Origin of the sequence: Bacillus sp. HMA207 (genome assembly GCF_003402455.1) — a bacterium.
GTDB lineage: Bacteria > Bacillota > Bacilli > Bacillales > Bacillaceae_G > Bacillus_A > Bacillus_A cereus.
Window position 1 is genome coordinate 564,441 of the sequence record NZ_BEZT01000001.1, and the last position, 112,992, is coordinate 677,432.

Consider the following 112,992-nt stretch of genomic DNA (forward strand, 5'->3'; position numbering starts at 1 on the left):
ATATCGAGTTTAAACATGTAGATTTACGTGGAGATGAGTGGGCAGATTTAGGTGAGCGTCGTCGTCGTAAGAGCCGTAAAAAACCAAATGACGAACTTGATGTTATGGCAACGAAAGTTATTAAAAAACCGAAAAAAGTAAAACCAAACTATAAACGTAAACTTGCAACAGAACGTGACAAAGTGAAGAGAAAATATAGCAATAAAAAAAGATAAGGGGTTTCCCTTATCTTTTTTTTAATCCCGGTAATTTAAATGAAGAGTATAGTCTGTCTAAATAGTCATATGAATTTGTGTAGTGCGTCTTTTGTGAACAAACAATTCACTACATATTTCTACAAATTATGCTATCATTATATCTATTGTATATTGAAGAGGTGATTGTATGTTAAAGATTGGATCTCATGTTTCTATGAGTGGTAAGAAAATGTTATTAGCAGCAAGTGAAGAGGCTGTTTCATACGGTGCAACAACGTTTATGATTTATACAGGTGCACCGCAAAATACACGAAGAAAACCAATTGAAGAATTGAACATAGAAGCAGGAAGAAAACATATGGAGCTGAACGGAATTGAGGAAATTATCGTCCATGCGCCGTATATTATTAATGTTGGGAATACGACGAAGCCAGAAACATTCCAATTAGGCGTAGACTTTCTTCGCATGGAAATTGAAAGAACATCGGCATTAGGTGTAGCGAAACAAATTGTTCTTCACCCAGGAGCGCACGTTGGTGCTGGAGCAGATGCTGGTATTCAACAAATTATTAAAGGGCTTAATGAAGTATTAACGCCAGAACAGACGGTTAACATTGCGTTAGAGACGATGGCAGGAAAAGGAACAGAATGCGGTCGTAGCTTTGAAGAAATTGCAAAAATTATTGATGGTGTAAAATATAATGAAAAGCTATCTGTATGCTTTGATACGTGTCATACGCACGATGCAGGATATGATATTGTAAATGACTTTGACGGCGTATTAAACGAATTTGATAAGATCGTTGGTATAGATCGTTTACAAGTACTTCATATTAATGATAGTAAAAATGTACGCGGAGCAGGAAAAGACCGTCATGAAAACATTGGATTTGGTCACATTGGGTATAAAGCATTGCATCACATTGTACATCATCCACAGTTAATGCATGTACCAAAAATTCTTGAAACACCGTATGTAGGGGAAGATAAAAAAGATAAGAAGCCACCATATAAATTGGAAATCGAAATGCTGAAAAACGGCACTTTTGATGAAGGGCTTCTTGAAAAAATTAAAGCGCAATAAGGAGGGGAAATCCCCTCCTTATTTTAGTAGTTGCTGAAATAATGTATTTACTTGTTGGGCAGTGGCAGGGGAAGTTACTTTTGCGATCTGTTTTAAGAGCTCTAGTCGCTCGTTGTTATCGTAAATATTAATATTTTTACCCTTCATAAGTAAAACGATTTGGTCAGCTTGTGCGGCTGTAATAGGAACTTCGTATTCTTTGCTATATTTTAATAACTCTTTTGTAGAAATATGATTTAATTTTTTATTAACAATTTGTTTAATGAGGTTCATCTTATTATCCTCCTTCACGCGTTCTTCTATCGAAATATATGAGCATGTAGCTTGTACATATTCGTATGGAGTTTCTTTTTTCATGAGGAAAAGAAGCGTATGTTATAATATAAGGACGAAACTACAGAAAAAGAGTACAGGGAGGGCTTATGGAGCAAAAGCAACATCGAAAAGAAAGTGTTATTCATCTTATTTATCGTTTAGTTATGATTATTTTTGGAGCAGCATGCGCGGCGGTGGCGATTGAACTATTTTTAATGCCAAATAAAATTATTGATGGTGGAATTATTGGTATTTCTCTTATATTAGATTATCTTACTCCTAACATTTGGTGGTTAAGTTTTTCTACTTTAGTCGTTGTTCTCAATATCCCATTTATGTATTCCGGTTATAAGCAAATTGGAAAAACATTTATGTTATCTTCGACATTTGGTATTGTAGCGTTAGCTTTCATTGAGTCAACGTTACATGCGGTGCCACCATTTACAACAGAACCTATTTTAGCGACAGTGTTTGGTGGGCTTATTTTAGGTCTTGGTGTAGGACTTGTAATTCGTCATGGTGGGTCGTTAGATGGAACTGAAATTATGGGGATTTTATTAACGAAGAAACTACCGTTCTCTGTTGGTGAATTCGTAATGTTTGTGAACTTATTTATTTTTGCATGGGCAGCATTTGTGTTTGGTGTGGAACAAGCGATGTATTCTGTTATGACGTACTATATCGCATTTAAAACAATCGATACAGTAATTCAAGGGCTAGATGAAACGAAGGCGGTTTTAATTGTATCTGATCAATATGAGGAAGTATCAAACGCGATTTTGCATCGTCTTGGCCGTGGAACGACAAAGCTTGTAGCAAAAGGTGGTTACACGGATAAAGAAAAAGAAGTTATTTATGCAGTTGTAACGCGTCTAGAAGTGACGAAGTTAAAATCAATTGTGCATGAAATTGATGAAAATGCGTTTGTTACGATTATGAGCACGCAAGAGACAAATGGTGGTAAGTTTAAATCGGCTATTCACTAAAAGTTTATAGGAATATTTTTTGAAAGCAGAGAATTTTTCTCTGCTTTTTGTTATAATAGTAAGGTTTCTTGAAAAAATAGATATATTTTAGGCAGATTGGTTTACAACTATAATAAGCTGTACTATAATTCAAATAGATATAAATCGGAATCATTCTGAATTAAAATAGGTGAGATGCTATGAATAATATATTAGAAATTGAAGGTTTAACATTCCGATATGAAGATCGGAATGTGTTAGAAAATATTAATTTGCAAGTTCCGAAGGGAGCTTTTTTAGGTTTAGTGGGACCGAATGGTTCAGGTAAATCAACTTTACTTAAGTGTTTATTAGGCGTTTTAAAGCCAAAAGAAGGAAGCATACGCGTGTTTGGCGTTGATAGTAAGAAGTTTAAGGAATGGAACAAAGTTGGTTATGTATCCCAAAAGGCAAATAGTTTCAATTCTGGTTTTCCAGCAACTGTTTCTGAAGTTGTCTCAATGGGACTTGTTTCGAAAAAAGGGCTTTTTCGCTTTTTTACAAAAGAGGATAAAAAAAAGGTAGAAAAAGCAATTGCTGATGTAGGGATGAGTGAGTTTCAAGGTCGTAACATTGGAGAGCTTTCTGGTGGACAGCAACAGCGTGTATTTATTGCTCGTGCGCTCGTTAGTGATCCTGAATTGCTTATTTTGGACGAGCCTACTGTTGGAATCGATGTGAAAAATGTGGAAAGTTTTTACGAAATATTAGAGGATTTAAACAAAAGGCTCGGGATTACATTAATTCTTGTTACTCATGATATGGGAGCTGTTACTGAAAAAGTAACACATGTTGCATGCCTAAACCAACATCTACATTTCCATGGAAATGTAGAGAAGTTCCGAGAGTTAGAAGATGCAGAAATGTCCGTCTTATATGGACATCATGTTCATCGTTTAGAACACGAACATGAGCATCACGGGAGGATATAATGATACAAGATTTTTTACAATATGACTTTTTACGTAATTCTTTATACGCAGGTATTTTAATTGGACTTGTTGCACCGCTAATTGGTGTGTTTGTTGTTATTCGTCGTTTATCTCTGATTGCGGATGCATTAAGTCACGTGACGTTATCGGGTATTGCAGCAAGTTTATTACTTGAAAAAACCATTTTTACAGGTGGATTTTTAAACCCCTTATATATGGGGATGATTTTCTCGATTGGTGGAGCGCTACTAATCGAAAAGTTACGAACTGTATATAAGCACTATCAAGAATTAGCAATTCCAATTATCCTTTCGGCAGGGATGGGGGTTGGAGTTATTTTCATTTCACTTGCAAATGGATTTAACACAGACTTATTTAGTTATTTATTTGGTAGTGTCAGTGCTGTAACAAGTACAGATTTAATTATTATTGGGATTGTAGCAATTGTTGTTGTTGCGACAATTATTTTATTATATAAAGAGCTGTTTCTATTATCATTTGATGAGGAATACGCAGTATCAACTGGTTTAAGAGCGAAATGGATTCACTTTATTTTCATTATATTAGTTGCTCTTGTCATTGCAGTATCAATGCGTGTAGTGGGGGTTCTTCTCGTATCATCATTAATGACATTACCAGTTGCAGCAAGTATTCGTATTGCTAAAGGATTTAAACAAACAATTTTCTTTTCCATTTTATTTGGTGAAATTGCAGTAATTGGTGGAATGTTTGCTTCGTATCAACTTGATCTAGCGCCAGGTGGTACAATTGTTATGATAGCAGTTCTTATTTTAATCGGTGCGATTTTATGGAAGAAGAAAAAAACTGCATAAAGTAGGGATAGGTATGAATCTAACAGAAGCTTTACGCCTAATGAAAGAAAAAGGATATAAACATACTGGAAAAAGAGAAGAGATGCTCAGATTATTTGCAGCACATAATCGTTATTTAACTGCGAAAGACGTTTTAGAACATATGAAAGACGATTATCCAGGGCTTAGTTTTGATACGATTTATCGTAACTTAACAGTTTTTGCTGAGATTGGTGTTTTAGAACAAACGGAATTAAATGGCGAAAAACATTTTCGTTTTACTTGTTCTATTATGGAACATCATCATCATTTTATTTGTTTGGATTGTGGGGGGACGAAAGAGATTACTTCCTGCCCAATGGATTTTATGAATAAAGATTTTACTGGTTATGAAGTAACGGGTCATAAGTTTGAAATATATGGTCGTTGTCCAAAATGTGCAAAGTAAAAGCTCGTCGGTTATGTAACTGACGAGCTTTTTTACGTAGAAAAGAAGGTTGCTCACAAATATTGTGGCAACCTTCTTTTTATTGTTCTTGTGTCTCTTTTTCTTTTTCTCGTTCAGCAGCCATTTCAGCAGCAATTACGTCGATTTCTTTTTTCAGTTCTTCTACCATTGTTTCTTCTGGTACTTTACGAACGACTTGCCCTTTACGGAATAATAATCCCTCTCCACGTGCACCGGCAATACCGATATCAGCTTCACGAGCTTCACCAGGGCCATTTACAGCGCAACCAAGTACTGCAACTTTAATTGGTACTTGAAGTGTAGAGATGTATTCTTCCACTTCGTTAGCAATGCTAATTAAATCGATTTCAATACGACCACAAGTTGGACAAGAGATAAGTGTTGCTGCATTAGACGCAAGACCGAATGATTTTAATAATTCGCGAGCAACTTTTACTTCTTCAACTGGATCAGCACTTAATGAAATACGTAGTGTATTTCCGATGCCTTTATTTAAGATTGCTCCAAGACCAGCAGCACTTTTTACAGTTCCGGCAAACAATGTTCCAGATTCTGTAATACCTAAATGTAATGGATAATCAAAAGCACGAGCAGCTTTCTCGTATGCTTCGATTGCTAAGTTAACATCAGAGGCTTTCATAGATACGATAATATCGTGGAAATCTAAGTCCTCTAAAATTTTAATATGATGTAGCGCGCTCTCAACCATACCATCTGCAGTTGGGTACCCGTACTTTTCTAAAATGTGTCGCTCTAATGAACCAGCGTTTACACCGATACGGATTGGAATACCGCGCTCTTTTGCTGCATTTACAACAGCTTCTACTTTATGGCGACGACCAATATTACCTGGATTGATACGTACTTTATCGATGCCACCTTCAATTGCTTTTAAAGCAAGGCGATAATCAAAATGAATATCAGCAACAAGTGGAATGTTGATTTGTTTTTTTATATCAGCAATAGCATCTGCTGCGCGTTCATCTGGAACGGCAACGCGGACGACTTGACAGCCGGCTTCTTCTAAACGCTTGATTTCAGCAACTGTTGCTTCAACATCATGTGTTTTTGTTGTTGTCATACTTTGTATAATTAATTCATTATTACCGCCGATTGTTAAATTACCGACTTTAACTGGACGTGTTTTTGTACGATGAGTCATTTCATTCACGAATAGATCGCTCTCCTTATAAAAGAAGTTTCTTATTTAGTCCCTCATATCAATGATAGTATACGTGATATAGGGCTATAGAAACCGAAGTACTCGGTTTCACTTTTACTATTGTATCAGCGCCTTTATGTAATTGACAAGGATTAAGTGATAGCTTATTGATATAACGGGAATTTATAAGACTTTCCAATTTGTATTTTTGTAGCAGATGTACTTTTGTTTAATTGTTTAAAGTCGTCAATGACTTTTTCTATGGAAGGAATTTTTTTCTTGTTAATTTGTTCTGTAATAGAAAGAACTGTCTCACCAGTTTTTACTTCAATTGTTTTATAAGATACATCCGTTTCTTTTTCTGTTTTGTTCGCTTTATTTTGTTGACTGTCTGTGTTTTCTTTTTTAATTGTTTGAGCAGCAGTTGTTTTTTTATATGAACTTAACATCGGTAAAGTACCGATTTTTATATCGTAATAAAATATATAACCGAGAACAAGCACGAATAGGAATATACCTAATCTCTTCATATTCTTCACTCCTTTGCTAGGAATATATGCTTGTCCAAAAAAAAAATGCCTATTTAGGCATTTTTTATTTTTCTTTCGGTTTGGGTACCTCTTTAATCGTTAAGTATAGAACGATTAAAACAACAGCGATATAAATGAACGTTGCTCCAGGTACGACGATTTTGAATAAATCCATAATCATGAAGAAAATGGTTGGGATCGTGTAGCTGTATGCAGTTAGTGTCCAAACTTGTTTATAGGATAGTTTACGTTGACCGCTCATAGCAGAACCGATGAACGCAAGTAAAGTCACGCCTACAAAAGTGATGAATAATTGGAATAGGTACACTAAGAATCCAATAACAAATAATAAAATTGGATAAATATTATCGAATAAAGAAATAAATTCTTGTAGATCTTTTTTCTCAAGAGATGCACCTAACAAATCGTTATAAGAATACGTTTGTGTTTGACCATTTCCCATAGAGACTACTTTATCTTTTAAAACAAATAAACCTGTTTTATTTTGATATTTTTCTAGGTCTGTTGAATTTGGATCAAATACGAAAAGTGTATTTCCTTCTTCTTTTTCAATAGGTTGATCAATATCGGCTTTTAGTTCGCCATTTTCGATTTTAAAATCAGGTAAATCTTTATCGATGACTTGATTTACCATGCCTACACCATCTTGGATAAAACTACCGTACAAAAAAGTTCTTGGAATAGTAGTAATTAAGCAAAGTAGCATAATATACAAAATGGTTTTACCGATTTTTTGAAAACGGAATAGCGCCATATCTTTAGGCGAGTATATGCTTTTTACGAATTGGGTAAATATGGACATAGATTCACTTCCTTTATGTATGTATAAAATCATTGTAACGTAGGAATCTAGAGAATCTCAAGATATATTATATTTACATATAGTGGAGATAACTAAATTTCTTTTATTAACTTTCTTCTTTTAAATAAGAAAAATACAATTGACACTTTTCTTTTCTATATGGTAAATTTATCTTACATTTCTTAAAGAGCATATCCGATAGGAATTCCTCTATTTGATATGTTGTTACATACATAATTGTGGACCCTTAGCTCAGCTGGTTAGAGCAGACGGCTCATAACCGTCCGGTCGTAGGTTCGAGTCCTACAGGGTCCATATCCATTTCGCATGTTTATTATGTTAGCAGGAAGCTTCCTTGTAGAAGGAAGCTTTTTTTACGGAATATATGAGCATTTTAATTGAAAAGAAGTGGGAATTTTGCTACTTTAATGATAGCAAGACAATGTGATTTATTTGTTTGCACCCTATGGCAATTAGGGTAGAATGAAGTTGTATGTCACTTAAGTGGCAATACATAAACTGGGAGGAATATAACAATGGCAAAACACGAATTACCAAATTTACCTTACGCGTATGATGCTTTAGAGCCTCACTTTGACAAAGAAACAATGAACATCCATCATACAAAACATCACAACACGTACATTACAAACTTAAACGCTGCTTTAGAAGGTCATGCAGAATTAGCTGACAAAAGCGTAGAAGAATTAGTTGCAAACTTAAACGAAGTACCAGAAGCAATCCGTACAGCAGTACGTAACAATGGTGGCGGACATGCTAACCATACATTCTTCTGGACAATCCTATCTCCAAACGGCGGAGGACAACCTGTAGGTGAACTTGCAACTGCAATTGAAGCAAAATTCGGTAGCTTCGATGCATTCAAAGAAGAATTCGCAAAAGCTGGCGCAACTCGCTTCGGTTCTGGTTGGGCTTGGTTAGTAGTAAACAATGGTGAGTTAGAAGTAACAAGCACTCCAAACCAAGATTCTCCTTTAACTGAAGGTAAAACTCCAGTTATCGGTTTAGATGTTTGGGAGCATGCTTACTACTTAAACTACCAAAACCGTCGTCCAGACTACATCGGCGCATTCTGGAACGTTGTAGATTGGAACGCTGCTGAAAAACGTTACCAAGAAGCAAAATAATCGTAATAAATATAGAAAAAGCTAGGGGAGAGCTCCTAGCTTTTTTCTATGCTTTCCTTTTACATAATTGGGCTTGTCTTTGGAAGACTAGAACATGAAGTAAAGGAGAGTTGTGTATGAAATGGAAACATATAATTGGTGACGTTGAAGTGAATCGGGATTTAGTGTTATTGCTCCTTATAGGAGGTTTATACACGCTCGCAATTTCTTTATCGAATACGTTTGTAAATATTTATTTATGGAAACAAACACAAAATTATGTGAATCTTGGCTTGTATAATTTAGCCAGCGTGGTATTACAGCCTCTCACATTTCTTGTAGGGGGAAAATTAGCGAAACGTATCGATCGCTCGATTTTATTACGAATAGGAGTAGGGACGCTCGCAATTTTTTTTATTGTTGTCTTAGTAGCAGGGAAAAGTGCTTCTCAGTATATTTTATTAATGGGTGCTCTTTTAGGAGTAGGATACGGTTTTTACTGGTTGGCTTTTAACTTATTGACATTTGAAATTACAGAACCAGAAACAAGAGATTTCTTTAATGGGTTTCTTGGACTTCTTACATCCTTCTCTGGAATGATTGGACCAATAGCAGCAGGATACACAATTTCACGTATGGAGAAATGGAGTGGCTATACTGTTATATTCTTTCTTTCATTAGTTCTATTTGCAATTGCTGTCGTCTTAAGCTTCTTTTTATCTAAAAGAGAATGTGAAGGGCGTTATGAAATCGTGCAAGTATTGAAAGAACGACGGATTGATAAAAATTGGGGAAAGATTACACGAGCTCATTTTTTCCAAGGATTGAGAGAAGGAACGTTTATTTTTGTCATTTCAGTATATGTTTATTTAGCAACTAATAGTGAGTTTGCATTAGGGAAATACAGTTTAGTGAACTCTGCTGTATCCTTTGTATGTTATTACTTAGTTGCTCGTATGTTAAAGAAGGAGTGGCGAAAAAAAGCAATTTTACTTGGAGGCATTATTTTATATGCTGTCGTCTTTTTAGTTATTTTCAATGTTACATACACGAAATTACTTATTTATGCGGCATGTATTGCAATTGCATATCCTATTTTACTTGTTCCGTACGGATCAATGACATATGACGTAATTGGTAGAGCGAAAAATGCGAGAGAATGGCGTGTGGAATATGTCGTTGTTCGGGAGCTGTGGTTAAACGCCGGAAGAATCTGTTCCATTTTAAGTTTTTTATGTGCTGTACTATTCTTTCCACCTGAAAAAAGTTTACCTTACTTATTATGTATTTTAGGTGCTGGACATTTTCTTATTTATTTTGCAGTTAAAAATGTCAAATATGATGAGAGAAATGCGAGTAAAGCAAGTGTTGTAACGCAAGGGAACGCGCAAAACCAAACTGAACCAGAAGGTTAACTTCTCGTTTGTTTTATGCTAGAATAGAAAAAGATGTAAGACAGCAGTGAGGACACCTGTATGAAGGTGTCCCTTTCACATTACATAGCTGTTGGTAGAGGGGGTTTGTATGAGCAAGAAACAGAAGCAAAATAAGAAAAAGACCCACGTTCCTTTTCGGTTAAACGTGCTGTTTTTCTGCGTGTTTTTAATGTTCTCCGCGGTTATTGTAAGGCTCGGATATGTACAAATTGTTCGCGGTGAAGAATATAAGAATGAAGTGGAGAAGAAAGAAAACTCAACGATAAGTAATCCTGTACCGCGTGGGAAAATATTTGACCGTTATGGGCGAGCTGTAGTAGATAATGTAGCCATTCGTACTATTACATTTACAAAAATGAAAGGATCAACTGCAGAAGATCGCTTAGAAACAGCGAAAAAGCTAGCAGATTTGATTGAAGTACCGACAGATAAATTAACGGATCGCGATAAAAAGGATTATTGGCTTGCTATGCATAAAGAGGAAGCTAAAGAAAAAATTACGAATAAAGATCGTCAAGAGTTTAAAGATAAAAAAATTGATGATAAAGAATTAGACGAGCGCCAGCGAAGTCGTGTAACAGAAGAAGAGGTTAATCAATTATCCGCAAAAGATTTAGAAATACTCGCGATTAAGAGTAAGATGGATGGCGGATATGCAATGACACCTCAAGTTATTAAAAAGGATGCTACAGAAAAGGAATATTCGATTATTAGTGAAAACTTAGCAGCATTACCAGGTGTAGATACGAATGTTGATTGGGATCGAAAATATACGTACGATGATTTATTCCGAAGTGTACTTGGTGGGGTGTCGACATCTGATGAAGGTTTACCGAGAGAAAGACTAGATTACTATCTTGTTCGTGATTATAATCGAAATGACCGAGTAGGAAAAAGTTATCTTGAGCAACAGTATGAAGATAGCCTACACGGTACGAAAGCAGAAGTTAGAAATGTTACAGATAAAAACGGTAATATTTTAGAAACGATTAATGTATCAAAAGGACAAAGTGGTAATGACCTGAACTTAACAATTGATATGGAATTACAAAAGCGCGTGGAAGATATTCTTGCGAAGAATTTAATGAGGTTTAAAGGAAGCGAACCTCTTTTAGATCGCGCATTCGTTGTAATGATGAACCCAAAAAATGGCGAAGTTTTATCTATGGCGGGGAAACAATTAGTTAACGAAGATGGTCAAACGAAAGTAAATGATTTTGCATTAGGTACCATGACAAGTTCTTATCCGATGGGATCAACTGTAAAAGGTGCAACAGTACTTACTGGATATCAAACTGGTGCGATTCAACCAGGATCGGTGCAATTGGATGAACCAATTAAATTAAAAGGTACACCTACGAAGTCGTCTTGGAAAACGATGGGATACATTAATGACCTTACAGCTTTAAAAATGTCTTCTAACGTTTATATGTTTAAAACAGCGATGAATATCGCCGGTGTTCAGTATGTGAGAGGTGGTACGTTAGATATACCTCAAAAAGCATTTGATACGATGCGTTATTATTTCGGACAGTTTGGACTTGGTGTAAAAACAGGAATTGATTTACCGAATGAATCTGCTGGTCAGATGGGTAGAAGTAGTCAACCAGGTTTCTTACTAGATTTATCAATTGGACAGTATGATACGTATACACCGCTTCAATTAGCGCAATATATTTCGACGATTGCCAATGGCGGATATCGTATGCAACCACAAGTTGTAAAAGAAATTCGTCAACCGGCAGTGAAACCGGATGAAGTTGGGAAAGTTGTTCAATCTATGGAACCGAAAGTATTAAATCGTGTTGATATGCCAGAATCGCAAATTAAACGTGTTCAAGAAGGATTTAGACAAGTTTATAATGATTCAGGTGGTACAGCTACAAAATACTTTACAGGTGCAAAATATAAAGCAGCAGGGAAGACAGGTACCGCGCAAACTGTGTATGGCGGAGATAAAGAGATTGGTAGAAAGGCAAACGGTGAACGTGTGGAAACATATAACTTAACATTAGTAGGTTATGCGCCACTTGAAGATCCAGAAGTAGCATTCTCTGTTGTCGTTCCGTGGGTACATGATGATAAGACTGGTATTAATGGATATATTGGTCGTGAAATTATGGACGCTTACTTTGATTTGAAAAACAAAGAAGTAAATGGTGAAGCTCCAAAAGATGATAAAGACAATAAAAATAAAGAGCAAGATGATGAATAAAAAAGTTGTAAAAAAGCACACTATCTGAAAAGATAGTGTGCTTTTTTTTATGGTTTATGCATATCGTGTAATAAATGTGGACAAGTATACAACATTGAAAAAAACGCGGCCGTATAAATGATACTTGTATATGGTGGGATAGGGGATAAATATTTTATAGGGAAATCATCAGAGGAAATGAATAGCTACTACTGAATTAAAATTGTACCGTATGTTGATTTATGTGGAACTTTACAAAACTTTTACAAACAATTAAAACCGAATTAATAGTTTAGCAGTATTCTTATATCTGTAATCCTGTTATTTCCGGTTACTTCTAGGAGGAAGAACACGTGAAATGGATGCGTACACCGATTAAAGTTTTCGTATTATCAATATGGTTCCTCTGTTTTGAAATGTCTACTGCATTTGCTTTAAATGATACGGGAGAAGTGAGAGTTGATGGATCCTCAACGGTTTTTCCTATTATAGAAGCAGTAGCGGAGGAATATACAAAGGTGCATCCAGACGTGAAAATTTCCATCAGTATTTCTGGAACTGGGGGAGGATTTAATCGTTTCAGTAAAGGAGAAGTAGATATAAATAATGCTTCGAGAGTAATGAAACAAGTCGAGAAAAATGAAATGAAGAAAAACTCTATTCAGTTCACACCTTTTGAGGTTGCTAACGACGGTCTTACGATTGTTGTGAATCGCCATAATACATGGGTAGACGATATGTCAGTAGACGAGTTACGACTACTTTGGAGTGAAGATGGAAGAGAGAAGCGATGGTCACAAATTCATTCAACATGGCCACGTGAACAAGTGAAGTTTTATGCACCAGGCGTAGACTCTGGTACGTATGATTATTTTCAAAATGTCATCTTACAAAATCATCGCATTGTAAAAAAAGTCTCTTTGTCTGAAGATGATCAAGTTATTATGCAAGGGGTAATGAATGATAAACATGCCATTGCTTTTGTAGGATATGCTTATTATATGGCTAATCGAGATAAGGTGAAAGCAATAAAAGTAAATGGTGTATTTCCGACGAAAGAGACCATTCAATCAGGTAAGTATAAGCCGTTATCTAGGCCGCTACTTACTTATGTGAATAATGCATCTATCCGAAATAAAATGAATGTAGCAAACTATGTTGAGTTTATGATTCAGCATGTCGGTAACCTCGCTGAAGAGGTCGGGTATGTAAAATTAAAAAAAGAAAAATACAATGAACAGCTGCGTATGTTAACAGAAATAAAAAGGTAATGTCAGGGTGGAAAGGGGTTTTCATCTTTGGCTCATAATGACAAAAGTCAAATTACATTTTCTGTACAACATTTGATTGAAAGAAATACAAAACAAAGAAAAAAAACGCAGCGAATCAATCGAATAGTACCTTTATTACTAAAAATAATTGCTAGTGTTTCTATTGTGACGACACTTGGCATTGTTTTTACGCTCTCTAATGAAACAATCATGTTTTTTCAAAAAATATCATTATACTCCTTTTTGACGGAGAAAGAATGGTTACCATTTTTTGAAGACCCTAAATTCGGTATATTACCACTTATATGTGGAACGTTCCTTGTAACAGCAATTGCTATGTTTGTAGCAATTCCTATCGGTTTAGCGTGTGCCGTATTTTTAAGCGAATATGCTTCAAATAGTGCACGGAAAATATTAAAGCCGATGTTAGAGCTATTAGCAGGTATCCCGACAATTGTATATGGTTTTTTTGCATTAACAGTTGTTACACCGCTTTTACAAAGGATTATACCAGATTTACAGTTTTTTAATGCGATTAGTCCAGGAATCGTTATCGGATTTATGATGATGCCTACAATTGCATCTCTATCTGAAGATGCGATGAGAGCTGTGGCGAAAGGGACGAAAGAAGCTTCATTAGCACTCGGAGCGACGCGGTTTGAAATGGTAAAACAAGTGGTGTTTCCGTCCGCTTTTACAGGGATTATGGCAGCAATTATATTAGCAGCTTCTCGTGCGATTGGTGAAACGATGATTGTTGTAATTGCAGCAGGATCCACACCAAATGTATCGCTTGATCCGACACATTCTATTCAAACGTTAACAGCCTATATTGTGCAAGTAAGTTTAGGTGATGCTCCGCATGGAACGATTACGTATTACAGCATGTATGCTGTAGGCGCAACGTTATTTTTGTTTACCTTTATTATGAACATCATTTCGCAGTCAATTATGCGCCGTTTTAGGAGGATGACATAATATGCGAATGTTGAATCATAAAAAAATACAAAAAAATATGGCATCACGCTTTTTAAAAGATCGAATTTACAAATTGTTATTTTATATAGCAATTTTATTTTCAATCGTAATTTTGTTTTTGTTACTGTTTCAAATTGTTGAAAAAGGTATAAGTTATCTTTCAATAGATTTCTTTACAAATTTCGCTTCACGTAATCCGAAAGAAGCTGGTATTGCTGCAGCTTTGTCAGGGACAATATTATTTATGAGTATTGTTATACCTGTTTCTTTTATATTTGGAGTTGGAACAGCACTTTATTTAGAGCAATATGCGAAGGAATCTCTATTTAAAAAAATAATAGAGATTAATAATCAAACGTTAGCAGGAGTACCATCTGTTGTATTTGGATTGCTTGGTTTAACTATTTTTGTATATGCTCTTCATTTAGGAGAGAGTATAGTTGCAGCAGCATTGACGATGAGTCTACTCGTTTTACCAACAGTTGTTGTGGCGAGTCAAGAAGCAATTCGATCAGTACCAAGTGTTTTATTAGAGGGTTCTTACGGATTAGGTGCTACGAAGTGGCAAACGATGTATCAAATTGTATTGCCATATGCTTTCCCAGGGATTATAACGGGCTGTACGTTAGCGATATCAAGAGCAATTGGAGAGGCTGCACCACTATTAGTTATTGGGGCACTTGCGTTTGCAAATTATGTTCCATTTAGTATGTTTGATAGATTTACAGTTCTACCAATTCAAATTTTTAATTGGATGAGTAGGCCACAAGAAGAATTTCAGTATGTAGCAGCAGCTGGGATGATTGTTTTGTTAGGTTTGTTGCTATTTATCAATATATTTGTTTTATGGTTACGAAATCGAAAATAAGTTGGAAGTGGATGAAAGGGGAATTCAAATGGTAGCAACAGTAGTAAATGTACAGGTGAAAAACGAAGAGAAAATCGAGACTGCGCCAAAGAAGGTAGTATTTGATACGAAAAACTTAAATTTATGGTACGGGGAAGACCATGCTTTAAAAGATATTAATTTAAGTATTCATGAGAATGAAGTTACAGCCATTATCGGTCCAAGTGGCTGTGGTAAATCAACTTACTTAAAAACATTAAATCGCATGGTAGAGTTAGTACCGATCGTTCGAACTACAGGTGTAATTGAGTATAGAGAACGCAATATATTTGATAAATCATATCCAGTTGAAGAATTAAGAACGCATGTAGGAATGGTGTTCCAAAAGCCAAATCCATTTCCAAAATCTATTTATGAGAATGTAACATACGGTCCAAAAATCCATGGTATTCGTGACAAAAAGACATTAGATGAAATTGTTGAAAAAAGTTTACGTGGAGCAGCGATTTGGGATGAGTTAAAAGATCGTTTGCACGATAATGCATACGGTTTATCTGGTGGACAGCAACAGCGTCTATGCATCGCACGCTGCTTAGCTATTGAGCCAGACGTTATTTTAATGGATGAGCCAACATCGGCATTAGACCCAATTTCAACATTAAAAGTAGAAGAATTGATTCAAGAGCTAAAGAAAGATTTTAGTATTGTTATCGTAACGCATAATATGCAACAAGCAGCGCGTATTTCAGACAAAACAGCTTTCTTCTTAAGCGGGGAAGTTGTGGAGTATACAGATACAAACAAATTATTTACGACTCCTTCAGATAAGCGTACAGAAGATTATATTACAGGTCGCTTTGGTTGATATCGTTTCAAAGCTAAGAGCAAATGCCCTCTTAACAGAGGGCATTTCTTATTTTATCTTACTGTTAATAAAGAAGTAATACTTCTCCTTATCTTAAGGTTTATTACAAGCGTAAGAGGCTATGTAGGAGATTTACCCCGCTATTTGCGGGCAGTAAGACCCCCACCTTAAAATTTAGCGAAAGCAAAGAAGTTAGGGAGGGGATCTTGCTGCCTATCAAATCCCGATTGATGAGGGTTGATTAAAGTTTCACTTTTATATAATGGCACATAATATTGAGGGGGAAGAAAAATGGTAAGAGAACAGTTTCAAGGTGATTTAAAAGCGTTACAGCAAAAGGTGATTGAGCTTGGAGAATTAGCAAATGCGGCTTTATTGATTGCTATGGAAGGTCTGCATACAAGGGATGTAGAGAAAGCGTTAGAGGTCATTGATGGTGATTACCGCATGGATAATTTAGAAGAGGAAATAAACGATCTTGCGCTTATGCTCATTACGAAGCAGCAACCTGTAGCAAGTGACTTAAGAAGGATTTTTATTTCAATTAAAACAGCGACAGATTTAGAGCGCATTGCAGATCATGCTGTTAATATTGCAAAGGCTACAATTCGTCTTGGGGAAAAAGAAGTGGCTGTTAGTTTGCACAACCTAGATGAAATGTTTGCGGTTGCAAATGAGATGTTGCATTTAGCGTTAGAAGCATATGAACAAGAAAATTTAACTTTTGCGAAACAAATTGCTGAAATGGATGATTCCGTTGATGAAATATATGGAAAAGCAATTCGTGAGTTTATATCTTCAGTTCCGGAACAACCAGAAGCAATTACGCAAATTACACAATTATCATTTGTCGCGAGATATATTGAGCGTGTAGCAGATCATATTACAAATATTGCTGAAAATGTCTTTTATTTAGTAAAAGGAAAGCATTATTTATTGAATGAGTAGGAAAAAAAGCAGGTGATGAGAAATCACCTGCTTTTTTTAGTCAAAACATGACAAAAAAAGCTCGTTGTTTCCTTTAGTTTATGATGATAAGATGTATCATAATGTAATGGAAAAATTAGTATATATGTTTGTCGTTAATAAGTATTATTTACCAATTTATAGTAAGCGCTTTCTTGTTGTTTGAAATGTACGTTTTTATAGGTTAGAAATTTAATTATATAGTCTTCTAAATGAGGATGTGTTTAACTAATCAAGTTTATGCTGCTAGTTCATGTGGGATAGGGAATATACATATGGTATATGGAGTTACTGAACATTATATAAGTGGAGGCTGAAGTATATGAAGGGGGTTATTTTAGCTGGAGGAAAAGGAAGGCGCCTTAGACCATTAACATGTAATACTCCAAAGCCGATGTTACCATTATTAGAAAAACCAGTTTTAGAATATAATATTGAGTTATTACGCCAGCATGGTATTCGTGAAATTGCAATTACTGTTCAATATATGAGTACGACCATTAAGCAATATTTTGGTGACGGTAGTAAATGGGGAGTTAACTTGTATTATTTTGAAGACTCTCCTCCGCTTGGTACAGCAGGGAGTATTAAACAAGCAGAACAATTTTTAGATGAAACATTTGTTGTGATAAGCGGGGATGCATTAACTGACTTTCAATTATCAGAAGGAATTAGGTTTCATGAACAAAAGAAAAGAATGGTAACAATGTTTGTGAAAGAAGTAGAAAATCCACTCTCATTTGGATTGGTTGTAATGAATAAAGACCAGGAGGTTACACGATATATAGAAAAGCCGGGCTGGAATGAGGTAGTATCTAATGTTGTGAATACAGGCATATATATTATGGAGCCAGAAATCTTTTCTTACATACCGCCTAGGCAATTTTTTGATTTCAGTCATGATGTGTTTCAGTTATTGGCAAACAAAAATGTGTTATTCGCATATTTGTCAGAAGGTTATTGGTTAGATATCGGCACATTTAATCAATATCGACAAGCACAATTTGATTTGTTAACGAAAAAGTTACAAGTACCTATTCCTTATACAGAAGTATTACCGATGGTATGGATGGGAGAAGGGGTGACGATTGGTAAAGGGACGAAAATTCATGGCCCCTCTTTTATTGGAGAAGGAGCAAAGATTGGTACAGGAGCTGTAATTGAGCCATATTCTATTATTGGGAAAAATAGTATCGTTTCAAATTATTCTCATCTTCAAAAAAGTATTGTTTTTGCAAATGCCCACATTGGGAAGTATTGTGAACTATTAGAAACGACAATAGGAGAGCGTACAATAGTTGAAGATGATGTTACACTGTTTCAAAAAAGTGTTGTAGCGGATCACTGTCATATCGGAAGAAGTACGGTAATTAAGCAAAAAGGAAAACTATGGCCTTATAAGGCGATTGATAGTCATTCGATAGTAGGAGCGGCTGGTATTCAAGAGAGTGAAATGAGTGCAGGGTGGTTACAAAAAAGCCGCATTGTAGGAAGAGGGAATGTTGAAATTACTCCCCAGTTTATCGTGAAGATTGCGATGGCGTATGGTTCTCTTTTTAAAAAAGGAGAAAGTATATTAATTGGAAGTCAAGAAAATATAGAAACAACCTCTTATAAAAATTTATTTTTACATGCTATTCATGGTATAGGGATTCATACGATGGAATGTAAAGAAATGAACGAGTCACTTTTTCAATATAGTGTTCACCAGTTGAAGTGTGCAGGTGGTGTTTTCATTCAAGTGGAGAATGAGAATGAGATTGTTATAAAGTTATACGGTCAAGCTGGCATGCCGTTAACGTATAAGCAGCAAAAAGAGATAGAACAAGTATATATGTCCGAATTGTTTTATTACGTGCATGAGAAAGAAATGGGGCGTAATAAGCTCGTTCATGTTTCTATGAATGAGTATATAGAAGTTATATTGGAGCATATTGATATCGAGAAAATACAGATGCAGAAGTTTCATCTTCTTATTAATAAGAGAAATGATACGTTGCAACATTTACTCATGCTCTTTCTGCAAAGACTTGGTTGTACAGTTACATGGATTTATGCAAGCGAACAAAAAGATCATGTGAAAGCTTTGATGAAATCAAGTAAAGCGAATATGGCTCTTATGTTTTCTGAGCAAGGAAATCATTTCGAGTTATACGATAAACATAGTAATATTTACCAAGGTACAGATTTGGAAGAGGTAGATATTCCAGATTTCTTACTCGAATCGACAGGAAATATTTACCCAATGTCTTTGAAGTTAGGAGAATGTTATCTTCTATTTTATACGCAGGATGAAAGAAAGTCGTTTCAAGTAAGGTGGAAGCGAGATATTTTATATCGGATTGGAAAATTATTCGAGCTAATAGCATTGCAAGGAAAAACGTTTCTCAGCATAGTAGAGCAATCACCTCCGCTCTATTTACTTTATGATGAAGTGGTATGTTCATGGAATGAAAAAGGGGAAATTATGAGGAAATTATTGGATGATATAGAAAGGAAGGGAGAAGGTATATTTGAAGGAGTACAGTTCAAATATACTGAAAAAGAGTGGTCTTATATCGTTTCTGACACAAAACAACCAAAATTTTTGGTGTATTCACATGCTAGAAACCCAGTAATAGCAAGGGAAAATATGAAAAATCTTATAGAAAAAATTAGACAATATCAAAAGGTGTAGAATTTTTATTTTAAAAGTGGTATTATAGTATAGTCTGATTTAAGTTATTAGTACTGGAGGGAAATAAGAATGCGTGTGAATATTACTCTAGCATGTACAGAATGCGGAGATCGTAACTATATCTCAAAGAAAAATAAACGTAACAACGCTGAGCGTATCGAGCTTAAAAAGTATTGCAAGCGTGACAAGAAGTCTACGTTACACCGTGAAACAAAGTAAGCAGTAGGAATATTTTCCTACTGTTTCTTTTTTTTATTCGATTCCTATGTTAAAAGTGATACACTATCAGCATAGAGTAAAGTGTCACTGTAAGGGGGAGAATGTGTGAAAGCAGAGAAAGTACGTTTACGTAAACAAATAATAGAACACATGAATTCTTTATCAGAAGAACAGTATACAACTTTATCAGAACAGATTACATTTTCGTTGTATGCGCAAAAAGAGTGGGTTGAAGCTAAAACAATTGGAATTACTCTTTCAATGGAAAATGAAGTGAATACATATCCTATTATCGAAAAAGCTTGGGAAGAAGGAAAGAAAGTTGTAGTTCCTAAGTGTAATAAAGGAACTAGAACGATGTCCTTCCGGCAAATTAATAATTTTGATCAATTAGAAACGGTGTATATGAATTTACGTGAACCGATTCCTGGGCTTACGGAAGAAGTGAATATGGATGAAATTGATCTTCAAATTGTGCCGGGCGTAGCTTATACAGAACGAGGAGAGCGAATTGGGTACGGCGGTGGCTATTATGATCGTTATCTCGTGCATTATAAAGGGAAAACGCTGTCATTAGCGTATGATTTTCAAATGGTAAAACACATTCCAGTAGAGCCATTTGATAAAAACATAGAAAAAATTATTACAGAAAAAGGAACACTGCTTATAAATAAGCTTGTATAGACAAATAAAAATTGACGAGACTTTTTCTTCTTGATTATAATAAAATATGTGAACGTTTTCTTATTATAATTTTTTATAGTAAGTGAGCATAGAGGGTGATGAAATGGTATCTATTTATGATATTCAGCAATTGCTAAAGAAATTTGGTACGATTATTTATACGGGAGATCGAATTGCAGATTTACAATTAATGCAAGATGAATTGCGTGAATTAAATCAATCACAGCTAATCGATCCACAAGACTATCAAACAGCTTTATTTTTATTGAAGCAAGAAATTCAAAAAGAGCTAAATAAGAATTAGATAAAGGTAGGTAAGCAACATGGAAGAGAAATGGTTAGTTGGTGTTGACCTTGGTGGTACAACGATTAAATTAGCATTTATTAATGTATACGGTGAAATTTTACATAAGTGGGAAATCCCTACGAATACAGGTGAGCAAGGAAAACATATTACACTTGATGTTGCGAAAGCAATTGATAAAAAACTAGAAGAATTAGGCGAATTGAAGAGCAAATTAATTGGTATTGGTATGGGAGCTCCTGGTCCTGTACATGTGGCGTCTGGAATGATTTATGAAGCGGTTAATTTAGGATGGAAAAACTATCCGCTAAAAGATTTATTAGAAGTAGAAACAGGATTACCTGTTGTTATTGATAATGATGCAAACTTAGCAGCGCTTGGTGAAATGTGGAAAGGTGCTGGTGAAGGTGCAAAGGATTTAATCTGTATGACACTTGGTACGGGCGTTGGTGGTGGTGTAATCGCCAATGGTGAGATTGTACACGGCGTGAGTGGTGCTGCTGGTGAGATTGGACATATTACAGTCGTTACAGAAAATGCTTTCCCATGTAATTGCGGGAAGTCTGGTTGCTTAGAAACAGTAGCATCTGCGACAGGTATTGTACGTGTTGCTATGCAAAAAATACAAGAGACTAATAAAGAGAGCATGTTGCGTTCTATGTTAGCTGAAGAAGGACGTATTACATCAAAAGATGTCTTTGAAGCACTTGGACAAGGTGATGAATTAGCAGGGGAAGTAGTAGAAAAAGTAGCTTCTTATTTAGGATTAGCTGTAGCGAACCTTTCTAGTACATTGAACCCAGAGAAAATTGTTATTGGTGGAGGCGTGTCTAAAGCTGGAGATGCGTTATTAGAACCAATTCAACGCTATTTCGAGCAATACGCTTTCTCACGTGCTGTAAAGAGCACGAAGTTAGCTATTGCAACACTTGGTAATGATGCAGGTGTTATCGGAGGAGCTTGGCTTGTAAAAAAGCACAAATACGAAGCGAAGATGATATAAGTTGTGAAATATGAAAAGAGGAAGGGGGAACCCTTCCTCTTTTTGTGTAAAATCTCGATGAAGAATAAAGTGTAAACGAATTAAGCTGCTGGTGGATACCCGTTATATAGAACAGTCATGATCGTAAACCATCCGAAAACGAGTACAGTTGCAATTGCAAAGCCGCTCGCGAAAAAGTTTTTTTCACGAAGTGTTCTAAGCGTAGCAAATACAGCTAACAGAGTGACAAGTGTAAAAATAATAACAAGGCCCATACAATATCCTCCTCTGTCTACCCATTTCTTATTATGAGTTTTTGGAATATTTACTCTTTTATATTGTACATGTTTTAAAAATAATTGTCGAGATAGCATCCTTTCTTTTCCTCAGAGAAAGAAATGTTGTATCATTAAAAGTAAGTTTAACAACTGGAGGAGATTTTCATATGAAATGGATACAAATGCCGTTAGGCCCATTACAAACAAATGCTTATATTTTAATGAACGATCAAAAAGAGTGCATTATCTTTGACCCTGGTCATGAAGGTGAAAATCTCGTTACATATTTACAAGAAGAACAATTAAAACCATTGGCTGTTTTATTAACACATGCTCACTTTGATCATATCGGTGCTGTTGATGCCGTAAGAGACGCTTTTCATATTCCTGTGTACGTACATAAAGAAGAAGCAGATTGGTTAGGAGATGCAACTGTAAACGGCTCTCAAATTTTTATGATGAACCGCAGTATTACAGCAAAACCAGCGGATCATATTATTGATGCAGAAGGTACATTAACAATTGGATCATTTAATTTTGAAATTTTTGAGACACCAGGACATTCTCCAGGAAGTATTTCTTATTATAGTAAAGAAGCGAATGCTGTATTCTCAGGAGATGTATTGTTCCAAATGAGCATTGGAAGAACAGATTTGCCTGGTGGAAGTTTTGCTGAATTAATTGGAAGTATTGAAGAGAAATTATTTGTATTACCAGATGAAACAGCGGTGTTATGTGGACATGGTCCAGAAACAAGCATTGGCTTTGAAAAAGAAAATAATCCGTTTTTACAATAAGGAGTCATTATGGGAATGGAGCTCATTTTAAGAGAATGGATGGGGAAAGAAAAGGATTATTCAATTTCATATAGTACGTATATGAACCTTGTATTGTATACGGAGGGTCATGGATATTATATGAAAGAACGTGAAAAGATTGGAAGACAAGGGGATTTTTTTACAAGTAGCAATGTATCCTCTGTTTTTGCAAAAACTTTTGCTAAACTTTTTATTCGTCTTGTTGAAAATGGTGAAGTTGCTTCGAATATTTGTGAGGTTGGTGGGGGAACAGGGAAGTTTGCCTATGATGTTTTACAAGAATGGAAGCAATTATCTCCAAACACCTTTATTAATTTAAACTATTCAATGATTGAAGTGAGCCCTTTTCATAGGAAATTACAGCAGGAGCAACTTGGCTCATTTTCTAATGTATCGTACTATACCTCCTATAGTGAAATGGGAGATTCTTTCGAGGGAATTCTTTTTTCGAATGAGTTGTTTGATGCATTTCCTGTTGAAGTAATTGAGAAAAGAAATGGTATATTGTATGAAGTACGTATTACATATACAGAGGAAGGAAACCTTTCAGAAGTATGTAGGCCGTTAAATAAAAGAATTGGTCGCTATTTATTGAAATATAATATTCATATTGCTGAAGGGCAACGTTTTGAAGTACCAATTGTTATGGAGGAGTATATAAAAGAAATTTCGAAATGGTTTCAAAAAGGTATATGTATTACAGTTGATTACGGATACACAAAAGAAGAATGGATGCATCCAGCACACCGCGAAGGAAGTTTGCGAGGATATTATCAGCATAAGCTAATGCGTAACCCACTAGCGCATCCAGGTGAAATGGATCTTACTACTCATGTTCATTGGGACGAGCTAAAGGAGATGTTTAGTATGCAAGGAATGAGTGCAGTATGGCATAAGAAACAATCTGAGTTCTTGTTAGCTGCAGGGATATTAGAACAGCTTACGAGCCATCAAGACACGAATCCTTTTTCTGAAACGCAAAAACAAAATCGAGCAGTTCGTTCTATGATTTTAAATGGAGGAGTAGGGAGTTCGTTTGATGTTGTTATACATACAAAAGATATGCAACATTTACATTTGGATCAGTATGTAACAATATAAAAAACAAGACACAGTATATACTGTGTCTTGTTTTTTAATACGACTTATGTAGTATTATATATTTCCTCTCATGATATATATTTATATTAAAGATATGAGATGAAAAATATAGAATACGTTCTTTTTCTGCGATTATTAGTCCCTAACCTAATAATACACGAACGAGTTGAATGATTGTTTCATTCTCTACTTTGTAATAAATTTCCAATCCTTTTCTTTCACTAGAAACGATTTTAGCGCTTTTTAATTTTGCTAAATGCTGTGAAATTGTAGATTGTGGCATGTTTAAGCCAGTATACATTGTAGAAACGTTGCTTGGACCGCGCTCGATTAATCCTTTTACGATACATAAACGAACAGGATGAGCTAGCACTTTTAATAATTCTGCATTACTTTCATATAGTTCTAATTCTTTTTGAAAGGTTTCTAACATGTTCTTTTCCACCTCCGTGTGAGCTATTATACCATACTATACATACCAAAAATTTAAAGAAAAGAAAATAGTTGTTGCAGAAAAAAAGTCCTAAAGTAAAGAAATTGTAAGAAAAGAGACCCGGATGTAAATAAAATAGGTAAATTAGCATGTTTTTGTAAAATGACATTTTTGGGTGAAAATTTCGATGCGTTTTAAAAATTGAAAGATATAGATATATTTGTAACACAATTTTATCATGATTTTCTTATTCTTTCAAATGAATATACGAAATTTTTAAAATAATATGACAAAGGAATTATAATGATATATATAGAATATAAAACAGGTTAAAAGAAAAGAAGCTGAATGTCATTCGCTTCTTTATGGTGATAATGAAATATTTGATTACGGCTGATAAATCTTAGGATGATCAAGTCATTAGTCATTTATTCTAAAATTCATCTTTTAGCAACGTTAAAAATCTGTAATTCCATATGTTCTCATAAAAATCAATTGTCTCTTTTGCGGACATAAAAGGATTATTCAACGTAGAGGTTGTTTTCTGTCCCATAAAGTTTTCGTATCCTAGTCCGTGGGCAAACTTAATCGTTGCATCCATACAGTACTCTGTTTGGGCGCCACAAAATTCAATGCGATTTACAGATAATTGATCTAAAATTTCTTTTAAGTTTGTTTTATAAAATGAATTTGCATGTGTTTTTCTTACAAAAAAATCTTGTTCTTGAACATCTAGATCGGTATGAATAGCCCAAAGTTCTTTCTCGGGTACTAAATCATCATCACAATGTTGAACAAAAAGGATTGGTTTATTTAATTTTCTATATGAAGAAATTCTTTTATTTACTTTTGTTAGTAAGTTCTGTAAATCAAATAAATGCTCCTCGCTATAACATACGCCATTTTGTAAATCGATAACGATTAAAATATCTGCACAAGTATCCATTATTTTCATCCCTTTTTATTTCTTAATATATCAATTAATCCATTATTTAGAAATAGATGATATACTTTTATTTTTTATGGACTATAAGAAAAGAAGAAATTCAAATGAATATAACTAAACCGCATAAAAAGAAGATATGAAAACCTAATCTCATATCTTCTTTTTCTCTATGCATTTACAGGTTCTTCTACATAAGAAAGGGCATTTTCAAAATCGGATATTAAATCGTTAACATTTTCAAGACCGACTGATAACCGAAGTAATGAATTAGAGATTCCTCTTTTATCACGAGCTTCTTGCGACAGTGCTGCATGTGACATTTTTGCTGGATAAGAAAGAATTGACTCTACAGCTCCTAAACTAACTGCAAAAACAGGTAATTTTACTTTTGATAAAAATTTGCGGAGTGCATCTTCTGACTGCAAAGCAAACGATAAGACCGCTCCAGCTGATGTTGCTTGAGATTGTTGAATATCAAATCCGAGATGAGTTTGTAATCCCGGATAATAGACATTTTTTACTTTAGAGTGCTCTTGTAAATAATGTGCGATTTTATTGGCATTTTTAGCTGAATGTTCGAGGCGTACATGCAATGTTTTTAGACCGCGAAGTACGAGAGAACAATCTTGAGGTCCTAAAATAGCACCGAATGCATTTTGTAAAAATCCAAGCTTTTGAGCGAGTTCTGAATCTTTTACTACTGCTAATCCGGCAGTAACATCACTATGACCAGCAATAAATTTTGTAGCACTATGAAGAACGACATCAGCTCCAAGTTCAAGTGGTTTTTGGAATAGTGGTGTCAAAAATGTATTATCAACAAAAGTAAGAGCGCCAATAGATTTTGCGAGTTTAGAAACCTCGCGAATATCTGTCACTTTTAAAAGTGGGTTAGAAGGTGTTTCTACATAAAAGAGCTTTGTATTTGGTTTAATGTTTTGTTTTATTTCTTCTAAATTGGTCATATCAACAAATGTATGTGAAACACCGTAACGGGAGAGTACCTCAGTTATCACTCGGTAAGTGCCTCCGTACACATCTTCTGAAATGAGTACGTGATCACCTTGTGAAAGAAGGAGGAATGCAGTGGAAATCGCTGCAATGCCTGATGCAAAGGCGAATCCTTTTGTTCCGCCTTCTAATAAAGCAATGATATCTTCAAGAGCTTCACGAGTTGGATTTCCTGACCTGCTATAGTCATATTTTCCGAACGTATCTACATCAAACTGGTGAAAAGTTGATGTGTTATAAATAGGAACGTTCACAGCGCCTGTTTGCGAGTCGTGTTTATATTGGTTGTGTAGTAAGAGTGTATCTATAGAATAGCTCATATTCTTACACCTTCTTTTACGAGTTTAATTGCTTGCTTTAAGTCTTGAATTAAATCGTTACTATTTTCAATGCCAACTGAGAATCGAAGAAGACGATTGCATACGCCGTTTGCTGTTCTAATTTCTTCAGGAATATCAGCATGTGTTTGCGTTGCTGGATAAGTCATTAAACTTTCTACACCACCAAGACTTTCGGCAAATGTAATTAAGGATAAAGATTGTAAGAATGGATTAATCCAAGCTTCATCTTTAAGGCGGAATGAGATCATGCCACCTCTTCCTGGATAAAATACATCTGTCACCCCGTCTTCATCATTTAAATACGCAACAACTGCTTTCGCATTTTCTTCATGTTGCCTCATGCGAAGCGCTAACGTTTTCATACCGCGAATTAATAACCATGAGTCAAATGGGCTTAAAACTGCACCTGATGCATTATGATAATGAGCGATTTCCTCGCAAAGTTCCTTTCCTTTTGCAACGACAAGCCCGCTTAGTACATCGTTATGTCCCCCTAAATATTTCGTTGCGCTATGAAGTACAATGTCAGCACCTTCTGTTAATGGTTGCTGTATATAAGGTGTGTAGAAAGTGTTGTCTACAATAAGAAGTAGTCCGTTCCTTTTCGCTACAGTTGCGACAGCAGCAATATCAGTAACTTGCATTAATGGATTAGTTGGAGTTTCTATGAAAATAGCCTTCGTTTCAGTTGTGATAGCTTGCTCAATTTGTTTAATAGACTGTGTATTTACGTATCTACATCGAACATTCCACTTTTTTTCATGCTCAGAAAATAATCGATACGTTCCCCCGTATAAATCTTCAGATACAATAAGTTCGTCTCCAGAGCGGAATAGAGAAAGGACGAGGAGAACAGCCGCCATCCCTGAACTACAGGCATAACCTTGTTCGCCATATTCTAAGTCTGCAATCGCCTGTTCTAAAAGACCGCGAGTTGGATTGCCAGTTCGTGAATAGTCAAAGCCAGTAGATTTACCAATTCCTTCGTGACGATAAGCGGTTGAGAAATAAACTGGTGGATTAACCGTTCCAGTTGTAGTTTCACTGCGATTTCCGATTTGTGCTAGTTTTGTTTCGATTGTTGACATGTGAAAATTCCTCCTTTTTAAATTGAAACATTAAGTGAATATAAAATAAAAAAAGCCTTCTAAGAAGAAGGCTTTCGGTTTGAATAGAGTCTTCTTCTCATCTGTCAAATCTTTCACAATTTGCTGGAATTAGCACCTTATTAACAAAATGTTAATGGTTGCTGAGGCGTCACAGGGCCAGTCCCTCTACCTCTCTAGATAAGAATGTTCGTATGAAATTTTTATTATGTTTTTAACTTTACAATAAAATATAACTGAATTGCAACTTTATTTTAAATAATTTTTATTTTTCCGCAAGTGTCATTGACTTTTACTTTTGTGCATGCTAAATTTATTAAAAAATTAACAAACATTGTTAAAAGGGGAACGCATTTCCTTTTAGCTACATAAATAAAATAATAAAGACAACTCTTATTGAGAGCGGTGGAGGGAAAGGCCCTGTGAAACCCGGCAACCTTCAAACGAAATGTTTGAAACGGTGCTAATACCTGCAAAACGAATGTTTTGCATAATAAGAGGAGGAACGATTATGTCCCCCTCTTCAAAGTGAAGAGGGGGTTTTTATATTGATAGAAATGAGGGAGATTCGTGAAATTACTAGATTTATTATCAAACGGAATTGTAATAGGTGATGGTGCGGTTGGGACGTTATTGCATTCACATGGTTTGCAAAGTAGCTTTGAAGAATTGAATGTATCTGATCCAGACTTAATTATATCGATTCATAAACAATATGTAGCTGCTGGAGCAGATGTAATTCAAACGAATACGTATGGAGCAAATGAAGCGAAATTACGTATGTATGGTTTAGAAAATCAAGTTATAGAAATTAATAGAGCGGCAGTAAAACTGGCGAAAGCATCTGTGACAGATAAAAATGCAATTTTAGGAACAATTGGTGGTATGAAACATATCGGAGCTGTTACAACGACTGATATGGAAAGAGAGTTTATGTTACTTGAACAGGCAGGGGCTTTACTAGAAGAACAGGTTGATGGATTACTATTAGAAACTTTTTACGATGAATTTGAATTACTTCATGCCGTTAAAGTATTGCGTAAGCAAACGAATATTCCAATTGTTGCGCAATTAGCGTTACATGAAGCAGGTACGACTCAAAATGGAAATGATGTCAATGAAATATTAAAGCAACTTATAGATTACGGTGCAAATGTTGTTGGATTGAATTGTCAACTAGGGCCGCTTCATATGACGGAAGCTTTCAAAATGATATCGATTCCTCAAAATGGCTATTTATCAGCATACCCAAATGCAGGCCTCCCGAATTATGTGGAGGGACGTTACGTATATGAGGGAAGCCCAGCTTATTTTGAAGCGATGACACCGAGATTTATTGAGCAAGGTATTCGGTTATTGGGTGGTTGTTGTGGTACGACTCCAGAACATATTCAAAGTATGAAGCGCGCTGTTGCGAATATTACCCCTGTAATAGAAAAAGACACGATTCAAAGGCCGAAAGTCGTTCATACGCATGAGAAACGTTCGAAGGCTCACGTCACTCTAGCAGAGAAAGCGAAAAAACAAACGACAGTTGTAGTGGAATTAGATCCACCGAAAACGTTAGATACACAGCGTTTTTTTGAAGGAGCAAGAGCGTTAAAAAGAGCGGGAGCAGATGCTATTACTCTAGCAGATAATTCATTAGCATCGCCTCGTGTTTCTAATATGGCGATGGGTGCGTTATTAACGAAGCATGATATCCCAGTATTGACGCATTTAACGTGTAGAGATCATAACGTCATTGGACTACAATCTCATTTGTTAGGTTTATCGGCGTTAGGGATGGAAGAAGTGTTAGCTTTAACTGGTGATCCAGCGCGCGTTGGTGATTTTCCCGGTGCCACTTCTGTATATGATTTATCCTCTATTGAGCTTATTAAAATGATTAAAGAAATGAACGATGGACGTTCAATTTTAGGGAAATCAATTGGACCGGCGACAAGGTTTTCTGTAGGCGGCGCATTTAATCCTCACGTGAGGCACTTAAAAGCAGCGGTTAAGCGAATGGAACGAAAAATAGATGCTGGAGCGGAGTATTTTTTAACTCAGCCAATTTACGATATCAAGTTAATTGAAGAAGTGTATGAAGCGACAAAGCATTTGGAACAACCTATTTTTATTGGAATTATGCCGTTAGTAAGTAAGCGGAATGCAGATTTTCTTCATTTTGAGGTGCCGGGTATTACTCTTCCTGAAGAAATAAGAGAGAGAATGGATGGACATGAAACGAAAGAGGCAGCAATTGAGGAAGGGATCCGCATTTCACAAGAATTGGTCGACGCAGCGATGAAATATTTTAATGGTATTTATCTTATTACACCATTTTTAAAGTATGAAATTACAGAACATCTTGTTAAATATGTAAGAGAAAAGCAAGAAGTGAAAGAAGGTATTAATTGATGAAGTGTATAGAAGAAAAATTAAAAAATAGCATTTTAATATTAGATGGTGCAATGGGGACAATGATTCAGCAAGAGGATTTAACTGCTGAAGATTTCGGAGGAGAAGAGTACGAGGGCTGTAATGAATATTTAGTGGAAACAAGACCAGACGTTATTTTAAAGATTCATAAAGCTTATATTGAAGCTGGAGCGGATATTATTGAAACAAATACATTTGGGGCAACGAATATTGTACTAAGTGATTATGATCTGTCTCATTTAGATGAAGAACTAAATGAAAAGGCAGCACTTTTGGCGAAGCAAGCTGTTAAAGAAAGCGGGAAGGAAGTATATGTTGCGGGAGCGATGGGACCAACAACGAAAGCAATTAGTGTTACAGGTGGTGTGACTTTTGAAGAATTGATTGAGGCTTATACAAGGCAGGCACGAGGATTATTAAAAGGAGCAGTTGATGTATTACTCGTTGAGACGAGTCAAGATATGCGTAACGTGAAAGCAGCTTATATTGGAATTCAAGCCGCTTTTGAAGAACTGAAAAAAACGGTTCCTATTATGATTTCAGGAACGATTGAGCCAATGGGAACGACTCTGGCTGGGCAAACAATTGAAGCTTTTTATTTATCAGTAGAACATATGAAACCATTATCTGTTGGGTTAAACTGTGCGACTGGTCCGGAGTTTATGAGGGACCATATTCGGTCACTATCTGATTTATCGGAGTGTTACATTTCTTGTTATCCAAATGCAGGTCTTCCTGATGAAGATGGACATTACCATGAATCTCCATCTTCTCTTGCTGAAAAGGTGAAGCGATTTGCTGAAGAAGGATGGGTTAATATTATTGGTGGTTGTTGTGGCACGACACCAGAACATATAAAAGCAATGAAATCCGCGCTAGCATCTCTTAGGCCTCGTGACCATCATGAGAGAGAAGGACATGGAATTAGTGGATTAGAAGCACTGCAATATGATGAGTCTATGAGACCGTTATTTGTAGGTGAAAGAACGAATGTTATTGGGTCACGTAAATTTAAACGCTTAGTAGCAGAAGGGAAATTTGAAGAGGCTGCTGAAGTGGCAAGAGCGCAAGTGAAGAAAAATGCTCATATTATTGACATTTGTATGGCAGATCCTGATCGCGATGAAATAGAAGATATGGAAAACTTCTTAGCAGAAGTTACGAAAGTTTTAAAAGTACCGATTATGATTGATTCAACAGATGAAAATGTGATGGAGCGAGCTCTTACTTATATTCAAGGAAAAGCTGTTATTAATTCAATTAATTTAGAAGATGGAGAAGAACGATTTAAAAAAGTGACACCGCTTCTTCAGAAGTATGGTGCCGCTATAGTTGTAGGAACAATTGATGAAGACGGTATGGCGGTTAGTGCGGAACGAAAGATAGAAATTGCGAAAAGAAGCTATGAATTACTTACAAAGAAGTATGGGATACGCCCGTCAGATATTATTTTTGATGCACTTGTGTTTCCAGTAGGGACAGGTGATGAAGAATATATTGGCTCAGCGGCAGCGACTATAGAAGGAATTCGCCTTATTAAAGAAGCGTTACCAGAGTGTTTAACGATTTTAGGTGTAAGTAACATATCATTTGGTTTACCACCGGCTGGACGTGAAGTATTAAATTCAGTTTTTTTATACCATGCTACGAAAGCAGGATTAGATTACGCGATTGTGAATACGGAAAAATTAGAACGCTATGCGTCGATTCCAGAGGAAGAAAAACGCCTTGCAGATGCCTTACTGTTTGAAACGACGAAAGAGACGTTAGAAGAATTTACAAACTTTTACCGAGTTGCTAAAAAGAAAGATGTCGTTGTGCAAGAAACGTTAACGCTTGATGAAAGACTAGCAAATTATATTGTAGAAGGTACGAAACAAGGATTACACGAGGATTTAAGTCTTGCACTTGAAGAAGGAAGAAAACCTCTTGATATTATTAACGGTCCGCTTATGACAGGGATGGACGAGGTAGGACGACTATTTAATAATAATGAACTTATTGTTGCTGAAGTATTGCAAAGTGCCGAAAGTATGAAAGCCGCTGTAAGCTATTTAGAGCCACATATGGAATCTAGTGATAGTGCGAAAAAAGGGAAAGTATTGTTAGCAACTGTAAAAGGTGACGTGCATGATATTGGGAAAAATCTCGTTGAAATTATTTTAGCGAATAACGGATATGAGATTATTAATTTAGGAATTAATGTACGTTCGGATCGAATTGTTCAAGAAGTACAAGAAAAGAAGCCGGACATTATAGGCCTTTCAGGTTTATTAGTAAAATCAGCGCAACAAATGGTAACGACTGCTGAAGATTTAAAAGCGGCAAATATTGATGTGCCCATTGTTGTAGGTGGTGCAGCGTTAACGAGAAAGTTTACAGATAATCGGATTTCACCATCATATAAAGGACTCGTTTGTTATGCGAGTGATGCGATGACGGGGCTCGATATTATTAATAAGCTTCAAAAAGAAGAAGAGCGTGAGAAGATGAAGCAGGATAAAAAAGAACGTCATCTTCATATCGTAAAAAAAGAGGAGAAGAAAGTAGAAATTCCAGCAGTAATTGAGCCATTACCAAAATCAGAGGTTATGGTGCCTGATTCAACAAAACGAATTGTATTACGAGATGTTCCCGCCCTTCATCTCGCACCATTTCTGAATAGACAAATGCTACTTGGGCATCACCTTGGATTAAAAGGAAATGTGAAGAAGCTTTTGAAAGAGGGAGATAAGAGAGCACATGAATTAAATGATTTAATAGATGAATTATTGCAGGAAGGACAATCTTGGTTAAAGCCGAAAGCAGTGTATCAATTTTTCCCAGCGCAAAGCGACGGACAAAACATTGTAATATATGATCCAGAAGATCATACGCGTGTTATAGAGCGTTTCACATTCCCTAGACAAGGAAAGGCTCCCTATCGTACTTTAGGTGATTATTTGCGCCCAATAGGAGATGAGATGGACTATGTTGCTTTCTTATCTGTTACGGTTGGGGAAGGAGTTCGGGATATTGCTGAAGAGTTGAAGGCGAAAGGTGATTACCTACGTAGTCATGCCATTCAATCGTTAGCGCTTGAATTAGCGGAAGGACTTGCTGAAAAAACACATATGCTCATTCGTGACCGCTGGGGCATTCCGGACTCACCTGAACTGACGATGGAAGAACGTTTCCGTACGAAATATAGAGGAATACGAGTGTCATTTGGTTATCCGGCGTGTCCAGAACTTGCAGATCAAGAAAAGCTATTTCGCTTAATTCATCCAGAGGAAATAGGTATTTCATTAACAGAAGGATTCATGATGGAGCCAGAAGCGTCCGTAACGGCTATGGTACTTTCTCACCCTGAGGCAAGATATTTTAGTGTATTATAGTCTAGAAGGGGGAGACGTATGAAGAAAATAGTCTTTACAGGTGGCGGTTCGGCAGGACATGTAACACCTAATTTAGCCATTATCCCATATTTACAGGAAGACAACTGGGATATCTCTTATATTGGTTCTCACCAAGGTATTGAGAAAACGATTATAGAAAAGGAAGGCATTCCCTACTATAGTATTTCGAGTGGAAAGCTACGTCGTTATTTTGATTTAAAAAATATAAAAGATCCTTTTCTTGTAATGAAGGGGGTTATGGATGCGTATGTAAGAATTCGAAAACTAAAACCAGATGTGATTTTTTCAAAAGGCGGTTTCGTATCTGTACCAGTCGTAATTGGCGGATGGCTAAATAGAGTACCAGTTTTATTACATGAATCTGATATGACGCCAGGACTAGCAAACAAAATTGCGCTTCGTTTTGCTTCGAAAATATTTGTTACATTTGAAGAAGCTGCGAAACATTTACCGAAAGAAAAAGTAATTTATACAGGATCTCCTGTACGTGAAGAAGTACTAAAGGGAAATCGTGAAAAAGGTTTAGCATTTTTAGGCTTTTCACGTAAAAAGCCAGTTATTACAATCATGGGAGGAAGTTTGGGCGCAAAAAAAATTAATGAAACGGTTCGATCCGCGTTACCAGAACTTCTGAAAAAATATCAAATTGTTCACCTTTGCGGAAAAGGTAACCTTGATGAAAGTTTACAAAATAAAGAAGGATATAGACAATTTGAATATGTACATGGAGAACTGCCAGATATATTAGCGGTAACAGATTTTGTTATTTCACGCGCGGGCTCCAACGCAATTTTTGAATTTTTAACATTACAAAAGCCGATGGTTTTAATTCCATTATCGAAATTTGCAAGCCGTGGAGATCAAATATTAAATGCAGAGTCCTTTGAAAGACAAGGATATGCTTCCGTATTATATGAAGAAGATGTAAATGTAAAATCTCTTATAAAGTATGTCGAAGAATTAAGTCAAAATAATGAGAAGTATAAAACAGCACTAAAAAAATATAATGGAAAAGAAGCAATTAAAACAATCATTCAAAATATTTCAGAGGCATGATGAAACAATCATGCCTCTTTTAGTAGGGTGAAAGATTCCAAGAATTGATATTTTTATGTTACAATAAAGTGAAACTTTAATCAGTTGGGTGCATCCCACATCTAACTTCTTTACTGTTACTGAATTTTGAGGAGGGAGTCTTACTGCCCTCAAATAGCGGGATAACAAATGGGTTAATAGGGAAATTCCAATTAATGAGGCGTGAAAATACGAATGGATTAGGAGTGACTGTGTTGGAGCTAAGTCTCTATGAAAATACTGCACTTATTATATGCTTTGTGTTGTACGTTGGTAGTGTTATTGTTTATATTTCAAGGAAATTTTCGCAAGAAAGAGAGCTTGAAAAGTCAGAGATAACAGCTGAACTAGAAATGTTAGCTGATGAAAGTTATAAAAAACAAAAAATAAAAGAAGACCATGAAGCATCCCATCATTTAAACGCAAATAAGTTTTAAAGATGGGGATTTTTTTTGAAGTTGTTCTTTATTGTAGCTATAACAAATAACGCTAAAAAGGAGTTTCCCCATACATAATGAAGGAGTGTATATAAATGAATTTTTATATCGCCTCAGGTTTCCAAAATAAACATCTTGTACGTTCCGTAGCAAATGAACTGAAACATGCAGGATGGCACCATACATATGATTGGACCAAAAATGAAAGAGCAGCGAATGAAGAACAATTAAGAGAAATTGGTCAGGCAGAACAAAATGCTGTAAAAGAAGCGGATGTATTTTTACTTATATTAGATGGCGGAAACGGGAGCCATACAGAGTTTGGAATGGCGATTGCACTAGAGAAAACGATATATGTATATCATGCAGGAAACCCGCTCCAAACAACGTTCTATCACTTGCCAGAAATAAATATTTTTGAAGGAGATGTAGCTGAGTTTGCATCTTATGTTATGAATCATGTGAAATAATAGTAACTACCTAAAAGGTTATAAAAGTGATCTTTTGGGTACAGTGATGATAAGAAACGTATATAAAGGAGTACATAATATGAAATTAGAAAATGGATGGGAAACGAGCTTTTTAGAAGTCGTACAAAATAGTGAATTTAAGAAAGAGGCACTTCTTAGTCAATTGCTTTGTCAGGATAGTGAAGAAGTAGAAGAGCTTGTGGATGATTACGGCTACGAAGAACTTGTTGAACGTGAACATGATGATGAGTTAGCTGAAATCTTAGGAGAAGAACTTTTTAGTGAGATGGAACGCCAAGTATTCTTATCTTCAAACCCAGAAGAAAAATTGATTTCATTCGTCAATGGATTAGGTTTTCATGTGTTAGATTGGATCGTTCTTCTTGAAACAGAATTTGGTATTGATAGTGCAAACTTTACATCAGATGCTGTGAAGGTGTTAGAAAAGCGTTTCAGACAGTTTCCATACATAGAGGACAAGACAATTTTTGATATGACATTTGGAGAATCGATGGATGTATTAGAATCTGTTACAGGATTACAACTAAAGGAAAAGATGAACGTATAATGAAAAAAGAACGTGATTGGATCACGTTCTTTTTTTACATAATAATAATTTTATCATCTAGTTTTGTCTGCCCGGTAAGAAGTGCGTTTAAATATTCCACTTTTCTTATACAAGCTTGTATATGTCTTTCAATCTCTTGTAACTCTGCTTGGTGATGCGTTTCAATTGGATGAATTTGTACGTTGAATTTTTCAAATTGACTACTATATGTTATTTCTGCATAGCCGCTCATAATATCGGTTTCGTTATGAAATAAAAATTGCTTCGTTTTGTCACAGAATGATACATCCTGAAAGCCATATACTTTTAATGCTTCAATTACTTTTTTAATCATTTTTGTATTCATTTTTTAACCCTCTTTACGAAGTTCTACTTATATATTATAACATAAAAAATTACATAGAAAGCGCTTCCAAGTGTATTTTATTATAAACTTTACGTTTCAATCACAAAAATGAAACAAAGAAAAAATAATTGTAAAGAAGGAAGGACTCTTTTATTGTTTTGTCATATATATAGAGAAATAGTGCAATGAAAGGAAATTTTCCGAGGTGGAGATCGTATTTCCAATTTGAGCGCAGTAAAAGAGGTGAGAATTTTGAACTTTGATATTGTAGGACAAAAAGCATATATAAAAGATGGACCGCATCGGAACCGAATTGGAATTGTAAAGAAAAACGAGACAAAATTAGCATCGCAGTTTGCTATTGTAATTGGAGAACAAGTCATTGATGTAGAGCTAAAGGATATCGTGTTAGTTGGAGTAGACGTAGGACAATTTCATAAATGGTGCGAACAAAATGGTTATTTGTGAAAAGGACGGGCTGTGAGATAATGAAATATATTTGAGGAAAGAGGATATGTTATTGTATTCTCTTTTTCTATGTTTAAGGAGGCGAAAATGAAATATAAAGAACAGGAGTTTACGTTGGAGTTAAAAGAGAACATTCAATGTATGGAGAAGGAAATAGAGCGAATATCACTTAAACTGCATAAAGAGTATTCACGTTTATACATAGAAAACCACATGGAATTAGATATGGGATTTGCAAGGGAAAAAGAGAATCCCTTTGAGGTGGGTTATTATTCATCAGTTGCTATAGCTATATTAGATGAAGAAAAAGAGATGATTGGATTTCACAATATTCCAATTTGGAAATGTGAAAGAATCTTTTTAGGAATGCCAATTCAATCAAACATTTTGGGGAGTAAGAAAGTAGGGGAACTCGCTGATGAATCTTGTTATGAGATTGAGGAAGAGTTAAAAGAGCAACTAGAAGAATACTTAGAGTGATAATTCTCAAGATAAAATCTATAAAGAGGGAACGGAATAAAAAAGACGCTAACAATTGTATGTTAGCGTCTTTTTTTCATTATGAAGCAATTTCACCAGTTTTTGTATCATCTTGATTGTACGTATCTTGATCTAATTCACCAAGCCATTTACTTGAAATAAGACCTGCTGTCATAGAGCCACTTACGTTAAGAGCTGTACGCCCCATATCGATTAATGGCTCAACCGAGATAACTAGAGCAACAATACCGATTGGTAAGTTCATTGTAGATAGTACGATTAAAGCTGCGAATGTTGCGCCGCCACCAACTCCGGCAACACCGAATGAGCTAATAGCAACAACAGCGATTAAAGTTAAAATAAATTGTGGTTGTAATGGATCAATTCCTACAGTTGGAGCGACCATCATTGCAAGCATTGCTGGATAAATACCTGCGCAACCGTTTTGTCCGATAGATACCCCAAATGAAGCTGCGAAGTTTGCAATTCCTTCGGAAATACCAAGCTTTTCTTTTTGCGCTTCAATATTTAATGGCATCGCACCAGCACTAGAGCGAGATGTGAATGCAAAAGTTAGTACAGGGAACACTTTTTTCAAATATTGAATTGGATTTAAACCAGACAATGCAATTAATAATAAGTGAATGATAAACATTACGATAAGTGCTACGTAAGAGGCTAGCACGAAGTTACCAAGTTTTAAAATAGCATTTATATCGCTACCAGCAACTGTTTTTGCCATAAGAGCTAATACGCCGTATGGAGTAAGGCGTAAAATTAATGTTACCATACGCATTACGATTGCATATACAGCATCAAGCATCTTCTTAAATAGCTCTGCTTGTTCTGGATATTTTCGTTTTACACCTATAAAGGCAATGCCGATAAAGGCTGCAAATATTACGACAGAAATTGTTGATGTTGGACGAGCGCCTGTTAAATCAAGAAACGGATTTGTAGGTAATAGCTCTAATAATTTATCTGGAATTGTTGTCTTTTCAATAGAAGTAAATCTTTCTTCAACTAGTTTCAGACGAGCAGATTCTGCATCACCTTGTTGTAGGCCGGTTGCAGATACATCAAATCCTGCACTTGCAGCGATACCGACAGCTGCAGCAATTCCTGTAGTAAGAATTAAAATTCCGATAATAAGACCACTAATTTTACCAAGATTTTTCGTTAACTGTAATTTTGTAAATGCTGAAATAATAGATACTAAAATAAGTGGCATAACGATCATTTGAAGTAACTTCACATAACCGTTACCGATTAAGCCAAACCAAGTATTTGATTCAATAATTACTTTAGAAGTTGGCTCATAAATAAATTGTAATATAAGACCGAAGATAATCCCGACTCCTAAAGCGGTAAATACGCGTTTATTAAAAGATACATGCTTACGTTGCATATAATATAATACGCCAACTAAAATGAGCATGACTGCAACGTTAATTCCGACAAGCAGTGTATTCATGTTGATTCCCCCTAATTCCAATCTGTTATATAGAATATAAGGTAATAAAACCTATAAGTCAACTAGGGAATTCCGGAATTAAAAAAAAGATGGCAAAATGCCATCTTTTAATGTCCAGCCCCAGGCACAAGTAAGAATGTCGTGTAGTATGTAAATCCTATGAAGAAAACAGTTAAATATGCCCCAAATACGTATATATACATACGCTCTGTTAATTTTAAATAGCTTAAAAGTACGAAGAAACCTGTTTGTCCTAAAAATAGTAGTGCGGCCGGTTGCATATCCCCTACATAAAACATGACCGAGAAAATTCCAGTCCAAAAGCCGAGAACGCGAAACATGCGCTCCATGCCATCTCCCTCCTTTTCTAAAAAAAGTAAACCTCACCTCATTATAGTTTATTTTTCTTACTATTGTAAATATTCGTTCATATAAAAAGAAGCCAATTATTATTGGCTTCTTTTTATATGAAAAATTAAATTGTTAGTTTATAATTACAAGATTTACATCCATCTAATAGACTATCATTTCGAGTTAATTCCATGTTAGGGAATAGGATTTCAAAAATTCCTTTCATCATATCTCCGTGCATGTTACAAATTTCAGTTGGATGATGAACAGCAACTTCTTTAAATGGACAATTGTGTACATCATAGAAAATTTTTGTTCCATCTGCACTTAATTCAAATGCAGGTGATAAGCCAGCTGTTGAGAAAGCTTCTTTTGCAATTTGAACTTTTTGTTCCACTGTTAAAGCATCTTCACTCACATTTAAACGTTGCATATGTTGTTGCATTAATTCAGCTCCGAATTGTTTTCCTGTTTCGTATAGCGCTTTTTCACCAGCAGCGCCAAGGCTAAGTAAAGAATTAAATGCGATTCTTGCTAACAATTGATAATCACGGAATGGAAATTGTAATTGGATAACATCTTCAGATAAGACATACAATCTGCTCGGTCGTCCGCCTTTTCCAGTTTTCTTCGTTTCCGATTTTAGCATATGAACATCTTCTAATTTAGATAAATGTAAACGCGCTACGTTTGGATGAATGTCAAACTCATCTGCAATTTCTTGTACCGTTACGTAACTATGTTTTTGCGAAATATATTTATAAATGTAATAACGAGTTGGGTCAGATAATACACCTGTAATTTTTAAAGCTTGTTCCATGAGGATCTCCACCTTTATCACTTTATCCAAGATAATAACATTATAATACAGATAAACATGAGTATAGGTAATTTCAGACAATAATTCGGAAATTGTTCATAATTTCACAAACATATTTTTCCTTTTTCCTCTATTGAAAATACAAAAGTCCAAATTTTTATTGCGCATGTTTTCATGCTATATACATAGTGAGGAGGGAAAAGTGATGAATGGGATTGAAATTTTTGCGAATGCAATTTTAAAAGAAGCGTGTAGGGTACAAGCGTCAGATTTACATATTGTGCCCCGGCAGAAGGATGTAGCGGTGCAACTACGTATAGGAAAAGATTTAATGACGATACAGTGTATTGAAAAGGAGTTTGGAGAAAAACTTGTCTCACATTTCAAATTTTTAGCATCTATGGACATAGGCGAGAAACGGAAGCCACAGAATGGTTCGTTGTATTTGCAAATTGATGGACAAGAAGTGTATTTACGCCTTTCCACACTTCCAACAGTATATCAAGAAAGTCTTGTTATTCGTCTTCATTTACAAGCATCTGTTCAGCCCTTATCACATCTTTCGTTATTTCCAAGTACGGCAGCAAAACTACTCTCGTTTTTACGCTATTCACAGGGGCTACTTGTGTTTACTGGACCGACTGGATCTGGGAAGACGACGACAATGTATGCATTATTAGAGGTAATTAGAAAAAAGAAAACACGTCGCATCATTACACTTGAAGATCCGGTTGAAAAAAGAAGTGACGATGTATTACAAATTCAAATAAATGAAAAAGCGGGTCTCACATATGAAACAGGATTAAAGGCTATTTTACGTCATGATCCAGATATTATTTTAGTCGGTGAAATCCGTGATGAAGAAACAGCAAAAATAGCTATAAGAGCAAGTTTGACAGGACATTTAGTAATGACAACGCTGCATACGAATGATGCGAAAGGAGCAATCATTCGTTTCATAGATTATGGTATAACGAGGCAAGAGATTGAACAGTCTTTATTGGCTGTAGCTGCACAGCGACTTGTCGAATTGAAGTGTCCGTTTTGCAGAGGAAAGTGCTCAACTTTATGTAAATCAATGAGGCAAGTAAGGCAGGCTAGCATTTATGAGCTACTATATGGATATGAGTTAAAACAAGCGCTTAAAGAAGCTGATGGAGAATGTGTTACTTACAAACATGAGACTTTAGAATCATCAATACGAAAAGGATATGCTTTAGGTTTTTTAGAAGAAGATGTTTATGTTTAAGAAAACTTGGAGTTTAAGTGATCAAGTAGTATTGTTGAAACGTTTAGGAGAATTATTAGAAAAAGGCTACTCTCTTTTACAAGCATTAGAATTTTTACAGTTTCAATTACCTGTAGAAAAGAAAGTACAATTGCAGCGCATGATTGAGGAGTTAAAAGATGGGAAAAGTCTACACGATTCTTTTCATCAGTTAAAGTTTCATCAGGACATGTTAAGTTATTTATTTTATGCCGAGCAACATGGTGATATTTCTTTTGCTTTGCAACAAGGAAGTGCACTTCTTTATAAGAAAGATAAGTATAGGAGAGACATGATGAAAATAATGCAGTATCCTATGTTTTTGATGTTTTTTCTACTAATCATGCTCTTTATTTTTAAACTCATTTTATTACCTCAGGTTGAAATAGTTTATAGTTCGTTCGGTTCTAATACACCACTACTTACAGAAAAAATTTTAAGTGCAATAAAACTGCTACCTTACATTATTTTAGTCGCTATTTTAACTGTTATTATTGGAGGTATTTTATACATGTTGTATTTTAGGAAACTTCCACATATTAGACAGGTAAAAATTATGCTTCGTATTCCCCTCATCAAAACATTTCTTATTTTAAAGCATTCACATTATTTTGCTACTCAGTTGAGTGGTTTATTAAATGGTGGACTATCAGTATGTGAAGCTTTAACAATAATGATGGAGCAAAGATATCATCCGTTCTTTAAATATGAAGCGAGCCGGATTGAAAGACAATTAATTGGAGGAGAACAGTTACAATCTATCATTGCTAAAAGTGGGTATTACGAGAAAGAACTTTCTTATGTTATTACGCATGGACAAGCAAACGGCAATTTAGGGGTTGAATTAGGTGACTATAGCGATCTTATTATGGAAAAGATGGAACGGAAAATTAAACATATGTTAGTTATCATTCAGCCTATTTTATTTACATGTATTGGAGGAATCGTTGTCCTTATGTATTTAGCGATGATTATGCCGATGTTTCAAATGATGAATTCTATTTAGGGGGCATTTGTATGCAGAATGAGGAAGGATTTACTCTGTTAGAGATGCTATTAGTGATGGTTGTCATAACTATATTATTACTATTAATTATTCCGAATGTAGTTACACAGCGCTCATCGGTCCAAGGAAAAGGGTGTGCAGCTTACGTGAAAGCTATAGAAGCGCAAATACAAGTATATCAATTACAACATAATAAAATTCCATCGTTAAAAGAACTGACAGATGAAAAGTATATTACAACTGATAAGTGCCCGAATGGCGAATCTATTCATATTTCAGATGATGGCGCAGTATCAATTAGGGCATTGTGAAACAACAGGGGTTTACTTTTTTAGAAATGTTACTCGTTTTATTTGCTATTTCTGTATTAAGTATAGTTACGTATTTTAGCGTGCATTCCTTATACGAGCGACAAAAAGTTGAACAATTTTTGAGGCAGTTTTCAAATGATATTTTGTATATGCAGCAATTAGCGATAAACCGTCAAAAGCACTATACATTACGTTGGCATAAAGATAGAAATATGTATGCTATAAAAGAGTCAGGTACAAAGTATTATATCGTCAAGCGAGAGTATGAAGAAGATATACAAATTGATTTGCATACGTTTCCAAATCCGATGACATATAATCCAAGTGGAAATATTAATAGAGGTGGTACGATTATAATTTCGTATAGAAATTATAAATATGAAATTGTATTTCAGCTTGGAAGAGGGAGATTTACGTATCGTGAAATGTCAAAAAGGATCCATAATGGCTGAAATGATTGTATCGTTAAGTGTTTTAATGATGGCTGTATCTTTACTACTACCGCAAACAGTATTAGTTATGCAAGAAAGAAAAAATATACAAATTCGTTATAAGGCATCTGGATTATTAAAAAAAGAAGCAGCTATATATATGTATGGAAATGAAGAAAAGCGAATAATAGAAAAGAATATAAATGGAATTGTGTATTACACATATTGGGGAGGCAATGAAGTTTGTACCATGTGGAGAGATGTGAAAGACAGAATGATGGAACAATGCTTTTATGTAGGAGAAAAAATAAATTAGAATTTGGTTTTTCATTAATAGAAATGATTTTATGTCTGTTTCTATTATCAATATTTTTTTTGCTCCTTCCCCGCCTACATTTCATTGAAATGGGAAATAAACAGTCGAAAGGGTTAAATGATTGGGAGTGGGATGTGTATTTAGGGCAAATGCAGTTGGAGTTTCGTGAAGTATCATCTGGAGAACAGCTATCATTTGAAAATGGAGAAAGTATTTTACGATTCCGATCGCGTAATGGGAGTGAAGTATCGTATGAAAAAGAGAATAGTCGTCTTATAAGAAAGGTAAATAGGCGCGGGAGGGAAGTTGTTTTACAAAATATTGGAACAGTTTCTTACAAACTAACACCTCATGTACTCATTATAAATGTAAAAGATACTAGTGGGAAAATATATGAAGGTGTAGTTATGCGATATAGCGAAATAGGAATAAACGTATGAGAAAGCAAAATGGATTTACAATGCCTGGAACGATTATCTTTCTTATTTTATTAACTTCTTTTTTTATATACGAAACAAATATGTTGTTTACAGATAAAAATTTTTATATAGAAATAGAACAAAAGTTTTTATTGGATGAATTACTTAACCGATCTATTACAGATATAAAAAAAGATTTACAGCAAAAAGAAAAAGAAGGTACATTTTTCTTTCAGTATGAAAAGGGAGAAGCGAGTGGAAATTATGTCTTTGAAAATGATTTAATTCTCGTTACGTTGCAGTGCACACTCAAACAGGAAGCTTTCTATACGGTGAGTTTTCGGTATAGAAAAAAGGATGGAAAAATAGTGGATTGGATAGAAGGATAATATGTGAAATATATGGAGATAAACCAGGATTTTCTATTGTAAATTGAATTGATTTTTTAGAAGAAATGGATAAATATAATGATTAAAAGTTTAAATTTTCTCAAAAAAGAGAAAGGTAGAAAGAATATGATATATTCATGCTATCCAATCATTATTTTTAGGGAGAATAGGGAAATGACAAACAACAATCAAATAGGTGAAAATAAGGAACAAACTATTTTTGATCATAAAGGAAATACGATTATGACAGAAGATAGAGAAATACACATTATTTCAAAATTCGAAGAACCTCTTATTGTCGTATTAGCAAATGTACTAAGTGATGAAGAGTGTGGTGAATTGATTGAAATGTCTAAAAATAAAATGGAGCGTTCTAAAATTGGTTCATCACGTGATGTAAATGATATTCGAACAAGTAGCGGTGCATTTTTGGAAGACAATGAACTTACTTCAAAGATTGAAAAACGAATTTCATCTATCATGAATGTTCCTGCGTCGCATGGTGAAGGATTACACATTTTAAATTATGAAGTGGATCAACAATATAAAGCCCACTATGATTATTTTGCGGAACATAGTAGATCAGCTGCTAATAATCGTATTAGTACGCTTGTAATGTATTTAAATGATGTAGAAGAAGGCGGAGAAACGTACTTCCCGAAATTAAATCTTTCTGTACACCCTAGAAAGGGAATGGCAGTATACTTTGAGTATTTTTATCAAGATCAATCAATAAATGAGCTTACGTTACACGGAGGGGCACCTGTAACGAAAGGTGAGAAATGGATTGCAACGCAGTGGGTGAGAAGAGGTACTTATAAGTAAAAGCGAGTGTTACGTTTTGTTCTTCATAGTATAAGAACAAAACGTTTTTTTATTAAACAAAGTAGCATCTTTCGTTATAATAACAATTAATAAATGACGATTGAGAGGACAGAAAATGAAATCTATATACATAACCGGCTACATGGGAGCAGGGAAAACAACAATTGGAAAAGCGTTAAGTAAAGAACTTCATATGGATGTTATCGATACAGACCAAAAAATTGAAGAGAAGCAGGAGAAGGCAATTCGTGATATTTTTGCTGAAGAAGGCGAAATGGCTTTTCGGGAATATGAAAGTGAAATGTTACGTGCGCTACCAGTCCATAATGTCATTATTACAACTGGTGGGGGAATTATTGAACGAGCGGAAAATCGCAAGTGGATGAAAGAGAACGGAACTGTCGTGTATTTATATTGCGATCCGCATGTAATTGCAGAAAGGCTTCGTGAAGATACGACACGTCCACTATTTCAAAAGAAAGATATAGATGCATTTGTAAAGAAATTTGAATCACGCCGAGCTTATTATGAAGAGGCTCACATTCATATCGATACGACAAATAAGTCTGTAAAGCAAATTATGAATGAATTAAAGGAAAAGATTAATGTGTAAAAAAGTGGACATACTAATCAAGTAGAGGTGATGATAATATGTCTACTAATGATTATGTTCGCTTTGTGACGCAGCAGTTTGTGTCGTATATGGATGCTCCAAAAGAAGATCGAAAACAAAAGAAAGAACAACGCCGTGCTGAAAAAGAGCCATTTATGAATAAGTGGTTTGGTGTTATGCCGCTGAGTGCTGCTTTGTTTTACCGAAATGTAAAAAGTAAAAGAAAAAAATCAAGTTGAATTTTAGTCATATGTTTAGCAAACCAAAAATCCCCTAGTGTCGTATTACACTAGGGGATTTTTATTTACTGCACGGATTCTTGTTCTTCCGTAACGGCATGTATTTTATTGTTCACCCATACAAATCCTATTCCGATACAAATAGAAATGCCCCAGCCTACAGCGGTCATAATCGCTCTCATTTCACCATAGCCATCTACACCAAAAACAGAGATGAAATAAATTTTTAAGAAGCTTTTTAATATGAATTGTAGACCAAAAAAGAGCGTTAAATATTGCAATGCTGGATAGATACGACTATCACGATACAGTTCACGACTTTTATCACGGTCATGCCCTTGCAGCGCTGCAATATCCGCAGCGAAATATAACATGAGTGGTTTTTTTATGAAAATTGTACAGATGACGATAATACCGAGTACGATGTGATAATATGCATCATTCCACAACATTCGTTCAGCTGACCCAGATAATAAATCTACCGTTGTATTAGAAATGAGTGTAATTAAAATAAAGAACCCTGTCACGTTAAACTGTTTTTCTTTTTTAAAGGTATACAGTGTATAAATAATCCCCGGAACAGAGGAAAGTAACATCGCGTAATAAGGATCGATATAAGGTTTTGCAAATTTCCAAATGAGGAATGGGATTACGAGATAAAAGACAAGATCTAATATAGCTTTTTTATTTTGATTCATACAAAGCCTCCTTAAGTCATACATATATTTTATAATATAATTTCTGAAAATTGTATAAGGGTTTAATGGGAAAAGAAAAAATATATCAATTTTCGAGGGGTTAGTAGATTGAAAAAAATTGCCCCTAGCGTAGTAAGTTTTTTTAGTATATAATAAAGGAAACGCTTTCATTTTTAATTTGTTCACAAAATGGACGGAAAATCACATATTTACTATCGATATGTTGCTTTATAATGAAACTAATTAAATATACATGCATACAATATTGTGAAATAAATAACATAAATAATCTATATAAATGTAAACGTTATCAAAAGAGAGAGGTGGAGACAATGAGTAAATTTTTCTTCAATCATAATCCAGCAACAGTAGAGGATGGAAGGCTTGTTAAATATGCTGAAATTATTTATGGAGAAGGTGGCCGTTCTGTATTAGAAAATTTAATGGTGAAGGCATCTATCAGATTGCGTGATCGTTATCCGAATAAATCTGACGAGCAGATCTCGAACCTAGTAAATAAAGGCATCCATGATATGTTTCAAAAATATGTGAGCGAGTAAGAGTGGCCAATGGCTGCTCTTATTTTTTTGTATAAGGATTGTCACTCTAGCTGAAAATAAACATGTATTCTGAAAAACGTAAAAAGGAGTGGGAAAGATGAGCAATGGAATTGGACGTTCGAAAGAAAATCTTCCAACTGATGCAAATCATGTGAGCGCGAAGGATCGTGCGTATCAAAAACGCATGGCAAAGCAAAAACAACAAGAGCGTAATGAGGATAGAGAGTAACTCGAAATAAAGCTCCTTCTAAAGCAGAAGGAGCTTTATTTTGATAGAAAATGATTCGCGGTAACATAAAAGAGTCCACCGTTAATAATTTGCACTGTAATACGTGGTTCATACTGTTCTTGCAGAGCTTGTTTTTCAATTTCATAGCTCTCAGGAAGTTCGTCACTTTCTTCATAAAAACGGTTTAAAAGGTCTAAATCATGATTCCAACGCACTCTTGCTTCTTTTGCCCACGTATGGTCATCTTCTGCAATTATATTTTTTAAAGCGTCTTCTATGCGTTGTAAACCACTTTGAGGTTTAATGATGGGCGAGAGCGTAAAACAAAAATCAGGTATTTTTGGTGTAAGTTTAATGTTTGTTAATGTTTCATGAAAGTTTGCCATCATTGTTCCAGAAATGAGATGAATACCAATCGAGTGAAGGATGTCTTTTTTTCGATCACATTGATAGGAAACTTTTATATTAATACCGAGCCAAGGGTGGAGCGGTGTATGTGTTGCTCCATTATGTCTTACATCCTCATATAAACGTATGTATGAGCCTAATTCTTTTGTCGTTTGGAAAATTTGATGTAGACGTGGTGAACCGTAGTGAATAAGCTCACCATCATTTTCTTCATTTTCTAGATTTGTAATAAGAGTAAGGCGCATCGGATTCGGTACGCCTCCTGTTTTCTCAAGATAGTGCCAATAAAAAGGGCGATTCATTAATAATTTATCCATCTCAATTGTTAACTGTACATCTAATAAATGAGGAGAACGTTCTAAAATTTCACAGTTATTCGCCTCAAAGAAATTGTATAAGTAATTATGAATTTCATGTTGCTGCATAGCCTTGCACCTCAGCTTCATTTCGTTTCGCAAAGTCGATAATAGATGTTAAGTTTTCCATCTTAATTCTAATTTCACCTTCGCTTTTTGATTGCGCGAAAATTTCTTGAATGTGCGCGTCGATGTTTTTCATATTAATTCTCGTTAAAATTTCATCGAGTTCACCGATAACACGCTCGAATAAGTTGATTTTTTCATATAACAGTTTCAGAATATGTTCTTCAACAGTATGCTTTGTAGCTAAGTTATAAATATGAACATCATTCTTTTGACCGAGACGGTGAATACGTCCGATTCTTTGCTCAAGACGCATTGGATTCCATGGCAAATCATAATTGATCATATGGCTACAAAACTGTAAGTTAATGCCTTCTCCGCCAGCTTCCGTTGCAATTAACACTTGGGCACGATTTTGGAAAAGCTCCTTCATCCAATCTTTCTTCCCGCGTTTAAACCCGCCGCGGAATGGAACGGAAGAAATACCGTGTTGTTGTAAAAACCATTGTAAGTACATTTGTGACGCTCGATATTCTGTGAAGATAACGACTTTATCGTCAATTTCTTTTATAAGCTCAAGAGCTTTATTTGCTTTTGAGTTGAAAGGAATATGATTAATTTTGTCCATTAGCACATCGATATGTGGATCTTTTATATAATGTTCGTTTTCTTTCTGTCTTTTTTCTACATGCTTTTTCAATGAATAGTAAACAGCCTCACGACTACTACATGCTTCCCGTTTTAAAGTTAACGATGAGAAAGCAGATGTGAAGGCGTCTTGTCCTCGCCAATTTTCGATATCATTATATAGAGCTTGTTCTTGTTCATTAAACTCAACAAAAATTGTACGTACATGTCTCTTCGGCCAATCGATACCGGTATTATGTCGTCTATTTCGCACCATTACTTTATTAATGAGAGCTTTTAAGTCTTCATCTGATTCGGCTGAGCGATTTTTGGAAGCGTAATATTCTTCAAAGTTGGATTGATTGCCTAAATGTCCTGGCTTTAATAAAGAAACAAGGTTAAAAATTTCATCAATCTTATTTTGAACAGGAGTAGCAGTTAATAATAAACAAAATTTCTTTTTTAATCGCTGTGCAAATTCATAGTTTTTTGTTTTATTATTTTTAAGTTTATGTGCTTCATCGATAATAATAAGGTCATATTCTAAGTTCAAAACGATATCACGATGCGGTGAACGTTTTGCAGTATCAATTGAGGAGACAATCACATCGGCTTGTTCCCATGAATAGCTTTTCTTTTGGGCTACAGCTGGAATGAAAAACTTTGTATTCAGTTCGTATGCCCATTGTGATACGAGAGAAGCTGGGACAAGTATAAGTACCTTTTTCACGAGCCCGCGGACCATGTATTCTTTCAAAATAAGTCCAGCTTCGATTGTTTTTCCAAGGCCTACTTCATCTGCTAGAATCGCTTTACCATTCATTTGTTCAATCACATTTTGAGCGACTTCTAATTGATGCGGAAGCGGTGTGAAATGGGATAAATGTTTCGGTGCTTGTAGTCCATCAAAAGTAGGAACAAGTAACGATTTTTCTGTTTCATAAGCTAAGTGATATAAATCCCAGTTTGTCCAAGGACCATCTTCGTCAATTCTATTTAAAAAATTGTTTTGCCATGTCCGATCTACGGAAATATCGACATTCATTACAACTCTCCCACCTTTTATAAACTAAAGTAATTATTTTTTAATGTATGATGATTTGCCTTAAAAGAAGGCATAATTATCGTTATTAAAGGCTATATGATAGACAATAATAAAGTATTAAATCTCAAAAGCTGTATTTATTGTGTTTTAACATAAAAAATTCTAAATTATTTTTTATGCTAGAATATTGATGAAATATAGCGAATGATGTTAGGATAATGGTGTGAAATGTGTGGAATCTTTCGTATTTTATCCAAGAAAGTGATTTTTTATTTACGCTTTCATAAAAAAATATAATGAGATTCCGTATATCCTATCTTTTCAGAATGAAAATGTTTAGAAAAGGGAAGCAACTTTTATTGATTTGTCAAAGCATAAGGGGGAGAGAGCATGATTACATTACAACGTACACCGTTATTTGATGTATACGCGAAGTATGGTGGGAAAACAATCGACTTCGGTGGTTGGGAATTACCAGTTCAATTTTCAAGCATTAAAGAAGAACACGAAGCTGTACGTACAGCTGCAGGTTTGTTCGATGTGTCTCATATGGGAGAAGTTGAAGTAAAAGGTGTAGATAGTTTAGCATTTTTACAACGTGTTGTTACAAATGACGTATCTACCTTAAAGGTAGGGGGCGCACAATATACAGCTATGTGCTACGAAAATGGTGGTACAGTAGATGATTTATTAATCTACAAACGTGGTGAAGAAGACTATTTATTAGTAATCAATGCATCAAATATCGAGAAAGATTACGAATGGTTAGCAAGTCATGTAATTGGCGATGCGACAGTAGTCAATGTTTCTAGTGAAGTTGCACAGCTTGCAATTCAAGGACCAAAAGCAGAAGGCATTTTACAAAAAGTTGTGTCAGAAGATTTGAAAGAAATTAAGTTCTTTAAATTTAAAAACGATATTCTTGTAGATGGAATTCCAGCACTTGTATCTCGTACAGGTTACACAGGTGAAGATGGATTCGAAATTTACTGTAAGAGTGAAGATGCTGCAAAACTTTGGGAGAAACTTCTTGAAGTTGGAGCAGAAGAGGGCTTAAAAGCATGTGGTTTAGGTGCTCGTGATACACTTCGATTCGAAGCAACATTACCACTTTATGGACAAGAATTATCAAAAGATATTACACCGATTGAGGCTGGAATTGGCTTTGCGGTAAAAACAAATAAAGAAGCAGACTTCTTTGGAAAAGCAACGTTAAAAGAGCAAAAAGAAAACGGTGCGCCTCGTAAATTAGTCGGCATCGAAGTAATCGAACGTGGAATTCCTCGTACGCATTACCCTGTATTTATTGGTGAAGAAAAAATTGGGGAAGTAACAAGTGGTACACAATCTCCAACGTTAAAGAAAAGTATTGGTTTAGCACTAATTGATGTAAAATACGCAGCAGTTGATACAGAAGTAGAAATTGAAATTCGTAATAAACGCGTCAAAGCAGTAGTTGTTCCAACACCATTTTACAAACGTTCAAAGTAACGGGGAGAGGGGTAGATTTCATGTTGCATCGTTATCTTCCAATGACAGAAGAAGACAAAAAAGAAATGTTACAAACGATCGGCGTTCAAACGATCGATGAATTATTCTCTGATATTCCAGAGAGTGTTCGTTTTAAAGGGGATTTAAAAATTAAAGAAGCAAAATCAGAGCCAGAGCTTTTAAAAGAGCTATCTCAAATGGCTAGTAAAAATGCTAACTTAAAAGAATACGCTTCTTTCTTAGGAGCAGGCGTATACGATCATTATGCTCCAGTAATTGTAGATCATGTTATTTCTCGCTCAGAATTTTATACAGCTTATACACCATACCAACCGGAAATTTCACAAGGGGAATTACAAGCAATCTTTGAATTCCAAACAATGATTTGTGAATTAACAGGAATGGATGTAGCAAACTCTTCTATGTATGACGGGGGTACAGCTTTAGCTGAAGCGGCAATGTTAGCAGCTGGCCATACTCGCAAAAAGAAAATTCTTGTATCTAGCGCGGTTCATCCAGAATCAAGAGCAGTACTTGAAACGTATGCAAAAGGTCAAAATCTTGAAGTTGTTGAAATTAATCATAAAGATGGTGTAACAGATTTAGACGTATTACAAAGTGAAGTAGATGATACAGTTGCTTGTGTAATCGTTCAATATCCAAACTTCTTCGGACAAGTTGAAAAATTAGCTGATATTGAAAAAATCGTTCATCAACAAAAATCATTATTTATCGTTTCTTCAAATCCATTATCATTAGGCGCATTAACACCACCAGGGAAATTTGGTGCTGATATTGTAATCGGTGATGCACAACCATTCGGTATTCCAACGCAGTTTGGTGGACCGCACTGTGGTTACTTTGCAACAACGAAAGCATTTATGCGTAAAATTCCAGGACGTCTTGTTGGACAAACTGTAGATTCAGATGGTAAACGTGGATTTGTATTAACGTTACAAGCACGTGAACAGCATATTCGCCGTGATAAAGCGACGTCTAATATTTGTTCAAACCAAGCGTTAAATGCATTAGCAGCTTCTGTTGCAATGACGGCACTTGGTAAACAAGGTGTGAAAGAAATGGCACGTCAAAATATTTCTAAAGCACAATATGCAAAACGTCAATTTGAAGCGAAAGGCTTCACAGTAACATTTGCTGGACCATTCTTCAATGAGTTTGTTGTAGATTGCAAACGTCCAGTGAAAGAAGTAAACGATGCATTATTACAAAAGAATATTATCGGTGGTTATGATCTAGGCCGTGATTATAAAGAGCATGAAAACCATATGCTTGTAGCAGTAACTGAGCTTCGTACAAAAGAGGAAATTGACACACTTGTAAACGAAATGGGGGCTATCCAATGAAGAACCAAGATCAAGCACTTATCTTTGAAGTGAGTAAAGAAGGACGCATAGGATATAGCTTACCCAAATTAGATGTAGAAGAAGTGAAACTAGAAGATGTGTTTGAGAGCGATTATATTCGAGTAGAAGATGCAGAGCTACCAGAAGTATCTGAACTTGATATTATGCGCCACTATACAGCACTTTCAAACCGTAACCACGGTGTTGATTCTGGATTCTATCCACTTGGATCTTGTACGATGAAATATAATCCGAAAATTAATGAGAGTGTAGCTCGTTTCGCAGGATTTGCAAATATTCATCCGTTGCAAGATGAAAAGACAGTACAAGGTGCAATGGAATTAATGTACGACTTACAAGAGCATTTAATTGAAATTACAGGTATGGATACTGTTACTTTACAACCAGCAGCTGGTGCACATGGAGAATGGACAGGTTTAATGTTAATTCGTGCATACCATGAAGCGAATGGTGACTTTAACCGTACGAAAGTAATTGTGCCTGACTCTGCTCACGGAACGAACCCAGCATCTGCAACTGTAGCTGGTTTTGAAACAATTACAGTAAAATCAAATGAAAATGGCCTTGTTGACTTAGAAGACTTAAAACGTGTTGTAAACGGAGAAACAGCAGCACTTATGTTAACAAATCCTAATACATTAGGGCTATTCGAAGAAAATATTTTAGAAATGGCAGAAATCGTCCATAATGCAGGCGGTAAATTATACTATGATGGTGCAAACTTAAATGCGGTATTAAGCCAAGCACGCCCAGGAGATATGGGATTTGACGTTGTGCATTTAAACCTTCATAAAACATTTACAGGTCCTCACGGCGGTGGTGGCCCAGGTTCTGGTCCAGTAGGTGTGAAAGCTGATTTAATTCCGTACTTACCAAAACCGATTTTAGAGAAAACGGAAAATGGTTATCACTTCAACTACGACCGTCCAGAAGCAATTGGTCGTGTGAAACCATTCTATGGTAACTTCGGAATTAACGTTCGTGCATACACGTATATTCGCTCTATGGGTCCAGATGGCTTGCGTGCAGTAACGGAGTATGCTGTATTAAATGCGAACTATATGATGAGAAGATTAGCGCCATTCTACGATCTTCCATTCGATAGACATTGTAAGCATGAATTTGTATTATCAGGTCGTCGTCAAAAGAAACTTGGTGTACGTACATTAGATATTGCAAAACGTCTGCTTGATTTCGGTTACCATCCACCAACAATTTACTTCCCATTAAATGTGGAAGAATGTATTATGATTGAGCCGACAGAAACAGAATCAAAAGAAACATTAGATGGTTTCATTGATAAGATGATTCAAATCGCTAAAGAAGTAGAAGAAAATCCAGAAGTTGTACAAGAAGCACCGCATACGACAGTTATTAAACGTTTAGACGAAACGATGGCTGCACGTAAACCAGTTTTACGTTATGCGAAGCTAGCTCCTGTACAAGTTTGATTAAAATAACAAAGGAAGAACTCGCTGAGGCGGGTTCTTTTTTTGTATGGAGAATTTGTCCCGCATTAACGGACAGTAAACTCCCAACTCAAAACTTAGCTGGTGCAAAGAAGCCAGGTGGGAGATAAACTGTCCGTTAATGCCCGATTGGTTCAACTAATAATCAGTGGGGATGAACAAAAATCCCCACTGATTAAAGTTTCACTTTATGCAGAAATAGTGAAGAAAATGTTAAAAAAATATGTTTTTTGTTTCCTAATGGTGTAAAGTTGTAGTTTTATAGGTAGTTTTGTTGAAAAAGTCGGTTTGATAAAAGTATTTATTTTTGTTAGAATTTTATTGAAATTAAGAAGATGTGATGAGGCAAAGATTACTCATTTTTATGTATATGTGAAAAAACGAACAAGACGGGGGTGAAAGTGTGGGATATCGATGTTATAGAATGGTATACCATTTAGAAAATGGAGAAACAATTAAAGATGTAAAAGAATTTTGCTATCGGGACCAAGGAAAAGTGTTAGAAAGAGTAGCAAATCGTGTAATGGATAATAGAGAAGTGACGGCGATTGATAAACAAGGAACAATCATTTCAATAGCATGTGAGGATATTGTAAAGGTGGAACTTGATTACATAACAGAAAGTTAACCTTGAGTCATATCGAATTATTCGATAAAATAAACTGTTGAATGGTGAAGTGAGAAGAGAGGAGTTTATCATGGGTAGTACAAGACACTTTTATATGTTTATCTTAGCGTTTGTTCTTGTTGTGGCATTAACGATTTATTTAATTGTTGACAGCAGCTGGTACAACACAGTTCATCCGGCATTCCTTCTGTTTATGTATATAGGAATTGCAGTAGTAAGTTTCGGAATGAGAGACGAGATGTTAGATCGCTTTGAAAAGTGATACATATACGAAAGACCAACAGGAAAATGTTGGTCTTTTTTTCTTGCCAAAAATAGGATGATGTGTATATACTGTATATATAAGGTATATACAGTATATACACACACTGGAGGAAAACATGAATATTATTATTTCGAATTCTTCCCAAGACCCTATTTATGTGCAAATAAGAAAACAATTAAGCCAGCTTATTTTAAATGGCGGTTTAAAGGGTGGAGATCAATTACCGTCTATTCGTAGCTTAGCGAAGGAATTACAAATTAGTGTCATTACAACGAAGCGTGCATACGAGGAGCTTGAAAAAGAAGGATATATAGAAACTGTTGCTGGGAAGGGGACTTATGTTTCACGTAAAAATAATGAACTATTAAAAGAACAGCGGCTTCGCCTATTGGAAAGTAAAGCGGAAGAGATTGTGAATGAAAGTAAAGCGTTGCAGCTTTCACTTGAAGATTTACAGCAGATGATAGCGTGTTTATATGAGGGGGAATAAAGGGTGTTAGAGCTAAAAAATGTTTGTAAAAGTTATGAAGATTTTGCAGTGAAAAATATAAGTTTTACATTACCACGCGGATATATTATGGGATTTGTCGGACCGAATGGGGCCGGGAAAAGTACGACGATCAAAATGATTATGAATTTAATTAAAAAAGATAGCGGCGAAATAAAAATTTTTGGCAAGGACAATAAGAAAGCCGAAAAGGAAATAAAACAAAATATCGGCTTTGTATATGATGAAAATCATTATTACGAAGATTTAACGTGTGAACAAATGAAGCGTATTATTGCACCGTTATATAAAAAGTGGGATGAAGAGCAGTATCAATCGTATATGCATAGATTGCAAGTTCCAAAGTATAAAAAAATTAAAGAACTATCAAAAGGGATGAAAATGAAATTTGCGATTGCCATCGCACTTTCGCACCACGCAGAGTTTATTATTATGGATGAACCGACAGCAGGATTAGATCCAGTTGTTCGAAGTGAATTGCTTGATATGCTGCAAGAAATTGTAATGGAAGATGAAGTATCCGTATTATTCTCAACGCACATTACAACAGATTTAGAGCGCATTGCAGATTATGTTACGTTCATCAATGATGGAGAAATTATATTTACTGGTGAAAAAGAAGACTTAATGGAGAACTACGTAATCGTAAAAGGAAGTAATGATTTATTAGACCGAGAAGGAAAAGAACTATTTGTTGGATTACGAAAAAATAAGTTTGGTTTTGAAGGTTTAGCGAATGATAAACAAGCAATCATAGATTGGTTTGGAAATGAGGTTGTACTAGAAAAGCCTACATTAGATGATATTATCGTTTACACCGCGAAAGGAAGAGGTGCTTATGCGTCAGCTTGTATATAAAGATTTGTTCTTTTTTCGGGTAATGTGGTTAGTGAATTTTGTTATGCCTCTTTTGTTTTTTATGTTAGAGCCAAGTGGTGAATTTTTATTTCCGATGAGTTGTCTATTTATAACCCTCTCCTCCGTTATGACGTTAACCTTTATGGATGAAAGAAATAAAAGTGACATTATTATAAATAGTTTACCAGTAAGTCGGAAGGATATCATTATTGCTAGATATATTTCCTGTGCAATATTTATTGTCGGTGCCATGGTTTCAACTATGATAATTGTATTCCTTTTAAGAGGTATTGCTGTTATTGATGATATTGGTGTATACCATCCTAATTTTTATATTGAAATTCCATGGTATGTAGTGGTAAGTGGAGTGATTTATTCTGTAGTATTTGTGGCGACATTTTTTCCTAGTTATTATGGTACAAAATCAAAGGGCATGAGAAGTATAGTATCAGCGGCAGCAATGGGGATTGGTGTACTTCTTTGGATATTTATTAGTGATGGGCTGAATGAAACAACATCTTCATTCAGTGAGTGGATTATGAATCCAGTACATATTGGTGTATTTACGGTTGGAGGAATGATATTAGCTAGTGCCTATATCGCTTCTATGTTTCTTACAATTAAAATTTATGAAACGCGTGATTTATAGAGAGGAGAATTCATATGCAACAGTTGATTTTGAAGGAGTTTTTTTTACAGAAGAAGATGTTTCCTTTCTATTTTTTAATCCCTATTTTATCTATTTTTAAGAATTCCGTCGAACCAATGGGGATTGCAATAGGAATATTTATAACATGTAGTACGATTATATATATTTCTTTTTATTATGACGAGAAAAGTAAAGCGGAAAAAGTATTAGTGAGTTTACCTATAACGAGAAAAGAGATAATTATAGCTAAATATATTTCAAGCACATTATTTATTATGGCTGGTTTAAGTGTAACTTTTATAGTCGTAATATTAGGAAATATTTTATTGGACAGGGATATAGTCATGCCTGGATATGCAGTGTTTTCAGCGATAGTAGCAACTTTGATTTATTGTGCAGTAACGATACCGACTAATTACATTGGGGGATATAAAGTTATTACTGTCTTGAATTTGATTATGCTTTTTCCTTTAATGGGTATGATTGGTCTTATGTGCAATATTTTTGGTGATAAAACAATTATGTTAAAAGTACTTCACTCTCAAGAGGCTACACCAGCAATGGGTGTTCTTAGTATTGGAGTATTAGTGAGTATATTCATATCAATGTTCCTCTCAATGAAAATGTTTCAGCAGGCAGAGTTATAGAAGGGACATTTTCATATTAGGAGGTGCAATACATGATTAAGCAATTAGTTTTAAAAGATATGATGATGCAAAGAAAGTTAGGGTTTGTTTATCTTATATGTTTTTTGTTCCTGCTCATTGTTGATTTTAGTAGTGATAGTTTTTTGATGACATTTAGTATGTTTGTACCTGCTCTTGGCATGATACTGTCAATGAGTTATGAGGGGAAAAATAAAAGTGAACTGATAGTAAATAGTTTACCGTTTGACCGTAAAGATCTTGTCATAGGGAAATACATATTTGTAAGTATTTTAGTTGCTCTAGGTGGATGTTTCTCACTAGTGGTTGGTTTAATAGAGTTGCAAAATGAGCATATGACTGGATTTATGCTGTGGGGAGAAATTCTCGGAGGTATAACAGGTGGGTTTGTTTGTAGCATAATTGTACTTCCGATTGAATTCTCAGTAGGATATAGCAGTGCCAAACAAATTGCTCCGTTCGCCGGACTTGCATTGGGATATTTGAGTGGATTGATTGTAAGTAACGTTTGGTTAGATGTAGAAAATGCTTGGAACACGAGTCTAGTCGTAAATATTTGTTTTATAGCAGGACTCATTCTTTTGTATATTATGTCCATGTTTTTCTCAATTCATTTGTACAATGAACGTGATCTGTGAGAGGAGGAAAATAGCGTTGAAACAACTAATTTTAAAAGATTTCATCATTCAATGGAAATTTTTAATTTGGTACATACTGTATCCTGTTTTCTTTTATATGGCCTTAACAGATACGGAAAATCTGTTCATAATTATGTCAGTAATTATTACAGTTGGGGCAACAGTAAAAACATTTGAAGCAGATAGTAAAAATGAGAGTGAAGTTATAGTAAATAGTTTACCAATATTGAAAAAACATATTGTATTTGCAAAATATATAGTAGCAATTATTATTCTTTTTATAAGTGTAATGGTCGGTTGTTTTACGATGGGAATGAAGAATGGGGTTAACCTATTTGAATTTATTGAAACGACAATGGTTGCTAGTATTAGCTTTATTTTAGTGTATTTAAGCTTTGTTTTACCGATATCGTTTTGGTTGGCCTATAAAAAAACTATTTTTATTGCGATTTTTATACTAATAGCACCTATGGCCGTTTCTTCTATTTTCTTTGGAATCAACCTAGAACAAATTCAACTATATAACAGCGTGTTATTCATTAGTTCAATATGCATGTTTATAATATCTATCTTCGTTTCAGTGAAATTGTATGAGAAGAGAGAATTTTAAAAGGTGCCCTATAAAAGGCACCTTCTTCAATAACGACAATAGGAAAGTAAAAGTTTATAAACAGAGAGGTTACTCGGTACAACATCTTTTGGAGTATGTAATATAAAGCTGAAAACGATAACGAGAATAAGAAATAGGAAAAATAAAAATAGAATTTGCTTATGTATAGAATTTTGCATATTATCCACTCCTTTTTTAGGTAGTATGTCCAAAAGAAAGGAGTATATGAAAAATGTTAGGAGGGGAGAATGATGAACAAAAGAAAATGGTTATATAGAATAGGAATATTTTTATTTTCAATCGGCCTCATATTAGCAAATGTTTACTCGGATATACCACTGTTATTTCCAAGTTTACATAAAGGGGTTGGTATAAGTATTGCCATAATTGGTCTGTTTTGTCTTATCACATGTAACTTCTACAGAAAGTCTGAATGAATATAAAAAAGGACAGTTATTCTTTTTCAGAAATACTGTCCTTTTTAAATAACTTATTCCATAGTTTGGCGATACTCCATATAATGACGATTGCAATGGAGGCGATAATGGACCAAACAATCGATATAATTTCAAGTGTCATGTTAGGAAGGAATGTGAGAATGGATAATACTTTATGAAACAATGATTCTATTATATGAAAACTTATTTGTAATAGAATGAGGATACCAAGTGTGATCCATGCTAATATTTTCTTTCCTTTTTCTTTCCACATGACATTCACCTCACGTTAGCTTAATAGTTTTAAGCCAACAGCGCCGCATAGAATACAGCTTAAGAAAGCAAGACGACGCCAATCCGCTGATTCTCGGAAAATGAGAATGCCTAGAAGTGCACTTCCAGCAGTTCCGATTCCAGTCCAAATTGCGTAAGCAGTTCCCATCGGTAATGTGTTCATCGCAAGAGATAAGAAGAAGAAGCTTACGCCGAAGTTAGCGATTAAAATAACTTTTGGTGCCCAGCCTTTCTTTTCAGTGGCTACTTTCATAAAGAGTACACCAATAATTTCACAAATACCAGCTAGAATTAAAAATACCCAAGCCATTTTATGCGGCCTCCTTCGCTTCTTTTTCTTCTGTTACTCGTTTTAAACCAATTACTCCGAAGAAGATTAAACCGATTAATAAAACTTTTACGATAGAGAAAGGTTCTCCGAAGATGAAAATCTCTGTAAGAACAATTCCACCAGCTCCAATTCCTGTAAAGACTGCGTATACAGTGCCGACAGGTAAATCTTTATAAGCTCTAAATAATAAGACGAAACTAATTGTAATTAATAGAGCAACACCAGCCCATTCAAGTGGTGCCTCTGCTTTTTTTAGTCCAATCACCCAAAAGATTTCAATAATACCAGCGATGATTACATAAATCCATGCCATATGTCATTTCTCCTTCCTACCAGTCGTTAGGTAAAGGGCTTAAAAACGACGCATTGCAAAGGAGCAATCCGTCAGTTTGAAAGTCCGCGCCAAAATACTTTCCAAGAAGCGTCTAAACGTGTCTCAAAACGATTTAAACCTGCGTATAGTAGTTCAACCATAAGACCGTCGAGTAAGCATAGAAAAGCCTCTAAGGCGTCTTTTACTTCAATGTTATGCAGCTCATCTTGTTCGCTTGCTCTTTTAAATACAGGGAATAAAAGTTTTCCGACGTTTTCAATGTGTACATTTGCTTTATTAATAATTTGTTCGCGAAATGCATCAGGCGGAAAATAAGAAGTTCGTAACCAAAACATTGATTCTTCACTTTCACCAAATCGTTTTGCATACCCTTTTAATAATTTTAAAAGCAATTCTTCAGTGGACGAATTGGAAAAGCTTTCGATATCGCCTGTGAAGCTCTGCAAATCTTTTTGAAGAGCAGATTCTAAGCATATGAAATATAGCTCTTCTTTTCCTTTAAAGTGTGCGTAAATCGATGGTTTTTTAATCCCAACTTCTTGAGCAATATTTGCCAATGAAGTTCCTTCATAGCCGTAGCGTGCGAAATGAGAAAGTGCTACAGCTTTAATGCGGTTTGCTGTCATTTTCATCCCCTACCTACCGTTCGTTAGGTTCATTATATGAGATGGGAAATATAAAGTCAATAGGTGAAGAGCTGAGAAAGAGCGTTATAAGTAACGCTCTTTTTAGACAGTCTCTCGCTCAATTAAATGGAATGAAAGTTCTTTTGCACTGCCGACAATTTGCTCGCTTTGGATCTGCTTATGGAATAAAGAAAAAGCATGTGAGCCCATTGCGAGACCGGGATGTTCAATTGTGGAAATTTCTAATGCCTTTGAAATTTCATGATTATCAAATCCAAGGATAGCAAGGTCTTCAGGTACTCGAATACCATGTTTTCGAGCCTCTGTTAATAAACCAGCTGCAACTTGATCGTTCGCTGTGAAAATAGCAGTTGGACGATTTTTCATATTTAAAATACGATGGAGTATTTGTGCTCCGTCCTGCATTGTATAGCATTGGTGGAAAATCCATTCAGGATGCAACGTTTTGCCTTCGTTACGAAGTGTATCGGCGAACGCTTTTTCGCGCTCCATGGAATTTACACTTGTTTTTCTTGCTAAACAAATTCCGATTTTTTCATGGCCTCTACTTAGTAAATAGGCAGTACCAAGACGGAAACCTTCATAATGATCTACGTAGATGGATGAAATGAGGGGATGCTTCATTTTTTCACATGAAATAATAGGGGCAAATTTTGCGAAAGGTTCGATTTGTTCCCAAGAGCTCGTTCGGGAGCAAATAATCATCCCATCAAACTGTTTCATTTTCATCATTTCAAGAACACGAATTTCTTCAAGGCTATCGTAATTTGTTTGGCATAAATTAATGTGATATCCAGCTAATAATGCTTCGTTACCGATTCCTTCAATAATGGTACTGAAGTAGGGGAGGTTAATGAAAGGAAGCATAACGCCAATTGTATATGTTTTCCCTCTTATTAAATGGACAGCATTTATATTTTTTGCGTAGTTTAATTCTTCAACAGCATCTAGAACACGCTTACGCTTTTCTTCTTTTACGTAAGGGTGATTATTCAGGACACGAGAAACAGTTGATATCGATACACCAGCAGTTTTAGCAATTTGTTTTATATTGGCCATATGTATCACCTCTTTCACTTATTATAAAGGGAAAATAATAAGAAAGAAAAAATCTTGACCTGAAAAGCTTTTCACAAACTATGGTATTAATAAGACTTCTTTTTATTCGCGTAACCTTTTCACTTGGGCGTAAGAATGATAGGGGTCTTTTTTGTTTGCAAAAAGTGTTGTCAAAATGTGTGAGAATAACGTAGAAAGTTTTCAAAGGTGGAGTTTGATGACAAAGCGAATATGAAGAGCATATCAACGCTTCGTTCGTTAAGAGAGCGGTATGAAAGGGCGGAAACAAATTGAAAAAAAGAATCATTTGTTTCGTGTTTTCTAGTTTTGTACTTAGTTCGTGTTCGTTTCAGCAAACGATGCAAGAAGAAAAACACTTTGTGGGAACAACAGGAGGAGCTATGGATCGTGTTACGGATCCTATTCCGCTAAAGGAACTTCCAAAATATTTTCCGGTGAAGTTTAAAGTTCCAACGTTTTTACCGTACGACATTACAAGTGATGTGAAGGGTGAAGTAAGAACGCTTGGGAAAAAGAACGCTGTCTTAACGATTAAATATAAACAGAAGGAGCCAGGTAGAAATGAGTATATTGAGTTAAATGTCGCGAACTTTCCTTATAGTTTTCCGGATCTTATGGAAGAGAAGCGATTTCAAGAACAAATGAAACTGAATAATGGAACGTCTGCTTATTTTAAAAATAAAGATGATTATGAACGTGGTGACGAATTTGCTACGCTTATATGGAAAGAGAAAGGAATTGAATATCAGCTGCTGTATCGGAATGTAGAAGAGAACGATGAAAAGGTAATCAAGCAGAATTTATTATACATTGCGAATAAGATGAAATGAAAAAACTAGCTGATTTATTCAGCTAGTTTTTTGTATGTTATTATTTCTTTTTAATTTTGCCTGTCCAAGATTTAAATCCACCTTGTAATTGGTAGAAATCTTTGTAGCCTTGTTTTTTTAAGTATTGCGCTGCACGACCTGTACGGAATCCGCTTTGGCAATATAAGTAAACAGGTTGATCTTGACGAAGTTCTTTATGGCGAAGGCGAATTTGTGATAACGGAATGTTACGTGCACCTAAAATATGCCCTGCGTTATATTCGTCTGCTTCACGAATATCGATAAGCTGTGCTTTACGGTAGCCAGCGCGAAATTCTTCTTCTGTAAGAGTTTTAATTAATTTTTTCTGATAGAAGTACATCCATACAGTGTAGCCGATAAATGCTACGATTACGGCTAATAAAATAATCCAAGTTGTTGACACGATTCTATCGCTCCCTTTTTTCTTATCCTACTTTCAATATTATAATGCCCTTATGTATTTATGCAACAGATTCATTTGCATATAAGAAGAAATTTCGTATTCTTTCACAAATTTTGTCGAATTTGGTAGACTAGAGAATGTGAAAAATAATTGGTTATATGAGGTGCAGGATGGGAAAAGAAAAATGGTGTTATATTAACTCTGGTCAATGTTCACCGGCATTTAATATGGCGTTAGATGAATGTTTATTAAATTGGCAAAGTGAAAAGAAAATGCCACCAACAATTCGTTTTTATGAATGGGAAGTACCAACATTAACAGTTGGGTATTTTCAACGTGTTGAAAAAGATATTAATATGGATGTAGTTAACGAAAAGAAATATGGATTCGTTCGTCGTCAAACAGGCGGCAGGGGTGTACTACATGACAAAGAGTTAACGTATAGTGTTATTGTGTCTGAAGATCATCCGAATATGCCGAAAACAGTTACAGAAGCGTATCGTGTTATCTCGCAAGGTTTATTAGATGGTTTTAAGGCATTAGGGTTAGAAGCCTATTATGCAGTTCCAAAAACAGAAGCAGATCGTGAAAATTTAAAAAATCCACGTTCAGGCGTATGTTTTGATGCACCATCTTGGTATGAAATTGTAGTGGAAGGACGAAAAATTGCTGGTAGTGCTCAAACACGTCAAAAAGGTGTTATTTTACAGCATGGATCGATTCCATTAGAAATTGATTTAGATGAACTATATGATCTATTTTTATTCCCAAATGAACGTGTGAAGGAACGTATGAAGAGTATGTTCTCTTCTAAAGCAGTAGCAATTAATGAATTAACAGACCGTACATTTACGATAGAACAGTTAATTAAAGCGTTTGAAGTTGGCTTTGAAAAAGGATTGGATGTAGAACTTGTTCCATATGAATTAACAGAAGAACAGTTACATGAAGTTCAAACGTTAGCGAAAGAAAAGTATGAAAGTAATGAGTGGAATTATAAAAAATAAGAGATGGCAATTGCCACCTCTTATTTTTTTATAGTAAATTAAGTACTTTTTCTACTTTGATTCCTTTATCTTGTAAAGAACGAAGGCGACTTACAACGTCCATAATTTCTTTGTCAAATGTAACGCTAATACCTTGGCTTTGTAGTTCTTCTTTTAGGCTTTCAATAGAATCATCTATGTCGATGCCAAGCTCGTAATCTTGACAAACTTCAATTGTCTTTTTCACGAGTTTAACATAATTTTCTTGTAGTTTTGAATTTGTTTCAGTCAAAGCAGGCTGCTTCGGTTTTGCAGGAGCAACCGGTGCTGTCTCTTGCTTTGTAACTGGAGTAGGGACTGCTTTTTTCACAGGCGCTGGAGTAACTAGTTCTACAGCTGCTTCTACGCTTACTGGCTTCGGTGTCGGTACCGGAGTAGGCTTAGGTGCCATAGCAGGTGTTTCCACACGCGTAACAGGCTTAGGAGCAGGTGTAATTGCTTTTGGAGCTTCTACAACTACTTCTTTTTTCGGTGCTGCTTCTACCTGTGTTTCTTCTTGCTCGGCAGCTTCTTTATTTTCTTTACTCCACATAACGCGTTCAATTTCTAGAGACACATTGTTTTTGTTCATCGCTGTTAATGTAACTTTACCAACTTCAGCGTTTCCAGTGAAATCAACAATTTTATAAATAACACTCTTGTTCCAATCCACGTTTCCGCTCAAAAATAATTCTTCGTTACATTTCGGCGTTAAGCCCTCGATTTTAATTTCTGCGTTTACACCGTTTTCACTATATACCATAATTAGCGAAGCATTTACATCTTCGTCTGCTAACATTAGTTCACGTACCATTTTGCCGGTGCGTACTTGCGTTTTCTTCTTAACTGACATCTAATTTCTCCTCTCAAAAATTCAGTAATAATAAAAAAATCGTATAACGAAAAATAATTGCTCACGAAGATTTATGATACCGATAATAAAAGCATCACGTCAACAATTAACTTTAATTATTTTGCATTTTTCTTATTTTCTTTATGAAATTTTTCAATTTGTAAAATTAGACAGAAGAAAAAACAGCCTTTTGAAGGGCTGTTAAAAATTTGATTTTTTATATAGTAATTTATATAAAATAAAAAATAAGATAGCAATTAAAGCATTTTGCCAAAAGTTTAGATGATAAATGAGGTAAGGTTGCTTTTGGAAATAAATATTTAAGAATACAGCGGAACAAAATGGAGTAGCAAATGCGAATCCAAATAGAATTCTTCTTTTCCAATTCATTTTCTGATTAAAGGAGTAACGCTTTAATAAATATAAAATAAATAGTATACCTAGTATAATTATTGAAACGGACAAAGTAGTTCCAAGGATGCTAAAAGGCGGACTTGATAATGTATTGTTTTTTTCAAAGAAAAACATAAAAAATGAAATAATTGCATTTATGCCAAACTGTATAGCAAGAAGTAAGCTAATAGAAAATCCAATTAAAGAGGCTTTTTCTAACTTTGTTTGAGTTGGTAAAGCTGATATAAGTTCATCGCAATAAGATTGTAAATTATCTCCGAAGATGTCATAAGCGTTTTTATTTTCTGCTTGTGCTTCGATGAGGTGATCTAATATTTCTAGTAACAGTTCTTCCATTTGTTGCTCGGGTACGTTTGATATTCGAAGATATACTAACATATCACCATAAGCAGCCTCGTTTTCGGAAGTTAGAAGCTCACGTTTTTTATTATTCAATTCAATCATGTCTTGTGCATTCATCCCTATCACTCCCTCTGTAATAAGTTATTTACCGTAGTAGAAACCATTCCCCAGCTTTGTTTAAATTCTTTAAGTTGTTCTAATCCTTTATCGGTTATGTGATAATATTTTCGCTTTGGACCGAGTGAGGAAGCTTTTAATGTGCCTTCGATCAATTTTTCTTTTTGCATACGTAATAATAACGGATAGATGCTTCCTTCGCTTACGAATGTAAAGCCATGTTTATTTAATTTTGTGCTCAGTTCATATCCGTACACTTCTTCTTGTGAAATGATGTATAGGATACAACCTTCTAGTACACCTTTTAACATTTGGCTGTGCATGATTTCACCACCTTTTACTCAGGTAACTTGCGTTGCAAGGTAGCTGTTATCCGGATTATAACATTCAGTAACTTGCAACGCAAGTTACTGAAGTGGAAAACTTTAATGAGTGTTAATTTTTCAATGTTTCCCATACTAACGAGAGGAGGGAAGCGTATGAAACCATTTATGCCAAAACTCGTGTACTTTGAACCGAAGGCACTTGAATATCCACTTGGAAAAGAGCTTTATGAGAAGTTTACGAAGATGGGATTAGAAATTCGTGAAACGACATCCCATAATCAAATTCGGAATTTGCCGGGTGAAAATGATTTACAAAAGTATCGTAATGCAAAAGCAACGCTTGTCGTTGGGGTGAGGAAGACATTAAAGTTTGATACTTCAAAACCGTCAGCTGAATATGCAATTCCGCTTGCAACAGGATGTATGGGACATTGTCATTATTGTTATTTGCAAACGACACTTGGGAGTAAGCCTTACGTTCGCGTGTATGTGAATCTTGATGAAATATTTGAGAAGGCACAGCAATATATGGATGAAAGAGCACCTGAAATCACAAGGTTTGAAGCTGCTTGTACATCAGATATCGTTGGGATTGATCATTTAACACATGCATTAAAGAGGGCGATTGAATTTATTGGAGAAAGTGAGCATGGGCGTTTGCGTTTCGTTACGAAATATTCGCACGTTGATCATTTGTTAGATGCAAAACATAATGGGAAAACGCGTTTCAGGTTTAGTATTAATTCACGGTATGTAATTAAAAATTTTGAACCAGGGACATCACCGTTTGAAGAAAGAATTGAAGCTGCTCGTAAAGTAGCAGGCGCGGGTTATCCACTTGGTTTTATAGTTGCGCCACTTTATATGCATGAAGGATGGGAAGAAGGATACCGTGAACTATTTGAGCGACTGTACAATGCGCTGAAGGATATGACGATACCAAATTTAACGTTTGAATTAATTCAGCATCGTTTTACAAAACCAGCGAAAAAGGTTATTCAAGAGCGTTATCCAAATACGAAGCTTGAAATGGATGAAGAGAAGCGGAAGTATAAATGGGGACGATATGGCATCGGAAAATATGTATATAAAAAGGATGATGCAGCAGTATTGGAAGAAACGATAAGAGGTTATATAAATGAGTTTTTTCCTAATGCAGAAATACAATATTTTACTTAAGGGGGGTCTGTATGCAAATACAGATTCTTTTTTGTTTTATATATTTAGGCTCGTTTTCAACTTGTCACGTTATTCTTTCTGGTGTATCATTTTATTGATTGCTTCGTACGGAATAAGCAAAATGAACTTGGATGGAGGAAACCGATGCCTACCCCTAGTATGGAAGATTATATTGAACAAATTTATTTGTTGATTGATGAAAAGGGTTACGCCCGCGTATCTGATATTGCTGAAGCGCTTAGTGTACATCCATCCTCTGTAACAAAAATGGTGCAAAAATTAGACAAAGATGAATATCTAATTTATGAAAAATATAGAGGGCTTGTATTAACAACAAAAGGTAAAAAAATCGGAGAACGTCTCGTATATCGTCATGACTTGCTAGAGCAATTTATGCGTATTATCGGTGTGGATGAAAGTAAAATTTACAATGATGTAGAAGGAATTGAACATCATTTAAGTTGGGAAGCGATTGATCGCATTGGTGATTTAGTGCAATACTTTGAACAAGATGCAGTCCGAGTGGAAACGCTTCGCGGTGTTCAAAGAGCAAATGAAGAGAAAAGTAATTAAGGGGAACGTATGGCGTTTCCTTTTTTATTTCAATTCGAAAAGGATGGGAGAATTATGAAAGCAATTATTTTTGATTTTGATGGATTAATTGTGGACACAGAAACGATATGGTTTCACTCTTTCAGAGATGCTGTTCGTGAATACGGCGGGGAACTACCTTTAGAGGAATTTGCGAAATGCATTGGAACAACAGATGAGGTACTTTATACATATTTAAATGATCAATTAAAAGAGAAGTTTAACAAAAGTGTATTAAAAGAAAAAGTGGCAACTTTACATAAAGAGAAAATGAGAATACCAGAAGCTCGTGACGGGGTAAAAGAATATTTAGAAGAAGCGAAAGAAATGGGATTAAAAATCGCACTAGCTTCTAGTTCTTCTAGAGAATGGGTTATTCATTTTTTAGAAGAGCTACAAATTCGAGAATATTTTGAAGTAATTAAAACGAGAGAAGATGTTGAGAAGGTAAAACCAGATCCAGCTCTTTATCGAGTTGCAATAGAAGAATTAGGAATTAAGCCATCTGAAGCTGTTGTATTTGAAGACTCATTAAATGGATTGAGAGCAGCAGTTGCAGCGGGATTAACGTGCGTTGTGGTACCTAATGATGTGACACGGAATTTACCGTTTGAAAATCATCATCTTCGAATTGAAAGTATGAGAGAGAAAAGTTTAAAAGAAGTGCTTCAAAGTATAAAAAAAGACCGTATTTCCTAAAAGGAAGCACGGTCTTTCTTTTTGCTTTTTTTGCCTTCAATGACAGTTAAATGAGACTGTTTTCTTTTTCGTTTCAAAGTGGAAGAATTCCCTTTTTTACTTTTGTCATTAGAAGTATTTGACTTAAAGAAAGAATTGCCTAGGGGTGCTACATTTTGTTTCCCATGTTTGCGGTTCGATTGTTTTGCCGCACGCTTATATGAGCTTTGCGAATTTGCGGAACCACTGGAATTTGTAAACATCTTGTATAGCAAGTAAAAGATACCGACAACAAGTAACATGTACCCGATATTTCTTAATACACCCATGGGATTTGTAATAACAGATGAAACAAGGCCGAATATTGCCAATCCGATAATAAGCACAAATATAGCGAAAGTAAACGAACGACCGTTCATAAGGGACACCTCCTAAAAACATATATTGAAATTAGTATATTAACGATGAGGAAAGGAGTTGAACACCATTTTTAAATAATTATTGTTTGTTCTCTAAACGTAATAATTCTTCAAACGATGCAATTGCTACTTCCACTTGATCATCTGTTGGTTCTTTCGTTGTTAATAGTTGTAGCCATAATCCAGGATATCCAAGTACGCGTAATACGGGAATATCTCGTAATCGATTTGTAAATTGCAATACTTCAAAAGAAATACCAAGTACAACTGGAATTAATAAAATCCTGTTTATAACTCGTGCCCAAAGAGGATCTGTAGGGACTAGGAAATAAACGAACATTCCAATAATGACTGTAAATATAATAAAGCTACTGCCGCATCTATAATGGAGACGAGTTTGCTTTTGAACGTTTTCTACAGTCAGAGGAAGGTTATTCTCGTAAGCATTGATTACCTTATGCTCTGCACCGTGATACTGAAATACCCGCTTAATAAGTGGGGTTAAAGAAATAAAGTATATATAGCTCAATAATAGCATGAGCTTAATGACACTTTCGACAATGATTTGCCCAGTATGAGATGGGAAAATCGGTCTCGTTAATTCAGCTAATAGTGCAGGAACTGCTGTGAAAATGACTTTACCGAATATAAAAGATAAAACGCCAACAGCTGCAACTCCTAATACCATCGTTAATTTTGATTGTTCTTCTTTTTTATTTGCAATTTGTTCATCATCTTCTGGGTGGACGTCAAATCGTTCTGAAGCGAAGTTTAAATGCTTTGCTCCATTCGCACTTGCATCCACAATAGCGGCAATCCCTCGTAAAAATGGAATTTTTTTTAGGGTAGATAGTACTTTATTACGAACGCGTGGTAATCGATAAAATTCAATCGATTTATCTTTACGACGAACCGCTGTAACAGTATATTCTCTACCGCCAAACATAACTCCTTCTATGACCGCTTGCCCGCCATATATTTGTTTTGACTCTTCTGCCATGTTAACACCAACCTGTATTTGTTTCTCTCTTATGTAGAAAAAGAGGCAATTGTCATACTGGGTTCTGTCGTTTTGAAATAAGACAATCACCGAGTTTCCTTTATTTTATCGGCAAATACAAGTAGATGACAAGGGAAAATGTTATGAGAGTCGGACATTTCTTATTCTTTTTATAGACAAATTTCGCAGGATTTAAACATGCTTCAAAATAGTTTCGGGCATACTATTGAGCGGAGGTGTCGATGTGAGTCAAGAACAATTAGGAACAAGGAATTTTGTGCAGATTGGTTTGTTTGGTGGAATCTTTTGGGGCGGGATCTGGTATTTCCTTCATATATTTTCATTCACGGAGGCGGGACCGAATTATTTCCTTTTACCATTTGCGTTTGGAAGTTGGAAAGAGGGTGTATGGGGCAATGTGTTCGGAATAGTGTGTATGGGACTTCTTTCAATTTTGATCGCCTTTTTGTATAAAGCATTTTTTGCGAAGTTTGAAGGGATTATAGCGGGAATTATTTATGGGCTATTTTGGTGGGCACTACTGTTTTTGGGGATGGGTTTAATGGCTCCTGTTATTAAAAGTGCGCTCCATTTACCAAAAGAGACAATTGTGACGACAATATGTATTTTTATATTGTATGGTGTGTTTATAGCATATTCTGTTTCTTACGCAGTAAATAGCAATAAAGCAGAACAAGAAGGGCAAGAGAAGACGAACTATTCAAATAAGTAACTCCTATGTTAAAATATTGTATAGATATTTAATATTAAGGAGTTTTAAGAATATGAAAAAGTTACTCCTCGTAAACGGTCCTAACCTAAATCGCCTCGGTGTTCGTGAGGTAAATGTATATGGAAAGGGCACGCTAGCGACACTTGAAGCAGATATGAAGCAAGAAGCAGAAACAATGGGAGTGGAGTTAGAATGTTTCCAATCGAATCATGAAGGTGCCATTATCGACATTATTCATGAAGCGGAAGATATATATGAAGGGATCATTTTAAATCCGGGAGCATTTACGCATTATAGCTATGCGATTCGTGATGCCATTGCGAGCATTTCGATTCCTGTTATTGAAGTACATATTTCTAACATTCATCAGCGTGAATCGTTCCGTCATGAATCTGTGACGGCAGCTGTTTGTGCAGGTCAAATTGTAGGATTTGGTTTTTATGGCTATAAGTTAGCGTTATTTGCATTAATGGAGAAATTGAGGGAGGCATAAAGTAATGGAGAAAATTGAAAGATTACGAAGTGCATTTGATGAGGCTGGCATTGACGGTATTTTGTTAACAAATGAACATAGTCGTAGATATATGGCTAACTTCACAGGAACAGCAGGCGTTGTTCTTATTTCAAAAGATCGTGCTCAATTTATTACAGATTTCCGTTACGTCGAGCAGGCAAGTAAACAAGCGGTTGGATATGAGGTTGTACAGCACGCAGGATTGATCATTGATGAAGTGGCAAAGCAAGTGAAAGAGCTTGGAATTCAAAAACTTGGTTTTGAGCAAGATACTCTTACATATAGTTCTTATTCAGTGCATAAGGAAGCGATTGATGCTGAATTTATCCCGACTTCTGGACTTGTAGAAAAGTTACGCTTGATAAAGACTGATTCAGAGATTAAGATATTAAAGGAAGCTGCACAGATTGCAGATGCTGCCTTTGAGCATATTCTATCATTCATTCGCCCGGGAGTATCTGAAATTGAAGTGTCAAATGAACTTGAATTTTTCATGAGAAAACAAGGAGCAACATCTTCTTCGTTTGATATTATCGTTGCTTCAGGTCTTCGTTCGGCATTACCGCACGGCGTGGCATCTGAAAAAGTGATAGAAACAGGAGATTTCGTTACATTAGACTTCGGCGCTTATTACAAAGGATATTGTTCTGATATTACTCGTACGATTGCAGTCGGTGAACCATCTGATAAATTAAAAGAAATTTATAATATCGTTTTAGAAGCACAATTACGTGGTGTGAACGGTATTAAAGCTGGTTTAACAGGTCGCGAGGCTGATGCGCTAACGCGTGACTACATAACGGAAAAAGGATATGGTGAATACTTTGGACACTCTACTGGTCATGGAATAGGTCTTGAAATCCATGAAGCACCAGGTTTAGCGTTCCGTTCTGATATAGTACTTGAACCAGGTATGGCTGTAACAGTAGAGCCAGGTATTTATATTCCAGGTATTGGCGGCGTACGTATTGAAGATGATATCATTGTGACAAGTGAAGGTAATGAAGTAATTACGAAATCACCAAAAGAACTTATTATTTTGTAATACACAGGAGGATTTTTTTACATGATTTCAGTAAACGATTTTCGTACAGGTTTAACAATTTCAGTGGACAATGCCCTTTGGCAAGTACTTGATTTCCAACACGTAAAGCCAGGTAAAGGTGCTGCATTCGTTCGTTCTAAACTACGTAATCTTCGCACAGGTTCTGTTCAAGAGAAAACATTCCGTGCAGGTGAGAAAGTAGAAAAAGCACACATCGAAAACCGTCGTATGCAATACTTATACGCAAGCGGTGAGGCTCATGTATTTATGGATAACGGAACTTATGAGCAAATCGAACTTGGTGAAAAACAAATCGAGCGCGAGCTTAAATTCCTAAAAGAAAACATGGAAGTAGCAATTATGACTTACCAAGGCGAAGTACTTGGTGTTGAACTTCCAAACACAGTTGAATTACAAGTTACAGAAACAGAGCCTGGTATTAAAGGTGATACTGCTTCTAACGTAACAAAACCAGCTACATTAGAAACTGGTCTTGTTGTACAAGTACCAATCTTCATTAACGAAGGCGAAATGCTTATCATCAACACTGGTGAAGGTAAATACGTTTCTCGTGCATAGTAAAAAGCACTCGTGATAATTCACGAGTGCTTTTTTTATAGGAAATAGGGTAGATAGTAAATAGCTGTTATTATAAAACTGACTAAAACAAGTGAAAGAGTACCCATAATAGATGGAGTCAAAACAATTTGAAATGGTTTTATTTCGCCAGTCTCAACGCCAGTTAATGTTTTACTTATTGCGTGATCTGTAATGTTATTTCTATGGTTACTCATAATAATTAACCACATAATTGCAAATATTGCTAAACTACCAAGGAAAAAGGTCTCTATAAATGACCAACCGACTAATAATGAAAAAAGATAAATAAGAGCTAATTCTACTACAACGGTTAAACTAATTTTCAATGCCTTCATATTTTTCCTCCTCATTTTGTAATTTCAACCAGTTTAAAAAATTTTTACGTGACACGACATGCAGAGAGCAAGGTGACTTTACTTCTTTCTCTAGTGCAGCGTGTTCGTCTGGAAACTTGTTTTCCACATGCAATGAAATATAAGGTAGTTTTTCTTGTGCTTTTAGTGAGCGGATATTATTCGTTTTAGCACCAGCAAATACGTAGGAAAGTTGTAAGTCTAAAAAGGCGATTTTAAAGATTTCTTTTTTAGCAGCCTCGTTATAGCCTTTTCCCCAGTACGGATAGCCGAGCCAACTACCAATGTGAGATTGCTTTTTTTCATTATTAATATGTTTAAGTGTGGTGAGGCCAATTATTTCATTTTCTTCATTCACAATCATTCTCGATAAGGATTTCTTTTGACGCTCTTCTTCTATTGCGAAAAGAAGAAATGTTTTCGTGTCTTCGATGTTTTCTACCGTTATTCCCAATGCATTTTTTATATGTGGATCACTTGATAGCTCGAAAATCACATTTGTATGGCATAAATCTAGTGGTAATAAAGTGACGTGTTGCATGGTTTAAACCTCTTTTAAACTAAATATACCATAATATACCATGAAATAATATGAATATTCAGATTGTAATTCGGAATTTAGAGAAAAATTATGTTTTTACTTCTGAAATAGACAACCTCTGCATATGGTTGTACAAATATATTCTTTTTTAGAATACGAAGTTAGTAACTGTTACGGGAGAAGGTGGAAGAATGAAACAGTGGCTAGCGGCAATGGAAACATCCGTGCTTGTTATGGGGGCACTTCGATTATTTTCAGGTAGTGCGGAGATATTTGCTGCTTTGCTTATGCTTTATGTGAATGATGCGAAGAAAGCGTTGTTTATAAATGGTATGTTGGCGTTTGTTGGACCTACCGTATTAATTTTAACAATGACAATTGGGATAGCGAGTGTAGCAAGTGAAATTTCTTTCTTGAAGCTCTTTTTTCTAGCGCTTGGAATTTGCTGTATTTTTATCGCATTACTGAAATAGTAAGTCGAGTATAGTGGGGAGAAGCCGATGAAAGAGGTATTAGAAGTTTTACCAAAAACGATGAAGTACTTAATTGAAGAATGTAAGCAATACGATGCTTTAGAGGAAATTCGTGTTCGAATTGGAAGGCCGCTAGAGTGTATTGCACACGGAAAGGTGTTTTTTTATGACTATATCACTACTGCAGAGGATGCTATTTACTTATTGAATAAGTTAAGTCAATTCTCAATTTATACGATGGAAGAGGAATTAAAACGTGGGTATGTGACGCTTCGCGGAGGGCATAGAATCGGGTTAGCAGGAAAAGTCATTACAGAAAAAAGCGCAGTGAAAATGATTCGTGATGTCTCTTCCTTTAATATTCGTATTGCTCGTCAAAAAATAGGGATTGCTGAACCGCTTTTGCCATATTTGTATGAAAAAAGGTGGTTAAACACGATGGTAATTGGCCCTCCCCAAACGGGAAAAACGACACTCTTAAGAGATGTAGCACGTTGCATGAGTCAAGGGGTAAGTGCTTCGGAAATTCCTTCCTGTAAAGTGGGGATCGTTGATGAACGGTCAGAAATTGCTGGTTGTGTGAAAGGGATCCCGCAATATGATTTTGGTACCCGAGTCGATGTGTTAGACGCATGTCCAAAGGCAGAAGGAATGATGATGATGATTCGTTCTATGAGTCCTGATATTTTGATCGTAGATGAAATTGGCCGTAAAGAAGATAGTGAAGCAATTATGGAGGCAGTGCATGCAGGTGTCCAGCTTTTTATAAGCGCACACGGATTTTCCTATGAGGATGTTGTGAGACGTCCATCGCTCAAGGCAGTGCTAGAGCTTGGTATATTTGATAGGTTTGTGGAGTTGTCAAAAGCGAGGGGTCCAGGAACGGTTATGCAGGTGAAAGATAAATATGGAAAACCAGTGTTATCAAATAGAAAGGCTGAGGGCGTATGGTGAAAATATTTGGTGCAGTGTTAATCGTTGCGGTCAGCACCTTTTTCGGGTTTTCGTACGCTAAAAGATACAGTGAGAGACCGAGGCAACTTAGGTTATTAAAATCAGCACTTCAATCATTAGAGGCAGAAATTATGTATGGACACACACCTTTATCTGAGGCTGCCGAGCGATTAGTTAAACAAATGCCAAAGCCATTAAATTGGATATTTCAAAGTTTCGCTAAAAAACTAGAAAGTGGAGAACAAACAGTAAGGGAAGCTTGGATAGATAGTTTGAAAGAGAATTGGAAGTTGACGGCTTTTCAACAAACCGAGTATGAAATACTGCAGCAATTTGGTGAAACGCTAGGGCAACATGATCGTGAATCACAACAAAAACATATTCGCTTATGTATTACACATTTGGAGAGAGAAGAAGAGGAAGCGAAAGCTTTACAACTGCAATACGAAAAAATGATTAAGAGCTTAGGGGTACTAGCAGGGCTACTTATTGTAATTTTACTGCTATAGGGGGGAGAAAGGCGATGTCCATTGATGTTGGATTAATATTTCAAATCGCCGGAATCGGCATTGTTTTAGCTTTCATTCATACTGTACTAAAAGAATTGAAGCGTGAGGATATTGCAAATTGGGTTATCCTTGTCGGTTTTGTCGTCATTTTATTTCATGTTGCATTTTTAATTAATACGTTATTCGACAAGATTAAAAGTGTCTTTCTCTTCCAGTAAAGGAGGCGGTTCGAATCGAAATTATACAAATTGTCGGATTAGGCCTCGTTGCTACGTTTTTAGCTGCTGTTTTGAACCAGCATAAATCTAGTATTACATCTTTATTTATTGTGTTCGTAGGTAGCGTGATGTTTCTTATTTTAATCGATCAAATTCATTCTATTTTACAAATGATTGAGAGAGTTGCGAGTGAAGCGAAAGTTAGTAACGTCTACGTGGAAACGTTACTAAAGATTATTGGAATTGCTTATATTGCCGAGTTTGGAGCTCAAATTACAAAAGATGCTGGTCAAGGTGCCATCGCTTCGAAAATTGAACTTGCTGGGAAAATCTTAATTCTCGTTATGGCAATTCCTATTTTGACGGTTGTAATTGAAACTATTCTCGGATTTTTACCGACGGGATAAGGGGGAGTGAATGTTGAGGAGGTTTGGAGCTAAGCTGCTATTTGCTTGCTTCCTTTTCTTTTCTTTACCAGTTGTTGTACAAGCTTCTCCTGTAGAAACAAACGTCGTTGATCAACAATTGGATAAGCTCGGAATTGAAGATGTGAAGCAATTTTGGGACGGGCTTGTTACAAAATATGGAGGCTATTTGCCAGAGAGTCAAAAAGGGAGTTTTATGGAGTTTGTAAAGGGAGAAAAAGAATTCTCTCTAAAAGAGTGGATGATAGGGTTATTAAAATATTTATTTCATGAGCTTGCAGCTAATGGAAAACTGCTTGGCACACTCATTATGCTCACAATCTTTAGTGCATTGTTGCAATCACTGCAATCCGCTTTTTCAAAAAGTAGTGTAAGTAAAATTGCTGATGCTGTTGTATATATGGTACTTATTATTTTTGCTTTAAATAGTTTTTATGTCGTTATGACATATGCAAGAGAAACGATACAAACAATGGTAGATTTCATATTAGCGCTATTGCCAATTTTATTGGCGCTTATAGCGACTGGTGGCGGGGTTGTATCTGTATCTTTCTTTCATCCGATTATCATTTTCTTAATGAATACAAGCGGGCTTCTTATGAATTATATCGTTCTACCGCTTTTATTACTGGCAACGATATTAAGTATTGTAAGTACAATGAGTGATCAATATAAAGTGACGAAATTGTCCAAGCTTCTGCAAAACGTTAGCGTTGGGATTATCGGTATCTTTTTAACGATTTTTTTAGGGGTATTATCTGTACAAGGAACAGCAACAGCCGTTGCTGATGGAATAGCTGTGAAAACTGCTAAATTTGTAACAGGGAACTTCATTCCAGTAGTCGGAAGGATGTTTACAGAAGCGGCAGATACTGTTATTAGCGCATCAGGATTATTGAAAAACACAGTCGGAATTATTGGGCTCGTCATTTTATGTTTAATTGTTGCTTTTCCAGCGATTCAAATTTTCTGTATCGCATTTATTTATAAATTCGCAGCAGCAGTATTGCAACCGGTTGGCGGCGGAGCAATTATTCAATGCTTAGACATTATTGGACGAAGCATCATTTACGTATTTGCTTGCTTAGCTATCGTATCATTTATGTTCTTTTTAAGTATTACAATTATTATTGCTGCGGGGAATATTACACTTATGATGCGGTAGGAGGTGAAGAGTATGCAATTTGTTACAGAGTGGATCAGAAATATTATCGTTTTTTTGCTCTTAGCGACAATGCTTCATCTTATTCTTCCAAATTCGAATTTGCAAAAATACGTTAAATTCGTTGTAAGTCTTTTGTTAGTCGTATTAATTTTAACACCTCTTTTTAAACTATTGCAGACAGATGTAAATGAAGTAATTGCAAATTTTAATGAAGAAAAGTACGTAGCAGAAGGATCTGTAAAAAATTCAATAGATTCGAAGAAAAAAGAAATACAAGCTCTAACACGTGCATATAGTTTAGAAGAGATGGCTACCAAAATGAAAAAAGAAGTAGGAAAAGAGTTTGAGAAACAGTATGGTATGTCAGTCTCTGAAATACAAATAGTCGCAGCGGAAAGCACAGCGGAAGTAAAGTCAGCGAAAGATATTCAATCTGTTGTTGTGACGTTAAAAGAAAAAGAACGTAGTAAAAATGATGCAATCGAAACAGTAAAACCAGTTGAAATTAACACGAAAGAACCACCGAAAAAAGTAGAGGAAACGAATGTAGAAATGAAAGACTTCTTTTCAAGCAGGTGGCAACTAGAGAATAAACAAATCCAAGTTCAAATGGAAGGGAGGACAGGTAGAGTAAATGGACAATAAAGATAAAAATTCGAAGTTCTCATTTTTTCGAAACTTATTGAATGGAGATGAAAAAGAAAGTAATGAGAAGGGAAGAAAGGTAACACCTAAGTTCTTACTTGTCCTACTCATACTTGGAATGTTGCTTATGTTTTCTAGTAGTTTTTTTTCAAGTAAAAAAGAAGAAGTACCTGTATTTAAAGAACAAAAAACTCAAAACCAGGAAAAAGATGTACCAACTTTTGGACAAAAAAATAATGATAATATGTCAAATGTAGAAAAATATGAAAAAGCGTATGAACAAGAATTAAAAACTGCTTTAGAAGAAATAGCAGGAGTAAAAGACGTAACGATTAAAGTGAATTTGGATTCATCTGAAGAAAAAATTTTAGAAAAAAATACAGTGAAACGCTCACAAACAACAGGTGAAACAGATAAAACAGGCGGTAAGAGAGAAGTAGAGGACGAGTCTCTTGATGAAAAGACTGTCATTATACGTGAAGGGGATAAAGAAACTCCTGTTGTTTTACGAACAGAGAAGCCGAAAGTACGTGGTGTTCTTGTCGTAGCAAAGGGAGTGGATAATATACAAGTTAAAGCAATGGTAAAAGAAGCTGTGATAAGGCTGCTAGATGTACCGGCCCATCGCGTTTCAGTTTCACCGAAAAATTGATAGGGAGGAAATAAAGTGTTAAAAAAACAAACAGTTTGGCTATTAACGATGTTAAGTTTAGTTGTTGTACTATCTGTGTATTACGTGACAACTCCTGACAAAATGAATACAGCATCGCCAGCAACAGGTGAAAAGATTGGACAAGAAAAACAAGGTACTGATAAAGCAGTAACAAACGAAGCGCCTAAAGAAACTCCGAAAAAAGAAAATACAAGCAAAGAAACAACAAATAAAGAAACAGACAAAAAAGAAAATGCAAAAAAAGAAACAAGTAAAAAAGAGGGCAATGTATCAGTTCAATCAAGTGATGAGAATTTCACAGCTTTACGTATGCAAATGGAAGATCAGCGTAGTGAAGAGAAAGCAAAATTACAAGAAGTGATGAATTCTTCGAAATCTTCAGCGACAGAAAAGAGTAAAGCGAAAGATAACTTTGATGCAATCACTACAATGGAAACGAAGCAAGAATTACTTGAGACAGTAATTAAATCTCAAGGAGGATATCCAGATGCTCTTGTAAGAGCTGATGGTACTGATATTAGAGTAACGGTTAAAGCGGCAAAACATTCACAGAAAGAAGCAAATAAAATTATTCAACTTGTAAGAAGTGAAGGCGGATCAAAAGATGTAGGTGTGAAATTTGATCCACCAGCGAAATAAGTGAAACTTTAATCCGTAGGGATTTCCCTGCGGATTATTATCTTTTACTAAGCAAAGGGTATGCAAATAGTAAAAAGAGTATGTAAGTACGTGTGAATAGAAAAAAGCTATCATTTTCGATAGCTTTTTTCTATTTCGTCTTTGTAATTATTTTTACTATGTTCAACTCGGAACGGAGAAATACGTTGTGAGTAAAAGATTAGTGGTTCATGGTACTGATGATTACTTTTTCCGGATTTGACGTGGATGAAAAGAACGCATGCCCAAACGATTACAGCAGGTAAAAAGAGAATGAGCCATATCATATTTCCACACCTCGACACAATATATTTTCTACACTTTGAACATACTATTCTTATATGAAGGAATGATGAACGGCGTGTAAACAAAAAAATAATATTTGGTAAAAATATGTTATTGACTATAGGTGTGGTGAAGAGTGGAGAGGGAATGGCATGTTTGCTGTGTAACGTTTTGAAAAAGTAGTGAATGTTTTTTTAGAAGTGGTCTTGCCAATTTCATGTGAAACTTGGTATTATTACTAGGTATTAAATTTTTTATTGGAATAATATTTTTACAGGAATTTCGATTTATTATAAAGAAATATAAATTGGAATGTTTAAAAAATTTATCGTAAGATGGAAATAGTAAATATTTCTATTAGTTAATGAAATATATTTTCTAATAGAGTACATCGTATTTTTACAGTCAATCTAGTTTTCGTGACGAGAATCTGTAAAAACGGGACAAACAAGAGTATGGGAGTGGATTTTACATGTTTAAAATTCAAGAAGTTCGCGAATTAATTAAATTAATTGATAGCTCTAATATTGATGAATTTGAATACAAAAAAGACGGTACAACAATCAAAATGAAAAAGCGTGGTAATGAAGTTGTTGCTGTGCAAGCACCTGCAGCAAAACAAGCTATGCAACCAGTAGCGCCTGTTGAAGTTGAAACGAAAGTAGCAGCAGCACAAGCAGAAGCACCAAAACAAGAAGAGAAGAAGGCTGTTCAAAATGAAAACCTACATAAAATCACATCACCGATGGTAGGTACATTCTATTCTTCTTCTTCGCCTGATACCCCTCCATATGTAAGTGTTGGGGATAGAGTATCGAAAGATTCTATCGTATGTATTGTCGAGGCTATGAAGTTATTTAACGAAATTGATGCTGATGTAGAGGGCGAAATTGTTGAAATTCTTGTTAATAACGGACAACTTGTTGAGTATGGACAACCGCTATTTCTTGTAAAAGCGTAATAAGGGAGTCTTTGTGATGATAAAAAAAGTATTAATAGCCAATCGTGGGGAAATTGCTGTACGAATTATTCGTGCTTGTAAAGAAATGGATATTGAAACAGTTGCAATTTATTCAGAAGCAGATAAAGAGTCACTTCACGTACAGATTGCAGACGAGGCGTATTGTGTAGGACCAACGATTTCGAAAGAAAGCTATTTAAATTTGACAAACATTATTAGCGTTGCGAAGTTAACAGGCTGCGATGCTATTCATCCGGGATACGGATTTTTAGCAGAGAATGCAGATTTCGCAGAGTTATGCCGTGAATGTAACTTGATTTTTATCGGTCCAAGTCCAGAAGCTATTTCAAAGATGGGCACAAAAGACGTTGCTCGTGATACAATGAAAGAAGCAGGGGTTCCGATTGTACCAGGTTCACAAGGGATTATTAAAAATACCGAAGAAGCGATCGAGCTTGCTAATCAAATTGGATATCCAGTTATTATTAAAGCGACTGCAGGTGGCGGCGGAAAAGGTATTCGTGTTGCACGCCATGAAGAAGAGCTTATAAAAGGAATTCAAATTACACAGCAAGAAGCTAGTACCGCTTTTGGGAACCCTGGTGTATACTTAGAAAAGTACGTTGAAGATTTCCGCCATGTTGAGATTCAAATAATGGCAGATACACACGGAAATGCCATTCATTTAGGAGAGCGTGATTGTACAATTCAGCGCCGTTTGCAAAAACTATTAGAAGAAAGTCCATCACCTGCACTTGATGAAGATATTCGCAAGCAGATGGGTGAAGCGGCAGTTAAAGCGGCGGTAGCGGTTGATTATACAGGTGCTGGTACGGTTGAGTTTATTTATGAATATAAAACGAAAACCTTTTATTTCATGGAGATGAATACGAGAATTCAGGTTGAGCATCCGGTTACTGAAATGGTAACGGGAATGGACTTAATTAAAGAGCAAATTCTTGTTGCTTCAGGAGAAAAGTTATCGTTACAGCAAGAAGAAGTACAATTTAATGGTTGGGCAATTGAATGTCGAATTAATGCGGAAAACCCTGCCAAAAAATTTATGCCATCTCCAGGTAAAGTAGAAATGTATTTACCACCAGGAGGATTTGGTATTCGCGTCGATTCAGCTGTATATCCGGGATATTCAATCCCACCTTTCTATGATTCGATGGTTGCTAAATTAATTGTTCACGGAAAAACACGTGAAGAGGCAATTGCAAAAATGAAGCGCGCACTTAGTGAATTTGTCATTGAAGGCGTACATACAACAATCCCGTTCCATTTGCAATTGCTAGATCATCCTGATTTTGTAAAAGGTGAGTTTAATACGAAATTTTTGGAAGAGCATGAACTTGTGACGCAGTGATACATTAAAGGAGGTTTTTTTCATGGCTGAACATATGTTAGATATGGGTCAAGATACAACTCTTGGTAAAGTAGAAATTGCACCAGAAGTAATTGAAGTAATTGCAGGTATTGCAGCTGCAGAAGTAGAAGGTGTAGCGGCAATGCGCGGTAATTTTGCTACAGATGTTGTTGAGAAGTTAGGTAAGAAAAATCATGGTAAAGGTGTAAAGGTTGAATTAGCAAACGAAGATATTATCGTTGACCTTTATGTTGTAATGTATTTTGGTGTAGCAATTCCAGTTGTTGCACAAAAGATTCAAGACAGTATTCGCCAAGCACTCTTTACAATGACAGGACTTGAGCCAAAAGAAGTGAATGTTCACATCGTTGGCGTAACATTCGAAACACAAAAAACAGAAATCGAACCAGTGTAAGAATGAAAAGGTGCCTAGTAACATAGGCATCTTTTTTATCGTTTCATTTCTTCACAAATTACAACCCTCTAATTATTATACTATTTCAAAAAATAAGAAATAAACAAGAAAATGTTTCGTTTTTCCAAAAAACGTACATTGTGATAAGATATGGAACTTGAAGTTAATCTTTTTATTATTTTTCAGCCTTGTAACCCGTGTGTGAAACGATAAATTGTGTTATTATCATTGTATTATAAGGTTGGAAAATCAATGAAAACTGTAAGAGTAAGTGAATTGACGGCTTATAAATTATAATAATATAACAAAGTATAAGGAAAGACTTGAAGCATAAAGGAGAGTTACAATGAAACGTAGGACGGCTAGAGAAAGAGCAATGCAAGCATTATACCAAATGGATATTACAGGTGAATTAGAACCGAAAGTAGCAGTGGAAAACACGCTAGATGAAGGCGAAGAAACAAATGAGTTTCTAGAGTCACTTGTAGTAGGTTTTGTAGAAAATAAAGAAGCAATCGATGAAGCGATTCGTCAAAATTTAAAAAAGTGGAAGCTTGAGCGTATTAGTATTGTTGATCGCAGTATTTTACGTGTAGCTGTGTATGAAATGAAATACATGGAAGAAATTCCACACAACGTAACAATTAACGAAGCAATTGAAATTGCTAAAACATTTGGGGATGAGGAATCTCGTCGTTTTATTAACGGCGTTTTATCTAATATAAAAGATACACTGTAAATTCTTTAAGGGGGAATCTTAAAATGGTAGCAGTAATCATCAAAGGAAATGAAGTTGCGGAGAAAAAACGAGCACAATTAACAGAAGAAGTTGTGAAGTTGAAAGAGCAAGGTATTGTACCAGGATTAGCAGTTATTTTAGTTGGAGAAGATCCAGCATCTCGTTCTTATGTGAAAGGAAAAGAAAAAGGCTGTGAACAAGTAGGGATTTACTCAGAGCTAATTGAACTTCCTGAAACAATTACTGAGGAACGTTTGCTTGCTGAAATCGATCGCTTAAATGGCGATGACCGTATTAATGGCATATTAGTGCAATTACCTTTACCAAAACATATTGAAGAAAAAGCTATCATTGAAAGAATTTCACCAGAAAAGGATGTAGACGGATTTCACCCAATCAGCGTGGGACGTATGATGACGGGACAAGATACATTCCTTCCATGTACACCGCATGGTATTTTAGAATTAGTAAAAGAAACAAATCTTGATATTTCTGGAAAACATGTAGTAGTAATTGGAAGAAGTAATATTGTCGGTAAACCAGTGGGGCAATTGTTTTTAAATGAAAATGCCACTGTCACATATTGTCATTCTAAGACGCAAAATATGAAAGAGTTATCGAAGTTAGCTGATATTTTAATCGTAGCTGTTGGACGACCTAAAATGATAACAGCGGATTATATTAAAGAAGGGGCGGTTGTAATTGACGTTGGTGTTAACCGTTTAGAAACAGGAAAACTTTGTGGTGATGTTGACTTTGACAACGTGTTAGATGTTGCGGGTTACATTACACCTGTGCCAAAGGGTGTTGGTCCAATGACAATCACAATGCTTCTTCATAATACTGTTGAATCTGCCAAACGTGCAGGTGTCGTTTGTAAATAATTTGAGTCGGCTATGAGGAGAGAGAAATGGAGAAGCAATATTTAACCGTTACAGCGTTAACACGCTATATAAAAACAAAAATAGAATATGATCCGCATTTGCAGTCTGTTTGGTTAAAAGGTGAAATTTCCAACTTTAAAAATCATAGCCGTGGCCACATGTATTTTACATTGAAAGATGAAAATGCAAGAATCGCAGCGGTTATGTTTGCGGGCCATAATCGTAATATTAAATTCAAACCGGAAAATGGGATGAAGGTACTCGTGAAAGGGAAAATCTCTGTTTACGAGGCGAGTGGTTCTTATCAAATTTATATTCAAGACATGCAGCCTGACGGAGTCGGAAATTTACATTTAGCGTACGAACAGTTAAAAGTTCGTTTAGAAGAAGAAGGACTTTTTTCTCAAGTTTATAAAAAAGCGATTCCTCCTTACGCTAAAACAATAGGTGTGATTACGTCGCCAACAGGAGCAGCGATTCGTGATATTATAACAACGATTAAACGTCGTTATCCAATTGGGAATGTTATTGTATTTCCGGTACTTGTACAAGGGGAGTCAGCGGCTCCCTCGATTGTACAAGCGATTCGTACAGCGAATGAAATGGGAGAGATAGATGTACTAATCGTTGGTCGTGGTGGAGGTTCTATTGAGGAATTATGGGCTTTCAATGAGGAAATGGTTGCAAGAGCAATCTTTAAGAGTGAAATCCCTATTATTTCGGCAGTAGGCCATGAAACGGATTTTACAATCGCAGATTTTGTTGCGGATTTACGCGCGCCAACACCGACCGCAGCAGCTGAGCTGGCAGCACCTAACATTATAGAGTTACAAGAAAAGGTATTACAAAGAACTCTGAGATTGCAAAGAGCAATGAGAGAGTTAGTACATAAAAAAGAAGAAAAACTACAAGTGTTGCAAAAATCGTATGCGTTCCGTTATCCAAGACAAGTATATGAGCAAAAGGAAGAGCAATTAGATAGAGCGCTAGAACAGCTTGTTTTAGCGAAAGAGCGCTATATTGATAAAAAGGTGAATCAGTTAAAGCAACTTTCATTTTATTTAGAGAAGCACCACCCATCTCAAAAAATTATGCAAACGAAGGTAGCTGTGGAAACGTTGCAAAAGCAATTACAACGTGAAATGCAAACGTTACTTCAAACGAAAGAATTTGCCTTTATAAGAGCTGCTCAAAAACTTGAAGCGTTAAGTCCGCTTAAAGTAATGATGAGAGGGTACGGGCTTGTATATGATGAAGAGAAGCAAGTGTTAAAAAGTGTGAAAGATGTAAGCCTTGGAGATGCTGTTTCAGTTCAATTACAAGATGGAATACTAGATTGTAGCGTATCAGGCATAGAGGAGCGTGAATTGAATAATGGAAAATAAATTAAGCTTTGAAGAGGCAATTTCGCAACTTGAGCACCTTGTTTCTAAGCTAGAACAAGGTGACGTACCTTTAGAAGAAGCGATTTCTTATTTTAAAGAAGGTATGGAATTATCTAAGCTTTGTGATGAGAAGCTGAAGAATGTACAAGAACAAATGGCAGTTATTCTTGGGGAAGATGGAGAGCTTGAACCGTTTACTGCTTTAGGAGATGAAGCATAGTGACGATTGCTTTTGATACTTTTTTGAAAGAAAGTAAAACTTTCGTAGAAGAAAAACTTGTAAGCTATGCAAATGGATTACAATGTCCAAATGTACTTCGTGAAGCGATGGCATATTCTTTGGAAGCGGGTGGAAAACGTCTCCGCCCGTTACTTTTGTTTGCAACATTACAAGCGTTTGGGAAAGAAAGAAATCTTGGAGTAGGTGCAGCTTGTGCTCTTGAAATGATTCATACATATTCGTTAGTTCATGATGATTTACCTTGTATGGATGATGATGATTTAAGAAGAGGAAAGCCCACAAATCACAAGGTATTTGGTGAAGCGATGGCAGTTTTAGCAGGAGATGGCTTATTGACATACGCTTTTCAAGTTATTATGGCATATGAGCAAAAAGAAATTTCTGCTGAAAAAAAAGTAAGACTTGTACTTGAACTCGCAAAAGCAGCAGGACCAGAAGGAATGGTTGGCGGACAAGTGGCAGATATGGAAGCGGAAGGGAAACGCCTTACGATTGATGAATTGGAGTACATCCATAAACATAAGACCGGAAAACTACTTGAATTTGCTGTACTTGCGGGTGCGATACTTTCTGATGCGACAGAAGAGCAAGAAGAAAAGTTGCTTACGTTTGCCAAATATATCGGTCTAGCTTTCCAAATTCGAGATGATATTTTAGATGTCGAAGGAACTGAAGAAGAGATTGGAAAACCGATTGGTAGCGATCTTTCTAATGAAAAGAGCACATATACGACGTTGTTTACTGTAGATAGAGCAAAGGATATTTTAGAAGAAACAATTGCAGAAGCAAAAGGTGCGATTAGCTCCTTGCAATTACAAGATGAATATTTACTATCTATTTGCGATTTGATTGCAAAACGTAATAACTAATATAACAGCGTTTTCATTTGTTGAGTCATTCATCATTTTATGATATAAATGTAGGAAAAGGTTTTTCTTTTCTTGTTATTGGCAAAAATATATGTAGATTACATTGCCGTTATCACTTCGTGTTAGCGGCTATTTTTTTCATCGCCTAAAGAAATATGGTTTATAATAGGATTAAGGCGCAATAGACTGGTTAATAGCGGGACAAGACGAAAAATAGAAAAGAGAATTTCTTGTTTTGTGTAAATGTTTTTTATAATATTTGACATGTTGACAGATTATGAAATGAAAGTGAGTGATCCATGTGGATCTAACGCAAATTCAAAACCCTAGTTTTTTGAAAGATATGTCTATCAGTGAACTAGAGGGATTGAGTGAGGATATTCGTAAGTTTTTAATTGAAGAGCTCTCTCAAACAGGTGGACATATTGCACCTAATTTAGGTGTAGTAGAACTCACAATTGCTCTGCACAAATTATTTGATAGCCCGCAAGATAAATTTTTATGGGATGTAGGACATCAATCCTATGTACATAAAATTTTAACTGGACGCGCGAAAGAGTTTGGTACATTAAGGCAATATCAAGGTCTATGTGGTTTCCCGAAACGTTGTGAGAGTGAGCACGATGTATGGGAAACTGGTCATAGCTCGACTTCGTTATCGGCTGCAATGGGAATGGCTCTGGCACGTGATTTAAAGAAAACGAAAGAATATGTTATACCAATTATTGGAGATGGTGCTTTAACAGGCGGAATGGCTTTAGAAGCATTGAACCATATTGGACATGAAAAAACAGACATGATTGTTATTTTGAATGATAATGAAATGTCAATTGCACCAAACGTTGGTGCGCTTCATAATGTGCTCGGTCGTTTACGTACTGCAGGAAAATATCACTGGGTAAAAGATGAATTAGAGTATATATTAAAGAAAATCCCAGCAGTTGGCGGGAAAGTGGCTGCGACAGCAGAGAAAATAAAAGATAGTCTTAAATATTTACTAGTATCCGGTGTATTTTTCGAAGAGTTAGGCTTTACATATTTAGGTCCAGTCGATGGACATGATTATGAAAAGTTATTCGAAACGTTGCAATATGCAAAGAAAACAAAAGGCCCAGTACTCGTTCACGTTATTACGAAAAAAGGAAAAGGTTATAAACCGGCTGAGAGTGACGTTATTGGAACTTGGCATGGAACAGGACCTTATAAAATTGAATCAGGTGACTTCGTTAAGCCGAAAGAAGTTGCACCAGCATGGAGTGCTGTCGTTAGTGAAACAGTACTTAAGCTAGCGAGAGCAGATGAGCGTATCGTAGCAATTACACCTGCAATGCCTGTTGGATCAAAACTTGAGAAATTCCAAAAAGAATTCCCAGATCGTATGATTGATGTAGGTATTGCAGAACAGCATGCTACAACAATGGCAGCAGGTATGGCAACGCAAGGAATGAAGCCATTCTTAGCGATTTATTCAACATTTTTACAAAGAGCATATGACCAAGTTGTTCATGATATATGCCGCCAAAATTTAAATGTTTTCATCGGAATAGATCGTTCGGGATTAGTAGGAGCAGATGGTGAAACGCATCAAGGCGTATTTGATATCTCATTCTTACGTCACTTGCCGAATATGGTGCTTATGATGCCGAAAGATGAAAATGAAGGGCAACATTTAGTTTATACGGCGATGCAATATGAAGATGGACCAATCGCATTGCGTTATGCGCGCGGTAATGGACTTGGCGTTCATATGGATGAAGAATTAAAGGCGATTCCAATCGGTACGTGGGAGACGTTAAAAGAGGGTACACAAGCAGCTATTTTAACGTTTGGTACGACAATACCAATGGCAATGGAAGCAGCTGAGCGTCTTGAAAAAGCTGGGGTTTCAGTGAAAGTAGTGAATGCTCGCTTTATTAAACCAATGGATGAAGCATATTTACATGATCTTCTAGGAAAGAATATACCGATTTTAACGATTGAAGAAGCTTGTTTAATCGGTGGTTTTGGAACAGGAGTAGTTGAATTTGCATCTGAAAATGGTTACCATAGTGCATTAGTTGAACGAATGGGTATTCCAGATCGCTTCATAGAGCACGGGAGTGTAACAAAATTATTAGAAGAAATTGGTTTAACGACAGATGCTGTTGTAGACCGTATTCATACAATGATTCCATCAAAACAAAAAAGGGCGTAACAAATGAGCGTAAAAAAAGAAAGAGTAGATGTACTATTAGTAGAGCGAGGACTTATAGAAACGCGTGAGAAAGCAAAGCGCGCCATTATGGCCGGACTCGTATATGCGAATGAGATGAGACTTGATAAGCCAGGAGAGAAAATCTCGCAAGATACTGAGATTACGGTGAAGGGACAAGTTATGCCGTATGTAAGTCGTGGTGGTTATAAACTTGAAAAGGCATTAGAGACATTTCATCTTGATTTACAAGATAAAGTTATGATAGATATTGGTTCATCAACTGGTGGCTTTACAGATTGCGCGCTTCAAAATGGAGCGAAATTATCTTATGCATTAGATGTAGGATACAATCAACTAGCGTGGAAATTACGTCAAGATGAGCGTGTTGTTGTAATGGAACGAACAAACTTCCGTTACGTGACACCAGCAGACTTAGAACGTGGTTTACCTCAATTTGCAAGTATTGATGTTTCATTTATATCATTAAAGCTTATACTGCCAGTTTTAAAAACAATGCTTATGCCTAACGGAGATGTAGCAGCGTTAATTAAACCGCAGTTTGAAGCTGGAAGAGAGCAAGTTGGGAAAAAAGGTATCGTTCGCGATAGAAAAGTACATGAAGCTGTTGTAGAAATGATTGTCGAGTTTGCTTTAAAAGAAGGCTATGATGTGGAAGGTTTAACATTCTCACCAATTACGGGTGGGGATGGTAATATTGAATTTTTAATTCATCTGAAATGGCATGGTGAACGTGAGAATGGCGAAAATCATTCTCCGATTTCTATAGAGCAAGTTGTTACAGAAGCGCATGAAGTTCTAAAACAAAAAGGGAAAGGGGAATAACATATGTTGTTCCTCTTTTTGCTGTAATTGTATAATGATTGTAAAAACAATTGTGTACAAGAAACGAATTATAAGTTAACATAAATAAGTGAAGTATACCAATGTTTAAACTATGGTAAGAGATAGTGTGAGGTGCAAATGTATGAATAAAGGTCAGCGCCATATTAAAATCAGGGAAATTATTGCAAACAAAGAAATTGAAACACAAGATGAATTAGTTGATATTTTACGTAATGAGGGATTTAATGTAACGCAAGCAACAGTATCGCGCGATATTAAAGAACTGCACTTAGTGAAGGTGCCATTACATGATGGGCGCTATAAATATAGCTTGCCAGCAGATCAACGATTTAACCCGTTACAAAAATTAAAACGAAATCTAGTGGATTCATTTGTAAAATTAGACACGGCAGGACATATGCTTGTGCTAAAAACATTGCCTGGTAACGCTCATTCACTTGGAGCACTTATTGATCATTTAGAGTGGGATGAGATCATCGGAACCATCTGTGGTGATGATACTTGCTTAATTATTTGCCGTACACCTGACGATACAGGTGTTGTCTCTGATCGTTTCTTAAATATGTTGTAACAAAAAATCTTGTTTGCTTTCCATCGTAAAGTGGAAAGTGAACAAGATATTTTTATTGGTTAAAAATATGAATTTTCAATTGTAATATAATATTTTGTTTGCATAAAGTTAGAAAATAGATGGATTGACCCGTAAAACAAATGTTTGGTACAATGAAGCGGGTTAGAAGAGTATATACATACAAATATATAGCATGATTATTTGAATGAAGAACTGAGAAAATCCTTTAGTAAGGGATTATTTTATAACGAGGTGAATGGGGCATTGTTATCGGAATTATCGATTAGAAACTTTGCTATTATTGAAGCATTAAATATTTCTTTTCAAAAAGGTTTAACGGTTTTAAGCGGTGAAACAGGGGCCGGAAAATCGATTATTATTGATGCAATTAGTTTACTTGTAGGTGGCCGTGGGTCAGCAGAATTTGTTCGATATGGAACAGAAAAGGCTGAGATTGAAGGGCTATTTTATGTTGAAGATGAGAAGCATCCATGTATTGAAAAGGCAGAAGAGTTAGATATAGAAATAGAAGATGGCATGATTATTTTAAAGCGTGATATTGCTGCGAACGGGAAGAGTGTATGTCGTGTAAATGGGAAGCTTGTTACACTTAGCATATTAAAAGAAATTGGGAAAACACTTGTTGATATTCATGGACAGCACGAAACGCAAGATTTAATGAATGAAGAACGACATCTGTTTATGCTTGATCACTTTGATGGGGATCGAATCGTTAAACAATTAGACATATATCAAAACGTATACGCTGACTATGAAAAATTAAAAAAACAATTGAAATCGTTAAGTGAAAATGAGCAACAAATGGCACATCGCTTAGATTTAATTCAATTTCAGCATGAAGAAATTCGCAAGGCGGATTTAAAGATGGATGAAGAAAATGAATTAACTGAGGAACGATTGCAAATTTCTAATTTTGAAAAGATTTATAAAGCGTTAGGTGATGCATATCGTTCGTTAAGTGCCGACGGACAAGGGTTAGATAATGTAAGAAGTGCAATGGGGCAAATGGAAAGTATTACACATTTAGATGAAGTGTATCAGGAAAATCATGATTCAATTGCAAATAGCTATTACTTATTAGAAGAGGTTGCCTATCAACTGAGAGAAAAGCTCGATATGATGGAATATGATCCAAATCGTTTAGATGAAATCGAAACACGTTTGAATGAAATTCGTATGCTAAAGAGAAAATATGGAAATACTGTAGAAGAGATTTTAGCGTATGCTGATAAAATTGAACAGGAAATTTTTACGATTGAAAATAAAGACGTTCATATTGAAACGACGAAGAAACAGTTGAAGGAATTAGAAAGTGTTATTCTGAAAGAAGCAACGTTGTTAAGTAATATGCGTCATGAACTTGCAGAACACCTTACAAATGCAATTCATCAGGAATTAAAAGAATTATATATGGAAAAAACGAAATTTGAAGTGAGAATTATGAAGAGAGAAGGAAATGCAGAAGAGCCCCTTGTGGAAGGTGCGCCGGTAAGACTTACGGCGGATGGTTACGATCATGTGGAATTTTATATTTCAACGAACCCAGGAGAGCCGCTAAAACCACTTTCAAAGGTTGCTTCTGGCGGAGAGTTATCTCGTATCATTTTAGCTTTAAAAAGCATTTTTTCTAAGCATCAAGGAGTTGCATCTGTTATTTTTGATGAAGTGGATACGGGTGTAAGTGGCCGGGTCGCGCAGGCTATTGCGGAAAAAATTTATCGAGTATCAGTAAACTCGCAAGTACTTTGTATTACGCACTTACCTCAAGTAGCTTCAATGGCAGATTCACATTTATTTATTCGAAAACAAGTAGCGAATGATCGGACAATTACATCAGTTACTGTTTTAACTATGGAGGATAAAGTAACAGAAATAGCTCGAATGATTTCTGGTGTGGAAATCACAGATTTAACGACGGAGCATGCGAAAGAATTACTTACGCAAGCACATCATTTTAAACAGACAGCAGAGGCTATCCAGTAATGGATAGCTTTTTTTCTCAAATGACGATTTCTTAATTCTTCCGGTTATAAATAAAGCACTGCAAGGAGAGATTAAAAAGTGAAGCCAAGAGGCTGAATGTGGGGTAGGAGCGAGGAGAGTGAACAAGTTGAAATTAGAAAAATTTCGAAAAATAATAGGTCTTTGTCTCCTTGTTTCTTTAGTTTTTATTGGATGTTTTAAACCGCTTCGAACGTTTATTTCATCACCGAAACAACTTGTTGTTTTTGAAGGACAACAATCAGAAATATCATCATTACCAGTTTTCAAAGCTTCATCCACAAATCGTCATGTATTTACAGTGAGTTCGAATGAACAAAAACAAGGACTTATGGTAAATTCTCATCAAAATGGTGAAGCTGATATGGTATTTCAGCTTGCTGGTTTTCCAGTGAAAAAAGTAAATGTGAAAGTGTTAAAAGATTTTAAAGTGATTCCAGGTGGACAATCAATTGGTGTGAAATTAAATACAAAAGGTGTACTTGTTGTAGGCCATCATTTAATTCAAACTGAAAAAGGTAAAATATCTCCTGGTGAAATAGCAGGTGTACAAATTGGAGATATGATTACTGAAATTAATGGTAAAACAATTGAAAGAATGAGTGATGTAGCACCGTTTATTCATAATAGTGGAGAAACAGGTGAACCGCTTAATCTTGTATTGTTAAGAGATGGAAAATATATTCGTACGAAGCTAACTCCACAAAAAGACAACGGTGAATCGTCTTATCGAATTGGCTTGTATATCCGTGATTCGGCAGCTGGAATTGGAACGATGACATTTGTTCATCCAGATTCTATGAAATATGGGGCACTTGGTCATGTTATTTCTGATAATGATACGAAAAAGCCGATTCAAGTCGAAGATGGACAAATTATGCGCTCGACAGTTACATCAATTGAAAGAGGTAGTCATGGGAATCCAGGGGAGAAATTAGCAAGATTCTCACCAGACCGTGAAGTGATTGGCAATATTACAATTAATAGTCCATATGGTATTTTTGGAAAATTAAATACGAATATGAAAAATGGTATAATGGATAAAGCGATGCCTATCGCATTATCTCATCAAGTAAAAGAAGGACCGGCAAAAATATTAACAGTTATTGATCAAGATAAAGTAGAAGCGTTTGATATTGAAGTTGTTAGTACAGTGCAACAAAAATTCCCAGCCACAAAGGGTATGGTAATAAAAGTAACAGATAAACGTCTATTAGCGAAAACGGGCGGTATCGTACAGGGAATGAGTGGAAGTCCAATTGTACAAAATGGAAAAGTAATTGGTGCTGTTACACACGTATTTGTAAATGATCCAACATCAGGATATGGTGTTCATATTGAATGGATGTTACATCAAGCTGGAATTAATATTTATGATCAAGAGAAAAAAGCGAGCTAATATATATTATTAGCTCGCTTTTTCTGTTGAAAAATTCGTTGAAATTTTGTAAAAGCTCCGCAAGAGGTGTTTTTTGTTGTAAAATAAAAGGAAAGGGTTGAACGTTTCGTTGTATTTCTATGATGGAATGTGTTGCGAAAGGGAATAAATGAACGATAAACATATTTTTTTGTGATTTTATCGGAAAGTAAGAAACTTTAAAAGGGAATTTTCACACAATTGTCGAACAATTCATGTAGCCTAGAAGGATACACATGTCGGAGAATCGATTCGGTAAGGGAGGAAAAGCTGTGGAGAAAATTAAAGTATGTCTTGTGGATGATAATAAAGAATTAGTATCAATGTTAGAGAGCTATGTAGCCGCTCAAGATGATATGGAAGTAATCGGTACTGCTTATAATGGTCAAGAGTGTTTAAACTTATTAACAGATAAGCAACCTGATGTACTCGTTTTAGACATTATTATGCCACACTTAGATGGTTTAGCTGTATTGGAAAAAATGCGACATATTGAAAGGTTAAAACAGCCTAGCGTAATTATGTTGACAGCATTCGGGCAAGAAGATGTGACGAAAAAAGCAGTTGACTTAGGTGCCTCATATTTCATATTAAAACCATTTGATATGGAGAATTTAACGAGTCATATTCGTCAAGTGAGTGGTAAAGCAAACGCTATGATTAAGCGTCCACTACCATCATTCCGATCAGCAACAACAGTAGATGGAAAACCGAAAAACTTAGATGCGAGTATTACGAGTATCATTCATGAAATTGGTGTACCCGCTCATATTAAAGGATATATGTATTTACGAGAAGCAATCTCCATGGTATACAATGATATCGAATTATTAGGATCGATTACGAAAGTATTGTATCCAGATATCGCAAAGAAATATAATACCACAGCAAGCCGTGTGGAGCGCGCAATTCGTCACGCAATTGAAGTAGCTTGGAGCCGTGGGAATATTGATTCTATTTCGTCCTTATTCGGTTATACAGTATCCATGTCAAAAGCAAAACCTACGAACTCTGAGTTTATCGCAATGGTTGCGGATAAGCTGAGACTTGAACATAAAGCTAGTTGAGAGTAAAAGTAGTAAGGGATTTAAGCTTTAGTAAAGCTTAATAATTCTTGAAATTGATACTCGATATCAAATTTAAAGCCAATAAACTTTTTAATGAAAGACCAATGAATGTTATAATTCGTTGGTCTTTTTATTTTGTTGAGAAAAAGAGATTATTTGATAGTGTGGAAAATAAAACCTATTTTCAGTAATATTACATGTAAGTGAGTTTTTTATAAGGCAATAAAATAGATATAGATAGGGAGAAGGGGAATGGAAAATAAAATTTCAACTTGGCTAGGAATAGTAGCAGCTATGGGAGTTCTTGCTATTGCAGTTACATTTGGAATGTTAGAACTTGCAGATAATCCAGTAGATAAAGAAGTGAGCGCTCAAATAGATAAAAAAGAAGACCAAACAATAGTAGGTAGAGAGGTGGATGGGGTCTTTGTTGATGTGTATGTTACTGAAAATTCTACTGAAAGCGAAGTCATTACAGCGATGCATCGCATGACTCATCAAAAAGTGGTGGAAGAACGAAAATCGGGCTCTATCCCAATGATTCAAAGTAATGCTAAAAAATTAAAAGAAATTATAAATAAGAGTAGCTTTACGAAGAAAAATGAACTTTTAGCAATTGCTGATAGATGGGCGAAAAAAGATTTTAGTAAAATTGTAGAAAATCACAATTATTTCTCGGATGCTCAAGAAGATAGCGTTTGTAAAGTAACTAGAGCAATGGATGCGTTAGAAGAGCAACATTATATTTTAACTACATTCGGGGAGGGAAAAGCGAAAGAACTATACGAATCAGGGGATGCTCCGCACGTTCAATAAAAAATAATATAAAGGGCTTCTAGTTTTTTTATGATCGTGTTTTTAGAACGCAATGGGGACTTATAAATAAATAGTCTGCTTTCTTTATGACGTGTAACAAAAAAAGAAAAGATGTGATTCATTATTAAATGATGAAGGAACGGCTAAATCACATCGTAGTACATCTGTTAAAGGATTTTAGTAGGAAAGGCATCCGTGATATAATAGAAAATAATAAAAAGTCCTGCAAAACAGGACTGTATTATTCTTCGTCTTTATTTTGTTTTTCTAATTCAACTAGCTTTTGAATTAAAATGTGCTGCGGCATATGCATGAGTTGTTCAAGTGGAACACCTAGTGCTTTTGATAAGCGGACTGCAGTATCTGGAGAGATTTGTAATGGTCTCATAGAAGTACCTCCTTTTTCGTATAGTATAGCATAAGATTGGGGGAGTGAGGATGACTCTTATATTTGCACATCGTGGTGCGGCTGGAACGTACCCAGAAAATACAATGATTTCATTTGAAGCGGCTGAGTCTTTTAGAGCGGATGGAATTGAACTTGATGTTCAATTAACGAAAGATGGAAAAGTTGTCGTCATTCATGATGAAACGGTGGACCGGACAACAAATGGAAAAGGCGCGGTTCGGAATTATGTATATGAGGACTTATGCAAGTTAGATGCAAGTTATAAATTTGGTGATAAAGTAGGTTTTTGTAAAATACCACTTTTAGAAGAGGTATTAGAATGGCTTGCACAAACGAGTTTGCTACTTAATATTGAACTTAAAAATAATAAAATTCCATACAGAGGTTTAGAGGAAGAAGTTATAACGCTTGTGCGGAAATTTAGTCTAGAGGATCGTGTTATATTTTCTTCGTTTAATCACTACAGTATGAAACGGTGCCATATGATGGCTCCTGATATTCAAACAGCAATTTTATATCGCGAAGGTTTGCATAGTCCGTGGGCATACGCGAAAAAAATGGGGGCTACAGCAGTACATCCGAATTATCGTTACCTTCAAGATGCTATTGCCGAACTAACGATGGAAAGTGGTGTAGAGGTTCGCCCTTATACAATTAATGAAGAAACGCTTATGCGTAAATATTTTGATATGAATATATCGGCGATTATTACTGATTACCCTGAAACGGCAAGAACGTTAATGCCAATAAAAAAATGAGACCGCGTGTAACGGTCTCATTTTTTTATTTATAAATAGTGGGGCATTCCTATCTTCTAAAGCGAGCTTGTACTTTATTTCGTTTACGGTCTCGGTGCAAGACGAAGCCACCGAAGATATAAAACCCGAGCCCGAAGCAGAGAGCGCCGATTAAAAATTGTAACCACAGTATAGAGATTGGTGGAAATAGAATCCCGAATACAGTATCTCTCATTAACTTTATACCAAACACAGCTAATGAAATAGGGATGAGTGCTAATAGTAGAGCAACGTAACGCTGCATACATAACGCTCCTTTTCAGATTATTTCGTATATTTTAATGATGTTATAGGGAAAGGGGGTTTGTCAAGAGGGTGCTGAACGAGTAAGATAAAAGTGTGAAAAAATTTGCAGAGTTACTTCGAGAGGAAGTGGGATATATGAAACAAAAAGTATTAATTGTTGGTGCAGGTGAAGGCGGGAGCGCACTGCTGAATCTGTTACAAAGTTCGAATATATTTCAAATTATAGGGATTATTGATATAAATCCGTTGGCAAAAGGACTACAAATTGCTAAGGAATACGGGATTGCAATTGGAGAAAGTGTAACTCCATTTCTTTCTATGCATATTGATGTAATATTTGATATGACAGGTGAAGATGATGTGCATAAGGTTTTATTGGAAAAAAAGAAAAAAGACACTCTTCTTATACCAGGTGATATCGCAAAAATTGTTACAGGATTAGCGCATGAGAAGGAAGGGCTAATTGGGCGATTAGAGGAACAAACGCAACAAGGAGAATTAATTTTAAATTCTACACATGATGGCATGATCGTAATTGATCGAGAGGGACAAGTTCGTCTTTTTAATAAAAGTGCAGAGCGTATTATCGGATATAAAAAAGAAGAGGCGATAGGAAAATATATTTTAGAAGTCATTCCAACTAGTAAATTACTTCGCATTATACGTACGAAACAAATAGAAGTAAATTATGAACTAACATTAGAGAATGGAAAGAAAATTATTACAACGCGTATACCGATATTAAAAGAGGGCGGAGAGGTACAAGGGGCATTTGCAATTTTTAAAGATATAACAGAAGTTGTAGATTTAGCGGAAGAAGTTACAGATTTAAAGGAAATTCAAACACTATTAGAGGCAATTATTAACTCATCTGAAGAAGCAATTTCGGTTGTGGATGAAAAAGGAAGAGGTTTAGTCATTAACCCGGCATATACGAAATTAACGGGTTTAACAGAAGAAGATATTATTGGGAAGCCTGCTACAACTGATATTGTAGAAGGCGAAAGTATGCATATGAAAGTACTTCGAACGCGTCGTGCGGTGCGCGGAATACATATGAAGATTGGGCAAAAAAAGCGCGATGTAATTGTAAACGTGGCACCAGTCATTGTGGATGGAATATTGAAAGGAAGCGTCGGCGTTATCCGTGACGTGTCGGAAATTCAAAAGTTAACAAATGAATTGAATAGAGCAAGGCAAATTATTCGCACATTAGAAGCGAAATATTCATTTGATGATATTGTCGGGAATTCAGATGAAACAACGGCAGCTATCGAACAGGCGAAGCTAGGAGCAAATACACCAGCAACAGTACTGTTACGCGGTGAATCTGGGACTGGTAAAGAATTGTTTGCACATGCAATCCATAATGGAAGTAATCGAAAATACAATAAGTTCGTCCGTGTAAACTGTGCGGCCATTTCGGAGACGTTGTTAGAAAGTGAATTATTTGGTTATGAGGAAGGGGCGTTTTCTGGAGCGAAAAGAGGCGGGAAACGTGGGTTCTTTGAGGAAGCAAATAACGGTAGTATTTTTTTAGATGAAATAGGGGAGTTATCTGCAAATACACAAGCGAAACTCCTTCGTGTACTGCAGGAAAAAGAAATTGTAAAAGTTGGTGGAACGAAAGCGATACCTATTAATGTTCGAGTAATTGCAGCGACGCATGTGAATTTAGAAAAGGCTATTCTAGAAGGGAAGTTTAGGGAGGATTTATATTATCGATTAAATAAAATCCCAATTCAAATTCCATCTCTTCGTCAACGTAAAGGAGATATACCGACAATTGCGGACAGATTGATTCAAAAAATTAATCAAGATTACGGTCGTAATGTAGAAGGGCTCACTGATTCAGCCATTTTATATTTACAATCATACGAATGGCCAGGGAATGTGAGGGAACTTGAAAATATTCTGGGAAGAGCTATTATCTTTATGAATTATAACGAGACCTATATTGATGTACACCATTTACCGCCATTACATAACGAAGAGCAGGTGGAGTCAAAGCAATCTTATTTATTACCTGAATTAGAAGAAAAGCCACTTGAACATTTAGTGACAGAGTTTGAAGGGAATATTATTCATGAATATTTGGAGAGATTTGATGGGAATAAAACGCAAACTGCAAAAGCGTTAGGAATTTCCGTTCGAAATTTATATTACAAGCTAGAAAAGTATGACCATGCAAAAAATAGCATGCAATAAATTGCGTACCGTGCAATTTATTGCATGGTATACAAAAAGTGACAAAATAAGACAGAATCTTTTGTTATTTTCCAAAGTATTGATTTTACTGCATTTTGAATGCGTTTTCATTATTGGTAAGACCACTTTTAAAAGTTGGCACGGTATTTGCTTTATAAATAGACGAGGGACGACGGAAAGGGTTGATTACAAAATATGAAGTTAGAATACTTAATTGATCAAGCAGCAGGGAAGCCTAAAAAAACTGTGGCTGTAGCAGTAGCTGAAGATCATGAAGTAATTGAAGCTGTAGCGAAAGCAATTAAATTACAGCTAGCTCAATTTCGTCTATATGGAAATCAAGAAAAAATAATGGGGATGCTAGAAGAACATGGTTTACAAACTTCAGAACATGTTGAAGTGATTGCAGCAATGTCTAGTGCAGAGGCTGCAGAACTTTCTGTTAAAGCTGTGAGAAATGGTGAAGCAGACGTGCTTATGAAGGGGAACATCCCAACAGCGAATATTTTGAAGGCTGTGTTAAACAAAGAGTGGGGCCTACGTAAAGGTAGCGTACTTTCACATGTAGCAGCATTTGAAGTTCCAAATTACGATCGTCTTATTTTCGTTACAGATGCAGCGATGAACATCGCACCTGATGTAACACAAAAAGCTGCTATTATACAAAATACTGTAGAAGTTGCCCGGGCAATAGGAATCGACTTGCCAAAAGTGGCACCAATTGCAGCAGTAGAAGTTGTGAATCCAGCGATGCAGGCGACAATTGATGCAGCGATGTTAACACAAATGAATCGCCGCGGACAAATTAAAGATTGTATCGTTGATGGACCACTTGCTTTAGATAATGCAGTATCACAAATTGCAGCAGAGCATAAAGGCATAGTAAGTGATGTAGCAGGTAAGGCAGATATTTTACTCGTCCCAACGATTGAAGCTGGAAATGTGCTATATAAATCACTCGTATACTTTGCGGATGCAAAAGTAGGAGCAATGATTGCTGGCGCAAAAGCACCGATTGTTTTAACATCTCGTGCTGATTCAGCAGAAACAAAAGTATATTCATTAGCATTGGCAGTTGCGACTGCTTCAAAATAAACCAAAAAGGGTAAAACATTAGGGGGAAACGACAATGACATTAGAAATCTTCGAATACTTAGAAAAATATGATTATGAGCAAGTAGTATTTTGTCAAGATAAAGAATCTGGTTTAAAAGCAATTATTGCAATTCATGATACAACACTTGGACCGGCTCTTGGTGGAACAAGAATGTGGACATATGATTCTGAAGAAGCGGCGATTGAAGATGCATTGCGTCTTGCAAAAGGGATGACATACAAAAACGCAGCAGCTGGTTTAAACTTAGGTGGTGCGAAAACAGTAATTATCGGTGATCCTCGTAAAGATAAGAGCGAAGCAATGTTCCGTGCACTAGGACGTTATATCCAAGGACTAAACGGACGTTACATTACAGCTGAAGATGTTGGTACAACAGTAGATGATATGGATATTATCCATGAAGAAACTGACTTTGTAACAGGTATCTCACCATCATTCGGTTCTTCTGGTAACCCATCTCCGGTAACTGCATACGGTGTTTACCGTGGTATGAAAGCAGCTGCAAAAGAAGCTTTCGGTACTGACAATTTAGAAGGAAAAGTAATTGCTGTTCAAGGCGTTGGTAACGTAGCATATCACCTATGCAAACATTTACACGCTGAAGGAGCAAAATTAATTGTTACAGATATTAATAAAGAAGCTGTACAACGTGCTGTAGAAGAATTCGGTGCATCAGCAGTTGAACCAAATGAAATTTACGGTGTTGAATGCGATATTTACGCACCATGTGCACTAGGCGCAACAGTTAATGATGAAACTATTCCACAACTTAAAGCAAAAGTAATCGCAGGTTCTGCAAATAACCAATTAAAAGAAGATCGTCATGGTGACATCATTCATGAAATGGGTATTGTATACGCACCAGATTATGTAATTAATGCAGGTGGCGTAATTAACGTAGCAGACGAATTATATGGATACAATAGAGAACGTGCACTAAAACGTGTTGAGTCTATTTATGACACGATTGCAAAAGTAATCGAAATTTCAAAACGCGATGGCATAGCAACTTATGTAGCGGCAGATCGTCTAGCTGAAGAGCGCATTGCAAGCTTGAAGAATTCTCGTAGCACTTACTTACGCAACGGTCACGATATTATTAGCCGTCGCTAATCATTCATATATAACTTTTACAAAAGGTGTGGTTACCTCTTATGAGGTTTCCACTTCCTTTTGAATTTATTAGTGGAGGTAGCAACATTGTCTGTAAATCGAATTCTTGTTATTAACCCAGGTAGTACATCCACAAAAATTGGTGTTTTTGATAATGAAAGACCCGTTCTAGAAGAAACGATTCGTCATGACGTAGAACAGATTGGAAAATATAAGAGAATTATCGACCAATATGAGTTTCGAAAAGAAACGATTTTAGAAGTTCTACATTCTCATGGTATTAACATTTCAAAATTAAACGCTGTTTGTGGACGTGGTGGATTACTTCGTCCAATCGAAGGCGGTACGTATACAGTAAACGATGCGATGTTAGAAGATTTGAAAAATGGCTTTAGCGGTCATCACGCTTCAAACCTTGGAGGCATTTTAGCATATGAAATTGCTTCTGGATTAAACATTCCTGCATTCATTGTAGATCCTGTCGTTGTAGATGAGATGGAGCCGGTTGCTCGTATAAGTGGCATTGCTGGTATGGAACGCAAAAGTATCTTCCATGCATTAAATCAAAAAGCAGTTGCTCGTAAAGTAGCTGAACAGTTAAATCACAAATACGAGGATTTAAATTTATTAGTTACACATATGGGCGGTGGTATTACAGTTGGTGCTCATAAAAAAGGAAGAGTAATCGATGTGAATAACGGTTTAAACGGAGAAGGACCATTTAGTCCAGAGCGCGCTGGTACAGTACCAGTAGGGCAACTAGTAGAAATGTGTTTCTCTGGTGAGTATTACCGTGATGAAATGATTAAAAAACTTGTCGGACAAGGTGGACTTGTAAGTTTAATCGGTACAAATGATGCGATTAAAGTAGAGCAAATGGTTGAAAAAGGTGATCCTGAAGCAACTCTTATTTATAAAGCAATGGCATATCAAGTTGCAAAAGAGATTGGCGGAGCTAGCGCTGTACTTCACGGGAAAATCGATGCAATCGTATTAACTGGTGGACTGGCATACAGTAAAATTCTTGTCGATGAAATAAAAGAGCGAGTGGACTGGATTGCAGATGTTATCGTACATCCAGGCGAAGATGAGTTAGAAGCGTTAGCAGAAGGAGCACTTCGTGTATTACGTGAAGAAGAAGCTCCAAAAGAATACGTTGTACGTGAAAAAGAAACGGTAGCTAGGGGTTGAGATAATGGCAAAAGAATATGATTTAGTCATCGTTGGCGGCGGTACTGGTGGATATGTTGCTGCAATTCGTGCATCACAACTAGGGTTAAAAACTGCACTAGTCGAAAAAGAAAATCTTGGTGGTACTTGTTTACACAAAGGATGTATTCCTAGTAAAGCTCTTTTACGTAGTGCGGAAGTATATGCAACTGCTAAAAAAAGCGAAGAGTTCGGAGTTATTGCAAGCAATGTAGAACTAAACTTTGCGAAAGTACAAGAGCGTAAAGAGAAGATAGTAACGCAGCTTCATAAAGGCGTTCAACATTTAATGAAACAAGGTAAAATTGATGTGTTTGAAGGTATTGGCCGTATTCTTGGCCCATCTATTTTCTCTCCGATGCCAGGGACAATTTCAGTTGAACTTGCAAGTGGAGAAGAGAATGAAATGTTAATTCCAAAAAATGTACTTATTGCAACAGGTTCTCGTCCAAATTCATTACCAGGTTTAGAATTAGATGGAGAGTACGTAATGTCTTCAGATCATGCTCTAAAAATGGAAACGCTTCCTAGTTCGATTATTATCGTTGGTGGCGGTGTAATCGGTATTGAGTGGGCATCTATGCTTGCTGACTTCGGTGTAGAAGTTACAGTATTAGAGTATGCGAAAACGATATTACCACTAGAAGATCAAGACGTTTCAAAAGAAATGCAACGTCTATTCAAGAAAAAAGGTATTAAAGTGGTAACTGGTGCAAAAGTATTACCAGAAACATTGGTAAAAGATAATGGAGTAACAATCCAAGCTGAACACAACGGTGAAAATAAAGAATTTAAAGCAGAAAAAATGCTTGTATCTGTAGGAAGACAAGCGAATACGCAAAATATTGGCTTAGAGAACACAGATATCGTTGTGGAAAAAGGATACATTCAAACAAATGAGTTTTATCAAACGAAAGAATCGCATATTTACGCAATTGGAGATGTAATCGGTGGCCTGCAACTTGCTCACGTTGCTTCTCATGAAGGAATTGCTGCAGTAGAACATATTGCAGGGAAAGAAGTTACACCAATTGATTACTCTATGGTATCAAAATGCGTATATAGCAGTCCAGAAGTTGCTTCTGTCGGTTTAACAGAACAAGAAGCGAAAGAAAAAGGCTATAAGTTAAAAGTAGGTAAGTTCTCATTCCGCGCAATTGGAAAAGCACTTGTATACGGAGAATCAGATGGTTTCGTAAAACTTGTAGTTGATGAAGAGACAAATGACATTCTTGGTGTTCATATGATTGGACCACATGTAACAGATATGATTTCTGAAGCGGGTCTTGCAAGAGTACTTGATGCAACACCTTGGGAAGTAGCACATACAATTCATCCGCATCCATCATTATCTGAGGCGATTGGTGAAGCAGCACTTGCTGTAGATGGAAGAGCGTTACACGCATAAAAATGTGGATTTAGGAGGTTATGAAAAATGGCAGAAGTAAAAGAAAAGCGCCATGAAGAGCTTGGCTTAAGTGATGAGCAAGTATTAGAAATGTTCCGTACGATGTTACTTGCACGTAAAATTGACGAACGTATGTGGTTATTAAACCGTGCTGGTAAAATTCCATTCGTAATTTCTTGTCAAGGACAAGAGGCTGCACAAGTTGGAGCGGCGTTCGCTCTTGATAGAGAGAAAGATTATGCATTACCATACTACCGTGATATGGGTGTTGTACTAGCATTTGGTATGACAGCTAAAGAGCTTATGTTGTCTGCTTTTGCGAAAGCTGGAGATCCAAACTCTGGTGGTCGTCAAATGCCTGGTCACTTCGGTCAAAAGAAAAATCGTATTGTTACAGGTTCATCTCCAGTAACAACACAAGTACCACATGCAGTTGGTATTGCACTAGCTGGAAAAATGGAGAAGAAAGATTTAGTAACGTTCGTTACATTTGGAGAAGGTTCTTCAAACCAAGGTGACTTCCATGAAGGGGCAAACTTTGCTGGTGTACACAAACTACCTGTTATTTTTATGTGTGAAAATAACAAATATGCAATCTCTATTCCAGTTGAAAAACAATTAGCATGTAAAAACGTATCAGATCGTGCGATTGGTTACGGTATGCCTGGATATACAATAGACGGAAACGATCCACTTGCAGTATATAAAGCTGTAAAAGAAGCAGCAGATCGCGGTCGTCGTGGTGAAGGACCAACTTTAATTGAAACAGTATCATATCGTTTAACAGCACATTCTAGTGACGATGATGATCGTGTTTATCGTGATAAAGAAGAAGTAGAAGAAGCAAAGAAAAAAGATTCAATTATAACATTCGCGGCTTATTTAAAAGAAGCTGGTGTATTAACTGAGGAATCGGAAAAACAAATGTTAGATGAAATTATGCATATCGTAAATGAAGCAACAGAATATGCAGAAAATGCTCCGTATGCAGCACCTGAAGATGCATTGAAGCACGTATACGCAGAATAGGGGGGAACGTTTCATGGCTGTAATGTCTTATATTGATGCTATTACATTAGCAATGCGCGAAGAAATGGAACGCGATGAGAAAGTATTCGTTTTAGGAGAAGATGTTGGTAAAAAAGGTGGCGTGTTTAAAGCGACACACGGTTTGTATGATCAATTTGGTGAAGATCGTGCGCTTGATGCACCGCTTGCAGAATCTGCAATTGCTGGAGTAGCAATTGGTGCGGCAATGTATGGGATGCGTCCAATCGCTGAAATGCAGTTTGCTGATTTCATCATGCCAGCAGTAAACCAAATTGTTTCTGAGGCAGCAAAAATTCGTTATCGTTCTAATAATGATTGGACTTGTCCAGTTACAATCCGTGCACCATTTGGCGGGGGTGTTCACGGTGCATTGTATCATTCGCAATCTGTAGAAGCGATGTTTGCAAACCAACCAGGTTTAAAAATCGTTATCCCTTCTACACCATATGATGCAAAAGGTTTATTAAAAGCAGCCATTCGTGATGAAGATCCAGTATTATTCTTCGAACATAAACGTGCATATCGTTTAATTAAAGGTGAAGTGCCGGAGGATGACTACGTATTACCAATCGGAAAAGCAGATGTAAAACGTGAAGGTGATGATATTACAGTTATCACGTACGGATTATGTGTTCATTTTGCTCTTCAAGCGGCTGAAAAGTTAGCACAAGATGGCATCTCTGCACACATTCTTGATTTACGTACTGTATATCCATTAGATAAAGAAGCAATCATTGAAGCAGCTTCTAAAACAGGTAAAGTTCTTCTTGTAACAGAAGACAATAAAGAAGGAAGCATTATGAGTGAAGTGGCAGCAATTATTGCTGAAAACTGTCTATTTGATTTAGATGCGCCAATCGCACGTCTTGCAGGTCCAGACGTTCCAGCAATGCCATATGCACCAACAATGGAAAAATTCTTTATGGTAAATCCAGATAAAGTTGAAAAAGCAATGCGTGAACTTGCGGAATTTTAATCGGGGGGACTATACATGGCTGTAGAAAATATTACAATGCCTCAGCTCGGGGAGAGCGTTACAGAGGGCACAATTAGTAAATGGCTCGTTAATGTTGGCGATCACGTAAACAAGTATGATCCGCTTGCAGAAGTAATGACTGATAAAGTAAATGCTGAAGTACCATCTTCTTTCACGGGGATTGTGAAAGAGTTAATCGCTGGTGAAGGTGATACGTTAGCTGTAGGTGAAGTAGTTTGTGTGATTCAAGTAGAAGGCGCAGATGAAGTAGCAGCAACAGCTGTTGAGGAAAAAACAAAAGAAGAACCAAAGGCGGAAGTAGCTACGTCTGAAAAAGCACCGAAAGTAAAACAACCAACTGATGGAAAACCACGTTTTTCACCAGCTGTGTTAAAACTTGCGGGTGAGCATAACGTTGATTTAGATCTAGTAGAAGGTACGGGAGCAAACGGCCGTATCACTCGTAAAGATATTTTAAAGCTAGTGGAATCTGGAAATATTCCGCAAGCAGGTGCGGCGAAGAAAGAGGAAGCTGTAGCGGCAGTAGTAGAAGCTCGCCCAGAAGCACCAAAAGCAGCACCAGTAGCGCAAAAAGTAGAAGCTGCGAAACCAGTTTCTGTACCTACAATGCCTGGAGATATCGAAATTCCAGTAACAGGTGTGCGTAAAGCAATCGCAGCAAACATGTTACGTAGTAAACACGAAGCACCACATGCTTGGATGATGATTGAAGTAGATGTGACAAACCTTGTGTCATACCGTAACTCAATTAAAGGTGACTTTAAGAAGCGTGAAGGCTTTAACTTAACGTTCTTTGCTTTCTTCGTAAAAGCAGTAGCACAAGCGTTAAAAGAGTATCCTCAAATTAATTCAATGTGGGCTGGCGATAAAATTGTTCAGAAGAAAGATATTAACCTTTCTATCGCTGTTGCAACAGAGGAAGAACTATTTGTACCAGTAATTAAGCAAGCGGACGAGAAAACAATTAAAGGTATCGCTCGTGAAATTACAGAACTTGCAGGAAAAGTACGTACGAAATCGTTAAAAGCAGACGAAATGCAAGGTGGAACATTTACAATTAATAACACAGGATCATTCGGTTCTGTTCAATCTATGGGTATTATTAATTACCCACAAGCGGCTATTCTACAAGTTGAATCAATTGTAAAACGCCCAGTAATTATGGATAACGGTATGTTCGGTGCTCGTGATATGGTTAACTTATGTTTATCACTTGATCACCGAGTACTTGATGGTTTAATTTGTGGTAAGTTCTTAGGACGTGTTAAAGAAATTTTAGAAAACATGTCAGAAAACAATACATCTGTATATTAATAAAAAGCTCGCTTATGCGAGCTTTTTATTATCTTATTTCTTCATCTACATCCTACTATATGTATAAATACCTTTCCCAGTAATCTTACAATAAACGATTATGTATTAGGAATTTACGAAAATACATTGCTGATATATGGTATATGGATATAAAATAAGAAAAGAATAATTTTTTTGGCAAATCTTACTGATGAAACTGTAGTATAATATATTGTATTGTATGAAAAAGAGAGTTATTCTATATAAGTGTTTTATAGATAATGTGTAATCAGTCGTCAAAACATGAAGAATGTTGACTCCTGGTTTTTTATTTTTGCCGTAACAATGTTTCAGGAGGATGTCATGAAAAGAAGTACCGAGTTTCTAAAAAGTTTAGATGTAAAATTAATTTTAATTTTGTGTGCACTATGTGTGACGAGTATAGCTGCTATATATAGCAGTCAGCAAACGGGACAGTATGGAGCTGCAAACTTTGCTATGAAACAAGGTGTTAACTACATAATTGGGGTTGTATTGTTACTTCTTGTTGCAAGCATCGACTTAGATCAATTGCAAAAATTGTCTTGGCCACTTTATATTGCCGGGTTTGCTTCACTTATTCTTTTGAAAGTATTACCACCATCAGGTTTTACACCTGAAAAATTAGGTGCAAAAAGATGGTTTGTTTTCCCAGTATTTGGACAAATTCAGCCGTCTGAGTTTTTCAAAATTGCATTGCTACTTGTAGTAGCGAGTATAGCAGTAAAACATAATGCACAGTATATGGCAAGGACATTCCAAACAGATTTAAAGCTAGTAGGTAAAATTATGCTAGTGTCACTTCCACCTATGGCGGTTGTATATAGTCAACCTGATACAGGTATGGTGTTCTTATATGCTGCTGCTATTGCATGTATTTTATTTATGTCAGGTATTCAAAAGAAATTGATAGCATTATGTACAGTTATTCCGTTGACCATATTATCTGCTTTAATATTTATTTTCTTTAAGTATCAAGATTTTTTCTATAATAATTTAGTTACTTTACTAAAACCTCACCAACAGTCGCGTATTGTAGGTTGGTTAAATCCATTTGAAAATGCAGATCAAGGTTATCAAACGCAACAATCGATTTTAGCTGTAGGTAGTGGAGGAATGGAAGGTAAAGGGTTTGGGGGAGGAAGCGTCTATATCCCAGAGAAGCATACTGACTTTATTTTCGCTACAATTGCCGAAGAAGGTGGATTTATCGTAGCAGCCTTAGTTGTCTTCTTGTTCCTATTACTACTATATCGAACAATTATTATTGGTTATTCCGCTGATAATTTATTTGGTACATTATTATGCGCTGGATCGATCGGTATATTAACAGTTCAAATATTCCAAAACATCGGTATGATCGTTGGATTAATGCCTGTAAAAGGTATTGCATTACCTTTCTTATCGTATGGGGGAAGTTCCTTATTCTCGAATATGATTATGATGGGGCTCATACTATCGGTACGGAAAACGTATAAAAAATATATGTTTTCAGTTAAGTAAAAAAAGCTGGTTCGTTTTTAAACGAACCAGCTTTTTTACATATATGCTCATAAACGTTGCAAACTAAAACAGGATAGCAGTTTGAGACGGGTAAGGAGTGCAAAGTGATGCATATGCATATTTTTGAAGGAGCACGGCATCTTTCTAATAGTGAATGGGTTATTCGGGCTATTATAGCATACATATTTTTAATATTAGTTGCGAAAGCGATGGGGCAAAGGTCTATCGCACAACTTCGTTTTTTAGATGTTGTATTAGTGTTATTGCTTGGTGGGAATATTTCTAACGCATTGTCTGATGAAAAAGTAGGGTTACTGGGCTCGATGATTACAACGTTCATACTCGTTGTACTTCATATTATAAGCTCAGTTTTAATGCTGAAATGGGATAGATGGAGACGTTTTTTAGAGCCAGCACCTATCATTCTTATACATAATGGTTCCATTGATTTTAGCAATTTGAAAAAGGCGAGAATTACCGTGGAATATTTGTTTTCGGAACTTCGTATGCGAAATGTGAGCGATATTCAAACGATTAAATTAGCATTATGGGAAGCGAACGGTGTCGTTTCTATATTTCGGTATCCAGAAAATGAAGCAGTTTCACGGCTTGATCTTAAAGTGGCGGGAAAAAAATCTCCAGTTTCTTTTGTATTAGTAAAGGATGGGAGGATACAGAAAGATGTTCTTGCATTATTAGGAAAAACAGAAGCGTGGGCGAGAAAATTTCTAGAGGAGAGTACAGAAGTCGAATCCATTATGTTAGCTACAGTAGATGAATCACATAAAATAAATATTTTGTTAAAAAAATGAAAAATATACGCATTTTGTCGTTTCGTACATATGATACAATAGTGTGGACAACGAAAAAGGAGGCGATACGGTGGGATATGTAGAAGAATTACGAAAAATAGTTGGTCATCGCCCTTTAATTTTAGTTGGTGCTGTTGTACTCGTTATAAATGAAAATGGATATGTTTTATTGCAGCAGCGGACAGAGCCGTACGGAAAATGGGGGCTACCTGGTGGGCTAATGGAGCTTAGTGAATCACCAGAAGAAACAGCTTATCGTGAAGTATATGAAGAGACAGGAATAAAAGTGAAGAACTTGCAACTAATCAATGTATTTTCTGGAGCGAACTACTTTACAAAATTAGCAAACGGTGATGAATTTCAATCTGTAACAACCGCCTATTATACAGATGAATACGAAGGGGATTTTGTTATGAATAAAGAAGAAGCAGTTCAGCTTAAATTCTTTTCAGTAACAGAACTACCTGACTATATTGTAGGATCGCATAAAAAAATGATTGCTGAATATATGAAGATTATGGAAAAAAAGATATAATCATAGTGAAAGAAATACAAAAACACAGTTCTGGTTGGTAGTCCAGACGCATGATTTCATGTCAGTAACCTTCCCCTCCGGGATGTCCCGTATTTCTAATCTTTTAAAGGAGGGGCTGTCAATGGATTTGACAGTATATCACGATGGCCAATTTTTTGTTGGAATCATTACATGCAAAGAAAAAGGGAAATTGTATGGAGCGAGGTATATTTTTGGGGCGGAACCGTCAGATGAAGAAGTGCTTATGTTTGTGAATAGTTCACTTTTAGAGCATTTTCAGCACTTTGCAAAATGTGGTGTAGAAATTAAAGAAAAACAGCGTCCTAAAAACATAAAGCGTACCATACGACAAGCAGCAAAAGAAATAACTATTAAACGTTTTACTAAGGCGCAAGAGGCGATTAGTTTATCTTATGAATTGCATAAACAAGAAAAGAAAGTGCAGTCTAAAGAGAAGCGAGAAGCTGAAAAAGAAAGAAGACGTTTAATGAAAGTACAAAAAGCAAAGCAAAAACATCGTGGTCATTAAAGAAAAGGTGTTAGAGCAAGAGCTCTAACACCTTTTCTATACTTAAATACAAGTAAACTTACTTGTATTTCATAAACATTAACTGGTAAGATACAAATAGGTAGTTTTAGAGGAGGGAAAAGAGTGATTAATTTTAACTTTTTTATGAATGATGTTGTCCGCCAAGCGCGTGAAGAGATTGTCTCTGCTGGATATACAGAATTGACGACGCCAGAAGCGGTAGAAGAAGCGTTTAAAAGAAATGGAACAACACTTGTAATGGTAAACTCTGTATGTGGTTGTGCAGGTGGTATTGCTCGTCCTGCTGCTGCGCATTCCGTACATTATGATAAACGTCCTAACCACCTTGTAACGGTGTTTGCAGGGCAAGATAAAGAAGCGACAGCAAGAGCGCGTGAATATTTCGAAGGGTACCCACCTTCTTCTCCATCATTTGCTTTATTAAAAGATGGAAAAATTGTAACGATGGTAGAGCGTCATGAAATTGAAGGTCATGAACCGATGCAAGTTATTGCCAAACTACAATCATATTTCGAAGAGAATTGTGAAGAACTATAAAAAATAAGAGAAAAGGCGGCACGTCCACAATCAAGTGGATGTGCCGCCTTTTTTATTTATTATTAAAATTTCTGAGATATGCATAGTTGTGTTATTTTATGCATTTTTATACATAAAAAACAGCGTTTATATTGTTTGTTTATTTATTTTTATTTTATATATTGCATAAAAATAAAAGTGCTGATACAATACAAACGTCGAATGAATATTCTATTAAGCTTTTAAATATACATTATTAGGGGGAAGAAAGATGAAGAAGTTAGTATCAATATCGTTTGCACTTATTTTAATTTTAAGTATGTTCAGCGCTTGTAGTAATGGGGAATCGAAAGAAACAAAAGGAAATAAGAAAGTACTCGTAATGGGAACTTCAGCAGATTATAAACCATATGAATACGTAGAAGCTTCAAAAAGTGATGAAATTATCGGCTTTGATGTTGATGTTGCTAAATATATCGGAAAAGAACTTGGGTATGAAGTGAAAGTGAAAGATATGGATTTTGGTGGTTTATTAGCATCTCTTAGTTCAGGAAAAGTTGATTTCGTAATGGCAGGCATGACGCCAACTGCAGAGCGTAAAAATAATGTTGATTTTACAGATATTTATTTTGTTGCGAAAAATATGGTCGTTTCTAAAAAGGATTCTAACATTCAATCTGTAGAGGGTTTGAAAGGGAAAAAAGTAGGGGTACAAACAGGGTCTATTCAAGAAGAGAAAGCAGCAGAATTTAAAAAACAAGTAGATTTCCAAGTTGAGGGACGTGACCGTATACCAGAAATCGTACAAGAAATTAAAGCTGGTCGTTTTGACGCTGCAATTATAGAAGACACAGTTGCTAAAAATTATTTAGAGAAAATGAAAGATTTACAAGGAATTGAAATTAAAGAAGCACCAGAAGAAGTTGGAGCAGCAATTGCCCTTCCGAAAAACAGTGATAAAACAGCAGAATTTAATAAAGTAATTAAAAAAATGCAAGAAAATGGAGAAATGGATAAATTAGTGAAGAAATGGTTTGGCAGCGGAAAATAAGCTGCCTTTCACTTTTCTGTG

At 35.8% G+C, this 112,992-nt stretch carries 134 protein-coding genes, 1 tRNA gene and 2 riboswitches (1 of these 137 cut by a window edge); of the genes, 102 read left to right on the forward strand and 33 right to left on the reverse strand.

Annotation, left to right across the window (positions count from 1 at the left end; all coding sequences use genetic code 11):
• A protein-coding gene (locus HMAS_RS03055) for a DEAD/DEAH box helicase (RefSeq protein WP_000194017.1) crosses the window boundary here: on the forward strand, positions 1-215 show its final stretch. The gene continues 1,096 nt to the left of window position 1, outside the view; 215 of the gene's 1,311 nt are visible here — the last part of the coding sequence; the start codon falls outside the window, past its left edge; it ends in the stop codon at positions 213-215.
• A 169-nt stretch (positions 216-384) separates the two neighbouring features.
• The gene (locus tag HMAS_RS03060; protein WP_000912460.1) at positions 385-1,281 is read left to right on the forward strand and encodes a deoxyribonuclease IV; all 897 of its coding nucleotides are present in this window, start codon (positions 385-387) and stop codon (positions 1,279-1,281) included.
• An 18-nt stretch (positions 1,282-1,299) separates the two neighbouring features.
• On the opposite strand, the gene HMAS_RS03065 is transcribed toward HMAS_RS03060, so the two are convergent.
• Entirely contained in the window at positions 1,300-1,554 is a 255-nt protein-coding gene (locus tag HMAS_RS03065; protein WP_001048954.1) for a DUF2624 domain-containing protein, read from the reverse strand.
• 149 nt (positions 1,555-1,703) lie between these two features.
• Between HMAS_RS03065 and HMAS_RS03070 the strand changes: the two genes are divergently transcribed.
• The 4 genes from HMAS_RS03070 (at position 1,704) to HMAS_RS03085 (ending at position 4,792) form a co-directional block, all read left to right on the forward strand.
• A complete protein-coding gene (locus HMAS_RS03070; protein ID WP_000435963.1) occupies positions 1,704-2,582 on the forward strand; it encodes a YitT family protein in 879 nt (292 codons plus the stop codon).
• Positions 2,583-2,761: 179 nt separating this feature from the next.
• Positions 2,762-3,532, forward strand: coding sequence for a metal ABC transporter ATP-binding protein (locus HMAS_RS03075; protein ID WP_001059662.1), 771 nt, complete (start codon positions 2,762-2,764; stop codon positions 3,530-3,532).
• Positions 3,532-4,365 (forward strand): metal ABC transporter permease, encoded by an 834-nt coding sequence (locus HMAS_RS03080; protein WP_000613815.1) that lies wholly within the window; start codon positions 3,532-3,534, stop codon positions 4,363-4,365. Before HMAS_RS03075 ends, HMAS_RS03080 begins: the two co-directional genes overlap by 1 nt.
• Before the next feature lie 13 nt (positions 4,366-4,378).
• On the forward strand, positions 4,379-4,792 hold the full coding sequence (locus HMAS_RS03085; protein ID WP_001054516.1) for a Fur family transcriptional regulator: 414 nt from the start codon (positions 4,379-4,381) through the stop codon (positions 4,790-4,792).
• Between the two features lie 79 nt (positions 4,793-4,871).
• Here the strand turns inward: HMAS_RS03085 and ispG are convergent, their stop codons facing one another.
• From ispG to yqgB, 3 genes are all read right to left on the reverse strand, one after another.
• Positions 4,872-5,975, reverse strand: a complete 1,104-nt coding sequence (gene ispG, locus HMAS_RS03090; protein WP_153577907.1) for a flavodoxin-dependent (E)-4-hydroxy-3-methylbut-2-enyl-diphosphate synthase — start codon at positions 5,973-5,975, stop codon at positions 4,872-4,874.
• A gap of 164 nt (positions 5,976-6,139) precedes the next feature.
• The gene (yqfZ, locus tag HMAS_RS03095; protein ID WP_000825414.1) at positions 6,140-6,505 is read right to left on the reverse strand and encodes a protein YqfZ; all 366 of its coding nucleotides are present in this window, start codon (positions 6,503-6,505) and stop codon (positions 6,140-6,142) included.
• A gap of 64 nt (positions 6,506-6,569) precedes the next feature.
• Complete coding sequence (gene yqgB / locus HMAS_RS03100) at positions 6,570-7,328, reverse strand: protein YqgB (protein ID WP_000021898.1); 759 nt, start codon at positions 7,326-7,328, stop codon at positions 6,570-6,572.
• A 241-nt stretch (positions 7,329-7,569) separates the two neighbouring features.
• Between yqgB and HMAS_RS03105 the strand changes: the two genes are divergently transcribed.
• From HMAS_RS03105 to glcK, 14 genes are all read left to right on the forward strand, one after another.
• Positions 7,570-7,643, forward strand: a tRNA-Ile gene (locus HMAS_RS03105).
• 221 nt (positions 7,644-7,864) lie between these two features.
• Entirely contained in the window at positions 7,865-8,476 is a 612-nt protein-coding gene (sodA, locus tag HMAS_RS03110; protein ID WP_001052031.1) for a superoxide dismutase [Mn], read from the forward strand.
• A gap of 116 nt (positions 8,477-8,592) precedes the next feature.
• On the forward strand, positions 8,593-9,870 hold the full coding sequence (locus HMAS_RS03115; RefSeq protein ID WP_006927033.1) for an MFS transporter: 1,278 nt from the start codon (positions 8,593-8,595) through the stop codon (positions 9,868-9,870).
• A gap of 109 nt (positions 9,871-9,979) precedes the next feature.
• Entirely contained in the window at positions 9,980-12,106 is a 2,127-nt protein-coding gene (locus HMAS_RS03120) for a peptidoglycan D,D-transpeptidase FtsI family protein (RefSeq protein ID WP_000038977.1), read from the forward strand.
• Between the two features lie 332 nt (positions 12,107-12,438).
• Entirely contained in the window at positions 12,439-13,356 is a 918-nt protein-coding gene (locus tag HMAS_RS03125; RefSeq protein WP_006927031.1) for a PstS family phosphate ABC transporter substrate-binding protein, read from the forward strand.
• A 27-nt stretch (positions 13,357-13,383) separates the two neighbouring features.
• A complete protein-coding gene (gene pstC / locus HMAS_RS03130; RefSeq protein WP_000940918.1) occupies positions 13,384-14,334 on the forward strand; it encodes a phosphate ABC transporter permease subunit PstC in 951 nt (316 codons plus the stop codon).
• A 1-nt stretch (position 14,335) separates the two neighbouring features.
• Entirely contained in the window at positions 14,336-15,202 is an 867-nt protein-coding gene (gene pstA, locus HMAS_RS03135) for a phosphate ABC transporter permease PstA (protein WP_001242557.1), read from the forward strand.
• A 28-nt stretch (positions 15,203-15,230) separates the two neighbouring features.
• Positions 15,231-16,046, forward strand: a complete 816-nt coding sequence (gene pstB, locus HMAS_RS03140) for a phosphate ABC transporter ATP-binding protein (RefSeq protein WP_000226686.1) — start codon at positions 15,231-15,233, stop codon at positions 16,044-16,046.
• Between the two features lie 291 nt (positions 16,047-16,337).
• Positions 16,338-16,994 carry a phosphate signaling complex protein PhoU gene (gene phoU, locus HMAS_RS03145; RefSeq protein ID WP_000251240.1) on the forward strand — a complete coding sequence of 219 codons (657 nt, stop codon included), beginning with the start codon at positions 16,338-16,340 and terminating at the stop codon, positions 16,992-16,994.
• Between the two features lie 340 nt (positions 16,995-17,334).
• Complete coding sequence (locus HMAS_RS03150; RefSeq protein WP_116344698.1) at positions 17,335-19,689, forward strand: sugar phosphate nucleotidyltransferase; 2,355 nt, start codon at positions 17,335-17,337, stop codon at positions 19,687-19,689.
• A gap of 69 nt (positions 19,690-19,758) precedes the next feature.
• Entirely contained in the window at positions 19,759-19,908 is a 150-nt protein-coding gene (gene rpmG / locus HMAS_RS03155) for a 50S ribosomal protein L33 (RefSeq protein WP_001265616.1), read from the forward strand.
• Between the two features lie 105 nt (positions 19,909-20,013).
• On the forward strand, positions 20,014-20,592 hold the full coding sequence (locus HMAS_RS03160; protein WP_116344699.1) for a 5-formyltetrahydrofolate cyclo-ligase: 579 nt from the start codon (positions 20,014-20,016) through the stop codon (positions 20,590-20,592).
• A gap of 103 nt (positions 20,593-20,695) precedes the next feature.
• On the forward strand, positions 20,696-20,896 hold the full coding sequence (locus HMAS_RS03165) for a YqgQ family protein (protein WP_000253699.1): 201 nt from the start codon (positions 20,696-20,698) through the stop codon (positions 20,894-20,896).
• Between the two features lie 19 nt (positions 20,897-20,915).
• On the forward strand, positions 20,916-21,899 hold the full coding sequence (gene glcK / locus HMAS_RS03170) for a glucokinase (RefSeq protein WP_000391701.1): 984 nt from the start codon (positions 20,916-20,918) through the stop codon (positions 21,897-21,899).
• 80 nt (positions 21,900-21,979) lie between these two features.
• Here the strand turns inward: glcK and HMAS_RS03175 are convergent, their stop codons facing one another.
• Complete coding sequence (locus HMAS_RS03175) at positions 21,980-22,153, reverse strand: DUF2759 domain-containing protein (protein WP_000524852.1); 174 nt, start codon at positions 22,151-22,153, stop codon at positions 21,980-21,982.
• 170 nt (positions 22,154-22,323) lie between these two features.
• Here HMAS_RS03175 and HMAS_RS03180 point away from each other — a divergent pair, with 170 nt between their 5' ends.
• A complete protein-coding gene (locus tag HMAS_RS03180; RefSeq protein WP_044306406.1) occupies positions 22,324-22,953 on the forward strand; it encodes an MBL fold metallo-hydrolase in 630 nt (209 codons plus the stop codon).
• Between the two features lie 9 nt (positions 22,954-22,962).
• Positions 22,963-24,075, forward strand: a complete 1,113-nt coding sequence (locus HMAS_RS03185; protein WP_000525152.1) for a class I SAM-dependent methyltransferase — start codon at positions 22,963-22,965, stop codon at positions 24,073-24,075.
• Between the two features lie 142 nt (positions 24,076-24,217).
• On the opposite strand, the gene HMAS_RS03190 is transcribed toward HMAS_RS03185, so the two are convergent.
• The 4 genes from HMAS_RS03190 to metI all read right to left on the reverse strand — a co-directional run bounded on the left by HMAS_RS03190 (position 24,218) and on the right by metI (position 27,894).
• Complete coding sequence (locus tag HMAS_RS03190; protein ID WP_000894377.1) at positions 24,218-24,508, reverse strand: ArsR/SmtB family transcription factor; 291 nt, start codon at positions 24,506-24,508, stop codon at positions 24,218-24,220.
• 433 nt (positions 24,509-24,941) lie between these two features.
• A complete protein-coding gene (locus HMAS_RS03195) occupies positions 24,942-25,454 on the reverse strand; it encodes a cysteine hydrolase family protein (protein ID WP_116344700.1) in 513 nt (170 codons plus the stop codon).
• A 167-nt stretch (positions 25,455-25,621) separates the two neighbouring features.
• Positions 25,622-26,785, reverse strand: coding sequence for a cystathionine beta-lyase (gene metC / locus HMAS_RS03200; RefSeq protein WP_044306405.1), 1,164 nt, complete (start codon positions 26,783-26,785; stop codon positions 25,622-25,624).
• Positions 26,782-27,894, reverse strand: coding sequence for a cystathionine gamma-synthase/O-acetylhomoserine thiolyase (gene metI / locus HMAS_RS03205; protein ID WP_000103897.1), 1,113 nt, complete (start codon positions 27,892-27,894; stop codon positions 26,782-26,784). The genes metC and metI overlap by 4 nt, the downstream gene beginning before the upstream one ends.
• A gap of 94 nt (positions 27,895-27,988) precedes the next feature.
• Positions 27,989-28,099, reverse strand: a riboswitch (SAM riboswitch).
• 203 nt (positions 28,100-28,302) lie between these two features.
• A riboswitch (SAM riboswitch) is annotated at positions 28,303-28,412 on the forward strand.
• A gap of 70 nt (positions 28,413-28,482) precedes the next feature.
• Between metI and HMAS_RS03210 the strand changes: the two genes are divergently transcribed.
• The 6 genes from HMAS_RS03210 (at position 28,483) to HMAS_RS03235 (ending at position 36,283) form a co-directional block, all read left to right on the forward strand.
• Complete coding sequence (locus HMAS_RS03210) at positions 28,483-30,315, forward strand: bifunctional homocysteine S-methyltransferase/methylenetetrahydrofolate reductase (RefSeq protein ID WP_044306403.1); 1,833 nt, start codon at positions 28,483-28,485, stop codon at positions 30,313-30,315.
• The gene (gene metH, locus HMAS_RS03215; RefSeq protein WP_116344701.1) at positions 30,315-33,713 is read left to right on the forward strand and encodes a methionine synthase; all 3,399 of its coding nucleotides are present in this window, start codon (positions 30,315-30,317) and stop codon (positions 33,711-33,713) included. The genes HMAS_RS03210 and metH overlap by 1 nt, the downstream gene beginning before the upstream one ends.
• Positions 33,714-33,731: 18 nt before the next feature.
• Positions 33,732-34,790 carry an undecaprenyldiphospho-muramoylpentapeptide beta-N-acetylglucosaminyltransferase gene (gene murG, locus HMAS_RS03220; protein WP_000724779.1) on the forward strand — a complete coding sequence of 353 codons (1,059 nt, stop codon included), beginning with the start codon at positions 33,732-33,734 and terminating at the stop codon, positions 34,788-34,790.
• A 194-nt stretch (positions 34,791-34,984) separates the two neighbouring features.
• A complete protein-coding gene (locus tag HMAS_RS03225) occupies positions 34,985-35,245 on the forward strand; it encodes a DUF3966 domain-containing protein (protein WP_001250699.1) in 261 nt (86 codons plus the stop codon).
• A 95-nt stretch (positions 35,246-35,340) separates the two neighbouring features.
• Complete coding sequence (locus HMAS_RS03230) at positions 35,341-35,715, forward strand: nucleoside 2-deoxyribosyltransferase (RefSeq protein WP_001012345.1); 375 nt, start codon at positions 35,341-35,343, stop codon at positions 35,713-35,715.
• A 79-nt stretch (positions 35,716-35,794) separates the two neighbouring features.
• Positions 35,795-36,283, forward strand: coding sequence for a hypothetical protein (locus HMAS_RS03235; protein WP_000764267.1), 489 nt, complete (start codon positions 35,795-35,797; stop codon positions 36,281-36,283).
• Positions 36,284-36,317: 34 nt separating this feature from the next.
• Here the strand turns inward: HMAS_RS03235 and HMAS_RS03240 are convergent, their stop codons facing one another.
• Positions 36,318-36,629, reverse strand: a complete 312-nt coding sequence (locus tag HMAS_RS03240; protein ID WP_001093237.1) for a hypothetical protein — start codon at positions 36,627-36,629, stop codon at positions 36,318-36,320.
• Positions 36,630-36,881: 252 nt separating this feature from the next.
• On the opposite strand from HMAS_RS03240, the gene HMAS_RS03245 reads away from it, so the two are divergent.
• Together HMAS_RS03245 and HMAS_RS03250 are read left to right on the forward strand one after the other, a co-directional pair.
• Complete coding sequence (locus tag HMAS_RS03245) at positions 36,882-37,097, forward strand: DUF3912 family protein (RefSeq protein WP_001008327.1); 216 nt, start codon at positions 36,882-36,884, stop codon at positions 37,095-37,097.
• An 87-nt stretch (positions 37,098-37,184) separates the two neighbouring features.
• The gene (locus HMAS_RS03250) at positions 37,185-37,577 is read left to right on the forward strand and encodes a hypothetical protein (protein ID WP_000875399.1); all 393 of its coding nucleotides are present in this window, start codon (positions 37,185-37,187) and stop codon (positions 37,575-37,577) included.
• A 79-nt stretch (positions 37,578-37,656) separates the two neighbouring features.
• Here HMAS_RS03250 and HMAS_RS03255 read toward each other — a convergent pair whose 3' ends face one another.
• The 3 genes from HMAS_RS03255 to HMAS_RS03265 all read right to left on the reverse strand — a co-directional run bounded on the left by HMAS_RS03255 (position 37,657) and on the right by HMAS_RS03265 (position 40,222).
• A complete protein-coding gene (locus HMAS_RS03255) occupies positions 37,657-39,051 on the reverse strand; it encodes an L-cystine transporter (protein ID WP_025709781.1) in 1,395 nt (464 codons plus the stop codon).
• 107 nt (positions 39,052-39,158) lie between these two features.
• Positions 39,159-39,401, reverse strand: a complete 243-nt coding sequence (locus tag HMAS_RS03260) for a DUF2626 domain-containing protein (protein WP_000440716.1) — start codon at positions 39,399-39,401, stop codon at positions 39,159-39,161.
• Positions 39,402-39,526: 125 nt separating this feature from the next.
• Entirely contained in the window at positions 39,527-40,222 is a 696-nt protein-coding gene (locus HMAS_RS03265; protein WP_000434125.1) for a helix-turn-helix transcriptional regulator, read from the reverse strand.
• Positions 40,223-40,427: 205 nt separating this feature from the next.
• Between HMAS_RS03265 and comGA the strand changes: the two genes are divergently transcribed.
• From comGA to HMAS_RS03315, 10 genes are all read left to right on the forward strand, one after another.
• Positions 40,428-41,471: a competence type IV pilus ATPase ComGA gene (gene comGA / locus HMAS_RS03270; RefSeq protein WP_001013167.1), complete on the forward strand. Its 1,044-nt coding sequence runs from the start codon at positions 40,428-40,430 to the stop codon at positions 41,469-41,471.
• On the forward strand, positions 41,458-42,495 hold the full coding sequence (comGB, locus tag HMAS_RS03275) for a competence type IV pilus assembly protein ComGB (RefSeq protein WP_044306401.1): 1,038 nt from the start codon (positions 41,458-41,460) through the stop codon (positions 42,493-42,495). Before comGA ends, comGB begins: the two co-directional genes overlap by 14 nt.
• Positions 42,496-42,506: 11 nt before the next feature.
• Positions 42,507-42,806, forward strand: a complete 300-nt coding sequence (gene comGC, locus HMAS_RS03280; RefSeq protein WP_001178684.1) for a competence type IV pilus major pilin ComGC — start codon at positions 42,507-42,509, stop codon at positions 42,804-42,806.
• Positions 42,803-43,258, forward strand: a complete 456-nt coding sequence (gene comGD / locus HMAS_RS03285; protein ID WP_000813141.1) for a competence type IV pilus minor pilin ComGD — start codon at positions 42,803-42,805, stop codon at positions 43,256-43,258. The genes comGC and comGD overlap by 4 nt, the downstream gene beginning before the upstream one ends.
• The gene (locus HMAS_RS03290; RefSeq protein ID WP_000829464.1) at positions 43,251-43,553 is read left to right on the forward strand and encodes a hypothetical protein; all 303 of its coding nucleotides are present in this window, start codon (positions 43,251-43,253) and stop codon (positions 43,551-43,553) included. The genes comGD and HMAS_RS03290 overlap by 8 nt, the downstream gene beginning before the upstream one ends.
• Positions 43,523-43,993 (forward strand): competence type IV pilus minor pilin ComGF, encoded by a 471-nt coding sequence (comGF, locus tag HMAS_RS03295; protein WP_025709783.1) that lies wholly within the window; start codon positions 43,523-43,525, stop codon positions 43,991-43,993. The genes HMAS_RS03290 and comGF overlap by 31 nt, the downstream gene beginning before the upstream one ends.
• Positions 43,990-44,361 (forward strand): competence type IV pilus minor pilin ComGG, encoded by a 372-nt coding sequence (comGG, locus tag HMAS_RS03300; protein WP_001231318.1) that lies wholly within the window; start codon positions 43,990-43,992, stop codon positions 44,359-44,361. Before comGF ends, comGG begins: the two co-directional genes overlap by 4 nt.
• 174 nt (positions 44,362-44,535) lie before the next feature.
• Positions 44,536-45,186: a 2OG-Fe(II) oxygenase gene (locus HMAS_RS03305; RefSeq protein ID WP_000183867.1), complete on the forward strand. Its 651-nt coding sequence runs from the start codon at positions 44,536-44,538 to the stop codon at positions 45,184-45,186.
• Between the two features lie 115 nt (positions 45,187-45,301).
• Positions 45,302-45,799 carry a shikimate kinase AroK gene (gene aroK, locus HMAS_RS03310; RefSeq protein WP_000836624.1) on the forward strand — a complete coding sequence of 166 codons (498 nt, stop codon included), beginning with the start codon at positions 45,302-45,304 and terminating at the stop codon, positions 45,797-45,799.
• Between the two features lie 38 nt (positions 45,800-45,837).
• Positions 45,838-46,038 (forward strand): YqzE family protein, encoded by a 201-nt coding sequence (locus HMAS_RS03315; protein WP_000106083.1) that lies wholly within the window; start codon positions 45,838-45,840, stop codon positions 46,036-46,038.
• 65 nt (positions 46,039-46,103) lie between these two features.
• On the opposite strand, the gene HMAS_RS03320 is transcribed toward HMAS_RS03315, so the two are convergent.
• Positions 46,104-46,736 carry a VC0807 family protein gene (locus HMAS_RS03320; RefSeq protein WP_001073111.1) on the reverse strand — a complete coding sequence of 211 codons (633 nt, stop codon included), beginning with the start codon at positions 46,734-46,736 and terminating at the stop codon, positions 46,104-46,106.
• Between the two features lie 142 nt (positions 46,737-46,878).
• Positions 46,879-46,995: a hypothetical protein gene (locus HMAS_RS03325; RefSeq protein ID WP_001987222.1), complete on the reverse strand. Its 117-nt coding sequence runs from the start codon at positions 46,993-46,995 to the stop codon at positions 46,879-46,881.
• A 73-nt stretch (positions 46,996-47,068) separates the two neighbouring features.
• Here HMAS_RS03325 and HMAS_RS03330 point away from each other — a divergent pair, with 73 nt between their 5' ends.
• A complete protein-coding gene (locus HMAS_RS03330) occupies positions 47,069-47,296 on the forward strand; it encodes a hypothetical protein (protein ID WP_000032702.1) in 228 nt (75 codons plus the stop codon).
• Positions 47,297-47,393: 97 nt separating this feature from the next.
• Positions 47,394-47,525, forward strand: a complete 132-nt coding sequence (locus HMAS_RS28215) for a hypothetical protein (RefSeq protein WP_000064668.1) — start codon at positions 47,394-47,396, stop codon at positions 47,523-47,525.
• 35 nt (positions 47,526-47,560) lie between these two features.
• Here HMAS_RS28215 and HMAS_RS03335 read toward each other — a convergent pair whose 3' ends face one another.
• Together HMAS_RS03335 and HMAS_RS03340 are read right to left on the reverse strand one after the other, a co-directional pair.
• Positions 47,561-48,358: a YqhG family protein gene (locus HMAS_RS03335; protein WP_025709784.1), complete on the reverse strand. Its 798-nt coding sequence runs from the start codon at positions 48,356-48,358 to the stop codon at positions 47,561-47,563.
• On the reverse strand, positions 48,345-50,027 hold the full coding sequence (locus HMAS_RS03340; protein WP_025709785.1) for a DEAD/DEAH box helicase: 1,683 nt from the start codon (positions 50,025-50,027) through the stop codon (positions 48,345-48,347). The genes HMAS_RS03335 and HMAS_RS03340 overlap by 14 nt, the downstream gene beginning before the upstream one ends.
• A gap of 390 nt (positions 50,028-50,417) precedes the next feature.
• Here HMAS_RS03340 and gcvT point away from each other — a divergent pair, with 390 nt between their 5' ends.
• The 12 genes from gcvT to HMAS_RS03405 all read left to right on the forward strand — a co-directional run bounded on the left by gcvT (position 50,418) and on the right by HMAS_RS03405 (position 59,630).
• Entirely contained in the window at positions 50,418-51,518 is a 1,101-nt protein-coding gene (gene gcvT, locus HMAS_RS03345) for a glycine cleavage system aminomethyltransferase GcvT (RefSeq protein WP_000631769.1), read from the forward strand.
• 20 nt (positions 51,519-51,538) lie between these two features.
• Positions 51,539-52,882 (forward strand): aminomethyl-transferring glycine dehydrogenase subunit 1, encoded by a 1,344-nt coding sequence (gene gcvPA / locus HMAS_RS03350; protein WP_000903240.1) that lies wholly within the window; start codon positions 51,539-51,541, stop codon positions 52,880-52,882.
• Complete coding sequence (gene gcvPB / locus HMAS_RS03355; RefSeq protein ID WP_025709786.1) at positions 52,879-54,354, forward strand: aminomethyl-transferring glycine dehydrogenase subunit 2; 1,476 nt, start codon at positions 52,879-52,881, stop codon at positions 54,352-54,354. Before gcvPA ends, gcvPB begins: the two co-directional genes overlap by 4 nt.
• 442 nt (positions 54,355-54,796) lie before the next feature.
• On the forward strand, positions 54,797-55,000 hold the full coding sequence (locus tag HMAS_RS03365; RefSeq protein WP_000262496.1) for a DUF3929 family protein: 204 nt from the start codon (positions 54,797-54,799) through the stop codon (positions 54,998-55,000).
• A 70-nt stretch (positions 55,001-55,070) separates the two neighbouring features.
• Complete coding sequence (locus HMAS_RS03370; protein WP_000535933.1) at positions 55,071-55,262, forward strand: hypothetical protein; 192 nt, start codon at positions 55,071-55,073, stop codon at positions 55,260-55,262.
• Positions 55,263-55,380: 118 nt separating this feature from the next.
• A complete protein-coding gene (locus HMAS_RS03375; protein ID WP_001021351.1) occupies positions 55,381-55,755 on the forward strand; it encodes a GntR family transcriptional regulator in 375 nt (124 codons plus the stop codon).
• A gap of 3 nt (positions 55,756-55,758) precedes the next feature.
• Complete coding sequence (locus HMAS_RS03380; protein WP_025709787.1) at positions 55,759-56,631, forward strand: ABC transporter ATP-binding protein; 873 nt, start codon at positions 55,759-55,761, stop codon at positions 56,629-56,631.
• The gene (locus HMAS_RS03385; RefSeq protein ID WP_001249566.1) at positions 56,612-57,280 is read left to right on the forward strand and encodes an ABC-2 transporter permease; all 669 of its coding nucleotides are present in this window, start codon (positions 56,612-56,614) and stop codon (positions 57,278-57,280) included. Before HMAS_RS03380 ends, HMAS_RS03385 begins: the two co-directional genes overlap by 20 nt.
• 14 nt (positions 57,281-57,294) lie before the next feature.
• Complete coding sequence (locus HMAS_RS03390; protein ID WP_001186554.1) at positions 57,295-57,927, forward strand: ABC-2 transporter permease; 633 nt, start codon at positions 57,295-57,297, stop codon at positions 57,925-57,927.
• 32 nt (positions 57,928-57,959) lie between these two features.
• Entirely contained in the window at positions 57,960-58,583 is a 624-nt protein-coding gene (locus HMAS_RS03395) for an ABC-2 transporter permease (protein WP_000595384.1), read from the forward strand.
• On the forward strand, positions 58,567-59,193 hold the full coding sequence (locus tag HMAS_RS03400) for an ABC-2 transporter permease (RefSeq protein WP_033695177.1): 627 nt from the start codon (positions 58,567-58,569) through the stop codon (positions 59,191-59,193). Before HMAS_RS03395 ends, HMAS_RS03400 begins: the two co-directional genes overlap by 17 nt.
• 248 nt (positions 59,194-59,441) lie before the next feature.
• Complete coding sequence (locus HMAS_RS03405) at positions 59,442-59,630, forward strand: hypothetical protein (protein WP_016123326.1); 189 nt, start codon at positions 59,442-59,444, stop codon at positions 59,628-59,630.
• Positions 59,631-59,646: 16 nt separating this feature from the next.
• Here HMAS_RS03405 and HMAS_RS03410 read toward each other — a convergent pair whose 3' ends face one another.
• The 5 genes from HMAS_RS03410 to HMAS_RS03430 form a co-directional block, all read right to left on the reverse strand.
• Complete coding sequence (locus tag HMAS_RS03410) at positions 59,647-59,904, reverse strand: DUF3975 family protein (RefSeq protein ID WP_000265368.1); 258 nt, start codon at positions 59,902-59,904, stop codon at positions 59,647-59,649.
• Positions 59,905-59,919: 15 nt separating this feature from the next.
• The gene (locus HMAS_RS03415; RefSeq protein ID WP_000312623.1) at positions 59,920-60,234 is read right to left on the reverse strand and encodes a DMT family transporter; all 315 of its coding nucleotides are present in this window, start codon (positions 60,232-60,234) and stop codon (positions 59,920-59,922) included.
• A gap of 1 nt (position 60,235) precedes the next feature.
• The gene (locus HMAS_RS03420; protein WP_000312339.1) at positions 60,236-60,568 is read right to left on the reverse strand and encodes a DMT family transporter; all 333 of its coding nucleotides are present in this window, start codon (positions 60,566-60,568) and stop codon (positions 60,236-60,238) included.
• Between the two features lie 71 nt (positions 60,569-60,639).
• Entirely contained in the window at positions 60,640-61,221 is a 582-nt protein-coding gene (locus HMAS_RS03425) for a TetR/AcrR family transcriptional regulator (protein ID WP_002005730.1), read from the reverse strand.
• A gap of 96 nt (positions 61,222-61,317) precedes the next feature.
• On the reverse strand, positions 61,318-62,295 hold the full coding sequence (locus HMAS_RS03430; protein ID WP_006921543.1) for a LacI family DNA-binding transcriptional regulator: 978 nt from the start codon (positions 62,293-62,295) through the stop codon (positions 61,318-61,320).
• 314 nt (positions 62,296-62,609) lie between these two features.
• Here HMAS_RS03430 and HMAS_RS03435 point away from each other — a divergent pair, with 314 nt between their 5' ends.
• Positions 62,610-63,146 (forward strand): hypothetical protein, encoded by a 537-nt coding sequence (locus HMAS_RS03435; protein ID WP_033695179.1) that lies wholly within the window; start codon positions 62,610-62,612, stop codon positions 63,144-63,146.
• Positions 63,147-63,186: 40 nt separating this feature from the next.
• Here HMAS_RS03435 and HMAS_RS03440 read toward each other — a convergent pair whose 3' ends face one another.
• A complete protein-coding gene (locus HMAS_RS03440; protein WP_000108653.1) occupies positions 63,187-63,570 on the reverse strand; it encodes a rhodanese-like domain-containing protein in 384 nt (127 codons plus the stop codon).
• Positions 63,571-63,740: 170 nt separating this feature from the next.
• Here HMAS_RS03440 and HMAS_RS03445 point away from each other — a divergent pair, with 170 nt between their 5' ends.
• Positions 63,741-64,577, forward strand: a complete 837-nt coding sequence (locus HMAS_RS03445; protein WP_000514081.1) for a lipoate--protein ligase family protein — start codon at positions 63,741-63,743, stop codon at positions 64,575-64,577.
• 28 nt (positions 64,578-64,605) lie between these two features.
• Here the strand turns inward: HMAS_RS03445 and HMAS_RS03450 are convergent, their stop codons facing one another.
• The 3 genes from HMAS_RS03450 to HMAS_RS03460 all read right to left on the reverse strand — a co-directional run bounded on the left by HMAS_RS03450 (position 64,606) and on the right by HMAS_RS03460 (position 66,644).
• On the reverse strand, positions 64,606-65,448 hold the full coding sequence (locus HMAS_RS03450; protein ID WP_000111900.1) for a hypothetical protein: 843 nt from the start codon (positions 65,446-65,448) through the stop codon (positions 64,606-64,608).
• A 201-nt stretch (positions 65,449-65,649) separates the two neighbouring features.
• On the reverse strand, positions 65,650-66,321 hold the full coding sequence (locus HMAS_RS03455) for a DUF1129 family protein (RefSeq protein WP_000993584.1): 672 nt from the start codon (positions 66,319-66,321) through the stop codon (positions 65,650-65,652).
• A gap of 5 nt (positions 66,322-66,326) precedes the next feature.
• Positions 66,327-66,644 carry a PadR family transcriptional regulator gene (locus HMAS_RS03460; protein WP_000556079.1) on the reverse strand — a complete coding sequence of 106 codons (318 nt, stop codon included), beginning with the start codon at positions 66,642-66,644 and terminating at the stop codon, positions 66,327-66,329.
• Positions 66,645-66,800: 156 nt separating this feature from the next.
• Here HMAS_RS03460 and splB point away from each other — a divergent pair, with 156 nt between their 5' ends.
• The 3 genes from splB to HMAS_RS03475 all read left to right on the forward strand — a co-directional run bounded on the left by splB (position 66,801) and on the right by HMAS_RS03475 (position 69,116).
• Positions 66,801-67,826 (forward strand): spore photoproduct lyase, encoded by a 1,026-nt coding sequence (gene splB, locus HMAS_RS03465; RefSeq protein ID WP_000802121.1) that lies wholly within the window; start codon positions 66,801-66,803, stop codon positions 67,824-67,826.
• A gap of 144 nt (positions 67,827-67,970) precedes the next feature.
• Positions 67,971-68,399: a transcriptional regulator MntR gene (mntR, locus tag HMAS_RS03470; RefSeq protein ID WP_001143084.1), complete on the forward strand. Its 429-nt coding sequence runs from the start codon at positions 67,971-67,973 to the stop codon at positions 68,397-68,399.
• A gap of 54 nt (positions 68,400-68,453) precedes the next feature.
• Positions 68,454-69,116 carry an HAD family hydrolase gene (locus HMAS_RS03475; protein ID WP_025687934.1) on the forward strand — a complete coding sequence of 221 codons (663 nt, stop codon included), beginning with the start codon at positions 68,454-68,456 and terminating at the stop codon, positions 69,114-69,116.
• Here HMAS_RS03475 and HMAS_RS03480 read toward each other — a convergent pair.
• On the reverse strand, positions 69,113-69,514 hold the full coding sequence (locus HMAS_RS03480) for an SA1362 family protein (RefSeq protein WP_001014463.1): 402 nt from the start codon (positions 69,512-69,514) through the stop codon (positions 69,113-69,115). The genes HMAS_RS03475 and HMAS_RS03480 overlap by 4 nt on opposite strands.
• A gap of 79 nt (positions 69,515-69,593) precedes the next feature.
• Complete coding sequence (locus tag HMAS_RS03485) at positions 69,594-70,514, reverse strand: DUF1385 domain-containing protein (protein WP_000807121.1); 921 nt, start codon at positions 70,512-70,514, stop codon at positions 69,594-69,596.
• Between the two features lie 244 nt (positions 70,515-70,758).
• Between HMAS_RS03485 and HMAS_RS03490 the strand changes: the two genes are divergently transcribed.
• The 4 genes from HMAS_RS03490 to efp are packed head-to-tail and all read left to right on the forward strand — an operon-like array spanning position 70,759 to position 73,385.
• On the forward strand, positions 70,759-71,247 hold the full coding sequence (locus HMAS_RS03490; RefSeq protein ID WP_000076881.1) for a YqhR family membrane protein: 489 nt from the start codon (positions 70,759-70,761) through the stop codon (positions 71,245-71,247).
• A gap of 52 nt (positions 71,248-71,299) precedes the next feature.
• A complete protein-coding gene (aroQ, locus tag HMAS_RS03495; RefSeq protein ID WP_000735140.1) occupies positions 71,300-71,740 on the forward strand; it encodes a type II 3-dehydroquinate dehydratase in 441 nt (146 codons plus the stop codon).
• A 4-nt stretch (positions 71,741-71,744) separates the two neighbouring features.
• On the forward strand, positions 71,745-72,806 hold the full coding sequence (gene pepQ / locus HMAS_RS03500; protein ID WP_000411039.1) for a Xaa-Pro dipeptidase: 1,062 nt from the start codon (positions 71,745-71,747) through the stop codon (positions 72,804-72,806).
• Between the two features lie 21 nt (positions 72,807-72,827).
• A complete protein-coding gene (gene efp / locus HMAS_RS03505; RefSeq protein WP_000626516.1) occupies positions 72,828-73,385 on the forward strand; it encodes an elongation factor P in 558 nt (185 codons plus the stop codon).
• A 35-nt stretch (positions 73,386-73,420) separates the two neighbouring features.
• On the opposite strand, the gene HMAS_RS03510 is transcribed toward efp, so the two are convergent.
• The gene (locus tag HMAS_RS03510) at positions 73,421-73,741 is read right to left on the reverse strand and encodes a hypothetical protein (protein WP_000645571.1); all 321 of its coding nucleotides are present in this window, start codon (positions 73,739-73,741) and stop codon (positions 73,421-73,423) included.
• Positions 73,722-74,300: a GNAT family N-acetyltransferase gene (locus HMAS_RS03515; protein WP_001164981.1), complete on the reverse strand. Its 579-nt coding sequence runs from the start codon at positions 74,298-74,300 to the stop codon at positions 73,722-73,724. The genes HMAS_RS03510 and HMAS_RS03515 overlap by 20 nt, the downstream gene beginning before the upstream one ends.
• Positions 74,301-74,491: 191 nt before the next feature.
• Between HMAS_RS03515 and HMAS_RS03520 the strand changes: the two genes are divergently transcribed.
• Genes HMAS_RS03520 through HMAS_RS03560 form a run of 9 tightly spaced genes read left to right on the forward strand, consistent with a single transcriptional unit; the run spans position 74,492 to position 80,001 of the window.
• Positions 74,492-74,773, forward strand: a complete 282-nt coding sequence (locus HMAS_RS03520; protein ID WP_000816050.1) for a YqhV family protein — start codon at positions 74,492-74,494, stop codon at positions 74,771-74,773.
• A 27-nt stretch (positions 74,774-74,800) separates the two neighbouring features.
• The gene (gene spoIIIAA / locus HMAS_RS03525; protein WP_000665905.1) at positions 74,801-75,727 is read left to right on the forward strand and encodes a stage III sporulation protein AA; all 927 of its coding nucleotides are present in this window, start codon (positions 74,801-74,803) and stop codon (positions 75,725-75,727) included.
• Positions 75,721-76,236 carry a stage III sporulation protein SpoIIIAB gene (gene spoIIIAB, locus HMAS_RS03530; protein WP_000238702.1) on the forward strand — a complete coding sequence of 172 codons (516 nt, stop codon included), beginning with the start codon at positions 75,721-75,723 and terminating at the stop codon, positions 76,234-76,236. The genes spoIIIAA and spoIIIAB overlap by 7 nt, the downstream gene beginning before the upstream one ends.
• Positions 76,237-76,250: 14 nt before the next feature.
• The gene (spoIIIAC, locus tag HMAS_RS03535) at positions 76,251-76,454 is read left to right on the forward strand and encodes a stage III sporulation protein AC (RefSeq protein ID WP_000020914.1); all 204 of its coding nucleotides are present in this window, start codon (positions 76,251-76,253) and stop codon (positions 76,452-76,454) included.
• Positions 76,455-76,477: 23 nt separating this feature from the next.
• A complete protein-coding gene (gene spoIIIAD, locus HMAS_RS03540) occupies positions 76,478-76,861 on the forward strand; it encodes a stage III sporulation protein AD (protein ID WP_077393170.1) in 384 nt (127 codons plus the stop codon).
• A gap of 10 nt (positions 76,862-76,871) precedes the next feature.
• Positions 76,872-78,044 (forward strand): stage III sporulation protein AE, encoded by a 1,173-nt coding sequence (gene spoIIIAE / locus HMAS_RS03545; RefSeq protein ID WP_000946110.1) that lies wholly within the window; start codon positions 76,872-76,874, stop codon positions 78,042-78,044.
• A 12-nt stretch (positions 78,045-78,056) separates the two neighbouring features.
• Complete coding sequence (gene spoIIIAF, locus HMAS_RS03550) at positions 78,057-78,689, forward strand: stage III sporulation protein AF (protein ID WP_001161052.1); 633 nt, start codon at positions 78,057-78,059, stop codon at positions 78,687-78,689.
• Complete coding sequence (gene spoIIIAG / locus HMAS_RS03555; protein ID WP_000368881.1) at positions 78,679-79,341, forward strand: stage III sporulation protein AG; 663 nt, start codon at positions 78,679-78,681, stop codon at positions 79,339-79,341. Before spoIIIAF ends, spoIIIAG begins: the two co-directional genes overlap by 11 nt.
• Before the next feature lie 15 nt (positions 79,342-79,356).
• Complete coding sequence (locus HMAS_RS03560) at positions 79,357-80,001, forward strand: SpoIIIAH-like family protein (RefSeq protein ID WP_000914709.1); 645 nt, start codon at positions 79,357-79,359, stop codon at positions 79,999-80,001.
• A gap of 110 nt (positions 80,002-80,111) precedes the next feature.
• On the opposite strand, the gene HMAS_RS03565 is transcribed toward HMAS_RS03560, so the two are convergent.
• Positions 80,112-80,306: a hypothetical protein gene (locus tag HMAS_RS03565; RefSeq protein ID WP_000638000.1), complete on the reverse strand. Its 195-nt coding sequence runs from the start codon at positions 80,304-80,306 to the stop codon at positions 80,112-80,114.
• Positions 80,307-80,776: 470 nt separating this feature from the next.
• On the opposite strand from HMAS_RS03565, the gene accB reads away from it, so the two are divergent.
• From accB to HMAS_RS03645, 15 genes are all read left to right on the forward strand, one after another.
• Positions 80,777-81,265: an acetyl-CoA carboxylase biotin carboxyl carrier protein gene (accB, locus tag HMAS_RS03570; protein WP_000472859.1), complete on the forward strand. Its 489-nt coding sequence runs from the start codon at positions 80,777-80,779 to the stop codon at positions 81,263-81,265.
• Positions 81,266-81,281: 16 nt separating this feature from the next.
• Complete coding sequence (gene accC / locus HMAS_RS03575; protein ID WP_000592870.1) at positions 81,282-82,634, forward strand: acetyl-CoA carboxylase biotin carboxylase subunit; 1,353 nt, start codon at positions 81,282-81,284, stop codon at positions 82,632-82,634.
• Positions 82,635-82,656: 22 nt separating this feature from the next.
• A complete protein-coding gene (locus HMAS_RS03580) occupies positions 82,657-83,049 on the forward strand; it encodes an Asp23/Gls24 family envelope stress response protein (RefSeq protein WP_025709790.1) in 393 nt (130 codons plus the stop codon).
• 346 nt (positions 83,050-83,395) lie between these two features.
• The gene (gene nusB, locus HMAS_RS03585) at positions 83,396-83,788 is read left to right on the forward strand and encodes a N utilization substance protein NusB (protein WP_000830247.1); all 393 of its coding nucleotides are present in this window, start codon (positions 83,396-83,398) and stop codon (positions 83,786-83,788) included.
• A 23-nt stretch (positions 83,789-83,811) separates the two neighbouring features.
• Positions 83,812-84,672, forward strand: coding sequence for a bifunctional methylenetetrahydrofolate dehydrogenase/methenyltetrahydrofolate cyclohydrolase FolD (folD, locus tag HMAS_RS03590; protein ID WP_025709791.1), 861 nt, complete (start codon positions 83,812-83,814; stop codon positions 84,670-84,672).
• 26 nt (positions 84,673-84,698) lie between these two features.
• The gene (xseA, locus tag HMAS_RS03595) at positions 84,699-86,057 is read left to right on the forward strand and encodes an exodeoxyribonuclease VII large subunit (protein WP_044307233.1); all 1,359 of its coding nucleotides are present in this window, start codon (positions 84,699-84,701) and stop codon (positions 86,055-86,057) included.
• A complete protein-coding gene (gene xseB / locus HMAS_RS03600; RefSeq protein ID WP_000428423.1) occupies positions 86,047-86,277 on the forward strand; it encodes an exodeoxyribonuclease VII small subunit in 231 nt (76 codons plus the stop codon). Before xseA ends, xseB begins: the two co-directional genes overlap by 11 nt.
• On the forward strand, positions 86,277-87,167 hold the full coding sequence (ispA, locus tag HMAS_RS03605; RefSeq protein WP_000150380.1) for a (2E,6E)-farnesyl diphosphate synthase: 891 nt from the start codon (positions 86,277-86,279) through the stop codon (positions 87,165-87,167). The genes xseB and ispA overlap by 1 nt, the downstream gene beginning before the upstream one ends.
• A gap of 301 nt (positions 87,168-87,468) precedes the next feature.
• Positions 87,469-89,361, forward strand: coding sequence for a 1-deoxy-D-xylulose-5-phosphate synthase (dxs, locus tag HMAS_RS03610; RefSeq protein WP_000366452.1), 1,893 nt, complete (start codon positions 87,469-87,471; stop codon positions 89,359-89,361).
• 3 nt (positions 89,362-89,364) lie between these two features.
• Complete coding sequence (locus HMAS_RS03615) at positions 89,365-90,204, forward strand: TlyA family rRNA (cytidine-2'-O)-methyltransferase (protein WP_000111875.1); 840 nt, start codon at positions 89,365-89,367, stop codon at positions 90,202-90,204.
• 142 nt (positions 90,205-90,346) lie between these two features.
• Entirely contained in the window at positions 90,347-90,796 is a 450-nt protein-coding gene (gene argR, locus HMAS_RS03620; RefSeq protein ID WP_001032580.1) for an arginine repressor ArgR, read from the forward strand.
• A gap of 264 nt (positions 90,797-91,060) precedes the next feature.
• Positions 91,061-92,800 carry a DNA repair protein RecN gene (recN, locus tag HMAS_RS03625; protein ID WP_000947767.1) on the forward strand — a complete coding sequence of 580 codons (1,740 nt, stop codon included), beginning with the start codon at positions 91,061-91,063 and terminating at the stop codon, positions 92,798-92,800.
• 118 nt (positions 92,801-92,918) lie between these two features.
• Complete coding sequence (gene spoIVB / locus HMAS_RS03630; protein WP_002024767.1) at positions 92,919-94,217, forward strand: SpoIVB peptidase; 1,299 nt, start codon at positions 92,919-92,921, stop codon at positions 94,215-94,217.
• 290 nt (positions 94,218-94,507) lie between these two features.
• Complete coding sequence (gene spo0A, locus HMAS_RS03640; RefSeq protein ID WP_011110369.1) at positions 94,508-95,302, forward strand: sporulation transcription factor Spo0A; 795 nt, start codon at positions 94,508-94,510, stop codon at positions 95,300-95,302.
• Between the two features lie 252 nt (positions 95,303-95,554).
• Entirely contained in the window at positions 95,555-96,118 is a 564-nt protein-coding gene (locus HMAS_RS03645) for a PRK06770 family protein (protein WP_044307231.1), read from the forward strand.
• Positions 96,119-96,359: 241 nt separating this feature from the next.
• On the opposite strand, the gene HMAS_RS03650 is transcribed toward HMAS_RS03645, so the two are convergent.
• Positions 96,360-96,506: a YycC family protein gene (locus HMAS_RS03650; RefSeq protein ID WP_001247671.1), complete on the reverse strand. Its 147-nt coding sequence runs from the start codon at positions 96,504-96,506 to the stop codon at positions 96,360-96,362.
• Positions 96,507-96,556: 50 nt separating this feature from the next.
• Here HMAS_RS03650 and HMAS_RS03655 point away from each other — a divergent pair, with 50 nt between their 5' ends.
• A complete protein-coding gene (locus HMAS_RS03655; RefSeq protein WP_000172575.1) occupies positions 96,557-97,285 on the forward strand; it encodes a glycerophosphodiester phosphodiesterase in 729 nt (242 codons plus the stop codon).
• Positions 97,286-97,334: 49 nt separating this feature from the next.
• On the opposite strand, the gene HMAS_RS03660 is transcribed toward HMAS_RS03655, so the two are convergent.
• Complete coding sequence (locus tag HMAS_RS03660; protein ID WP_001190211.1) at positions 97,335-97,568, reverse strand: DUF2627 domain-containing protein; 234 nt, start codon at positions 97,566-97,568, stop codon at positions 97,335-97,337.
• A 137-nt stretch (positions 97,569-97,705) separates the two neighbouring features.
• On the opposite strand from HMAS_RS03660, the gene HMAS_RS03665 reads away from it, so the two are divergent.
• From HMAS_RS03665 to HMAS_RS03735, 14 genes are all read left to right on the forward strand, one after another.
• Positions 97,706-99,778 carry a sigma 54-interacting transcriptional regulator gene (locus HMAS_RS03665; RefSeq protein ID WP_116344992.1) on the forward strand — a complete coding sequence of 691 codons (2,073 nt, stop codon included), beginning with the start codon at positions 97,706-97,708 and terminating at the stop codon, positions 99,776-99,778.
• Positions 99,779-99,973: 195 nt separating this feature from the next.
• Positions 99,974-100,873, forward strand: coding sequence for a phosphate butyryltransferase (gene yqiS / locus HMAS_RS03675; protein WP_000764668.1), 900 nt, complete (start codon positions 99,974-99,976; stop codon positions 100,871-100,873).
• Between the two features lie 34 nt (positions 100,874-100,907).
• Entirely contained in the window at positions 100,908-102,008 is a 1,101-nt protein-coding gene (locus HMAS_RS03680) for a leucine dehydrogenase (RefSeq protein WP_000171355.1), read from the forward strand.
• 87 nt (positions 102,009-102,095) lie between these two features.
• Positions 102,096-103,199 carry a butyrate kinase gene (gene buk / locus HMAS_RS03685; RefSeq protein ID WP_000115781.1) on the forward strand — a complete coding sequence of 368 codons (1,104 nt, stop codon included), beginning with the start codon at positions 102,096-102,098 and terminating at the stop codon, positions 103,197-103,199.
• Between the two features lie 4 nt (positions 103,200-103,203).
• A complete protein-coding gene (lpdA, locus tag HMAS_RS03690) occupies positions 103,204-104,625 on the forward strand; it encodes a dihydrolipoyl dehydrogenase (protein ID WP_001051289.1) in 1,422 nt (473 codons plus the stop codon).
• A gap of 27 nt (positions 104,626-104,652) precedes the next feature.
• A complete protein-coding gene (bfmBAA, locus tag HMAS_RS03695) occupies positions 104,653-105,654 on the forward strand; it encodes a 3-methyl-2-oxobutanoate dehydrogenase subunit alpha (protein ID WP_000852551.1) in 1,002 nt (333 codons plus the stop codon).
• Between the two features lie 13 nt (positions 105,655-105,667).
• Positions 105,668-106,651, forward strand: coding sequence for a 3-methyl-2-oxobutanoate dehydrogenase subunit beta (bfmBAB, locus tag HMAS_RS03700; protein WP_000290071.1), 984 nt, complete (start codon positions 105,668-105,670; stop codon positions 106,649-106,651).
• A 15-nt stretch (positions 106,652-106,666) separates the two neighbouring features.
• Positions 106,667-107,986 carry a dihydrolipoamide acetyltransferase family protein gene (locus HMAS_RS03705; RefSeq protein ID WP_000257660.1) on the forward strand — a complete coding sequence of 440 codons (1,320 nt, stop codon included), beginning with the start codon at positions 106,667-106,669 and terminating at the stop codon, positions 107,984-107,986.
• A 342-nt stretch (positions 107,987-108,328) separates the two neighbouring features.
• A complete protein-coding gene (locus tag HMAS_RS03710) occupies positions 108,329-109,507 on the forward strand; it encodes an FtsW/RodA/SpoVE family cell cycle protein (protein WP_000831181.1) in 1,179 nt (392 codons plus the stop codon).
• 107 nt (positions 109,508-109,614) lie between these two features.
• Positions 109,615-110,319: a DUF421 domain-containing protein gene (locus tag HMAS_RS03715; RefSeq protein WP_116344702.1), complete on the forward strand. Its 705-nt coding sequence runs from the start codon at positions 109,615-109,617 to the stop codon at positions 110,317-110,319.
• A gap of 70 nt (positions 110,320-110,389) precedes the next feature.
• The gene (locus HMAS_RS03720) at positions 110,390-110,854 is read left to right on the forward strand and encodes an NUDIX hydrolase (RefSeq protein ID WP_000542549.1); all 465 of its coding nucleotides are present in this window, start codon (positions 110,390-110,392) and stop codon (positions 110,852-110,854) included.
• Between the two features lie 121 nt (positions 110,855-110,975).
• The gene (locus HMAS_RS03725) at positions 110,976-111,383 is read left to right on the forward strand and encodes a YjdF family protein (protein ID WP_000366589.1); all 408 of its coding nucleotides are present in this window, start codon (positions 110,976-110,978) and stop codon (positions 111,381-111,383) included.
• A gap of 144 nt (positions 111,384-111,527) precedes the next feature.
• A complete protein-coding gene (locus tag HMAS_RS03730) occupies positions 111,528-111,941 on the forward strand; it encodes a BrxA/BrxB family bacilliredoxin (protein ID WP_001979317.1) in 414 nt (137 codons plus the stop codon).
• A 250-nt stretch (positions 111,942-112,191) separates the two neighbouring features.
• On the forward strand, positions 112,192-112,971 hold the full coding sequence (locus HMAS_RS03735; RefSeq protein ID WP_000737663.1) for a transporter substrate-binding domain-containing protein: 780 nt from the start codon (positions 112,192-112,194) through the stop codon (positions 112,969-112,971).
• Positions 112,972-112,992: the final 21 nt, after the last annotated feature.

Excerpts from the sequence above, each read along its gene's own strand:
- HMAS_RS03060 (WP_000912460.1), top strand. The coding sequence starts at position 385 with ATGTTAAAGATTGGATCTCATGTTTCTATGAGTGGTAAGAAAATGTTA.
- HMAS_RS03065 (WP_001048954.1), bottom strand. The coding sequence starts at position 1,554 with ATGAACCTCATTAAACAAATTGTTAATAAAAAATTAAATCATATTTCT.
- HMAS_RS03070 (WP_000435963.1), top strand. The coding sequence starts at position 1,704 with ATGGAGCAAAAGCAACATCGAAAAGAAAGTGTTATTCATCTTATTTAT.
- HMAS_RS03075 (WP_001059662.1), top strand. The coding sequence starts at position 2,762 with ATGAATAATATATTAGAAATTGAAGGTTTAACATTCCGATATGAAGAT.
- HMAS_RS03080 (WP_000613815.1), top strand. The coding sequence starts at position 3,532 with ATGATACAAGATTTTTTACAATATGACTTTTTACGTAATTCTTTATAC.
- HMAS_RS03085 (WP_001054516.1), top strand. The coding sequence starts at position 4,379 with ATGAATCTAACAGAAGCTTTACGCCTAATGAAAGAAAAAGGATATAAA.
- ispG (WP_153577907.1), bottom strand. The coding sequence starts at position 5,975 with ATGACTCATCGTACAAAAACACGTCCAGTTAAAGTCGGTAATTTAACA.
- yqfZ (WP_000825414.1), bottom strand. The coding sequence starts at position 6,505 with ATGAAGAGATTAGGTATATTCCTATTCGTGCTTGTTCTCGGTTATATA.
- yqgB (WP_000021898.1), bottom strand. The coding sequence starts at position 7,328 with ATGTCCATATTTACCCAATTCGTAAAAAGCATATACTCGCCTAAAGAT.
- sodA (WP_001052031.1), top strand. The coding sequence starts at position 7,865 with ATGGCAAAACACGAATTACCAAATTTACCTTACGCGTATGATGCTTTA.
- HMAS_RS03115 (WP_006927033.1), top strand. The coding sequence starts at position 8,593 with ATGAAATGGAAACATATAATTGGTGACGTTGAAGTGAATCGGGATTTA.
- HMAS_RS03120 (WP_000038977.1), top strand. The coding sequence starts at position 9,980 with ATGAGCAAGAAACAGAAGCAAAATAAGAAAAAGACCCACGTTCCTTTT.
- pstA (WP_001242557.1), top strand. The coding sequence starts at position 14,336 with ATGCGAATGTTGAATCATAAAAAAATACAAAAAAATATGGCATCACGC.
- pstB (WP_000226686.1), top strand. The coding sequence starts at position 15,231 with ATGGTAGCAACAGTAGTAAATGTACAGGTGAAAAACGAAGAGAAAATC.
- phoU (WP_000251240.1), top strand. The coding sequence starts at position 16,338 with ATGGTAAGAGAACAGTTTCAAGGTGATTTAAAAGCGTTACAGCAAAAG.
- HMAS_RS03150 (WP_116344698.1), top strand. The coding sequence starts at position 17,335 with ATGAAGGGGGTTATTTTAGCTGGAGGAAAAGGAAGGCGCCTTAGACCA.
- rpmG (WP_001265616.1), top strand. The coding sequence starts at position 19,759 with ATGCGTGTGAATATTACTCTAGCATGTACAGAATGCGGAGATCGTAAC.
- HMAS_RS03165 (WP_000253699.1), top strand. The coding sequence starts at position 20,696 with ATGGTATCTATTTATGATATTCAGCAATTGCTAAAGAAATTTGGTACG.
- glcK (WP_000391701.1), top strand. The coding sequence starts at position 20,916 with ATGGAAGAGAAATGGTTAGTTGGTGTTGACCTTGGTGGTACAACGATT.
- HMAS_RS03175 (WP_000524852.1), bottom strand. The coding sequence starts at position 22,153 with ATGGGCCTTGTTATTATTTTTACACTTGTCACTCTGTTAGCTGTATTT.
- HMAS_RS03180 (WP_044306406.1), top strand. The coding sequence starts at position 22,324 with ATGAAATGGATACAAATGCCGTTAGGCCCATTACAAACAAATGCTTAT.
- HMAS_RS03185 (WP_000525152.1), top strand. The coding sequence starts at position 22,963 with ATGGGAATGGAGCTCATTTTAAGAGAATGGATGGGGAAAGAAAAGGAT.
- HMAS_RS03190 (WP_000894377.1), bottom strand. The coding sequence starts at position 24,508 with ATGTTAGAAACCTTTCAAAAAGAATTAGAACTATATGAAAGTAATGCA.
- HMAS_RS03195 (WP_116344700.1), bottom strand. The coding sequence starts at position 25,454 with ATGGATACTTGTGCAGATATTTTAATCGTTATCGATTTACAAAATGGC.
- metC (WP_044306405.1), bottom strand. The coding sequence starts at position 26,785 with ATGAGCTATTCTATAGATACACTCTTACTACACAACCAATATAAACAC.
- metI (WP_000103897.1), bottom strand. The coding sequence starts at position 27,894 with ATGTCAACAATCGAAACAAAACTAGCACAAATCGGAAATCGCAGTGAA.
- metH (WP_116344701.1), top strand. The coding sequence starts at position 30,315 with ATGAAGTGTATAGAAGAAAAATTAAAAAATAGCATTTTAATATTAGAT.
- murG (WP_000724779.1), top strand. The coding sequence starts at position 33,732 with ATGAAGAAAATAGTCTTTACAGGTGGCGGTTCGGCAGGACATGTAACA.
- HMAS_RS03225 (WP_001250699.1), top strand. The coding sequence starts at position 34,985 with ATGAGGCGTGAAAATACGAATGGATTAGGAGTGACTGTGTTGGAGCTA.
- HMAS_RS03230 (WP_001012345.1), top strand. The coding sequence starts at position 35,341 with ATGAATTTTTATATCGCCTCAGGTTTCCAAAATAAACATCTTGTACGT.
- HMAS_RS03235 (WP_000764267.1), top strand. The coding sequence starts at position 35,795 with ATGAAATTAGAAAATGGATGGGAAACGAGCTTTTTAGAAGTCGTACAA.
- HMAS_RS03240 (WP_001093237.1), bottom strand. The coding sequence starts at position 36,629 with ATGAATACAAAAATGATTAAAAAAGTAATTGAAGCATTAAAAGTATAT.
- HMAS_RS03250 (WP_000875399.1), top strand. The coding sequence starts at position 37,185 with ATGAAATATAAAGAACAGGAGTTTACGTTGGAGTTAAAAGAGAACATT.
- HMAS_RS03255 (WP_025709781.1), bottom strand. The coding sequence starts at position 39,051 with ATGAATACACTGCTTGTCGGAATTAACGTTGCAGTCATGCTCATTTTA.
- HMAS_RS03260 (WP_000440716.1), bottom strand. The coding sequence starts at position 39,401 with ATGGAGCGCATGTTTCGCGTTCTCGGCTTTTGGACTGGAATTTTCTCG.
- HMAS_RS03265 (WP_000434125.1), bottom strand. The coding sequence starts at position 40,222 with ATGGAACAAGCTTTAAAAATTACAGGTGTATTATCTGACCCAACTCGT.
- comGA (WP_001013167.1), top strand. The coding sequence starts at position 40,428 with ATGAATGGGATTGAAATTTTTGCGAATGCAATTTTAAAAGAAGCGTGT.
- comGB (WP_044306401.1), top strand. The coding sequence starts at position 41,458 with ATGTTTATGTTTAAGAAAACTTGGAGTTTAAGTGATCAAGTAGTATTG.
- comGC (WP_001178684.1), top strand. The coding sequence starts at position 42,507 with ATGCAGAATGAGGAAGGATTTACTCTGTTAGAGATGCTATTAGTGATG.
- HMAS_RS03290 (WP_000829464.1), top strand. The coding sequence starts at position 43,251 with ATGGCTGAAATGATTGTATCGTTAAGTGTTTTAATGATGGCTGTATCT.
- comGF (WP_025709783.1), top strand. The coding sequence starts at position 43,523 with ATGCTTTTATGTAGGAGAAAAAATAAATTAGAATTTGGTTTTTCATTA.
- comGG (WP_001231318.1), top strand. The coding sequence starts at position 43,990 with ATGAGAAAGCAAAATGGATTTACAATGCCTGGAACGATTATCTTTCTT.
- HMAS_RS03305 (WP_000183867.1), top strand. The coding sequence starts at position 44,536 with ATGACAAACAACAATCAAATAGGTGAAAATAAGGAACAAACTATTTTT.
- aroK (WP_000836624.1), top strand. The coding sequence starts at position 45,302 with ATGAAATCTATATACATAACCGGCTACATGGGAGCAGGGAAAACAACA.
- HMAS_RS03315 (WP_000106083.1), top strand. The coding sequence starts at position 45,838 with ATGTCTACTAATGATTATGTTCGCTTTGTGACGCAGCAGTTTGTGTCG.
- HMAS_RS03320 (WP_001073111.1), bottom strand. The coding sequence starts at position 46,736 with ATGAATCAAAATAAAAAAGCTATATTAGATCTTGTCTTTTATCTCGTA.
- HMAS_RS03325 (WP_001987222.1), bottom strand. The coding sequence starts at position 46,995 with ATGCATGTATATTTAATTAGTTTCATTATAAAGCAACATATCGATAGT.
- HMAS_RS03330 (WP_000032702.1), top strand. The coding sequence starts at position 47,069 with ATGAGTAAATTTTTCTTCAATCATAATCCAGCAACAGTAGAGGATGGA.
- HMAS_RS28215 (WP_000064668.1), top strand. The coding sequence starts at position 47,394 with ATGAGCAATGGAATTGGACGTTCGAAAGAAAATCTTCCAACTGATGCA.
- HMAS_RS03335 (WP_025709784.1), bottom strand. The coding sequence starts at position 48,358 with ATGCAGCAACATGAAATTCATAATTACTTATACAATTTCTTTGAGGCG.
- HMAS_RS03340 (WP_025709785.1), bottom strand. The coding sequence starts at position 50,027 with ATGAATGTCGATATTTCCGTAGATCGGACATGGCAAAACAATTTTTTA.
- gcvT (WP_000631769.1), top strand. The coding sequence starts at position 50,418 with ATGATTACATTACAACGTACACCGTTATTTGATGTATACGCGAAGTAT.
- gcvPA (WP_000903240.1), top strand. The coding sequence starts at position 51,539 with ATGTTGCATCGTTATCTTCCAATGACAGAAGAAGACAAAAAAGAAATG.
- gcvPB (WP_025709786.1), top strand. The coding sequence starts at position 52,879 with ATGAAGAACCAAGATCAAGCACTTATCTTTGAAGTGAGTAAAGAAGGA.
- HMAS_RS03365 (WP_000262496.1), top strand. The coding sequence starts at position 54,797 with ATGGTATACCATTTAGAAAATGGAGAAACAATTAAAGATGTAAAAGAA.
- HMAS_RS03370 (WP_000535933.1), top strand. The coding sequence starts at position 55,071 with ATGGGTAGTACAAGACACTTTTATATGTTTATCTTAGCGTTTGTTCTT.
- HMAS_RS03375 (WP_001021351.1), top strand. The coding sequence starts at position 55,381 with ATGAATATTATTATTTCGAATTCTTCCCAAGACCCTATTTATGTGCAA.
- HMAS_RS03385 (WP_001249566.1), top strand. The coding sequence starts at position 56,612 with ATGCGTCAGCTTGTATATAAAGATTTGTTCTTTTTTCGGGTAATGTGG.
- HMAS_RS03390 (WP_001186554.1), top strand. The coding sequence starts at position 57,295 with ATGCAACAGTTGATTTTGAAGGAGTTTTTTTTACAGAAGAAGATGTTT.
- HMAS_RS03395 (WP_000595384.1), top strand. The coding sequence starts at position 57,960 with ATGATTAAGCAATTAGTTTTAAAAGATATGATGATGCAAAGAAAGTTA.
- HMAS_RS03400 (WP_033695177.1), top strand. The coding sequence starts at position 58,567 with ATGAACGTGATCTGTGAGAGGAGGAAAATAGCGTTGAAACAACTAATT.
- HMAS_RS03405 (WP_016123326.1), top strand. The coding sequence starts at position 59,442 with ATGATGAACAAAAGAAAATGGTTATATAGAATAGGAATATTTTTATTT.
- HMAS_RS03410 (WP_000265368.1), bottom strand. The coding sequence starts at position 59,904 with ATGTGGAAAGAAAAAGGAAAGAAAATATTAGCATGGATCACACTTGGT.
- HMAS_RS03415 (WP_000312623.1), bottom strand. The coding sequence starts at position 60,234 with ATGGCTTGGGTATTTTTAATTCTAGCTGGTATTTGTGAAATTATTGGT.
- HMAS_RS03420 (WP_000312339.1), bottom strand. The coding sequence starts at position 60,568 with ATGGCATGGATTTATGTAATCATCGCTGGTATTATTGAAATCTTTTGG.
- HMAS_RS03425 (WP_002005730.1), bottom strand. The coding sequence starts at position 61,221 with ATGAAAATGACAGCAAACCGCATTAAAGCTGTAGCACTTTCTCATTTC.
- HMAS_RS03430 (WP_006921543.1), bottom strand. The coding sequence starts at position 62,295 with ATGGCCAATATAAAACAAATTGCTAAAACTGCTGGTGTATCGATATCA.
- HMAS_RS03445 (WP_000514081.1), top strand. The coding sequence starts at position 63,741 with ATGGGAAAAGAAAAATGGTGTTATATTAACTCTGGTCAATGTTCACCG.
- HMAS_RS03450 (WP_000111900.1), bottom strand. The coding sequence starts at position 65,448 with ATGTCAGTTAAGAAGAAAACGCAAGTACGCACCGGCAAAATGGTACGT.
- HMAS_RS03455 (WP_000993584.1), bottom strand. The coding sequence starts at position 66,321 with ATGAATGCACAAGACATGATTGAATTGAATAATAAAAAACGTGAGCTT.
- HMAS_RS03460 (WP_000556079.1), bottom strand. The coding sequence starts at position 66,644 with ATGCACAGCCAAATGTTAAAAGGTGTACTAGAAGGTTGTATCCTATAC.
- splB (WP_000802121.1), top strand. The coding sequence starts at position 66,801 with ATGAAACCATTTATGCCAAAACTCGTGTACTTTGAACCGAAGGCACTT.
- mntR (WP_001143084.1), top strand. The coding sequence starts at position 67,971 with ATGCCTACCCCTAGTATGGAAGATTATATTGAACAAATTTATTTGTTG.
- HMAS_RS03475 (WP_025687934.1), top strand. The coding sequence starts at position 68,454 with ATGAAAGCAATTATTTTTGATTTTGATGGATTAATTGTGGACACAGAA.
- HMAS_RS03480 (WP_001014463.1), bottom strand. The coding sequence starts at position 69,514 with ATGAACGGTCGTTCGTTTACTTTCGCTATATTTGTGCTTATTATCGGA.
- HMAS_RS03485 (WP_000807121.1), bottom strand. The coding sequence starts at position 70,514 with ATGGCAGAAGAGTCAAAACAAATATATGGCGGGCAAGCGGTCATAGAA.
- aroQ (WP_000735140.1), top strand. The coding sequence starts at position 71,300 with ATGAAAAAGTTACTCCTCGTAAACGGTCCTAACCTAAATCGCCTCGGT.
- pepQ (WP_000411039.1), top strand. The coding sequence starts at position 71,745 with ATGGAGAAAATTGAAAGATTACGAAGTGCATTTGATGAGGCTGGCATT.
- efp (WP_000626516.1), top strand. The coding sequence starts at position 72,828 with ATGATTTCAGTAAACGATTTTCGTACAGGTTTAACAATTTCAGTGGAC.
- HMAS_RS03510 (WP_000645571.1), bottom strand. The coding sequence starts at position 73,741 with ATGAAGGCATTGAAAATTAGTTTAACCGTTGTAGTAGAATTAGCTCTT.
- HMAS_RS03515 (WP_001164981.1), bottom strand. The coding sequence starts at position 74,300 with ATGCAACACGTCACTTTATTACCACTAGATTTATGCCATACAAATGTG.
- HMAS_RS03520 (WP_000816050.1), top strand. The coding sequence starts at position 74,492 with ATGAAACAGTGGCTAGCGGCAATGGAAACATCCGTGCTTGTTATGGGG.
- spoIIIAA (WP_000665905.1), top strand. The coding sequence starts at position 74,801 with ATGAAAGAGGTATTAGAAGTTTTACCAAAAACGATGAAGTACTTAATT.
- spoIIIAB (WP_000238702.1), top strand. The coding sequence starts at position 75,721 with ATGGTGAAAATATTTGGTGCAGTGTTAATCGTTGCGGTCAGCACCTTT.
- spoIIIAC (WP_000020914.1), top strand. The coding sequence starts at position 76,251 with ATGTCCATTGATGTTGGATTAATATTTCAAATCGCCGGAATCGGCATT.
- spoIIIAE (WP_000946110.1), top strand. The coding sequence starts at position 76,872 with ATGTTGAGGAGGTTTGGAGCTAAGCTGCTATTTGCTTGCTTCCTTTTC.
- spoIIIAF (WP_001161052.1), top strand. The coding sequence starts at position 78,057 with ATGCAATTTGTTACAGAGTGGATCAGAAATATTATCGTTTTTTTGCTC.
- spoIIIAG (WP_000368881.1), top strand. The coding sequence starts at position 78,679 with ATGGACAATAAAGATAAAAATTCGAAGTTCTCATTTTTTCGAAACTTA.
- HMAS_RS03565 (WP_000638000.1), bottom strand. The coding sequence starts at position 80,306 with ATGATATGGCTCATTCTCTTTTTACCTGCTGTAATCGTTTGGGCATGC.
- accB (WP_000472859.1), top strand. The coding sequence starts at position 80,777 with ATGTTTAAAATTCAAGAAGTTCGCGAATTAATTAAATTAATTGATAGC.
- accC (WP_000592870.1), top strand. The coding sequence starts at position 81,282 with ATGATAAAAAAAGTATTAATAGCCAATCGTGGGGAAATTGCTGTACGA.
- HMAS_RS03580 (WP_025709790.1), top strand. The coding sequence starts at position 82,657 with ATGGCTGAACATATGTTAGATATGGGTCAAGATACAACTCTTGGTAAA.
- nusB (WP_000830247.1), top strand. The coding sequence starts at position 83,396 with ATGAAACGTAGGACGGCTAGAGAAAGAGCAATGCAAGCATTATACCAA.
- folD (WP_025709791.1), top strand. The coding sequence starts at position 83,812 with ATGGTAGCAGTAATCATCAAAGGAAATGAAGTTGCGGAGAAAAAACGA.
- xseA (WP_044307233.1), top strand. The coding sequence starts at position 84,699 with ATGGAGAAGCAATATTTAACCGTTACAGCGTTAACACGCTATATAAAA.
- xseB (WP_000428423.1), top strand. The coding sequence starts at position 86,047 with ATGGAAAATAAATTAAGCTTTGAAGAGGCAATTTCGCAACTTGAGCAC.
- HMAS_RS03615 (WP_000111875.1), top strand. The coding sequence starts at position 89,365 with ATGAGCGTAAAAAAAGAAAGAGTAGATGTACTATTAGTAGAGCGAGGA.
- argR (WP_001032580.1), top strand. The coding sequence starts at position 90,347 with ATGAATAAAGGTCAGCGCCATATTAAAATCAGGGAAATTATTGCAAAC.
- HMAS_RS03645 (WP_044307231.1), top strand. The coding sequence starts at position 95,555 with ATGGAAAATAAAATTTCAACTTGGCTAGGAATAGTAGCAGCTATGGGA.
- HMAS_RS03650 (WP_001247671.1), bottom strand. The coding sequence starts at position 96,506 with ATGAGACCATTACAAATCTCTCCAGATACTGCAGTCCGCTTATCAAAA.
- HMAS_RS03655 (WP_000172575.1), top strand. The coding sequence starts at position 96,557 with ATGACTCTTATATTTGCACATCGTGGTGCGGCTGGAACGTACCCAGAA.
- HMAS_RS03660 (WP_001190211.1), bottom strand. The coding sequence starts at position 97,568 with ATGCAGCGTTACGTTGCTCTACTATTAGCACTCATCCCTATTTCATTA.
- HMAS_RS03665 (WP_116344992.1), top strand. The coding sequence starts at position 97,706 with ATGAAACAAAAAGTATTAATTGTTGGTGCAGGTGAAGGCGGGAGCGCA.
- yqiS (WP_000764668.1), top strand. The coding sequence starts at position 99,974 with ATGAAGTTAGAATACTTAATTGATCAAGCAGCAGGGAAGCCTAAAAAA.
- HMAS_RS03680 (WP_000171355.1), top strand. The coding sequence starts at position 100,908 with ATGACATTAGAAATCTTCGAATACTTAGAAAAATATGATTATGAGCAA.
- lpdA (WP_001051289.1), top strand. The coding sequence starts at position 103,204 with ATGGCAAAAGAATATGATTTAGTCATCGTTGGCGGCGGTACTGGTGGA.
- bfmBAA (WP_000852551.1), top strand. The coding sequence starts at position 104,653 with ATGGCAGAAGTAAAAGAAAAGCGCCATGAAGAGCTTGGCTTAAGTGAT.
- bfmBAB (WP_000290071.1), top strand. The coding sequence starts at position 105,668 with ATGGCTGTAATGTCTTATATTGATGCTATTACATTAGCAATGCGCGAA.
- HMAS_RS03705 (WP_000257660.1), top strand. The coding sequence starts at position 106,667 with ATGGCTGTAGAAAATATTACAATGCCTCAGCTCGGGGAGAGCGTTACA.
- HMAS_RS03710 (WP_000831181.1), top strand. The coding sequence starts at position 108,329 with ATGAAAAGAAGTACCGAGTTTCTAAAAAGTTTAGATGTAAAATTAATT.
- HMAS_RS03715 (WP_116344702.1), top strand. The coding sequence starts at position 109,615 with ATGCATATGCATATTTTTGAAGGAGCACGGCATCTTTCTAATAGTGAA.
- HMAS_RS03725 (WP_000366589.1), top strand. The coding sequence starts at position 110,976 with ATGGATTTGACAGTATATCACGATGGCCAATTTTTTGTTGGAATCATT.
- HMAS_RS03730 (WP_001979317.1), top strand. The coding sequence starts at position 111,528 with ATGAATGATGTTGTCCGCCAAGCGCGTGAAGAGATTGTCTCTGCTGGA.
- HMAS_RS03735 (WP_000737663.1), top strand. The coding sequence starts at position 112,192 with ATGAAGAAGTTAGTATCAATATCGTTTGCACTTATTTTAATTTTAAGT.